Annotated in this window: 94 protein-coding genes and 2 pseudogenes (1 of these 96 running past the window's edge); 54 read left to right on the top strand and 42 right to left on the bottom strand. The window is 72.9% G+C overall.

Going from position 1 to position 112,949, the window contains the following annotated elements; all coding sequences use genetic code 11:
- On the top strand, positions 1–207 hold the 3' portion of the coding sequence (locus ABTZ91_RS17180; RefSeq protein ID WP_352077979.1) for a hypothetical protein. The gene continues 1,200 nt to the left of window position 1, outside the view; 207 of the gene's 1,407 nt are visible here — the last part of the coding sequence; its start codon lies beyond the left edge, outside the window; it ends in the stop codon at positions 205–207.
- A 91-nt stretch (positions 208–298) separates the two neighbouring features.
- Here the strand turns inward: ABTZ91_RS17180 and ABTZ91_RS17175 are convergent, their stop codons facing one another.
- Complete coding sequence (locus ABTZ91_RS17175; protein ID WP_019885637.1) at positions 299–655, bottom strand: iron-sulfur cluster assembly accessory protein; 357 nt, start codon at positions 653–655, stop codon at positions 299–301.
- Positions 656–892: 237 nt separating this feature from the next.
- Here ABTZ91_RS17175 and nadA point away from each other — a divergent pair, with 237 nt between their 5' ends.
- The gene (nadA, locus tag ABTZ91_RS17170; protein WP_352077978.1) at positions 893–2,080 is read left to right on the top strand and encodes a quinolinate synthase NadA; all 1,188 of its coding nucleotides are present in this window, start codon (positions 893–895) and stop codon (positions 2,078–2,080) included.
- 88 nt (positions 2,081–2,168) lie between these two features.
- Here the strand turns inward: nadA and ABTZ91_RS17165 are convergent, their stop codons facing one another.
- The 5 genes from ABTZ91_RS17165 to ABTZ91_RS17145 all read right to left on the bottom strand — a co-directional run bounded on the left by ABTZ91_RS17165 (position 2,169) and on the right by ABTZ91_RS17145 (position 8,759).
- A complete protein-coding gene (locus ABTZ91_RS17165; protein ID WP_352077977.1) occupies positions 2,169–5,345 on the bottom strand; it encodes an efflux RND transporter permease subunit in 3,177 nt (1,058 codons plus the stop codon).
- A 169-nt stretch (positions 5,346–5,514) separates the two neighbouring features.
- Positions 5,515–6,225, bottom strand: a complete 711-nt coding sequence (locus ABTZ91_RS17160; RefSeq protein ID WP_352077976.1) for a response regulator transcription factor — start codon at positions 6,223–6,225, stop codon at positions 5,515–5,517.
- Positions 6,222–7,451 (bottom strand): histidine kinase, encoded by a 1,230-nt coding sequence (locus tag ABTZ91_RS17155; protein ID WP_352077975.1) that lies wholly within the window; start codon positions 7,449–7,451, stop codon positions 6,222–6,224. Before ABTZ91_RS17155 ends, ABTZ91_RS17160 begins: the two co-directional genes overlap by 4 nt.
- Before the next feature lie 189 nt (positions 7,452–7,640).
- Complete coding sequence (pspAA, locus tag ABTZ91_RS17150; protein WP_352077974.1) at positions 7,641–7,919, bottom strand: PspA-associated protein PspAA; 279 nt, start codon at positions 7,917–7,919, stop codon at positions 7,641–7,643.
- 42 nt (positions 7,920–7,961) lie between these two features.
- Entirely contained in the window at positions 7,962–8,759 is a 798-nt protein-coding gene (locus tag ABTZ91_RS17145) for a PspA/IM30 family protein (RefSeq protein WP_352077973.1), read from the bottom strand.
- Positions 8,760–9,009: 250 nt separating this feature from the next.
- Here ABTZ91_RS17145 and ABTZ91_RS17140 point away from each other — a divergent pair, with 250 nt between their 5' ends.
- From ABTZ91_RS17140 to ABTZ91_RS17130, 3 genes are all read left to right on the top strand, one after another.
- Positions 9,010–9,612: a DUF3043 domain-containing protein gene (locus tag ABTZ91_RS17140; RefSeq protein WP_352077972.1), complete on the top strand. Its 603-nt coding sequence runs from the start codon at positions 9,010–9,012 to the stop codon at positions 9,610–9,612.
- Between the two features lie 32 nt (positions 9,613–9,644).
- On the top strand, positions 9,645–10,412 hold the full coding sequence (locus tag ABTZ91_RS17135; protein WP_352077971.1) for a methyltransferase domain-containing protein: 768 nt from the start codon (positions 9,645–9,647) through the stop codon (positions 10,410–10,412).
- A 106-nt stretch (positions 10,413–10,518) separates the two neighbouring features.
- Positions 10,519–11,562, top strand: coding sequence for a trypsin-like peptidase domain-containing protein (locus tag ABTZ91_RS17130; RefSeq protein WP_352077970.1), 1,044 nt, complete (start codon positions 10,519–10,521; stop codon positions 11,560–11,562).
- A gap of 200 nt (positions 11,563–11,762) precedes the next feature.
- On the opposite strand, the gene ABTZ91_RS17125 is transcribed toward ABTZ91_RS17130, so the two are convergent.
- Positions 11,763–11,969: a hypothetical protein gene (locus ABTZ91_RS17125; protein WP_345489061.1), complete on the bottom strand. Its 207-nt coding sequence runs from the start codon at positions 11,967–11,969 to the stop codon at positions 11,763–11,765.
- 80 nt (positions 11,970–12,049) lie between these two features.
- Between ABTZ91_RS17125 and ABTZ91_RS17120 the strand changes: the two genes are divergently transcribed.
- From ABTZ91_RS17120 to ABTZ91_RS17105, 4 genes are all read left to right on the top strand, one after another.
- The gene (locus ABTZ91_RS17120) at positions 12,050–13,252 is read left to right on the top strand and encodes a bifunctional adenosylcobinamide kinase/adenosylcobinamide-phosphate guanylyltransferase (RefSeq protein WP_352077969.1); all 1,203 of its coding nucleotides are present in this window, start codon (positions 12,050–12,052) and stop codon (positions 13,250–13,252) included.
- 58 nt (positions 13,253–13,310) lie between these two features.
- Positions 13,311–14,378 carry a nicotinate-nucleotide--dimethylbenzimidazole phosphoribosyltransferase gene (gene cobT / locus ABTZ91_RS17115; protein WP_352078148.1) on the top strand — a complete coding sequence of 356 codons (1,068 nt, stop codon included), beginning with the start codon at positions 13,311–13,313 and terminating at the stop codon, positions 14,376–14,378.
- Between the two features lie 89 nt (positions 14,379–14,467).
- Entirely contained in the window at positions 14,468–16,228 is a 1,761-nt protein-coding gene (locus ABTZ91_RS17110; protein WP_352077968.1) for a phosphatidylglycerol lysyltransferase domain-containing protein, read from the top strand.
- Positions 16,225–16,938, top strand: coding sequence for a hypothetical protein (locus tag ABTZ91_RS17105; RefSeq protein ID WP_352077967.1), 714 nt, complete (start codon positions 16,225–16,227; stop codon positions 16,936–16,938). Before ABTZ91_RS17110 ends, ABTZ91_RS17105 begins: the two co-directional genes overlap by 4 nt.
- Here the strand turns inward: ABTZ91_RS17105 and ABTZ91_RS17100 are convergent.
- Positions 16,875–17,642 carry a hypothetical protein gene (locus tag ABTZ91_RS17100; RefSeq protein ID WP_352077966.1) on the bottom strand — a complete coding sequence of 256 codons (768 nt, stop codon included), beginning with the start codon at positions 17,640–17,642 and terminating at the stop codon, positions 16,875–16,877. The two genes, ABTZ91_RS17105 and ABTZ91_RS17100, sit on opposite strands and share 64 nt — an antisense overlap.
- A gap of 77 nt (positions 17,643–17,719) precedes the next feature.
- On the opposite strand from ABTZ91_RS17100, the gene ABTZ91_RS17095 reads away from it, so the two are divergent.
- The gene (locus ABTZ91_RS17095) at positions 17,720–18,484 is read left to right on the top strand and encodes an adenosylcobinamide-GDP ribazoletransferase (protein ID WP_352077965.1); all 765 of its coding nucleotides are present in this window, start codon (positions 17,720–17,722) and stop codon (positions 18,482–18,484) included.
- 96 nt (positions 18,485–18,580) lie between these two features.
- On the opposite strand, the gene ABTZ91_RS17090 is transcribed toward ABTZ91_RS17095, so the two are convergent.
- From ABTZ91_RS17090 to ABTZ91_RS17070, 5 genes are read right to left on the bottom strand one after another with little or no spacing between them, the layout of a single operon-like run.
- Positions 18,581–19,405: an endo alpha-1,4 polygalactosaminidase gene (locus ABTZ91_RS17090; RefSeq protein ID WP_352077964.1), complete on the bottom strand. Its 825-nt coding sequence runs from the start codon at positions 19,403–19,405 to the stop codon at positions 18,581–18,583.
- Positions 19,402–20,061, bottom strand: a complete 660-nt coding sequence (locus ABTZ91_RS17085) for a spherulation-specific family 4 protein (protein ID WP_352077963.1) — start codon at positions 20,059–20,061, stop codon at positions 19,402–19,404. Before ABTZ91_RS17085 ends, ABTZ91_RS17090 begins: the two co-directional genes overlap by 4 nt.
- Positions 20,062–20,071: 10 nt before the next feature.
- Entirely contained in the window at positions 20,072–21,760 is a 1,689-nt protein-coding gene (locus tag ABTZ91_RS17080; protein WP_352077962.1) for a hypothetical protein, read from the bottom strand.
- On the bottom strand, positions 21,757–23,265 hold the full coding sequence (gene pelF / locus ABTZ91_RS17075) for a GT4 family glycosyltransferase PelF (RefSeq protein WP_352077961.1): 1,509 nt from the start codon (positions 23,263–23,265) through the stop codon (positions 21,757–21,759). Before pelF ends, ABTZ91_RS17080 begins: the two co-directional genes overlap by 4 nt.
- A 42-nt stretch (positions 23,266–23,307) precedes the next feature.
- A complete protein-coding gene (locus ABTZ91_RS17070; protein WP_352077960.1) occupies positions 23,308–25,437 on the bottom strand; it encodes a hypothetical protein in 2,130 nt (709 codons plus the stop codon).
- 303 nt (positions 25,438–25,740) lie between these two features.
- Between ABTZ91_RS17070 and ABTZ91_RS17065 the strand changes: the two genes are divergently transcribed.
- From ABTZ91_RS17065 to ABTZ91_RS17040, 6 genes are all read left to right on the top strand, one after another.
- The gene (locus ABTZ91_RS17065; protein WP_352077959.1) at positions 25,741–27,249 is read left to right on the top strand and encodes a leucyl aminopeptidase; all 1,509 of its coding nucleotides are present in this window, start codon (positions 25,741–25,743) and stop codon (positions 27,247–27,249) included.
- Positions 27,250–27,647: 398 nt separating this feature from the next.
- Positions 27,648–29,036: a dihydrolipoyl dehydrogenase gene (lpdA, locus tag ABTZ91_RS17060; protein ID WP_352077958.1), complete on the top strand. Its 1,389-nt coding sequence runs from the start codon at positions 27,648–27,650 to the stop codon at positions 29,034–29,036.
- A 62-nt stretch (positions 29,037–29,098) separates the two neighbouring features.
- Entirely contained in the window at positions 29,099–30,991 is a 1,893-nt protein-coding gene (sucB, locus tag ABTZ91_RS17055; protein ID WP_352077957.1) for a 2-oxoglutarate dehydrogenase, E2 component, dihydrolipoamide succinyltransferase, read from the top strand.
- A gap of 123 nt (positions 30,992–31,114) precedes the next feature.
- Positions 31,115–31,738 (top strand): GntR family transcriptional regulator, encoded by a 624-nt coding sequence (locus tag ABTZ91_RS17050; RefSeq protein ID WP_352077956.1) that lies wholly within the window; start codon positions 31,115–31,117, stop codon positions 31,736–31,738.
- Between the two features lie 308 nt (positions 31,739–32,046).
- Positions 32,047–34,758, top strand: coding sequence for a pyruvate dehydrogenase (acetyl-transferring), homodimeric type (gene aceE / locus ABTZ91_RS17045; RefSeq protein WP_352077955.1), 2,712 nt, complete (start codon positions 32,047–32,049; stop codon positions 34,756–34,758).
- A gap of 46 nt (positions 34,759–34,804) precedes the next feature.
- Entirely contained in the window at positions 34,805–35,767 is a 963-nt protein-coding gene (locus tag ABTZ91_RS17040) for a YafY family protein (protein WP_352077954.1), read from the top strand.
- Positions 35,768–35,830: 63 nt separating this feature from the next.
- Here ABTZ91_RS17040 and ABTZ91_RS17035 read toward each other — a convergent pair whose 3' ends face one another.
- Positions 35,831–36,760 (bottom strand): SDR family oxidoreductase, encoded by a 930-nt coding sequence (locus tag ABTZ91_RS17035; RefSeq protein WP_352077953.1) that lies wholly within the window; start codon positions 36,758–36,760, stop codon positions 35,831–35,833.
- A 100-nt stretch (positions 36,761–36,860) separates the two neighbouring features.
- Between ABTZ91_RS17035 and ABTZ91_RS17030 the strand changes: the two genes are divergently transcribed.
- Positions 36,861–37,382, top strand: coding sequence for a DUF4240 domain-containing protein (locus ABTZ91_RS17030; RefSeq protein WP_352078147.1), 522 nt, complete (start codon positions 36,861–36,863; stop codon positions 37,380–37,382).
- Between the two features lie 48 nt (positions 37,383–37,430).
- Here the strand turns inward: ABTZ91_RS17030 and ABTZ91_RS17025 are convergent, their stop codons facing one another.
- Positions 37,431–38,225 carry an SDR family oxidoreductase gene (locus tag ABTZ91_RS17025; protein ID WP_352077952.1) on the bottom strand — a complete coding sequence of 265 codons (795 nt, stop codon included), beginning with the start codon at positions 38,223–38,225 and terminating at the stop codon, positions 37,431–37,433.
- Positions 38,226–38,309: 84 nt separating this feature from the next.
- Between ABTZ91_RS17025 and ABTZ91_RS17020 the strand changes: the two genes are divergently transcribed.
- Positions 38,310–38,951, top strand: a complete 642-nt coding sequence (locus ABTZ91_RS17020) for a TetR family transcriptional regulator (RefSeq protein ID WP_352077951.1) — start codon at positions 38,310–38,312, stop codon at positions 38,949–38,951.
- Positions 38,952–39,111: 160 nt separating this feature from the next.
- On the opposite strand, the gene ABTZ91_RS17015 is transcribed toward ABTZ91_RS17020, so the two are convergent.
- Entirely contained in the window at positions 39,112–39,609 is a 498-nt protein-coding gene (locus tag ABTZ91_RS17015; protein ID WP_352077950.1) for a GNAT family N-acetyltransferase, read from the bottom strand.
- A gap of 47 nt (positions 39,610–39,656) precedes the next feature.
- On the opposite strand from ABTZ91_RS17015, the gene ABTZ91_RS17010 reads away from it, so the two are divergent.
- Positions 39,657–40,625, top strand: a complete 969-nt coding sequence (locus ABTZ91_RS17010; protein ID WP_352078146.1) for a TIGR01777 family oxidoreductase — start codon at positions 39,657–39,659, stop codon at positions 40,623–40,625.
- Positions 40,626–40,943: 318 nt separating this feature from the next.
- Entirely contained in the window at positions 40,944–42,299 is a 1,356-nt protein-coding gene (locus ABTZ91_RS17005) for an NAD(P)/FAD-dependent oxidoreductase (RefSeq protein ID WP_352077949.1), read from the top strand.
- A 75-nt stretch (positions 42,300–42,374) separates the two neighbouring features.
- On the opposite strand, the gene ABTZ91_RS17000 is transcribed toward ABTZ91_RS17005, so the two are convergent.
- A complete protein-coding gene (locus tag ABTZ91_RS17000) occupies positions 42,375–43,865 on the bottom strand; it encodes a regulator (protein ID WP_352077948.1) in 1,491 nt (496 codons plus the stop codon).
- A 482-nt stretch (positions 43,866–44,347) separates the two neighbouring features.
- On the opposite strand from ABTZ91_RS17000, the gene lipB reads away from it, so the two are divergent.
- From lipB to ABTZ91_RS16980, 4 genes are all read left to right on the top strand, one after another.
- Positions 44,348–45,145: a lipoyl(octanoyl) transferase LipB gene (lipB, locus tag ABTZ91_RS16995; RefSeq protein ID WP_352077947.1), complete on the top strand. Its 798-nt coding sequence runs from the start codon at positions 44,348–44,350 to the stop codon at positions 45,143–45,145.
- A gap of 102 nt (positions 45,146–45,247) precedes the next feature.
- Positions 45,248–46,201 carry a lipoyl synthase gene (lipA, locus tag ABTZ91_RS16990; RefSeq protein ID WP_352077946.1) on the top strand — a complete coding sequence of 318 codons (954 nt, stop codon included), beginning with the start codon at positions 45,248–45,250 and terminating at the stop codon, positions 46,199–46,201.
- Positions 46,202–46,494: 293 nt separating this feature from the next.
- Entirely contained in the window at positions 46,495–46,704 is a 210-nt protein-coding gene (locus ABTZ91_RS16985) for a hypothetical protein (RefSeq protein ID WP_352077945.1), read from the top strand.
- Between the two features lie 10 nt (positions 46,705–46,714).
- Positions 46,715–47,425, top strand: coding sequence for a DUF4191 domain-containing protein (locus ABTZ91_RS16980; protein WP_345489009.1), 711 nt, complete (start codon positions 46,715–46,717; stop codon positions 47,423–47,425).
- Positions 47,426–47,506: 81 nt separating this feature from the next.
- Here ABTZ91_RS16980 and ABTZ91_RS16975 read toward each other — a convergent pair whose 3' ends face one another.
- Entirely contained in the window at positions 47,507–47,974 is a 468-nt protein-coding gene (locus tag ABTZ91_RS16975) for an RDD family protein (RefSeq protein WP_352077944.1), read from the bottom strand.
- A 232-nt stretch (positions 47,975–48,206) separates the two neighbouring features.
- Here ABTZ91_RS16975 and glnA point away from each other — a divergent pair, with 232 nt between their 5' ends.
- From glnA to ABTZ91_RS16960, 3 genes are all read left to right on the top strand, one after another.
- Positions 48,207–49,616 (top strand): type I glutamate--ammonia ligase, encoded by a 1,410-nt coding sequence (glnA, locus tag ABTZ91_RS16970; RefSeq protein WP_345489005.1) that lies wholly within the window; start codon positions 48,207–48,209, stop codon positions 49,614–49,616.
- A gap of 243 nt (positions 49,617–49,859) precedes the next feature.
- Positions 49,860–50,582, top strand: a complete 723-nt coding sequence (locus ABTZ91_RS16965) for a tRNA-dependent cyclodipeptide synthase (RefSeq protein WP_352077943.1) — start codon at positions 49,860–49,862, stop codon at positions 50,580–50,582.
- Positions 50,579–51,766, top strand: coding sequence for a cytochrome P450 (locus tag ABTZ91_RS16960; protein WP_352077942.1), 1,188 nt, complete (start codon positions 50,579–50,581; stop codon positions 51,764–51,766). Before ABTZ91_RS16965 ends, ABTZ91_RS16960 begins: the two co-directional genes overlap by 4 nt.
- Positions 51,767–51,841: 75 nt before the next feature.
- On the opposite strand, the gene ABTZ91_RS16955 is transcribed toward ABTZ91_RS16960, so the two are convergent.
- Positions 51,842–52,117 carry a hypothetical protein gene (locus ABTZ91_RS16955; protein WP_352077941.1) on the bottom strand — a complete coding sequence of 92 codons (276 nt, stop codon included), beginning with the start codon at positions 52,115–52,117 and terminating at the stop codon, positions 51,842–51,844.
- Positions 52,118–52,255: 138 nt separating this feature from the next.
- Between ABTZ91_RS16955 and ABTZ91_RS16950 the strand changes: the two genes are divergently transcribed.
- On the top strand, positions 52,256–52,615 hold the full coding sequence (locus tag ABTZ91_RS16950; protein WP_352077940.1) for an arsenate reductase family protein: 360 nt from the start codon (positions 52,256–52,258) through the stop codon (positions 52,613–52,615).
- A gap of 177 nt (positions 52,616–52,792) precedes the next feature.
- Here ABTZ91_RS16950 and ABTZ91_RS16945 read toward each other — a convergent pair whose 3' ends face one another.
- Positions 52,793–53,704 carry a Gfo/Idh/MocA family oxidoreductase gene (locus tag ABTZ91_RS16945; RefSeq protein ID WP_352077939.1) on the bottom strand — a complete coding sequence of 304 codons (912 nt, stop codon included), beginning with the start codon at positions 53,702–53,704 and terminating at the stop codon, positions 52,793–52,795.
- Between the two features lie 374 nt (positions 53,705–54,078).
- Here ABTZ91_RS16945 and ABTZ91_RS16940 point away from each other — a divergent pair, with 374 nt between their 5' ends.
- From ABTZ91_RS16940 to ABTZ91_RS16920, 5 genes are all read left to right on the top strand, one after another.
- Entirely contained in the window at positions 54,079–55,551 is a 1,473-nt protein-coding gene (locus ABTZ91_RS16940) for a hypothetical protein (RefSeq protein ID WP_352077938.1), read from the top strand.
- The gene (locus ABTZ91_RS16935) at positions 55,548–56,744 is read left to right on the top strand and encodes an ARPP-2 domain-containing protein (RefSeq protein WP_352077937.1); all 1,197 of its coding nucleotides are present in this window, start codon (positions 55,548–55,550) and stop codon (positions 56,742–56,744) included. The genes ABTZ91_RS16940 and ABTZ91_RS16935 overlap by 4 nt, the downstream gene beginning before the upstream one ends.
- Positions 56,745–56,889: 145 nt before the next feature.
- Complete coding sequence (glnII, locus tag ABTZ91_RS16930) at positions 56,890–57,921, top strand: glutamine synthetase (RefSeq protein WP_352077936.1); 1,032 nt, start codon at positions 56,890–56,892, stop codon at positions 57,919–57,921.
- A 127-nt stretch (positions 57,922–58,048) separates the two neighbouring features.
- On the top strand, positions 58,049–58,978 hold the full coding sequence (locus ABTZ91_RS16925; protein ID WP_352077935.1) for a DUF6891 domain-containing protein: 930 nt from the start codon (positions 58,049–58,051) through the stop codon (positions 58,976–58,978).
- Between the two features lie 323 nt (positions 58,979–59,301).
- Positions 59,302–59,835, top strand: a complete 534-nt coding sequence (locus ABTZ91_RS16920) for a winged helix-turn-helix domain-containing protein (RefSeq protein WP_352077934.1) — start codon at positions 59,302–59,304, stop codon at positions 59,833–59,835.
- Positions 59,836–59,865: 30 nt separating this feature from the next.
- Here ABTZ91_RS16920 and ABTZ91_RS16915 read toward each other — a convergent pair whose 3' ends face one another.
- Together ABTZ91_RS16915 and ABTZ91_RS16910 are read right to left on the bottom strand one after the other, a co-directional pair.
- Complete coding sequence (locus ABTZ91_RS16915; protein WP_352077933.1) at positions 59,866–61,416, bottom strand: PepSY domain-containing protein; 1,551 nt, start codon at positions 61,414–61,416, stop codon at positions 59,866–59,868.
- A 55-nt stretch (positions 61,417–61,471) separates the two neighbouring features.
- Positions 61,472–62,116, bottom strand: coding sequence for a hypothetical protein (locus tag ABTZ91_RS16910; RefSeq protein ID WP_352077932.1), 645 nt, complete (start codon positions 62,114–62,116; stop codon positions 61,472–61,474).
- Between the two features lie 200 nt (positions 62,117–62,316).
- Here ABTZ91_RS16910 and ABTZ91_RS16905 point away from each other — a divergent pair, with 200 nt between their 5' ends.
- The 4 genes from ABTZ91_RS16905 to ABTZ91_RS16890 all read left to right on the top strand — a co-directional run bounded on the left by ABTZ91_RS16905 (position 62,317) and on the right by ABTZ91_RS16890 (position 67,533).
- On the top strand, positions 62,317–63,117 hold the full coding sequence (locus ABTZ91_RS16905; RefSeq protein ID WP_352077931.1) for a tyrosine-protein phosphatase: 801 nt from the start codon (positions 62,317–62,319) through the stop codon (positions 63,115–63,117).
- Positions 63,118–63,207: 90 nt separating this feature from the next.
- Positions 63,208–65,148: a hypothetical protein gene (locus ABTZ91_RS16900; protein WP_352077930.1), complete on the top strand. Its 1,941-nt coding sequence runs from the start codon at positions 63,208–63,210 to the stop codon at positions 65,146–65,148.
- 430 nt (positions 65,149–65,578) lie between these two features.
- Positions 65,579–66,466, top strand: a complete 888-nt coding sequence (locus ABTZ91_RS16895) for a metal-dependent hydrolase (RefSeq protein WP_352077929.1) — start codon at positions 65,579–65,581, stop codon at positions 66,464–66,466.
- A complete protein-coding gene (locus ABTZ91_RS16890) occupies positions 66,466–67,533 on the top strand; it encodes a PDR/VanB family oxidoreductase (protein ID WP_352077928.1) in 1,068 nt (355 codons plus the stop codon). Before ABTZ91_RS16895 ends, ABTZ91_RS16890 begins: the two co-directional genes overlap by 1 nt.
- A gap of 12 nt (positions 67,534–67,545) precedes the next feature.
- Here ABTZ91_RS16890 and ABTZ91_RS16885 read toward each other — a convergent pair whose 3' ends face one another.
- Positions 67,546–68,070 carry a hypothetical protein gene (locus tag ABTZ91_RS16885; protein ID WP_352077927.1) on the bottom strand — a complete coding sequence of 175 codons (525 nt, stop codon included), beginning with the start codon at positions 68,068–68,070 and terminating at the stop codon, positions 67,546–67,548.
- Between the two features lie 37 nt (positions 68,071–68,107).
- Here ABTZ91_RS16885 and ABTZ91_RS16880 point away from each other — a divergent pair, with 37 nt between their 5' ends.
- Positions 68,108–68,821 (top strand): TetR/AcrR family transcriptional regulator, encoded by a 714-nt coding sequence (locus ABTZ91_RS16880; protein WP_352077926.1) that lies wholly within the window; start codon positions 68,108–68,110, stop codon positions 68,819–68,821.
- On the opposite strand, the gene ABTZ91_RS16875 is transcribed toward ABTZ91_RS16880, so the two are convergent.
- The 8 genes from ABTZ91_RS16875 to ABTZ91_RS16840 form a co-directional block, all read right to left on the bottom strand.
- Positions 68,806–69,138 (bottom strand): isomerase, encoded by a 333-nt coding sequence (locus ABTZ91_RS16875; RefSeq protein WP_352077925.1) that lies wholly within the window; start codon positions 69,136–69,138, stop codon positions 68,806–68,808. The genes ABTZ91_RS16880 and ABTZ91_RS16875 overlap by 16 nt on opposite strands.
- Positions 69,139–69,360: 222 nt before the next feature.
- Entirely contained in the window at positions 69,361–74,661 is a 5,301-nt protein-coding gene (gene pulA, locus ABTZ91_RS16870; RefSeq protein ID WP_352077924.1) for a pullulanase-type alpha-1,6-glucosidase, read from the bottom strand.
- Between the two features lie 71 nt (positions 74,662–74,732).
- Entirely contained in the window at positions 74,733–76,418 is a 1,686-nt protein-coding gene (locus ABTZ91_RS16865; protein ID WP_352077923.1) for a carbohydrate-binding module family 20 domain-containing protein, read from the bottom strand.
- A 247-nt stretch (positions 76,419–76,665) separates the two neighbouring features.
- Positions 76,666–77,733 (bottom strand): LacI family DNA-binding transcriptional regulator, encoded by a 1,068-nt coding sequence (locus ABTZ91_RS16860; protein ID WP_352077922.1) that lies wholly within the window; start codon positions 77,731–77,733, stop codon positions 76,666–76,668.
- Positions 77,721–79,394 carry an alpha-amylase family glycosyl hydrolase gene (locus ABTZ91_RS16855; RefSeq protein ID WP_352077921.1) on the bottom strand — a complete coding sequence of 558 codons (1,674 nt, stop codon included), beginning with the start codon at positions 79,392–79,394 and terminating at the stop codon, positions 77,721–77,723. Before ABTZ91_RS16855 ends, ABTZ91_RS16860 begins: the two co-directional genes overlap by 13 nt.
- A 61-nt stretch (positions 79,395–79,455) precedes the next feature.
- The gene (locus ABTZ91_RS16850; RefSeq protein WP_352077920.1) at positions 79,456–80,346 is read right to left on the bottom strand and encodes a carbohydrate ABC transporter permease; all 891 of its coding nucleotides are present in this window, start codon (positions 80,344–80,346) and stop codon (positions 79,456–79,458) included.
- The gene (locus ABTZ91_RS16845; RefSeq protein WP_352077919.1) at positions 80,343–81,356 is read right to left on the bottom strand and encodes a sugar ABC transporter permease; all 1,014 of its coding nucleotides are present in this window, start codon (positions 81,354–81,356) and stop codon (positions 80,343–80,345) included. The genes ABTZ91_RS16850 and ABTZ91_RS16845 overlap by 4 nt, the downstream gene beginning before the upstream one ends.
- Positions 81,357–81,387: 31 nt before the next feature.
- Positions 81,388–82,665 carry an extracellular solute-binding protein gene (locus tag ABTZ91_RS16840; RefSeq protein WP_352077918.1) on the bottom strand — a complete coding sequence of 426 codons (1,278 nt, stop codon included), beginning with the start codon at positions 82,663–82,665 and terminating at the stop codon, positions 81,388–81,390.
- 305 nt (positions 82,666–82,970) lie between these two features.
- Here ABTZ91_RS16840 and ABTZ91_RS16835 point away from each other — a divergent pair, with 305 nt between their 5' ends.
- Together ABTZ91_RS16835 and ABTZ91_RS16830 are read left to right on the top strand one after the other, a co-directional pair.
- A complete protein-coding gene (locus ABTZ91_RS16835) occupies positions 82,971–84,011 on the top strand; it encodes a LacI family DNA-binding transcriptional regulator (protein ID WP_352077917.1) in 1,041 nt (346 codons plus the stop codon).
- A gap of 75 nt (positions 84,012–84,086) precedes the next feature.
- Complete coding sequence (locus tag ABTZ91_RS16830; RefSeq protein WP_352077916.1) at positions 84,087–85,049, top strand: phosphatase PAP2 family protein; 963 nt, start codon at positions 84,087–84,089, stop codon at positions 85,047–85,049.
- On the opposite strand, the gene ABTZ91_RS16825 is transcribed toward ABTZ91_RS16830, so the two are convergent.
- Both ABTZ91_RS16825 and ABTZ91_RS16820 read right to left on the bottom strand, forming a co-directional pair.
- Complete coding sequence (locus ABTZ91_RS16825) at positions 85,033–86,604, bottom strand: amidohydrolase (RefSeq protein ID WP_352077915.1); 1,572 nt, start codon at positions 86,602–86,604, stop codon at positions 85,033–85,035. The two genes, ABTZ91_RS16830 and ABTZ91_RS16825, sit on opposite strands and share 17 nt — an antisense overlap.
- On the bottom strand, positions 86,511–88,061 hold the full coding sequence (locus ABTZ91_RS16820) for an APC family permease (RefSeq protein WP_352077914.1): 1,551 nt from the start codon (positions 88,059–88,061) through the stop codon (positions 86,511–86,513). Before ABTZ91_RS16820 ends, ABTZ91_RS16825 begins: the two co-directional genes overlap by 94 nt.
- A 124-nt stretch (positions 88,062–88,185) precedes the next feature.
- Between ABTZ91_RS16820 and ABTZ91_RS16815 the strand changes: the two genes are divergently transcribed.
- Together ABTZ91_RS16815 and ABTZ91_RS16810 are read left to right on the top strand one after the other, a co-directional pair.
- Entirely contained in the window at positions 88,186–88,797 is a 612-nt protein-coding gene (locus ABTZ91_RS16815; protein WP_352077913.1) for a TetR/AcrR family transcriptional regulator C-terminal domain-containing protein, read from the top strand.
- 186 nt (positions 88,798–88,983) lie between these two features.
- Positions 88,984–89,196: a hypothetical protein gene (locus tag ABTZ91_RS16810; protein WP_352077912.1), complete on the top strand. Its 213-nt coding sequence runs from the start codon at positions 88,984–88,986 to the stop codon at positions 89,194–89,196.
- Between the two features lie 534 nt (positions 89,197–89,730).
- Here ABTZ91_RS16810 and ABTZ91_RS16805 read toward each other — a convergent pair.
- Positions 89,731–92,718 carry a bifunctional [glutamine synthetase] adenylyltransferase/[glutamine synthetase]-adenylyl-L-tyrosine phosphorylase gene (locus tag ABTZ91_RS16805; protein WP_352077911.1) on the bottom strand — a complete coding sequence of 996 codons (2,988 nt, stop codon included), beginning with the start codon at positions 92,716–92,718 and terminating at the stop codon, positions 89,731–89,733.
- Positions 92,719–92,858: 140 nt separating this feature from the next.
- Here ABTZ91_RS16805 and ABTZ91_RS16800 point away from each other — a divergent pair, with 140 nt between their 5' ends.
- A complete protein-coding gene (locus ABTZ91_RS16800) occupies positions 92,859–93,383 on the top strand; it encodes a pyridoxamine 5'-phosphate oxidase family protein (RefSeq protein WP_352077910.1) in 525 nt (174 codons plus the stop codon).
- A gap of 3 nt (positions 93,384–93,386) precedes the next feature.
- Positions 93,387–93,818 carry a VOC family protein gene (locus ABTZ91_RS16795; protein WP_352077909.1) on the top strand — a complete coding sequence of 144 codons (432 nt, stop codon included), beginning with the start codon at positions 93,387–93,389 and terminating at the stop codon, positions 93,816–93,818.
- 250 nt (positions 93,819–94,068) lie between these two features.
- On the opposite strand, the gene ABTZ91_RS16790 is transcribed toward ABTZ91_RS16795, so the two are convergent.
- Positions 94,069–94,572: a GNAT family N-acetyltransferase gene (locus tag ABTZ91_RS16790; RefSeq protein WP_352077908.1), complete on the bottom strand. Its 504-nt coding sequence runs from the start codon at positions 94,570–94,572 to the stop codon at positions 94,069–94,071.
- Between the two features lie 75 nt (positions 94,573–94,647).
- Entirely contained in the window at positions 94,648–96,009 is a 1,362-nt protein-coding gene (locus ABTZ91_RS16785; RefSeq protein ID WP_345488934.1) for a glutamine synthetase family protein, read from the bottom strand.
- A 260-nt stretch (positions 96,010–96,269) separates the two neighbouring features.
- On the opposite strand from ABTZ91_RS16785, the gene ABTZ91_RS16780 reads away from it, so the two are divergent.
- From ABTZ91_RS16780 to ABTZ91_RS16765, 4 genes are all read left to right on the top strand, one after another.
- A complete protein-coding gene (locus tag ABTZ91_RS16780) occupies positions 96,270–96,608 on the top strand; it encodes a hypothetical protein (RefSeq protein WP_352077907.1) in 339 nt (112 codons plus the stop codon).
- Between the two features lie 171 nt (positions 96,609–96,779).
- The gene (locus ABTZ91_RS16775; RefSeq protein WP_352077906.1) at positions 96,780–97,457 is read left to right on the top strand and encodes a DUF3105 domain-containing protein; all 678 of its coding nucleotides are present in this window, start codon (positions 96,780–96,782) and stop codon (positions 97,455–97,457) included.
- Positions 97,454–98,086 (top strand): DUF305 domain-containing protein, encoded by a 633-nt coding sequence (locus ABTZ91_RS16770; RefSeq protein ID WP_352077905.1) that lies wholly within the window; start codon positions 97,454–97,456, stop codon positions 98,084–98,086. The genes ABTZ91_RS16775 and ABTZ91_RS16770 overlap by 4 nt, the downstream gene beginning before the upstream one ends.
- A 289-nt stretch (positions 98,087–98,375) precedes the next feature.
- Positions 98,376–98,795: a CBS domain-containing protein gene (locus tag ABTZ91_RS16765; RefSeq protein WP_352077904.1), complete on the top strand. Its 420-nt coding sequence runs from the start codon at positions 98,376–98,378 to the stop codon at positions 98,793–98,795.
- 3 nt (positions 98,796–98,798) lie between these two features.
- Here the strand turns inward: ABTZ91_RS16765 and ABTZ91_RS16760 are convergent, their stop codons facing one another.
- Positions 98,799–99,614, bottom strand: a complete 816-nt coding sequence (locus ABTZ91_RS16760) for an alpha/beta hydrolase (protein ID WP_352077903.1) — start codon at positions 99,612–99,614, stop codon at positions 98,799–98,801.
- A gap of 176 nt (positions 99,615–99,790) precedes the next feature.
- A pseudogene (locus tag ABTZ91_RS34155) lies at positions 99,791–100,645 on the bottom strand (DUF998 domain-containing protein); the annotation flags it as partial.
- Positions 100,646–100,873: 228 nt separating this feature from the next.
- On the opposite strand from ABTZ91_RS34155, the gene ABTZ91_RS16745 reads away from it, so the two are divergent.
- The 3 genes from ABTZ91_RS16745 to ABTZ91_RS16735 all read left to right on the top strand — a co-directional run bounded on the left by ABTZ91_RS16745 (position 100,874) and on the right by ABTZ91_RS16735 (position 104,123).
- A complete protein-coding gene (locus tag ABTZ91_RS16745) occupies positions 100,874–101,728 on the top strand; it encodes a DUF4190 domain-containing protein (protein WP_352077902.1) in 855 nt (284 codons plus the stop codon).
- A 59-nt stretch (positions 101,729–101,787) separates the two neighbouring features.
- On the top strand, positions 101,788–103,560 hold the full coding sequence (locus ABTZ91_RS16740) for an NAD+ synthase (RefSeq protein ID WP_407077968.1): 1,773 nt from the start codon (positions 101,788–101,790) through the stop codon (positions 103,558–103,560).
- A gap of 77 nt (positions 103,561–103,637) precedes the next feature.
- The gene (locus ABTZ91_RS16735; protein ID WP_352077900.1) at positions 103,638–104,123 is read left to right on the top strand and encodes a hypothetical protein; all 486 of its coding nucleotides are present in this window, start codon (positions 103,638–103,640) and stop codon (positions 104,121–104,123) included.
- 69 nt (positions 104,124–104,192) lie between these two features.
- Here ABTZ91_RS16735 and ABTZ91_RS16730 read toward each other — a convergent pair whose 3' ends face one another.
- The 3 genes from ABTZ91_RS16730 to ABTZ91_RS16720 form a co-directional block, all read right to left on the bottom strand.
- On the bottom strand, positions 104,193–105,284 hold the full coding sequence (locus ABTZ91_RS16730; RefSeq protein WP_352077899.1) for an endonuclease/exonuclease/phosphatase family protein: 1,092 nt from the start codon (positions 105,282–105,284) through the stop codon (positions 104,193–104,195).
- Between the two features lie 201 nt (positions 105,285–105,485).
- A complete protein-coding gene (locus tag ABTZ91_RS16725; RefSeq protein WP_407077971.1) occupies positions 105,486–106,184 on the bottom strand; it encodes a TetR/AcrR family transcriptional regulator in 699 nt (232 codons plus the stop codon).
- A 165-nt stretch (positions 106,185–106,349) separates the two neighbouring features.
- Complete coding sequence (locus ABTZ91_RS16720) at positions 106,350–107,954, bottom strand: MFS transporter (protein WP_352077897.1); 1,605 nt, start codon at positions 107,952–107,954, stop codon at positions 106,350–106,352.
- A 238-nt stretch (positions 107,955–108,192) separates the two neighbouring features.
- On the opposite strand from ABTZ91_RS16720, the gene panB reads away from it, so the two are divergent.
- From panB to ABTZ91_RS16705, 3 genes are all read left to right on the top strand, one after another.
- On the top strand, positions 108,193–109,056 hold the full coding sequence (gene panB / locus ABTZ91_RS16715; protein WP_352077896.1) for a 3-methyl-2-oxobutanoate hydroxymethyltransferase: 864 nt from the start codon (positions 108,193–108,195) through the stop codon (positions 109,054–109,056).
- A 167-nt stretch (positions 109,057–109,223) separates the two neighbouring features.
- Entirely contained in the window at positions 109,224–110,216 is a 993-nt protein-coding gene (locus ABTZ91_RS16710) for an ATP-binding cassette domain-containing protein (RefSeq protein WP_352077895.1), read from the top strand.
- A complete protein-coding gene (locus ABTZ91_RS16705; protein WP_352077894.1) occupies positions 110,213–111,061 on the top strand; it encodes an ABC transporter permease in 849 nt (282 codons plus the stop codon). The genes ABTZ91_RS16710 and ABTZ91_RS16705 overlap by 4 nt, the downstream gene beginning before the upstream one ends.
- A gap of 31 nt (positions 111,062–111,092) precedes the next feature.
- Here ABTZ91_RS16705 and ABTZ91_RS16700 read toward each other — a convergent pair.
- Positions 111,093–112,949: pseudogene (locus ABTZ91_RS16700) on the bottom strand (tetratricopeptide repeat protein); the annotation flags it as partial.

The raw sequence follows: 112,949 nt of genomic DNA, 5'->3' as shown, positions 1-112,949 counted from the left end.
TGGGGCGGGGTGTGCAGCACGTACACGGTGACCGCCGAGGAGACGCCGGCGAAGGTGCTCGTCCGGGTCACGGAGAAGCCGACCGAGCCGGGCCGGGCCTGCATCATGGTCGCCGTCGAGGTGACGAAGACCGTGGAGCTGCGGCAGCCGCTGGGCGAGCGGCAGGTCGTGGACGGGGCGAGCGGGCAGGCGATCCCGAGGAAGTAGCCGCGCCCGCACGCGGGCGGCGGAACGCGCGAGGGCGGCACCCGGGGTCCGGGTGCCGCCCTCGCGCGTGCGTCAGGTCGTGCCCTGCGGCTTAGCTGAAGCTGTCGCCGCAGGCGCAGGAGCCCGTGGCGTTCGGGTTGTCGATGGTGAAGCCCTGCTTCTCGATGGTGTCGACGAAGTCGATCGACGCGCCGCCCAGGTAGGGAGCGCTCATGCGGTCGGTGACGACCTTGACGCCGCCGAAGTCCTTGACGACGTCGCCGTCGAGCGAGCGCTCGTCGAAGAACAGCTGGTAACGCAGGCCGGAGCAGCCACCGGGCTGAACGGCGACGCGCAGGGCCAGGTCGTCGCGGCCTTCCTGGTCGAGCAGGGCCTTGACCTTGGCCGCGGCGGCGTCGGACAGGAGGATGCCGTCGCTGACAGTGGTCTTCTCGTCCGATACGGACATCTGCTTCTCTCCCGGGTTGGTACGGAGACTGCTTGCCGACGGTTGCAACCGGCGGGGCCGCGGATTCATTCCGGGCCGAGGCGTGTCTTTCCCTTTCATGCTCGCACACCGTGTCCAGCGACGCGGACGGCGAATTCGTCACATCGACACTATGGACATCGTCAAACTGACGTGAACCGGTTATGATAGATAGCGTCATTTCGACGAAAAGGTTTTTCGAGGCTCACCGCAGAAAGGGTGCGTGACGTGACCACCGCCCAGCCCCTGGACGTCCAGCCGACGCCGCTCGCTCTTCTCCTGCTCGGCCGCGAGGCCGACCCGAAGAGCGAGCGCGGCGTGGAGTGCCCCGGCGACCTTCCGTCGCCGTCCGACCCCGACCTGGTGGAGCGCGCCCGCGCCGCCAAGGAGAAGCTCGGGGACAAGGTCTTCGTCCTCGGGCACCACTACCAGCGCGACGAGGTCATCCAGTTCGCGGACGTCACCGGCGACTCCTTCAAGCTCGCCCGCGACGCCGCCGCCAAGCCGGAGGCCGAGTACATCGTCTTCTGCGGCGTGCACTTCATGGCCGAGTCGGCGGACATCCTGACCGGCGACGACCAGAAGGTCGTCCTGCCGGACCTGGCCGCCGGCTGCTCGATGGCCGACATGGCCACCGCCGAGCAGGTCGCCGAGTGCTGGGACGTGCTGACCGAGGCCGGCGTCGCCGAGCAGGTCGTGCCCGTCTCGTACATGAACTCCTCCGCCGACATCAAGGCCTTCACCGGCAAGCACGGCGGCACCATCTGCACCTCGTCCAACGCCAAGAAGGCCCTGGACTGGGCCTTCGAGCAGGGCGAGAAGGTGCTCTTCCTGCCGGACCAGCACCTGGGCCGCAACACCGCCGTCCGCGACATGGGCATGTCCCTGGACGACTGCGTGGTCTACAACCCGCACAAGCCGAACGGCGGCCTGACCGCCGAGGAGCTGCGGGCCGCGAAGATGATCCTGTGGCGGGGCCACTGCTCGGTGCACGGCCGCTTCTCGCTGGACTCGGTCAACGACGTGCGCGAGCGGATCCCGGGCGTCAACGTGCTCGTGCACCCCGAGTGCAAGCACGAGGTCGTCGCCGCCGCCGACTACGTGGGCTCGACGGAGTACATCATCAAGACCCTGGAGGCGGCCCCGGCCGGCTCGAAGTGGGCCATCGGCACCGAGCTGAACCTGGTCCGCCGGCTGGCGAACCGGTTCGCCGACGAGGGCAAGGAGATCGTCTTCCTCGACAAGACGGTCTGCTTCTGCTCGACCATGAACCGGATCGACCTGCCGCACCTGGTGTGGACGCTCGAGTCGCTGGCCGAGGGCAACCTGGTCAACCAGATCCAGGTGGACCGGGAGACCGAGTCCTTCGCCAAGCTGGCGCTCGAGCGGATGCTGGCGCTGCCGTAACGATTCCTCGGTACGGACACGGAAGGGGCGCCCCGCGGACTCGCGGGGCGCCCCTTCGTCATGCCGTCATGCCGTCATGCCGTACGGATCAGGGATCCAGCACGTCCAGCAGCGTCGCGTCCGCCGGCGTGACGTCGGGCTGCTCCGGGTTCACCGTCCCGTCGCCCTTCTTGCCTGCCTTACCTGCCCTGCCTGCCTTGGCGGCCCGCTTCGCCGCCTTCTTCTTCGCGCGCCGCTCCTTGCGGAGTTCCACCATCGCGTAGAGCGTCGGCACGAGCAGCAGCGTCAGCAGCGTCGAGGTGATCAGACCGCCGATCACCACCACGGCCAGCGGCTGCGCGATGAAGCCGCCCTCCCCGGTGACGCCGAGCACCATCGGCAGCAGCGCGAAGATCGTCGCCAGGGCCGTCATCAGGATCGGGCGCAGCCGGTGCCGGCCGCCCTCGATCACCGCTTCGACCACGCCGAGGCCCTGGGCCCGGTACTGGTTGATCAGGTCGATCAGGACGATCGCGTTGGTGACCACGATGCCGATCAGCATCAGCATGCCGATCATCGCCGGGACGCCCATCGCCGTGTCCGTCGCCACGAGGAGGCCGATCGCGCCGGTCGCCGCGAACGGGATGGAGACCAGCAGGATCAGCGGCTGGACCAGCGACCGGAAGGTCGCGACCAGGAGCATGAAGACGATCGCCACGGCCGCCAGCATCGCCAGGGCCATGCTGCTCGCCGCCTCGGCCTGGTCCTCGGAGACACCGCCGATCGAAGCCGTGGCGCCCTCGGGGAGGTCCAGGCCGTCGAGCTTCTTCTGGAGCGCGGCGCTCACCGCGCCGGTGTTGTCGGTGGTCGGCTTGGCCGTGATCGTCGCCGCGCGGGCGCCGTCGATCCGGGTCATGGAGACCGGGCCGGGCACCAGCTCGACGGCGGCGATGTCGCCCAGCCTCACCGGGCCGAGCGGCAGCGCCTTCAGTTCGGCCGGCGTGGTCACCGGCTTCGCCGAGGTGATCAGGACGTCCCGCTCGGTGTCGTCCAGGACGGCCTTGGCGGCCGGAGTGCCGCGCACGGCCTGCGAGACGATCATGCCGAGGGTGGTGGCGTCGAAGCCGGCGTCGGCGGCCCGGTCGTTGGGCCTCACCGAGATCCGGGGCACCGACCGCGACAGGTCGCTCTGTACGTCGGTGACGTCCTTCAGCTCCGCGACCGCCTTCGTGACCTGCTCGGACGCCTTCTTCAGGACCGCCGGGTCACCGGCCTTCACGATCACGCTCAGGTCCTGGCTGCCGAAGCCGTCGCCGGCCGCGAGGGAGGTGTCGCCGATGCCGTCGAGCTTCCCGAGCCCCGCGTCGATGGCGTCGCGCGTCTTCTCGTACGAGGCGGAGTCCTCCAGCGTCACCTGGAAGGAGGCCTGGTTGGCGCCGGTGCCGCCGCCGAAGGCCGCCATGAAGCCGGAGGAGCCGACCGTGACCTGGTAGTCCTTGACGCCCTCGGCGTCGGCGAGGACCTTCTCGACCTTCTTCGCGGCCTCGTCGGAGGCGGCCAGGCTGGTGCCGGGCGCCAGCTTCTGCTTGACGGTGAGGACCCGCTGCTCGCCCTGGTCGAAGAAGTTGGTCTTCAGCAGCGGCCCCATGGCGAAGGTGCCCGCGAGCACCACCAGGGCGATGGCCACGCTGGTGAGGCGGCGCCGGGTCGCGAACCGCAGCACCGGCACGTACGCGCGCTGCAGCCGGCTCCGGCTCTCCTTCTCCTCGGCCAGCCTGCGGGCCTCCTCCGGGTCCTTCGAGGTGCCCTTGGGGGCGCGCAGGAACCAGTACGACAGGACCGGGACCACCGTCAGGGAGACCAGCAGCGAGGCGAGCAGCGCGGCGGTGACGGTCAGCGAGAAGGAGCCGAAGAGCTCGCCGATCATGCCGCCGACCAGGCCGATCGGCAGGAAGACGGCGACGGTGGTGAGGGTGGAGGAGGTGACCGCGCCGGCGACCTCCCGGACGGCGGTCAGGATCGCGGCCCGCCGCTCCTCGCCGTAGCCCAGGTGCCGCTTGATGTTCTCCAGGACCACGATCGAGTCGTCGACGACCCGGCCGATGGCGATGGTGAGCGCGCCGAGGGTCAGCACGTTCAGCGACAGGTCACGGGTCCACAGCACGATCAGGGCGAGGACGACGGAGAGCGGGATGGAGACCGCGGTGACCAGGGTGGAGCGCAGGGAGGCGAGGAAGACCAGGATGACGAGGACGGCCATGACGAGGCCGAGGGCGCCCTCGGTGGTGAGTCCGGAGATCGACTTGGCGACCGCCGGGCCCTGGTCGGAGACGACGGTCAGCTCGGCGCCCGCGCCGAGGTCCCGGCGCAGCTCCGGCAGCTTGTCCTGGACGGCGTCGGAGATGGCGACGGCGCTGCCGTCCTTGTCCATGGTGGCCATCACCGCGAGGCTGGGCCGGCCGTTGGTGCGGGTCAGGGAGACCCGGCCGGACTCCTCCTGCGTCACGGTGGCCACGTCGCCGAGGCGGACCGCCCTGCCCTTCTCGGGCTTGATGCGCAGGTCCTCGATCTGCTTCAGCGAGGTGTAGCCGCCGCCGACCTGGACGGTGCGGCTCTTGCCGGCCTCGGAGAAGGCGCCGGCGGGCATGGTCGCGCCGCCGTTCCTGAGGGCCTCGGCGAGCTTCATGGAGGTCAGACCGGCGGCGGCCAGCTTGCGGTCGTCGGGGGTGACGGAGACCTGGAGGTCCTGCACGCCGTCGACGGTGACCTGGGCGACGCCGTCGATGTCCTCCAGGGCCGGGACGACGGTCCGCTCCAGCTGGTCCGCCAGGGCCTGCTGGTCCTTGTCGGAGGTGACGGCGAGGACGACGGTCGGGATGTCGTCGGTGGAGCCGGCGACCACCTGGGGGTCGACCGTGTCCGGCAGCGTGGCGCGGGCCCGGTTGACCGCCTGCTGGACGTCGGCGACGAGCTGCTTGGTCCCCTCGTCGCCGTAGTCGAAGCTCGCCATGATGACGGCGCTGCCCTCGGAGGCGGTGGACGTGATGCCCTTGATGCCGTCGACGGCCTTGAGGTTGTTCTCCAGCGGCTGGACGACCTGCTTCTCGACCACGTCGGGCGAGGCGCCCTGGTACGGGGCGATGATCGAGACCATCGGAAGCTCGATCGACGGGAACAGCTGCTGCTTCAGCTGCGGTATCGCTATCGCTCCGAAGAGGAGGGCGACGAGGGACATCAGCCCGATCAGGGCCCGTTGCGCGAGGCTGAATCTCGACAGCCAGGACATGGGGACTCGTTTCTGTGGCGTACTCGGCAGACGGGCGACCGGGGCGGGCGGAAGGAGCCCTGGAGGTGCCCGCCTTTACGATCAGCCACGGAATCGGCCGGATCCTCGGCCCCCGGACCCAATTCCTTATGCCGCGCATACCGCGTCTGGAGTACGCCGGGTCCCCGGCTCACTCCACCCTTGGACGTACGAGCCCCGACTCGTAGGCCGTCACCACCAGTTGGGCCCGGTCGCGGGCGCCCAGCTTGGCCATGGTCCGGTTCACATGGGTCTTCACCGTCAGCGGGCTGACGTCGAGCCGCGCGGCGATCTCGTCGTTGGACAGCCCGCCCGCCACCAGGACCAGGACCTCCCGCTCCCGGGCGGTGAGTGCCGCGAGGCGCTCCGCGTACGACGGGGTGGACTCGTCGTCCGGGTCCGTGCCGCCGCCCTGGGCGAGGAAGGTCGCGATCAGGCCCTTGGTGGCCGCCGGCGAGAGCAGGGCCTCGCCCGCGTGCGCGATGCGGATGGCGCCGAGCAGTTCCTCCGGCTCGGCGCCCTTGCCGAGGAAGCCGGAGGCTCCGGCGCGCAGCGACCGCACCACGTACTCGTCGACCTCGAAGGTGGTCAGCATGACGATCCGTACGGCGGAGAGCTCCGGGTCGGCGGTGATCATGCGGGTGGCGGCGAGGCCGTCCGTGCCGGGCATCCGGATGTCCATGAGGACGACGTCCGGCGCGGTGTCCCGGGCCCGGGCCACCGCCTCGGCGCCGTCGGCGGCCTCGGCGACGACCTCCATGTCGGGCTCGGAGTCCACCAGGATCCGGAAGGCGCTGCGGAGCAGGGCCTGGTCGTCGGCGAGCAGCACCCGGATGGGCGGCGCCGTCTCGGTTCCCGTCATGTGTGGTCCTCCCCCGTGCGGCCGGTCACCGGCAGTATCGCCTGCACCCGGAAGCCGCCCCCGTAGCGGGGTGCGGCGGTCAGCGTGCCGCCGAGCGCCGTCACGCGTTCGCGCATCCCGACCAGGCCGTGACCACCGCCGTCGGCCGGGGCGGGCGGGGCCGCCGGGCCGTCGTCGAGGACCGTGATCTCCACCGTGCGGCCCACCCGCAGCACGCTCACCTCGGCGCGCGCGTCCGGACCGGCGTGCTTGCGCACGTTGGTCAGCGCCTCCTGGATGATCCGGTACGCGGCGAGGTCGACGGCGGCCGGCAGGGCGGTGCCGCCGTCGGTGCGGGTCAGCTCGACCGGGAGGCCCGCGTTGCGGAAGGTGGCCAGCAGGTCGTCCAGGACCGCGAGGCCCGACACCGGCTCGGTCGGGGCCTCCGGATCACCCGACTGGCGCAGCAGCCCGACCGTGGCGCGCAGCTCGTCGAGGGCTGAGCGGGAGGCGGCGCGGACGTGGGCCAGGGCCTCCTTCGCCTGGTCGGGGCGCTTGTCCATGACGTGGGCGGCGACACCTGCCTGCACGTTGACCAGGGCGATGTGGTGGGCGACGACGTCGTGGAGGTCGCGGGCGATCCGCAGCCGCTCCTCGGCGACCCGCCGCCGGGCCTCCTCCTCGCGGGTGCGCTCGGCCCGTTCGGCCCGTTCCCGGATGGCGTCCACGAACGCGCGGCGGCTGCGCACCGCGTCCCCGGCCGCCGCGGCCATCCCGGTCCAGGCGAAGACGCCCAGGTTCTCCTGCGCGTACCAGGGCGTGGGGCCGAAGACCATGGCGGCGCAGGTCACCACGGCCATGGTGGCGAGTCCGAGCCGCCAGGTGGTGGGCCGGTCGGTGCGGGAGGCGACGGTGTAGAGGGCGATGACGGCGCTCATCGCGACCGGTGCGGGGCGCTCCTCGCCGACGAGGCCGACCAGACAGACGGTGACGGTGAGGGCGAGCACCGGGATCGGGTACCGGCGGCGGAACACCAGGGCGAGCGCCCCGAGCAGCATGAGCACGACGCCGGTGGCGGTGGGGGCCCGGTCGCCGAAGGTGGGGCCGTTGGGGCTGCCGTGCGGGTCCGCGAAGGAGCCGGTGATCATGCAGACGAGCACGAGGAACGCGAGCCCCGCGTCGAAGGCGAGGCGGTGGTTCCGAAGCCAGTGGCGGGTTCGGGCGAGGGGGGCGCCGGTGGTCGTCACAGGACGGAACGGTACGGGGTTCTGGGGGCGGGCCGGAGCTGGGCCGGAGCCGGGCCGGGGACAGGACCGGTACGGGGCCCGGCACCGGGTCGGAGCCAGGCCGGGTCCGGGAACGGCGCCGCCCCGCCTCCCGGGCGGGGGGCGGGGCGGCGGGAGCCGTCGGGGGCGGGCCCGGGACCGACGGGGCCGTCAGCCCGGGATCAGGCCGTTGTCGGAGAGCATCTCGCGGACCTCGTCGAGGGTCGCGTCAGGGGCCGGAAGGATCAGTTCGGAGGGCTCCAGGGAGTCGTCCGGGAGCGGTTCGCCCAGCTCGCGGACCTTGTCGAGCAGGGCGTGCAGCGTGCGGCGGAAGCCCGCCTCGTCGCCCGATTCCATCTCCCCCAGGAGTTCCTCGTCGAGCCGGTTGAGCTCGGCGAAGTGACTGTCGGCCAGCGTGCACTGGCCCTCCCCCATGATCCGTACGATCATGACGCGTCCTTGGCTGTCGGTTACCGCTCGTCCACTGCTTGTCTACTGCTTGTCGAAACGCGGGTGGGACTGCTGCTGGTTCTGGTTCTGGTTCTGGCCGGTGCCGCCTTCGAGGGCCTGCTGCTGCGCGCTGGGCCCTCCCGCGAGCTCGGCCTTCATCCGCTGGAGCTCCAGCTCCACGTCCGTACCGCCGGAGAGCCGGTCGAGCTCGGCCTGGATGTCGTCCTTGGCCAGGCCCGACTGGTCGTCGAGGGCGCCGGAGGCGAGCAGCTCGTCGATCGCGCCGGCCCGCGCCTGGAGCTGGGCCGTCTTGTCCTCGGCGCGCTGGATCGCCACGCCGACGTCGCTCATCTCCTCCGAGATGCCGGAGAAGGACTCGGCGATCCGGGTCTGCGCCTGGGCCGCCGTGTACGTGGCCTTGATGGTCTCCTTCTTCGTGCGGAAGGCGTCGACCTTGGCCTGGAGCCGCTGGGCCGCCAGGGTGAGTTTCTCCTCCTCGCCCTGCAGGGTCTGGTGCTGCACCTCCAGGTCGCTCACCTGCTGCTGCAGCGCCGCCCGGCGGGACAGCGCCTCGCGGGCCAGGTCCTCGCGGCCGAGCGCCAGCGCCTTGCGGCCCTGGTCCTCCAGCTTGGCGGACTGGCCCTGGAGCTGGTTCAGCTGCAGTTCGAGGCGCTTGCGGGACGTCGCCACGTCGGCGACACCACGGCGCACCTTCTGCAGCAGCTCCAGCTGCTTCTGGTAGGAGTAATCGAGGGTCTCGCGCGGATCCTCGGCCCGGTCGAGGGCCTTGTTTGCCTTCGCGCGGAAGATCATCCCCATACGCTTCATGACACCGCTCATGGGCTTCGCGCGCCCCCTTCTGACGGACTCGGCTCCAGCTCTCCAACATGAACCACAGTACGGTTCCCACCTCCATTACCGCACTGTTCGGGGCCCGATGTGCTCCTCCCCAAGGACGAGTGGAGACCCGGCCCCCTCCGGCCCAGGGAGTAGACGAACCCCGGGTTCGTACCCGGTCAGACGCACGCTGTTAGCGGATCGTTCCCGCCGACGCTGGGGTCCATGCCCGGCACCACGTACGCTTGGCGTTGTGTTCCGTAGCCGTTCGAAGGATGAGAAGGCCCCCACCGAAAAGGTGACGGCGGACCTCTCCAAGCAGCCCCGCGACCCCGAGGCCCCCAAGGGCCGCCCGACCCCCAAGAGGAGCGAGGCACAGACCCAGCGCCGCCGCGCACAGACCGCGCCGCTGGACCGCAAGGAGGCCATGAAGCGCCAGCGCGAGGCCCGCCGCGCGGAGCTCGCCCGCCAGCGCGAGGCCCTGGCCGGCGGTGACGAGCGCTATCTGCCGGTCCGCGACAAGGGTCCGGTGCGGCGCTTCGTCCGCGACTTCGTCGACTCCCGGTTCGCCGTCGCCGAGTTCTTCCTGCCGATGGCCGTGGTGATCCTCGTGCTGTCGCTGTTCGGCAACACCAACCCCTCCCTGCAGAACATCTCGCTGCTGCTGTGGGCCGGTGTGATCGTCATGATCGTCATCGACTCGATCGGTCTCTCGATCCGGCTGCGCAAGCAGCTGAACGAGCGGTTCCCGAACGAGTCGAAGCGCGGCGCGGTCGCGTACGGCCTGATGCGCACGCTCCAGATGCGCCGGCTGCGGCTGCCCAAGCCGCAGGTCAAGCGCGGAGAGCGGCCCTGAGCGCCGACTCCGGTCAGGGTGAGGTGCTGCCCATGGTCGGCCATTGGCCGGTCGTGCCCGGCGGGCTGCGCGACACCGTCCGTCAGGAACTGATCGCGCGCCAGCTGGACGAGCAGATAGCCGGCCGTTATCCCGTGGGGCAGCGGCTGCGCATCCTCGACGCCGGCATGGGCCAGGGCACCCAGGCCCTGCGCCTGGCCCGCGCCGGGCACACCGTGACCGGTCTGGAGGCCGACCCCGAGCTGCTGAAGGCGGCCCGCGACTCGCTGGCGACCGAACCCGCCGGCATCCGCGAACGGGTCCGCCTGATCGAGGGCGACGGGCGCGAGACCGGCGTGCACTTCCTGCCCGGCAGCTTCGACATCGTCCTGTGCCACGGCGTGCTGATGTACGCCGACGAGCCCGACGCGCTGCTCGCCGGCCTCGCCCGCATGCTCGCCCCCGGCGGGCTGCTGTCCCTGGTGGTACGGAACGCCGAGGCGCTGGCCATGCGGCCGGGCCTCGCCGGGGACTGGTCCGGGGCGCTCTCCGCCTTCGACTCGGACGTGTACGAGGACGGCGCCGGTGCGAAGGTGCGGGCCGACCGGCTCGACGCGCTCACCTCCACGCTCGCCGGGATCGCGGCGCCGCTGCACGCCTGGTACGGGGTGCGGGTCTTCACCGACACGATCCCCGGCGACGTGGGCCTGCCGGCCGCCGACGAGCTCGAACGCCTGCTGGCCGCCGAGGACCGGGCGGGGCGGACCGACCCGTACCGGCGGATCGCGGGTCTGCTGCATCTGTGCGGGGTACGGGGCTGAAGCGGCCGGCCCTGAGGGCCGCGCCGCCCTGAGGGGCCGGTCAGGTCCCCCCTGTTCGGGTGCCTTCACCGAGGCGCGGCGGGCGGGCGGCACGGAGACTGCGGACATGAGACGCCTCCTGCTCCCCCTCGCCGCCGGAGCCGCGGCCCTCGCCCTGGCCGGCGGCTGTGCCCCGGGCTCCGCGCCCCGGGCCGAGCGGTCCACCCAGGCCGCGGCCCCGCTCGTGTCCAACGAGCTCCAGGACGACTACCAGACCGTGATCAGGGACGTACTGCCGTCGGTGGTCCAGATCGACGCCTCGGAGAGCCTGGGCTCCGGTGTCGTCTACGACGACAAGGGGCACATCGTCACCAACGCGCACGTCGTCGGCCAGGAGCGGTCCTTCCGGGTCACCGCGGCGACCGGCGGCCAGCCCCTGACGGCGCGGCTGGTCGCGGCCTATCCCCAGCAGGACCTCGCCGTGATCCGGCTGGACAGGGCGCCACAGGGGCTCAAGCCGGCGCGGTTCGGGGACTCGTCCAAGGTCGACATGGGGCAGATCGTCCTGGCCATGGGCTCGCCGCTCGGTCTGTCCGGCAGCGTCACCCAGGGCATCGTCTCGGCGACCGGCCGCACGGTCAGCGAGGGCCGCAGGGGCGGCGGGACGGGCGCGACCATCGCCAACATGGTGCAGACCTCCGCCGCGATCAACCCGGGGAACAGCGGGGGCGCGCTCGTCAACCTGGACGGCGAGGTCATCGGCATCCCCACGCTGGCGGCGACGGACCCGGAGCTCGGCGGCGGCTCGGCGCCGGGGATCGGCTTCGCGATCCCGGCGTCGATGGTGCGGACCGTGGCCGACCAGATCATCAGGACCGGCAAGGTGACGGACTCGGGGCGGGCCGCGCTCAACATCACGGGCCGCACGGTCCTGGACGACGACTACCGGCCGGCCGGCGTCGCGATCGTGGAGGCGGCGCCGAACGGGGCGGCGGCGAAGGCGGGCCTGCGGGCGGGCGATGTCATCACCCGGGTCGCGGACGATCCGATCACCACGATCACCTCGCTGGCCGAGGCACTGGCCGACCGCAAGCCCGGTGACAAGGTGACGGTGGTCTTCACGCGCGGGACGCGGGAGGACAAGGCCGAGGTGACGCTGGGCGAGATCTAGGGCCGCCTTTCTCGCGGACCTGCGCGGGGACCGGCCTCGGGCGGCGGCCGGGAGGTGCGGCGCGGGGGCCGGCCTCGGGCGCGGGCGCGGGGGCCGGCCTCGGGCGGCGGCCGGGAGGTGCGGCGCGGGGACCGGCCTCGGGCGGCCCCCGCGTCCGTGGGCCGGCGGCCCCCGCGCCCGTCGTTCTTACCTCTGGCCCTCTAGCCCTCCGCGTCCAGCGGCATCGGGCCGTAGATCTTCGTACCGTCCTCGGACAGGGTCACCTGGTCCGCGCCGCCGTCCAGGAGGTCGCGCCAGTGCTCACCGAGCCAGGATTCCGCGTCGCCCTGGGTGGTGAACTCCTCGGGGGTCACCGACGGGGTGACCTCGGTGCCGTCGGACTTCTCGAACCGCCACGTCCATGCCATGTCCGCCTCCGGATGATCGGTTTCCTGCCCGCAGCGTAGCCGGGCGCGCACCCCTCGCGGTGACGCGGGAGGATCTGAGCGTGGAACTGACACTGCTCGGCACCGGCGCGCCTCTCGGACTCCCCCGCCCCGGCTGCCCCTGCGCCGTGTGCGCGCTGTCCCGTGGGGAGCGGGCGCGGGCCGCGACCTCGCTGCTCGTGGACGGAGCCCTGCTGCTGGATCTGACGCCCGGGGCCGCGCTCGCGGCGGCCCGTTCGGGGCACTCGCTGGTCGGGGTGCGGCAGGTCCTGCTGACGCATCCGCACGACGGGCCCGCCGTGGAGGTGCCGGCGGGGCTGCCGACGGCCGGCCGGGTGCCGGACGGGCGGGAGCTGACGCTGATCAGCGGGCACACGGTCCGGGCGGTGCCGATGGACGCGCCGGGCACGGGGTACGAGGTGACCTCGGCGGACGGGGAGCGGTTGCTGTACCTGCCGCCGGGCGGCGCTCCCGCGGGCCTCGCCGACGAGCGGCGCGAGCCGTACGACATGGTGGTGGCGGACGTCGTGGGGCGGCCGGACGGGCTCGCGCGGCTGCGGGCGAGCGGGGCGGTCGGGGCGGGTACGGACGTGGTCGCCGTCCATCTGGACCATGACGCTCCGACGGGTGCCGAGCTGGACCGCCGGCTCGCGGCGGCGGGGGCGCGGGCGGTGCCGGACGGGACGACGCTGTACGTCGGCGAGTACCACGCCGTACCGGACGTGCCGCGGCGGACGCTGGTGACGGGCGGGGCGAGGTCGGGCAAGTCGGTGGAGGCCGAGCGGCGTCTCGAGACCTTTCCCGAGGTGCTGTACGTGGCGACGAGCGGCAGCCGGGAGGGCGATCCGGAGTGGGCGCACCGGGTGGGCCTGCACCGGGAGCGGCGGCCGGGCTCGTGGCGGACGGCGGAGACCTGTGATCTCGTGCCGCTCCTTCGGGAAGAGGGGCCCGCGCTGCTGATCGACTGTCTGTCGCTGTGGCTGACGGACGCCATGGACCGGGTCGGGGCGTGGGACGACGAGCGGTGGGAGGGCGGTGGCCGGGAGGCGCTGGCCGCGCGGGTCGCGGAGCTGGTGGCGGCGGTGCGGGCGACGAGCCGCACGGTGGTGGCGGTGACGAACGAGACGGGGTCGGGGGTGGTTCCGGCGACGGCGGCGGGGCGGCGGTTCCGGGACGAGCTGGGGCGGCTGAACGCGGCCTTCGGGGACGAGTGCGAGCAGGTGGTCCTGGTGGTGGCCGGGCAGGCGCTGGTGCTGCGCGGGTAGGGTGCGAGCCCCATGACCGTTGGCCCCAAGACTGTGTGATGCGTAGGTGGAACCCATCGTGAACCTCGACGACTTCTCCGATCTGATCGAGCGCCCCGACGGGGGGACACGGCGTGACGCCGAGGAGCGCCGGGCGCGGCTCGCGGTGCGGCCGGGTGCGCTCGGGCGGCTCGACGAGCTGGGCGAGTGGCTGGCGGCGGCCCAGGGCGCGGTGCCGGTGCGGCCGGTGGAGCAGCCGAAGGTGGTGCTGTTCGCGGGCGACCACGGGGTGGCCTCGCTCGGGGTGTCCGGGCGGGCGGCGGGCGGCGCGTACGAGCTGGTGCGGGCGGTGCTGGAGGGGGCGAGCCCCGTGGCGGTGCTCGCGCGGGCGCAGCAGGTGCCGGTGCGGGTGGTGGACGCGGGTCTGGACTGCGATCCGGAGCTGCTTCCGGCGGAGGTGACGCGGCGGCGGGTGCGGCGCGGTTCGGGGCGCATCGACGTGGAGAACGCGCTCACGGTGGAGGAGGCGCGGGCGGCTCTGGAGCTGGGCGTCGCCGTCGCCGACGAGGAGGCCGACTCGGGGACCGACCTCGTGGTGCTCGGGGACGTCAGCGTGGGCGGTACGACGCCGGCGTCGACGCTGATCGCGGCGCTGTGCGGCACGGACGCCTCGGTGGTGACCGGGCGGGGCGGCGCCGGGATCGACGACCTGGCGTGGATGCGCAAGTGCGCGGCGATCCGGGACGCGCTGCGCCGGGCGCGGCCGGTCCTCGGGGACCAGCTGGAGCTGCTCGCGGCGGTGGGCGGCGCGGACCTGGCGGCGATGACCGGGTTCCTGCTGCAGTGCTCGGTGCGGCGGCTGCCGGTGGTCCTGGACGGTGTGGTGGGCGCGGCCTGTGCGCTGGTGGCGCAGCGGGCGGCGTTCCGGGCGCCGGACTGGTGGCTGGCGGGTCAGGTGAGCGGGGAGCCGGCGCAGGCGAAGGCGCTGGACCGGATGGCGCTCAACCCTCTGCTCGACCACGGCGTCACTGTGGGCGAGGGAACCGGGGCGTTGCTCGCGCTTCCGCTCGTCCGAGCCGCCGCCGCGCTGGCGGCGGAGCTGCCGGAAGTGACCGTTCCGGACGCTGTGGCGGCCGAGGAGAGCTGAGCGAAGAGGATCACGGCACCGGGTGCGACGCGCGAGCGCCGCATCCGGCGCCGGTCCATGCGAAGCGATGCCCCATATGATCGCTTTTCATGGGAGAGGTCCGTTTGTCCACCGAAGGAGCGCCCCAGGGCACGGTCCGGTCGCGGCGCGGCGCCGCGTTCGCCGTCTGGTATCTGCGGGCCGTCACGTTCGTCAACTTCCTGAGCGCCGTGTGGGTCTCCTTCGGCCAGGACCTGCGCCGGCACAACGAGGACGACTACTTCACCCCGTACATGCTGACCGCCGGCTTCGCCTCCGGTGTCTTCACGCTCTTCCTGGCGATCACCATGCGCCGGCGCAAGCGGGCCGCGTGGATCCTCAACATGGTGCTCAGCGGCCTCTTCCTGCTGCTGTTCGCACTGGTGATGTTCTTCCCCGAGATCCGGCGGCACCCGCAGAACTGGATCTCCCTGGCCCTGACGGCCGCCTTCTTCGTCTCCCTGCTGCTCGGCCGCACGGAGTTCTACGCCAAGGGCGACCGCTCCAACCCGCTGCTCGCGACGGTGGTCGCGGTCGGCGGACTGCTCGTCACCTCGCTGCTCGCCGCCGGCCTGGTCACCCTGACGAACACCTCGGCCGGGCACTCCACCTTCCTGGAGCGCTGGCGGTACGGGGTGATGCGGCTGGTCACGCTCGCCGCCGACGACGCCCGCTTCCCCGGGATCGTCACGCCCGGCTGGGTCGACGTCGCCATCAACGTGATGTCCACCGTGCTGCTCTTCGCGGTGCTCTTCGCCGCCTTCCGCTCCCGGCGGGCGGTCGACCCGCTCACCGAGGAGGACGAGGACCGGCTGCGGGCACTGCTCGACAAGCACGGCGAACGGGACTCGCTGGGCTACTTCGCGCTGCGCCGCGAGAAGAGCGTGGTGTGGTCGCCGAGCGAGAAGGCGGCGATCACCTACCGGGTGGTGGGCGGGGTGTCGCTGGCCTCGGGCGATCCGATCGGCGACCCGGAGGCGTGGCCCGGCGCCATCGAGCCCTGGCTGGCCGAGGCCCGCGAGCACGGCTGGATCCCGGCGGTGATGGGGGCGAGCGAGGAGGCCGGCACCATCTACGCCCGGCACGGGCTCGACGCCCTGGAGCTGGGCGACGAGGCGATCGTGGAGACGGACGAGTTCGCCCTCGACGGGCGGGCCATGCGCACGGTCCGGCAGGCCTTCAACCGGGTCAAGCGGGCCGGGTACGAGGTCCGGATCCGGCGCCACGAGGACATCCCGGCCGACGAGATGGACGAGCTGCTGCGCAAGGCCGACGACTGGCGCGACGGGGCCACCGAGCGGGGCTTCTCCATGGCGCTCGGGCGGCTCGGCGACCCGAGGGACGGCCGGTGCGTGATGCTGGAGTGCACCGACGCCCAGGGTGAGCTGCGGGCGTTGCTGTCCTTCGTGCCGTGGGGGCCGAAGGGGCTCTCGCTCGACCTGATGCGCCGTGACCGTGACGCCGAGAACGGTCTGATGGAGTTCATGGTCATCGAACTCCTCCAGCGGGCCGAGGAGATCGGGATCACTCAGGTCTCGCTGAACTTCGCCATGTTCCGGTCCGTCTTCGAACGCGGCTCGAAGCTCGGGGCGGGACCCGTGCTGCGCCTGTGGCGCTCGCTGCTCAGCTTCTTCTCCCGCTGGTGGCAGATCGAGTCGCTGTACCGCGCCAACGCCAAGTACCGACCGATCTGGGAGCCCCGATTCATGCTCTTCGAGAAGAGCGCCGACCTGCTGCGCATCGGTGTCGCCGCCGGCCGCGCCGAGGGCTTCCTGGAGGCTCCGGGGCTCCCCAAGTGGCTGCACCGCAGACATCTGGAGGGCCGGCGTTGAGTCTCGGGGCCAAGGGCTTCGCCCGGCGGGAGTGGGGCCCGCTGTTCGGGACCGTACGGGCCGGGCTGGTGACGCGCGGATGGCGGGCGATCCCGATGACGCTGACGGCGGTCTGTCTGACCTCGCTGTTCCAGATCGTGCAGAACCAGGACTGGGGCTACCAGCCGGTGCAGGACATCGGCTCGGTCAGGGCCGAGGACCCGCTGTGGCTCGCCCTGCTGCGTACCCCGCTGTCGCTGTTCGTGCCGGCGCTCGACCTGCCGGTGTGGGGGGCGCTCGCGCAGATCCTGGTGGTCTTCGGGATCGCCGAGATCTGCCTCGGCCGGTGGCGGACCCTGGCCCTCGCGTACCTGGCGACGCTCGCGGGCACGCTGTACGCCCGGATCGGCATCGCCCTCGGGCCGGACGGCCCGCTCGGACTGCCCGCCTCCGACGCGCGGGTCGTGGACACCGGGCCCTCGGCGGCGGTGGTCGGCCTCGCCGTGTACGTGTGCTGGCGCCACCGCGCCTGGTGGACCGGGGGCCTCGTGATCGTGGCGATGGTGGTCGAGGTGATGGTCAAGAACAACCTGGCCGGCAAGGAGCACCTCGCCGCGATCGCGGCCGTGCTGCTGCTCGTCGGCTTCCGTGAGTGGCGGGAGCGGAGTCAGCGCGGCGGCGTGGAGCCGCGGCCCGGGACCCGCTCCTGGAAGCCGCCGATCAGGTCCTGAACCTTCCGTCGCACCCGGCTCCAGCGCTTGTCGTGCCGGTACGCGCGGACCTCGGCGCGGGCGCGCGTCCGGTGGCGCCGGGCGTAGAGGCGGCGGGCCCACCAGGAGCCGGGGCGGGCCAGCCGCAGGGCGCCGACGATCGCGACGAAGGGGATCAGGGTGCCGATCACGGCCATCCGGAACTTTCCCTTCATCAGGGTCACCAGGACGAGAAGGAAGTTCAGGGCGAGGGTCAGGACGAAGGAGACCCGGTCCTGCCGCTCCTGGGTGGTCATGTCGTCCACGCCGAGCGGCGAGAAACCGGCCAGGGTGAACAGCACCAGGGCGGCGGTGAGGACCACCACCTCCACGCTCTTGCGGCCGTCCTCCGACCAGTAGACGTCGTCGAGGTGGAGGATCAGCGCGAACTCGTCCAGGACCAGCCCGGCCCCGATCCCGAAGACCACGGCGAACACCGCCGAGCCGACGCCGTGGCGGCCGCTGGCGACCGCGCCGAAGCCGCCGAGCACCGTGAGGACGACCCCCGGCACCACGTGGTGGATGTGCAGCCCGCCCGAGGAGACGTTGCCGAAGGGCCCCTTGCCGGCCCGGATGAGCCGGGTGACGGTCCGGGTGGCCAGGAAGGTCAGGACGAAGGAGGCCAGGGCCAGGAACAGCGGGAGCTTCCCGGGTTCGACGATGTTGCGCGAGAACCAGTGACCCATGCCACCCTCTGCCGGTTGGTCAGTTTTCTGACAGTATGGCCGATTTGATCGTCGGGCCGGGGCACTACCCTGCGCGGATGGACGGCCTGCGTTTCGCCTTCGGCACCCTCACCGTGCTCCCCGCCCGCATCACCCGCTGGGACCGCGACACGGCACGCGCCGGGATGCTCTGCGCCCCGCTCGCGGGCCTGGCCGTCGGCCTGGTCGCGGCGGCCGTCGGCGGCGGCTTCCTGCTGCTCGGCTCCGGCCCGCTGCTCGCCGCCGTCCTCACCGTCGCCGTGCCCGCCCTGCTGACCCGCGGCCTCCACCTCGACGGCCTCGCCGACACCGCCGACGGCCTCGGCAGCGCGAAGCCGGCCGAGGACGCCCTGCGCATCATGAAGCAGTCCGACATCGGCCCCTTCGGCGTCATCACGGTGCTCTTCGCCCTGCTCGCCCAGGTGGCCGCGCTGTACGAGCTGTACGGGCGGGGCTGGGCGCACGGCGCGGCCGCCGCCGCCCTCGCCGCGACCCTCGCCCGCCTCGCCCTCACCCACGCCTCCCGCCACGGCGTCCCGGCCGCCCGCCCCGACGGCCTCGGCGCCGTCGTCGCCGCCACGGTCCCGCTCCGCGCCGCCGCCCTCACGACCGGGGCGGTCCTCCTGCTCTGCGCGGCGACCGGCGCGCTCTTCTCCTGGTACGACGCCCTGCACACCCTGCTCGCCGCCCTCGCCGCGCTCGGCGTGTCGGAACTGTTGCTGCGGCGGTGCGTGCGGCGCTTCGGCGGGGTGACGGGGGACGTCTTCGGGGCGGTGGAGGAGACGGCGCTGACGGTGGGGGTGGTGGCGCTGACGCTGGGGTGATCGTTTCCTGACCGCCGCGACAACTGACCGAGGACCAGCTCCGGCAAGGAATCAACGACGCGAGATCTTCGTGGCTCTCCTTCAGGTTCCCCACGGCTACCGCTGCTGAAGAGGTGGCTCCCGTGGCGGCTGCGAGCAGGCCCGCCGCCACGCCCCCAGCTCGTACTCCTTGCGCATCGAGCTCAGGCCGAGCCGGTGCGACTCGGGGCAGAACTCCTCCGGGTCCAGCTCGTACTCGACGTGGAAGACCGCCTTGCCGGCCCGGACGAAGGGGACGAGGAGCTCGCACTCGTCGTACTGGGCGCACTGTTCGTTGACCGCGAAGTCGAAGTCGTCGAGGAGTTCGGGGATCTGGTCGAGGTCGTTCTTCAGGGCGACGGCGAGGCCGCGGTCGTGGGCGAGGCGGGCGATCAGGCGGTTGTAGCGGAGCTGGTCGGCGGCGGTGAGGGGGAAGCCGGTGGGGTGGGTGTAGCCGTCCATGTTGTCGGGTTCCACCGCGTCGAAGCCCTTGGCGCGGCACATGTCGAGGCGGGCCGCCATCAGCGGGGCGAGGAGGTCGGTGCGGCGGATGTCGAGCCAGCGTTCGCCCGGCCAGCCGTTGCCCTTGCCGAGGAGGGCCTTCGGGAAGCGGCCGGCGTCGGGACGGAAGTCCTCCCAGGCACCGGTGGACAGGTAGCAGACCACCTTGCGGCCCCGGCGGTGCAGGTCGGCGACGGTGGCCGCCGGGTGGTCGAAGCCGTCGATGTCGTAGACGGGGACGTCCACCGACGGGTCGAGCCGTCCGCTGAGCTGCCACTGCCAGGCGAGGCCGGGCCGGGGCTGCCAGCGGGGCACGGGGCCTCGGTCGTCCGGGGCGGGTGGCGCGGTCGTGCAGGCCGCCGCGAGCACCAGCAGCACGAGGAGGGGCAGAAGGCGTCTCACCGGGCGGGCTCCAGGGTGTGCGGCAGCGTGCCCCAGGGGTGGGCTCCGGTGCCGGGGACCGCGCAGCCGACCGGGGTCGCGGGCCGGGCGTCGGCCGGGGCCGCGTACACCAGGTGGCAGTAGTGGTCGGCGACCGGCAGGTCCAGATCCCGGTAGGAGTCCCAGGGGCCCTCGAAGGTGACGAGCAGGTCGGCGACGTCCTCGTAACCCGGGGCCGGGTGGGCGCCGTGGTTCAGCACGAGGGTGCGCGCCCCGGCGGCCCGGGCGGCGACCGCGAGCCGCCGGTAGTGCGGCAGCGCGGACGGCTCGGTCGGCACCTGGTCGAGGAACGCGCCGTCGGCCCCGTACCAGTCGCGGTGCCGGAGCAGGTCGGCGACGACCTCGCGGTGCGGGCGCCGGCCGTAGTCGGTGTCCGCGTAGCCGAGGACCCGCACCCCGGCGTCCCTCAGCCGGGCCGCGACCTCCGCGAACGCGGGGTCGGGCGCCGGGCCCGCGCCGCTCGCCGGGTTGAGGACCACTCCGTACAGGGCGCGGGCCGCCGCGACGACGGCGGCCCACTCCTCGGGGCGGTCGGCGGGGTGCTCGTAGAACGGCACCAGGAGGGAAGGGGACGAGGAGGGCACGGGAGTCGTGGAGGGAGTCGTCGGGGAAGTCACAGTCCGGCCCCTAGAAACGGTGGGCGGTCGGTCGTACGAGCAGGGCACAGGTCAGCACGCCGAGCACGGTCGCCGCCGCGCCCGCGGCGACCGGGCCCGCGGCCGGGGCGACGGCCTGCGTCACGGCGGCCAGCAGACACACCACCGCGGCGCCCGCGACCGCGCCGAACGCCTGGAGCAGCAGCCCCAGCCACAGCACGGCACCGACGAGGAGCAGCGAGCCGATCCGCGGCACGGAGAGGGCGGCGGCGCCGGGCCACAGCAGCGCGGCGGCGACCGCGAGGACGAGCAGCACCGCCAGATAGCCGCCGAGGCAGCGGGCCAGCGTCGTCGTGACCGCGCGCCGGAACTCGCGCGCCGTCGTCAGCAGCCGCAGCCGGGCCAGGGTGGCGCCCCGGAAACGGTGCAGGAGCCATTCGGCCGGGCCCATGGAGAGCGTCAGCGCGATGACGGCATCGGCGCCCGCGTACAGCACGAGCAGCCCGCTGCCGAGGCCGAACAGGCCGTACGGAAGGGACGCCACGAGCGGCGGTCCGCCCCGGCCGGGTGCGGGGCGGGCGGTCCTGGGCCGCCGCGCTGCCGGGCGCAGCACCAGCGCCGCGAAGACGACCGTCGCGGTGAGCGAGACCAGCAGGAGGCACACCCGCAACGGCTCCGCCAGCTCGTACCGGAAGGCGGGCACCGCGCCGGCGAGCGGGAGCAGCGCGCACAGCAGGGCCCTCTCCCGGCCGAGGACGAGGAGGACGGTGGCGGCCGCCAGGTAGAGCGCCTGCCCGGCACCGAACAGCGCCGCCGCCCCCTCCCCCGGCCGGGCGGCGAGGGCCGCAACGGTCGCCCCGGCGAGCGCGCCCGCCGGGGCACCGATGAGCAGGGCACGGACGGCGACCCCACGGTCGCCGAGGCCGAGCCAGGTGTACGCGCGGTGGGCGAGGACCTGGTTCCACACCCAGCCCGTGACCGCCCCGGCGACGAGCGGCACGGCGCCGGGCGGCAGCCCGTGCCGGCCGGGTCCGGCGGAGAGCAGGGGGGCACCGAGGACGTAGGCCAGTCCGGGCAGCGCGAAGACCAGGCCCCGCAGCAGACACCCGGCGAGTCCGGCGTGCCAGGGCCCCGCGGGCGGGGCCTCGGGGGCGGGGTGGCGGCGCTCGGTCCTGGCGTAGAGGTCCTCGGCGAGCGCGAAGGAGTCGGCGCGGCCGTAGGTGAGGCGGATGTGGTCGTCGGTCATGCCGTCGGACTCGAGGATCGCCGCTATCTCGTCGGGATGGACGGCGACGGCGGTGAGCGCGTCGAGCCGTTCGGCGAGTGCGTCGAGGGGGTCGGCGGCGAGAACGGTGCCGCCTGCGGGGGTGGGGCCGGGGGCCGGGCCCACGCCGGGGCCGGAGGCCGGGCCCACGCCGAAGGCGGGACCAGCCGCCCCCACGCCGGGGCCGATGCGGGGGGCGATGCCCGGGGCCGGGCCCGCGCCGGGGCCGGAGGCCGTGACGGTGCCGCAGGCGGAGGCGGAGCCAGAGCCGATGCCGGAGGCCGGGCCGGCGCCGGTGCCAGGACCTGCCGGGCCCGCGCCCCTTCCAGGGGCGACGGCGTGAGCGGCGCCCGCGCCGCCGCCCGAGCCCAGCCCCGAGCCGGAGGCCCGTTGGCGCGGGATCGCCGGCAGAGCGTCCCGCGTCGTGCCGTTCGTCAGCCAGAGCGAGCCGCTCATGCCCACGCGCCTTCCATCAGGCCCGTACGCCACGGGTCGGTGAGGCGGACCGTCCAGTCCTCAGGTTCGGGTCGTTCGGGGGCGGGGCGGCCGGCGAGTTCGAGGTAGATGCGGCGGAAGCCGTCGACCGAGCGGTGGAGGGTGAAGCGGTCGACGACCCGCTGGCGGGCCCGGCGGGCGAGGTCGGCCCTGCGCTCGGCGTCGCGCAGCAGGTCGCTGAGGGCGGCGGCCATGACGGCCGGTTCGCGGGGCGGCACGACCAGGCCGGTGTCGGCGACGGCCTCGCGCACGCCGCCGACGTCCGTCGAGACGGTGGCCCGGCCGCAGGACATGGCCTCGATCAGGGAGAAGGGGAAGCCCTCGCTGATCGAGGAGAGCACGACGACGTTCCCGGCCGCGTAGGCCCCGGCGACGTCCAAGGCGCGTCCCTCGAAGGTGACGCCGTCGGTGACGCCGAGTTCGGCGGCCAGCTTCTCCAGGCGGGTGCGGTAGTCCTCGTTGCCGGCCGGGACCGGGCCGAACAACCGCAGCCGGAGCTCGGGCAGTTCGGCCCGGCAGATCGCGTACGCCCGGATCAGGGTCTCCAGGTCCTTGATGGGGTCGACGCGGCCCACCCAGCTGAGGGTGGGGATCTCCGGCTCGGGTCCGGCCCAGGGGAAGGCGGCGGGGTCGACACCGTTGTAGACGGTGCGGATGCGGTCGGCGGGGGCGCCGCCGCGTTCCTCCCAGCGCCGGTTGTACTGGTTGCAGGGGGTGATGAGGTCGGCCTTGCGGTAGCCGAGGGAGTTGAGCTCCCGGTAGAAGCCGAGCAGGAACGATTTGACGGGCCAGCGCTGCGGCTCGGTGCGATAGCCGAGGTAGCGCTCGCGCAGGTAGATGCCGTGTTCGGTGAGCAGGAAGGGCACCCCTTCGAAGTGCTGGGCGGCGAGCGCCGGGAGCGTGGCGAGTCCGCTGGAGACGGCGTGGGCGACGCGGCCTTCGGGGATCTTGGCGGCGAGCGGGCGCAGGGCGTGTTCCAGCAGGTCGGTGGCGGTGAGGGCGTCGTGGACGGTGGGCCGGGCCGCGGCCGTCGGCAGGTGCGGCATGGTCCAGATCCACATGAGCGAGCGCAGGGTCCGCTCGGAGCGCAGGGCGGCGGTGAGCCGTCCTTCGCGGGCGAGGGCGGCGAGCGCGTAGAGCCCTTCGCCGAAGTCGCAGCCCGCGGCGGGGTCGAGGAGGGAGAGCAGGAAGTGCTCGTAGGTGTCGAGGAAGCGGCGCCGCTCGCGGCCGCGCGGGGCCCGGCCCCGGGGCCGGGTGCCCCAGAGCGGGAAGGAGGTGTGGTCGGAGAGGTTGGGCGGCAGTTCCCAGGTGACGGGTTCGCGGCCGCTGCCGGTGAGGGCGAGGACCTGGAAGTCGACCTCGGGCATGCCCCGGATCAGCTGGTCGCACCAGGTGCTGACGCCGCCGTGGACGTGTGGATAGGTGCCTTCGGTGAGCATGGTGACGTGACGGCCACTGCTCGGCATGTGTGGTGTCCCCCCGGAACGTGAGCGTGCTGGTGGCGGCGGTCAGGTGGTGGGCAGGCGCAGGGTGATCGCGCTCTGGAGCGCCTCCGGCGTGGTCCAGGCGGACCGCGTGCCGGCGTACGGGCTGCCGAACGGCGCGGTTCCGAGGAGGAGTTGCTTGCGGGTGCCCTCGGGGGCGGTGAGCGGGACGGCGACGCCGGCGGGCGCCTTGACGGTGACCGTGGTGCCGACGCGGTAGGCGGTGACCTGGCCGGCGGCGAGCGCCGTCTCCCAGGCCGTACGGCGGCTCAGCTCGGCGCCGACGTCCCGCTGGCGGAGGTTGACGAGCGGGGTGTGGTCGGCGAACAGCTCACGGTAGTCGGCGAGGACCTTGTCGAGGACCGGGTAGAGGAGGCGTTCCTCGGCCAGGTTGGACTGGTGCGCGTAATGCGGCCGCGGGTCGTTGCCGAGGACGTGACCGAGGGCGGTGCGGGCCTCCTGCGGCACGATGTGGGCGGCGTAGCCGGTGGCGGTGTCGAGCGGCGCGGGCAGGCAGGTGGAGGCCGGGTCGTGCTCGCAGGCGCCGCTGCCGCCGTCGGCGCGGGAGGTGTGGATCCAGTTGTACTCGTCGGTCATCTCGGCGGCGGTGCCCACGTTGTAGTACACGTTCATGGGGTGGCGGGGCACGGTCCTCGCGGCGCCGGGCCCGGTGCCGACGGAACGCTGCCGCGGCTCGCGGGAGTTGTCGCTCGCGGTCCATTTCACGCCGTTGTCGGCGAGCGCCGGGGCGAGGTTCGGGTTGTCCACGGGCTGCTGCGGCAGGGTTCTGAGGCCGGAGTGCTCGCCGGTGACCAGTTCGCCGCGGTCGACGGGGATGCCCTTGGCGTACGCCCAGTCGAGGTTGTCGCGGATCTGGGCGGAGATCTCGGCGCGGCTCGTCCACTTCGTGGCGCCGGTGGCGTCCTTGGCGCAGGTCCAGGGGACGGTCCTGGTGTCCTGGACGCAGCCGAGGAAGGGGTGGGTGTAGGTGTGGTTGATCCACCGGTACCGGTCGCGGTCGGCGATCAGGCGGGCGGCGAGCGGGTCGGTGCCGCCGTGCTCGGCCTTCCACTGCTCGCCCTGGCCGCCGTTGTAGACCATGTCGAGGAGGAAGCCGGAGGACTGCTGCCAGGCGGCGGCGTACGCGGCGTCGTCGGCGGTCATCCGGATGGGGTCCCCGCCGGTCTCGCCGTCGCCGCCGGGGCAGTCCAGGTCGCCCGGGGTGCAGTCGCGCACCGGGTCCCAGCGGGCGTCGGGGGCGAGGACGTCGTCGACGTGGACGGAGAGGTAGTTGCGGCTCTGGCCGAGGTGGACGCCCTGGGTGAGCCATTCGACGATGCCGCGGGCGAGGACCCGGAACTGACGCTGGTGCGGGTTGGAGGCGAAGGTGACGACGAGTTCGCGCCGCCCGTCGTGGGCGTACTCGCCGATGAGGCTGATCCGGCCGCCGTCCGCGGCGGGCATGTCGAGGTAGCTGGTGTAGCCGGCGCGGGGGCGGCCCGCGTAGCCGTAGCTCTCGGAGACGTGCGGGTCGTTGTCCTCGAAGGTCAGCGTCCCGCGCAGGTCGCGGAAGGGGCCGGCCTTCCCGGCGGGTGTGACGTGGGCCCGGGCGCCGTCGAGGACGCCGGCCCAGCCGCCGTCCGAGGTGTAGTCGAGGCCGACGCCGGGATGGGCCCAGGTGGAGGCGTCGACCTGCGGGATGCGGTACGTCTTCTCGTACGCGACGAGCGCGGCCTGTTCGGCGGAGTCGGGGCCGAAGGCGGACTCGTGCGGCAGGACGACGCCCTGGTAGCGGGCGCGGGGCCGGCCGGTGGCGGCGTCGGAGGGCTCGCTGAGGAAGGCGGGGGTCAGCAGGGGCCGGCCGGGGTCGGTGAGGTCGAGGGTGCGGTACGGGACGCCGGAGCCCTTCAGTTCGGCGGTGATCGCGTCGATCGCGCTGCTGCCGTCGTCGACGACGAGCACCGTCAGGTCGATCCGCGGGACCGGCTCGGCGGCGCCCGCCCGCGCCGAGGGCACGACGGTGGCGAGCAGTCCGGCGGCGGCGAGGACGGCGAGCCGGGAGGCCCTGCGGGCGGGCCGGGGCGCCCGGCCCGTGGGAGAGGTGCGGGGCGGGCGGGCGGTGGTTCTGGGCGTACGGAATCGGCCGGAGTCCATCGGTGGGTGTCCCCCCTCGGCAGGCGCCGCCGACGGGCGGGCCCTGTGGAGTCGTCGCAGATGGCGCGAAGGGCGGTGGTCTCCCTTGCGCGGTTGAGGCGAGTCTGGGACGGGGCCGGCGGGCCCGCGTCGTAAACCCGAAAGAGACACCACGGATGAGTGAATCAACGCCGCTGTGAGCGAGGCCGCCGGGCGAGCGTAGGCTCATTACCGGCGCTCATCGGGCCGAAATACGATGCGGCGGGCACGGTCGGCCCATCCCTCGACCGCCACAGAACTCAACGGAAGCGAGAATTCACCACCGTGACTGCTCTCACTCTCAGCACCGCCGGAGCGGCGACGCTGCGCGCCGACGCCGTCGTGGTCGGCGTCGCGAAGTCCGGCAAGACGCTCGTCGTGGCCCCGGGCGCCGAGGCCGTCGACAAGGCCTTTGACGGCGGCCTCGCCGCCGTCCTCGCGACTCTGGGCGCCTCCGGTGCCGAGGGTGAGGCGACCAAGCTGCCTTCCCCCGCCGGCCTGAAGGCTCCCGTCGTCCTGGCCGTGGGCCTCGGCTCCGCCCCCGAGGACGGCGAGGCCTACCGGACGGAGGCCCTGCGGCGTGCCGCCGGCACCGCCGCCCGCGCCCTGACCGGCTCGAAGAAGGCCGCCTTCGCGCTGCCGATCGCCTCCCCCGCGGACGCCGGCGCCGTCGCCGAGGGCGCGCTGCTCGGCGCGTACGCCTACACCGCGTACCAGGAGAACGGCGAGGGCGCGAAGAAGCCGCTGGCCGAGGTCGCCCTGCTCGGCGCCAAGCCCCGGGACAAGGCCCACAAGGCCGCGGTGGAGCGCGCGGTCGCCGTCGCCGAGGAGATGAACCGGGCCCGCGACCTGATCAACCAGCCGCCGAACGACCTGACCCCGGCCGCGTTCGCCGCCGCCGCGCAGGCCGCCGGCAAGGAGCACGGCCTGAAGGTCCAGGTCCTCGACGAGAAGGCGCTCACCAAGGGCGGCTACGGCGGCATCCTGGGCGTCGGCTCCGGCTCGGCGAACCCGCCGCGCCTGGTCCGCATCGCCTACACGCACCCGAAGGCGGAGAAGACCCTCGCCCTGGTCGGCAAGGGCATCACCTACGACTCGGGCGGCATCTCCCTGAAGCCGGCCGGCCACAACGAGACGATGAAGTGCGACATGAGCGGTGCCGCCGCCGTGTTCGCCACCGTCGTGGCCGCCGCCCGCCTGGGCCTCGCCGTCAACGTCACCGGCTGGCTGGCGCTGGCCGAGAACATGCCGTCCGGCACCGCCGTCCGCCCGGGCGACGTGCTGCGCATGTACAGCGGCAAGACCGTCGAGGTCCTCAACACGGACGCCGAGGGCCGGCTCGTCCTCGCGGACGCGCTGACCAAGGCCTGCGAGGAGAACCCGGACGCGATCGTCGACGTGGCCACCCTGACCGGTGCCATGGTCCTGGCGCTCGGCAACCGCACCTTCGGCATCATGGCCAACGACGACGACTACCGCACCGCGATCCACGAGATCGCCGAGGAGGTCGGCGAGCAGTCCTGGCCGATGCCGCTGCCGGCGGACCTGCGCAAGGGCATGGACTCCCCGACCGCGGACATCGCCAACATGGGCGAGCGGATGGGCGGCGGCCTGGTGGCCGGTCTGTTCCTGAAGGAGTTCGTGGGCGAGGGCATCACCTGGGCCCACCTGGACATCGCGGGCCCGGCCTTCCACGAGGGCGCCCCCTACGGCTACACCCCGAAGGGCGGTACGGGCTCCTCGGTCCGCACGCTGGTGCGGCTCGCGGAGCTCACCGCCGAGGGCGAGCTGTAGCCAGGGTGTGATCCGTACGGCCCCGGGGACGCGAGCCCCGGGGCCGTACGCGTACCCGGGCCGTACGTACCGGGTCCCCGCGGGCGCATTGTTTCCATGGGCCCCGTTTCCGTGGGCCCCGTTTCCGTGGGCCCCGTTTCCGTGGCCCCGTTTCCCTTCGCCCCGTTTCCGTTCGCCGGCGACGAAATCCGTAGGTTCGTACGCCTCCGCCACCCGCCCGTACGGACGATCGGCCGTCTCAGTGCCCGGCCCCGCGTCCCGCCATCCGGCAACAAGTGCGAAGATGGGTTCTCGGCAGGACAGGGCCCCCACCACAGGGCCGAAGAAAAGCGGCCGGAACCAGCCGCCGCCCCGTCACCGAAGACGGGCGACGAGCGCACATGCATGGAGGACGTGACGTGGCGAACGACGCCAGCACCGTTTTCGACCTAGTGATTCTCGGCGGCGGTAGCGGCGGTTACGCCGCGGCGCTGCGCGGAGCGCAGCTGGGCCTGGACGTCGCACTGATCGAGAAGAACAAGCTCGGCGGCACCTGCCTGCACAACGGCTGCATCCCGACGAAGGCCCTGCTCCACGCCGGCGAGGTCGCCGACCAGGCGCGCGAGGCGGAGCAGTTCGGTGTCAAGGCCTCCTTCGAGGGCATCGACATCAAGGCCGTGCACAAGTACAAGGACGACGTGATCTCGGGCCTCTACAAGGGTCTGCAGGGTCTGGTCGCCTCCCGCAAGGTGACGTACATCGAGGGCACCGGTCACCTGTCCTCCCCGACCTCCGTCGACGTGGACGGCCGCCGCGTCGAGGGTCGTCACGTCCTCCTCGCCACCGGTTCCGTGCCGAAGTCGCTGCCCGGTCTGGAGATCGACGGCAACCGGATCATCACCTCGGACCACGCGCTGACCCTGGACCGGGTCCCGGAGTCCGCGATCATCCTCGGCGGCGGTGTCATCGGCGTCGAGTTCGCCTCGGCGTGGAAGTCCTTCGGCACCGACGTCACGGTCATCGAGGGCATGAAGCACCTCGTGCCGGTCGAGGACGAGAACAGCTCCAAGCTGCTGGAGCGCGCCTTCCGCAAGCGGGGCATCAAGTTCAACCTGGGCACCTTCTTCCAGTCGGCCGAGTACACCGAGAACGGTGTCAAGGTCACCCTGGCCGACGGCAAGACCTTCGAGGCCGAGGTGCTGCTCGTCGCCATCGGCCGCGGCCCGGTCTCGGCCGGTCTCGGCTACGAGGAGCAGGGCATCGCGATGGACCGCGGCTACGTCCTGGTGGACGAGTACATGCGGACCAACGTGCCCACGATCTCCGCGGTCGGCGACCTGGTCCCGACGCTCCAGCTGGCGCACGTCGGCTTCGCCGAGGGCATCCTCGTGGCGGAGCGGCTCGCCGGTCTGAAGACCGTCCCGATCGACTACGACGGCGTGCCGCGGGTGACGTACTGCCACCCGGAGGTCGCCTCCGTCGGCATCACCGAGGCCAAGGCCAAGGAGATCTACGGCGCGGACAAGGTCGTCGCCCTCAAGTACAACCTCGCGGGCAACGGCAAGAGCAAGATCCTGAAGACCGCGGGCGAGATCAAGCTCGTCCAGGTCAAGGACGGTGCCGTGGTCGGCGTCCACATGGTCGGTGACCGCATGGGCGAGCAGGTCGGCGAGGCGCAGCTGATCTACAACTGGGAGGCGCTGCCGGCCGAGGTCGCGCAGCTGATCCACGCCCACCCGACGCAGAACGAGGCGCTCGGCGAGGCCCACCTGGCCCTGGCCGGCAAGCCCCTGCACTCGCACGACTGACGCTCACGTCATCTACGGGCGCGACGACCACTTTCCGCAATTCGTGAGGAGCAACTGAAACCATGTCGGTTTCCGTAACCCTGCCGGCGCTCGGCGAGAGCGTCACCGAGGGCACCGTCACCCGCTGGCTCAAGGCCGAGGGCGAGCGTGTCGAGGCCGACGAGCCGCTGCTCGAGGTCTCGACCGACAAGGTCGACACCGAGATCCCCGCCCCCGCCTCGGGCATCCTGGCCTCCATCAAGGTCGCCGAGGACGAGACGGTCGAGGTCGGCGCCGAGCTGGCCATCATCGACGACGGCTCGGGTCCCGGTGCAAGCACCGGCTCCACTGGAGCGGCTGGCGCCGCGCAGCCTGCTGGCGCGCCGGCTCCGGCCGCCGAGGCCGCCCCGGCTCCGGCGCAGGAGGCCCCGGCCCCGGCCGCCCCGGCGCCGCAGGCCACCCCGTCCACCGAGGTCCAGGAGCCGGCCCCGGCGCCGACCGCCGAGGCCGCCGCCGGTGCGGGCTCCGCCCAGGGCACCGACGTCGTCCTTCCGGCGCTCGGCGAGTCCGTCACCGAGGGCACCGTCACCCGCTGGCTGAAGTCGGTCGGCGAGACCGTCGAGGCCGACGAGCCGCTGCTCGAGGTGTCGACGGACAAGGTCGACACCGAGATCCCCGCCCCGGCCTCCGGTGTCCTCCTGGAGATCGTCGTCGGCGAGGACGAGACCGCCGAGGTCGGCGCCAAGCTGGCCGTCATCGGCGCCGCGGGTGCCGCCCCGGCCGCCGCTCCGGCTCCGGCCGCTCCGGCTCCGGCGCAGGAGGCCCCCGCCGCGGCTCCGGCCGCCCCCGCCGCTCCGGCTCCGGCTCCCGCCCCGGCGGCTCCCGCCGCTCCGGCGCCCGCGCCGGCCCCGGCCCCCGCCGCGGCTCCCGCCACCCAGGCTCCGGCCCCGGTCACCCCGGCCCCGGCCGCTGCCGCCCCCGCCCCCGGTGCAAGCACCGGCTCCGCTGGAGCGGCTGGCGCCGCGCAGGTCTCTGCGCCGGCGGAGGACGGCGCCTACGTGACCCCGCTGGTCCGCAAGCTCGCCACCGAGAACGGTGTCGACCTGGCGGCCGTCAAGGGCACCGGCGTCGGCGGTCGTATCCGCAAGCAGGACGTCCTCGCGGCCGCCGAGGCCAAGAAGGCCGCCCCGGCCCCCGCCGCCGCTGCCGCCCCCGCAGCCGCGCCGAAGGCCCCGGCCCTGGAGGTCTCCCCGCTGCGCGGCCAGACCGTCAAGATGACCCGCATGCGCAAGGTCATCGGCGACAACATGATGAAGGCGCTGCACGGCCAGGCCCAGCTGACCTCGGTCGTCGAGGTCGACATCACCAAGCTGATGCGGCTGCGTGCCCGGGCGAAGGACGCCTTCGCCGCCCGTGAGGGCGTCAAGCTCTCCCCGATGCCGTTCTTCGTGAAGGCGGCGGCCCAGGCGCTGAAGGCCCACCCGGTCATCAACGCCCGGATCAACGAGGCCGACGGCACGATCACCTACTTCGACACCGAGAACATCGGTATCGCGGTGGACTCCGAGAAGGGTCTGATGACCCCGGTCATCAAGGGTGCGGGCGACCTCAACATCGCCGGCATCTCCAAGAAGACCGCGGAGCTCGCCGCCGCCGTGCGCGCGAGCAAGATCACGCCGGACGACCTGGCCGGTGCGACCTTCACCATCTCCAACACCGGTTCGCGCGGCGCGCTGTTCGACACGATCATCGTTCCGCCGAACCAGGTCGCCATCCTGGGCATCGGCGCCACCGTGCGCCGTCCGGTCGTCGTGAACCACCCGGACCTGGGTGAGACGATCGCGATCCGCGACATGACGTACGTCGCCCTGTCCTACGACCACCGCCTGGTGGACGGCGCAGACGCCGCCCGCTACCTGACGGCCGTCAAGGCGATCCTCGAGGCCGGCGAGTTCGAGGTCGACCTCGGTCTGTAAGGCGCGGGGCCGAAAGGCAACGTAACAAGCCTCACCTGCGGCGCCCCCGTCCGGATGTGTTTCCGGGCGGGGGCGCCGCCGTATTGTCTAAGTGTCCAGTGACTCCCTAAGGAGCGGCCTCCCATGACCATGCCCGTCGTCCATTCGCTGCGCGAGCAGATCCGCGAGCACATCGTGGAGGGCATCGTCAGCGGCCGCTGGAAGCCGGGCGAGCGCATCGTGGAGCGACGGATCGCGACGGAGCTGGAGGTCTCGCAGACCCCGGTCCGGGAGGCGCTGCGGGAGCTGGAGTCGCTGCGGCTGATCGAGTCGGCGCCCAACAAGGGCGTGCGGGTGCGGAATCTGACGGCGGCCGACCTGGAGGAGAGCTATCCCGTACGGGCCGGTCTGGAGCAGATCGCGGCGGAGCTGGCGGCGCCCCGGCTGTCGGCGGACTGCTCGGCCCTGGAGCCGCACGTGGCGGCCCTGTACGAGGCGGACGCGGTCTCCGACGGCACGGCGCAGGTGCGGCACACGGTGGCCTTCCACCGGGAGCTGGTGAAGGCGGCCGGCAACAGCGTGCTGCTGCACACCTGGGAGGGGCTCGGCATCGAGGTGTTCACGGCCCTGTCGATCCGCTGGCTGGGCACGGTGCAGAAGTCGTACGCGGAGGAGCACCAGGAGTTGGTGGAGGCGTTCCGCAGGGCGGATCCGCACATCGGGGCGCTGGTGAAGGCGCACGTCCTGGGCTGCGCCCCGCGCGCCTGACGCTCCTCGCCGGCGATGGATTCCGGCCATCGTACGAGCGGGTCCACCTCCTCCGGCGGGCCCGCTCGTTTGTGCGAGGGGGCTCTCAGACGCCGAGGCTCACCTGCGAAAACAAGGCACCGGGTGCCCGTTTTCGCGGCACCCTGTGCCGACTTTGGTGCTCCGGGCATCTTTTTCTCTGCGAAGCTTTGATCGATCATCGATCGGCGGCTTACAGTCTTCGGCGGGCCGTACCCCGGCCCACCGCCCTGTCCTGCCAGACAAGGCCCCCTTTATCTCCACCCCCACCTGTCCGGAAGGCGGCGATCATGACCGATCCCGTAGGCAAGATTCCGAGCGAGCTCGACCAGCTCCCGGACCGTGACACCGAGGAGACCGCCGAGTGGGCGGCCTCCCTCGACGCCGTCACCAAGGCCGCCGGCCCGCACCGGGCCGCCTACCTGATGCGCCGCACGCTCCAGCACGCCGAGGGTGCGGGCCTGGACCTGCCCAAGCTCCTGGAGACGGACTACGTCAACTCCATCCCGACCTCCGCCGAGCCGGTCATCGACGGCGACGAGGAGATGGAGCGGAAGATCACCGCCTGGAACCGCTGGAACGCGGCCGCCATGGTCACCCGCGGCTCCAAGCACGGCGTCGGCGGCCACATCGCCACCTTCGCCTCCGCGGCCTGGCTCTACGAGACCGGCTTCAACCACTTCTTCAAGGGCAAGGAGTCCGGCGACGCCGCCGGCTCCGGCGACCAGCTCTACATCCAGGGCCACGCCTCCCCCGGCATCTACGCCCGCGCCTTCCTCGACGGCCGCCTGACCGAGACCCACCTCGACAACTTCCGGCAGGAGGCCGGCGGCAACGGCCTGCCCTCCTACCCGCACCCGCGCCGCCTGCCCTGGCTGTGGGAGTTCCCCACCGTCTCCATGGGCCTCGGCCCGCTCTCCGCGATCTACCAGGCGCGCTTCAACCGCTACCTGACCAACCGCGGCATCAAGGACGTCTCCTCCTCGCACGTCTGGGCCTTCCTCGGCGACGGCGAGATGGACGAGCCCGAGTCGACGGCGGCCCTCGCACTGGCCGCCCGCGAGGGTCTGGACAACCTGACCTTCGTCATCAACTGCAACCTGCAGCGCCTCGACGGCCCGGTCCGCGCCAACTTCAAGATCGTGCAGGAGCTGGAGGCCCAGTTCCGCGGCGCCGGCTGGAACGTCGTCAAGTCCCTGTGGGGCAACGCCTGGGACGAGCTGTTCGCGCTCGACACCACCGGCGCCCTCGTCCGCCGCCTCCGCGAGGTGCCGGACGCGCAGGTCCAGACGTACCAGACCCGCGACGCCGCCTACATCCGCGAGGACTTCTTCGGCAAGGACCCGGCGCTCGTCGAGATGGCGAAGCTGCTGAGCGACGACAAGATCCTCGAGTGCTTCCACCTCTCCCGCGGCGGCCACGAGCCGCGCAAGGTCTACGCCGCGTACAAGGCCGCGCTGGAGTTCAAGGGCGCGCCGACCGTCATCCTGGCGCAGACCGTCAAGGGCTTCACCCTCGGTGAGGGCTTCGCGTCGAAGAACGCGAACCACCAGATGAAGAAGCTGTCGACGGACGAGTTCAAGAACATGCGTGACCTTCTTGAGCTGCCGATCTCCGACGCGCAGTTCGTCGACGGCGTGGTGCCCTACGGCCACCCGGGCGCCGACTCCCCCGAGGTCCGCTACCTCCAGGAGCGCCGCGCCGCCCTCGGCGGCCCCGCCCCGGCCCGCCGCGTGCACCCGCTGGCGCCGCTGCCGGCGCCGGCCGAGAAGACCTTCGCCGCCTTCGACAAGGGCTCCGGCTCGCAGTCCGTCGCCACCACGATGGCCTTCGTGCGCCTGATCAAGGACCTGGTCCGCGACAAGGAGACCGGCAAGCGCTGGGTGCCGATCGTCCCCGACGAGGCCCGCACCTTCGGCATGGAGTCGCTGTTCCCCTCGCTCGGCATCTACTCGCCGAAGGGCCAGACGTACGAGCCGGTCGACCGCGACCAGCTGATGTACTACAAGGAGGCCGTCAACGGCCAGATCCTGAACGAGGGCATCACCGAGGCCGGCTCCATGGCCGACTTCATCGCCGCTTCGACGTCGTACGCGACGCACGGCGAGGCGATGATCCCGTTCTACATCTTCTACTCGATGTTCGGCTGGCAGCGGACCGCCGACCAGATGTGGCAGCTCGGCGACCAGCTCGGCCGCGGCTTCCTCGTCGGCGCCACCGCCGGCCGCACCACCCTGACCGGTGAGGGCCTGCAGCACGCCGACGGCCACTCCCCGATGATCGCGGCCACCAACCCGGCGGCGCTGACCTACGACCCGGCGTTCGCCTACGAGGTCGCGGCCATCGTCAAGGAGGGCCTGCGCCGCATGTACGGCGAGGCGGCCGAGGGCGAGGACCGAGACGTCTTCTACTACCTCACCGTCTACAACGAGCCGATGCCGCAGCCGGCCAAGCCGGCCGGTGCCGGGATCGACGAGGGCATCATCAAGGGCCTGTACCGCTTCAACACGGCCGAGTCGGCCGGCCTGGAGCTGCCCGCGAACGCCACCCGCATCCAGCTGCTGTCCTCCGGCACGGCCATCCACTGGGCCCTGGAGGCGCAGAAGCTGCTCGCCGCCGAGTGGGGCGTGGCCGCCGACGTGTGGTCCGCGACCTCCTGGACCGAGCTGCGCCGCGACGCGCTGGAGGCCGACGCGGCCCTGCTGCGCGGCGAGGAGCGCGTGCCGTACGTCCGCCAGGCCCTGGCGGGCGTGGAGTCCCCGGTCCTGGCCGTGTCCGACTACATGCGCCAGGTCCCGGACCAGATCGCGCAGTGGGTCGAGCAGGACTACAGCTCGCTGGGCGCCGACGGCTTCGGCCTGTCGGACACCCGCGAGGCCGCCCGCCGCCACTTCGGCGTCGACGCCCAGTCGATCGTGGTCGCCGCCCTGGCCCAGCTCGCCCGCCGCGGCGAGGTCCAGGCGACGGCCGTGAAGGAGGCGCGGGAGCGCTACGGCCTGTAAAGGGTCACAGAAAACAAGTCGGTCGAGCGGCACGCATGATGGAGTCATGCGTGCCGCTCGCCTCATCAAGATGGTCCTGCTGCTGCAGAACCGCCCGTCCATGACCGCCGCCGAACTCGCCGCCGAGCTGGAGGTGTCGGAGCGGACCGTCACCCGCGACGCCCTCGCCCTCTCGGAGGCGGGGGTACCGGTGTACGCGGACCGGGGCCGGGCGGGCGGCTACCGCCTGGTGGGCGGCTACCGGACCCGGCTGACGGGGCTCGCGCGCGGCGAGGCGGAGGCGCTGTTCCTGTCCGGACTGCCGGGGGCGCTGCGGGACATGGGCCTGGAGGACGCCGCCTCGGCGGCGCGCCTGAAGGTGTCGGCGGCGCTGCTGCCGTCGCTGCGGGACGCTCCCCGCTCGGCGGCGCAGCGCTTCCACCTGGACGCGCCCGGCTGGTACCAGGAGCCGGAGACGCCGGAGCTGCTCGCCCCGCTCGCGGAGGCGGTCTGGGACGACCGGCCGGTGTCGGCCCGCTACCGGCGGGGCGACGGCGAGGTGGCGCGGGAGCTGGAGCCGTACGGGCTCGTGCTGAAGGCCGGTGTCTGGTACGTGTGCGCGCGGGCGGGCGCGTCGTGGCGGACGTACCGGGTGGACCGGTTCGGCGCGGTCGAGGTGCGCGAGGAACGTTTCGTACGGGATCCGGACTTCGATCTGGCGGCGTTCTGGTCCGAGCGGTCCGCCGAGTTCGCGCGCTCGCTGCTGCGGGCCGAGGTGGTGCTGCGGCTCTCGGAGGCGGGGGCGCGGCGGCTGCCGTACGTGACGGACCGGGCGGCCGCCGAGGAGGCGGTGGCGGCGGGGGTCCGGGAGGAGGACGGCCGGGTGCGGGTGACCCTGCGGGTGGAGAACGAGGAGGTCGCCTTCGGCCAGTTGCTGGGACTCGGGGCGGAGGCGGAGGTGCTGGCCCCGGCGGCCCTGCGCGAGCGGTTCACGGAGACCGCCCGCGCCATGGCCGACCGCTACCGGTAGGTCATTCCTCGTACCGGTGGTCCGTTCTCGTACCGCTGATTCGCCCTCCTGCCTGTGGTCCTCCTACCGGTAGTCCTCCACGCGGGTGTCGGGGTCGGCTTCCTTGGCCAGCATGTAGCCCCAGGAGTCGGGCCGGGAGCCGTCGGCGTCGGTGAAGCCGTACTCCCGCGCGAGCTGTCCGCTGTCGAGCGACTGTCCGTTCCAGCGCGCCCGGTCGGGGTCGGCGGCGAGGGCGGCGACGGCCCGGCCGACGTAGACGGGGGATTCGGAGACGGCGAAGTCGGGCAGCTGTTTCGTGGCCTCGCGCCAGTTGTCCTCGGTGACGCCGAAGTGGGCGAGCATCTGCTCGGACCTGAGCCAGCCGGGGCTGATCGAGACGGCCGTGCCGGCGGCGTCCGCCAGCTCCTTCGCGAGGCCGAAGGCCATCCGGATCGGGGCGTTCTTGGCGAGGTCGTAGAAGAGGTTCTCGCGGTAGTGGGTGCCGTTGTACGCGGTGGTGCCGTCGGTGACCTCCACGACGAGGCCGCCGGGGTGGCGGGTGAGCAGCGGCAGGAGGGTGTGGGAGGTGACGAGGTGGGTCTTCACGCCGAGTTCGAGCATCCGCAGGCCGTCGGTGAGGTCGATGTCCCAGGTCTTCTTGCCGAAGGTCGTGCCGATGAGGTGCTCGCCGCCCCAGACGTCGTTGACGAGGACGTCGAGCCGGCCCTGTTCGCGGTCGATGCGGTCGGCCAGGGCGCGGACCTGCTCGGGCTCCAGGTGGTCGGTGGGGACGGCGATGCCCCGGCCGCCGGCCTCGGTGACGAGTTCGGCGGTCTGTTCGATGGTCTCGGTGGCGCGGCCGACCTCGCTGATCCGGTCGCGGGTGGTGCGGCCGGTGACGTAGACGGTGGCTCCGGCGGTGCCGAGCTGGACGGCGATGGCGCGGCCGGCTCCTCGGGTGGCTCCGGCGACGAGGCAGACGTGGCCGGTGAGCGGCTTCGTTTCAGCGGTCATGCGAGGAGCCTGGCAGGAAAGTACGACATCCTCTGTCCGGATTGTTTTCGGCCGCTTCCGGGTGCGTCGCCGGGCGTGACCCACGATGCTTGGTCCCGTGATGGACGAGACGGAGTTCTGGGAGATCATCGACTCCACCCGGGAGCGCGCCGAGGGCGATCCGGAGGAGCACGCCGACCTGCTCGTCGAGCGCCTGACGCAGCTCGATCCGGACTCCGTGGTCGACTTCGCCCGCCATTTCGAGGCCCGCTACAACCGCGCGTACACCTGGGATCTGTGGGGCGCGGCGGCGGTGCTGCTCGGCGGGGCGAGCGACGACGCCTTCGACTGGTTCCGGTGCTGGCTGATCGCCCAGGGCCGGGAGGTCTTCGAGGGCGGGGTGCACGATCCGGACGCGCTGGCGGAGCTGCTGGACGACTTCGACGAGGAGATCGACGGGGACGGCGAGGAGCTGGGCTTCGCGGCGGACGAGGCGTACGAGCAGCTGACCGGCGCGGAGACGCCGGACCTGGGGATCCCGCCGCCGGGGGCGGAGCCGGAGGGCACGCCGTTCGACCTGGACGACGAGGCCGTGCTCGCGGCCCGCTTCCCACGGCTGTGGGCCCGGTTCGGCCCCGGGTAGGGGGTACGGAGGGGCCGAACCGGGCGGTCTGTGTCCTCGTCGGGGAGCTCAGAAGTGGGTGCCGCCGTCGATGCGGACCTCGGTGCCGGTGATGAACTTCCCGTCCTCGCTGGCGAGCATGGCGACGACACCGGCGACGGTCTCGGGGCCGGCGAAGCCCTGGCCGAGGGCGGGGGCGAGCTTGGCGAAGAGGGACCAGTCGGTGTCCTCGGGCAGGCCGGGGCCCATGGACTGCCCGCTGGCTCCGGAGCCGTCGGTCATGCCGGAGGAGATGGAGCCGGGCTGCACGGCGGTGAAGCGGATGCCCTGCTTGGCGTACTCGGCGGCGAGGGCGTGCGTCATGGACTGGACGCCGCCCTTGCTGGCCGCGTAGGCCGCCATGTAGGGGTGGGCGAACATCGCCGAGGTGGAGGAGAAGTTGACGACGGCCGGGTCGTCGCCCTCCAGGAGCGCCGGTATGGCCTCGCGGATGACGAGGAAGGTGCCGGTGAGGTTGATCCGGATCACCTGCTCGAAGGCGTCGAGTGCGGTCTCGTGGGTGTGCGAGGAGCGCAGGATGCCGGCCGCGTTGACGAGCACGTCCAGACCGCCGAGGGCGGTGACGGCGGCGGCGACGCCCTCGCGTACGGAGCTCTCGTCGGCGATGTCCACGACGAGGGTGGTGAGGCGGCCGGCGGAGTCCCCCGCCTTGGCGACGGTGTCCTTGAGGCCGGCCTCGCTGATGTCGGCGGCGACGACGGTGCCGCCCTCCGCGAGCATGCGCAGCACGGTGGCCTGGCCGATGCCGGAGCCGCCGCCGGTGACGAGTGCGCGACGTCCTTCGTAACGGGTCAGCTGGTTCATGCGGCAACCGTACGCCTAAGTGACACGTTTTGCCATAGCTGCACGGAGTGCACGCATGGCAGCCGCGAGCGTACGCTGGGTGGGGTGAGCACCAAGCCCCCCTCCCTGACGGAGCGCCGCAAGGCCGCCACCCAGCTCGACATCGCCCGCGCCGCCGCCGAGCTGTTCACCGAGCGCGGCCCCGACGACACCACCGCCGAGGACATCGCCCAGCGGGCCGGGGTCGCGCTGCGCACCTTCTACCGCTACTTCCGCTCCAAGCAGGACGCGGTCGCCCCGCTGCTCGCGGGCGGCGCCGACCGCTGGCGCGCCGAGCTCGCCGCCACCCCGCCGGGCACGGACCTGGCCACCGCCCTGGAGCGGTCCGTCGCCGACTCCCTGACCGCGGCCGACGACGAGGCGGCGGAGGGCCTGCGCTGGACCCGCGGCCTGCTGCGCGCGGCGGAGCACGACCCGGCCCTGCGGGCCGTCTGGTACCGCGTCAACCAGGAGTCCGAGGAACGCCTCCGCGAGGTCCTCACCGCCCTCGCCCCTCCCCACGCCGACCCCCTCGCCCTCCGCCTCACCGCCGCGGCCGCCACCGCCGCGATCCGCCTCGCCCTGGAGACCTGGGCCCCGACGGACGCCCCGGCGGCGGGCGAGGGCGGCCCGGCGGCGTTGGCGGTGCGGTGCCTGCGGGAACTGACGGCGGGGGTGGGCGGGTTGACGGGGGGCGGGGAGGGCTGACGCGGGGCCGGTTGCGCGCCCACGACGGGGGGCGTGCGAAGGCCCCGCGACCGGGCCGGGGGGTGGCCCGCCCACCGGCACCCGGAGGCATCGTCGGCACCGGGCGCGAACCGAGGGGCACGCGGGACAGAGGCGCGGCGCGACGGCGGAGGGCGCCGGGTCAGTCCGTCAGGGACCGGCCCATCAGGATGTCGTCCACGTACGCCCCGTCCAGGAAGAACTCCCCCGGCAGGACGCCCTCCACCCGGAAGCCCTCGCTCTCGTAGAGGGAACGCGCGGGGTCGTTGGGGCCGAGGACGCGGAGGGTGAGGCGGGTGGCGCCCTGGGTGCGGGCGCGGGTCGCCGCGGCGCGCAGCAGGGCGCGGGCCACGCCCCGGCCGCGCGCGGCGCGCGAGACGGCGAGGCCCTGGATCTGGCGCACGTGGGCGTTGCACGCCAGCGGGGTGGGCGGGACGACCCGGACGTAGCCGACGACCGCGCCCCCGAGCTCCGCGACCAGGTGGTGCTCCGGCCGGTGCCGCTCGTCGTAGAAGGGCTGCCCCGGCTCCGGCGCGGGGATCACGGCGTGAAGGGGCGACCAGGTGGTGCGGTCCAGCTCGGCGAGGGCGGGCTCGTCGGCGGCGCGCGCCTCGCGTATCCGAATCTCCGGCACGATCATGCGGACCACTGTGTCACGGCCGGGCGGCGAAGGGCAGGATGAGCACCATGCAGCACACCTCGCAGCGGCACTCCGAGCAGCCGGACCCGTCACACCGCCGCCCCTCGCCCCCGCGCGCCCCCCGCCGGCGCGTGGCCGTCACCGGGGCGTCCGGGCTCATCGGCTCCGCGCTCGTGCGCTCCCTGCGCGCCGACGGCCACGAGGTCGTGCGGCTGGTCCGGCGGCCCGCCAGGACCGCCGACGAGGTGGAGTGGGACCCGGCCCGGCTGTACGTGGACACCGCGGGACTCGTCGGGGTCGACGCCGTCGTCCACCTCGCGGGCGCCGGCGTCGGCGAGCGGCGCTGGAACGACACGTACAAGCGGGAGATCCGCGACAGCCGCGTGCTCGGCACGCGCGCGGTCGCCGAGGCCCTCGCCTCGCTCGCCGACCCGCCCGAGGTGCTGGTCTGCGGGACCGCCCTCGGCTGGTACGGCGACACCGGCGACCGGGCCGTCGACGAGAGCGCGCCCGCGGGCGAGGGCTTCCTGCCGTCGGTGTGCGTGGAGTGGGAGGCCGCCGCGGCGCCCGCCGAAGCGGCCGGCATCCGCGTGGCGTACGCCCGTACGGGCCTGGTGGTGGCCCGCGAGGGCGGGGCCTGGGGCCGGTTGTTCCCGCTGTTCCGGGCCGGACTCGGCGGGCGGATGGGCGACGGCCGCCAGTACTGGAGCTTCATCTCGCTGCACGACGAGGTGGCCGCGCTGCGGCACATGGTCGACACCCCGTCCCTGTCCGGCCCCGTGAACCTCACCGCGCCCGAGCCGGTCACCAACCGGGAGGTCACGGCGGCGATGGGGCGCGTGCTGCGGCGCCCGGCGTTCCTCCACGTGCCCGCGCCCGCGCTGCGGGTGGTACTCGGGGAGTTCGCGCGGGACGTGCTCGGCAGCCAGCGCGTGCTGCCGGGGCGGCTGTTGGAGACCGGCTTCGACTTCGCCTTCCCGACGATCGACGACTCGGTACGGGCCGCCGCCCGCTGACCGCCCGTCGCCCGGCGAGGCCCCTCACCTCTCTTTACCGCGCGACTTCCTGACGGCCCGTCGCGCCCAGGCCCTCGACGCCCCGCCGTACCGCGGCTCCCGGACACCCCGCCGTACCGCGTCTGCCCGACACACCGCCGTTTCTCGCCCGCCGCCCCACCCGTTCGCCCCCGTGTGCTCCCCCGTGCTGCCCGCACGCCCGTCGCGCGCGGCTTCCCGGCGCCGGGGCAGTGCCTAGTCTCTTGCGAACTCGGGCATTCCGGGGGCTGCTTGGGGGCATAGGCCTCCACACAGCGCGACCGACCTGGGGAGGGGCACGTGCTCGACAACGCGGACGTCGTCGTCGTGGGAGCCGGGATCGCCGGCCTCGCGACGGCTCATCAGCTGACCGCTGCCGGTCTGTCGGTCAGGGTCCTGGAGGCCGCGCCGCGAGTCGGCGGCCGGATGGCGACGGACGTCGTCGACGGCTTCCGGCTCGACCGCGTGGGCCCGCTGTTCACCACACCGGAGCTGGACGGCGTGGCCATGCGCCCGTTCGCCCCCGGGGTGCTCGTGCACAGCGACGGACGGTACGGGCGGTGGGGCGCGCCGCACACCCCGTGGAGCGTCCCGAGGGGCGCGGGGGCCTCACGGAGTACGGGACGGGGTGCCCCGCACGCCCCCAGAGGCGCAGGGGGCGCGGGGGGCGCACGCGGAGTGGCGCGCGCCCTGGCCGGCGCCCCCCGCAATCCGGCCGTCTCGCTCGACCAGGCGCGTCTGGGGGCGTCCCTGGTGCGGCTCGCCACGACCCCGGCCCCGCGCCTGCTGGCCCGTACGGAGCGGGCCGCGCGCGAGGCGCTGACGGCCCGACTGCCGGCCCGTACCGTGCAGGGGGTGTTGCGTCCGCTGCTCGCCGCGCTGCTCGGTGACCCGGACCTGACGACCTCCAGCCGCCGGGCGGATCTGGCGCTGCGGTCCTTCGCCCGGGGCCGGCTCGGGGTGCCCGAGGGAGGTTCCGGGACGCTGCCGGAGCGGCTGGCGGCCGGGCTGCCACCGGGCACCGTACGGACCGGGGTCCGGGTCACGGAGGCGTCGATCTCGCGGGTGACGACGGCGGAGCACGGGGTGTTCGGCTGCCGGTCGGTGGTGCTCGCGACGGGCGGGCGGACGGCGGCCGAGCTGCTGCCGGGCCTGCGGGTCCCCGACTACCACGCGGCGACCGTGCTGCACCACACGGCGCCCGCCCCGCCGTCCGCCGATCCGATGCTGCTGGTGGAGTCCGACGCGGGCGGCCCGGTGGCGCACACGGCGGTGATGAGCGCGGTCGACCCGAGCCGGGCGCCGGCGGGCCGGACCCTGATCACCTCGACCATCCTGGGCGACCCGCCGGACGACACGGAACGGCGGGTCCGCAAGCACCTGGCCACGCTGTACGGGGTCTCCACGGACGAGTGGGAGCTGCTCGACCTGCACCACACCCCGCACGCCTTCCCGGCGATGCGGCCGCCGTTCGACCCCGAGCGCCCGGTGCGCCTGCTGTCCGGCCTGTACGTGTGCGGGGACCACCGCGCCACCGGCACCCCCGTCGGCGCGCTCGCCTCGGCGCGCCGCACCGCCGCCGCCCTCCTGGCGGACCTGGGCCTGCGGGCCCCGGAGACGACGGCCGCCGCCACCCCGGCGGAGAAGGCCGCCTGACAGCCGCTCGGCGGGGGGCCGGCCAGCCGGCAGGGGTCGCCCCCCGGCGGCGGCAGGGCCCTTCCGCGACCGGGCTCAGCCGAGGGCGGCCACCCGGTCGCGGTAGGTGCGGACGGCGGGCGCGTCGCGGTAGGGCTCCAGGCGGCGTTCGAAGTCGCGGACGTACTCGACGGCGCGCGCCGAGCGCATCTCGGCGGCCTGCTGGGCGGCCTCGGCGCCCAGGGCGCAGGCCTGGTCGAGCTCGCCGAGGGCGAGCCGCGCGGTGGCGAGGACGACCCGGCAGAACAGACGGCTGCGGGCGTAGCCGGGGGCGCGGAGCTGGAGGGCGCGCTCGGCGTGCTGGGCGGCGGCCCGGTACTGCTGGAGGTCGCGGTGGCAGTGCCCGAACTCGTCGGCGAGCTGGGCCTCGTCGAAGGACCTGGCCCAGTACGGCACCTCGTCGCCGGGCCGGGCCGCCTCCAGGGCTCGTTCGGCCCGGGCGAGGGCGGCGCCGCAGGGCCGGGACTCGCCGAGCACGGCGTGCCCGCGGGCCTCGACCGAGTGGAGCAGGGCCTGGACGACGGGCGGCGCGGCGGAGCCGATGCCCTGCTGGGCGACCCGGGCGAGCTGGACGGCCTCGCGGCCGTGGCCGAGGTAGACGGCCTGGTGGCTCATGGTGACGAGGACGTACGAGCCGTAGGCCCGGTCGCCGGCCGCCTGGGCGAGCCGCAGCGCCTGGACGAAGTACCGCTGGGCGAGGCCGTGCGCGGCGATGTCGTACGAGGTCCAGCCGGCCAGCCGGGTGAGGTCGGCGGCGGCGGCGAAGAGCCGGCGTCCGATGTTCTCCCCGTACGTGCCGCGCAGCATCGGTTCGGCCTCGTGCTCCAGGTACCGGACGAGGGCCTGGCGGGCGTGGCCGCCGCCGTAGGCGTGGTCGAGGGTGCGGAAGAGCTCGCCGACCGAGCGCAGCGCGGCGATGTCCCCGCTGGAGACCCGCTGCCCCGGGCCCCGGTCGGTGCCGCGCTGGCGGGGGACGGAGAAGCGGCCCTGGGCGGGGACGCGCGGGTCGCCGCCGTCGGAACCGGCACCGCTACCGGCCTTGGCACCCGCGACCGGTCCGCCGACGGGTTCCCCGCGCGCGACGCGCTCGTCGGCCCGGCCGATCAGCCAGTCGCGGCTGGGGACGACGAGGCCGGCCGGGGTGAAGGCGATCTTCCGCAGCTCGGCGTGGCTCCCGGAGTCCTTGCGCCACAGCCCGCTGACGATGTCGACGGCCTCCTCGGGCGTGGCGGCGAACTCGAGGCCCGCGTAGACGGGCGCGCAGGCGTCGAGCCCGAGGTCCTGCGCGGAGAGCCGGCGGCCGAGGCGGCGGGTGAAGACCTCGGCGATCAGGGCGGGGGTGGTGCCGCGCGGCTGCTGGCCGCGCAGCCAGCGGGTCACGGAGGTCTTGTCGTACCGCAGGTCGAGGCCGTGCTCCAGGCCGAGCTGGTCGACCCGTCGGGCGAGACCCGCGTTGGAGAAACCTGCTTCGGCGATGAGCGCGGCGAGCTGGCGGTTCGGGATGCGCTGCGGGGGTCGTTCCGTCATCAGCTGTGCGGTCTCCTGCCTTCCGGGCCGGGGTGGCAGCCCGTATCGACCCTCATGACCCTCATGGAACGGCGTGAATTTAACGGTAGGAACCGCCCCGACCGCCGCCTTCGCCCCACATTCATCCGATCGTGTGAGGAACGGATGGAAGGGTTGCCGACGGCCGGTGACCAGCGGCAACCCGGGGTGCGGACGGCCGCGAGGCGGGGACGGCAGAGGTGACGGTAGGGACGGCGCGGCAGGGAGAACCGATTCTCCCGACGGGGACACGCCGTGACGTTCCGTATCCGTACCACCGGCCGCCACGACCGTACGTCACGCACCCCGTCACGCCCGCCCGCGCCCGCGTACACCTGCCGGACGGCTGTTCGCGCCACCGCCGTACAGTGGCATGGGCGCGAATGACGCATGGTGCCGAGCCGGCTCCCGCCCCGGGACGATCCCCGGAACCCGGCCCCCGGCACCCAGGAGGAGGCATTGCCGTGAGTGAGCTGCGATTCGTCCGTCTGGGCTTCGGCGAGAACGCCGTCGACTACCAGGTGGCGTGGGACAAGCAGCGCGAGGTGCACGCCGCCCGGTTCGCCGACGAGGTCGAGGACACCTGTCTGCTCCTGGAGCACCCGCCCGTGTACACCGCGGGCCGGCGCACCGAGGACAGTGAGCGCCCGCTGGACGGGACGCCGGTCGTGGACGTGGACCGCGGCGGCAAGATCACCTGGCACGGCCCCGGCCAGCTGGTCGGCTATCCGATCCTGAAGCTGCCCCGGCCGGTCGACGTGGTCGCCCACGTCCGCCGCCTGGAGGAGGCGCTGATCCGCACCGCCGCCGACTTCGGTCTGGAGACCACCCGGGTGGAGGGCCGCAGCGGGGTCTGGGTGCTGGGCGACCCGATCGAGCAGCGGCCCGCGCTCGGCGGGCTCTCCCTGGACTTCGACCCTCGGCTGAACGACGAGGAGTTCGACCCGCGGCTGAACGGCCCGGAGTACGCGCCCTCCAACGCCGGGCAGCGGCGCGAGGACCGCAAGCTCGCGGCCATCGGCATCCGGGTCGCCAAGGGCGTCACCATGCACGGCTTCGCCCTCAACGTGAACCCGGACAACACCTGGTTCGACAAGATCATCCCGTGCGGCATCCGGGACGCCGGCGTGGCCTCCCTCGCGGGCGAGCTGGGCCGGGACATCACGATCGAGGAGGTGCTGCCGGTGCTGGAGAGGCATCTGCGGGACGTCCTGGAGAACGCGGAGCTCAAGCCGCGGGAGATCGAGCGGGCCTCGGCCTGAGGAATGCCGAGCTCTGGCCACGGGTTGGCCTGAGCGTCAGGGCATGAGAAGCCATGGGCGTACCCTGGTGTGCGCCGAAGAATCGAAGCTACAGGAGCCGATGTGTCCGCAGTCGCACCCGACGGACGCAAGATGCTGCGCCTGGAGGTCCGGAACAGCCAGACCCCCATCGAGCGCAAGCCCGAGTGGATCAAGACCCGGGCGAAGATGGGGCCCGAGTACAACAAGCTGCAGGGCCTCGTGAAGAGCGAGGGGCTCCACACGGTCTGCCAGGAGGCGGGCTGCCCCAACATCTTCGAGTGCTGGGAGGACCGCGAGGCGACCTTCCTCATCGGCGGCGACCAGTGCACCCGCCGCTGCGACTTCTGCCAGATCGACACCGGCAAGCCGCAGGCCCTGGACCGTGACGAGCCGCGCCGCGTGGGCGAGTCCGTCGTCACCATGGACCTGAACTACGCCACCATCACCGGCGTCGCGCGCGACGACCTGGAGGACGGCGGCGCCTGGCTGTACGCGGAGACCGTGCGCCAGATCCACCAGCAGACCGAGGGGCGCGCCGCCGGCCGCACCAAGGTCGAGCTGCTCGCCCCCGACTTCAACGCGGTGCCGGAGCTCCTGGAGGAGGTCTTCGCCTCCCGCCCCGAGGTCTTCGCGCACAACATCGAGACGGTGCCGCGGATCTTCAAGCGGATCCGTCCGGGCTTCCGTTACGAGCGGTCCCTCGACGTCATCACCAAGGCCCGGGACTACGGTCTGGTCACGAAGTCCAACCTCATCCTCGGCATGGGCGAGACCCGCGAGGAGGTCAGCGAGGCGCTTCGGCACCTGCACGACGCGGGCTGCGAGCTGATCACCATCACCCAGTACCTGCGTCCGTCCGTGCGGCACCACCCCGTGGAGCGCTGGGTGAAGCCGCAGGAGTTCGTGGAGCTGAAGGAGGAGGCCGACGAGATCGGCTTCTCCGGCGTGATGTCGGGCCCGCTGGTCCGTTCGTCGTACCGGGCGGGAAGGCTCTACCAGCAGGCGATCGAGCAGCGCAGCCGAGCCGGAGCGTAGGTCGGGGGTCCGCCCGAGGAACGAGGGTGGGCACCCGGCCGCAGCGGTGGCGAGGCGGAGCGCGACCAGAAGCACGAGCAGCGCAGCCGAGCCGGAGCGTAGGTCGGGGGTCCTCCCGAGGAACGAGGGCGCGTACACGAGCTTCGTCGCGGCCGTCCGTACGTCGTACGGACGGCCGCATCCGCTTGTCATGAGCTTCATGCGTGTTTGACCACCGGGTCACGCCCTGGTAACACCAATCTGTGAGGCTGTTCTCACTCACCGCCATCAAGCGCTCACGGAGGCCCTCGCCCATGCAGGCCGCGCACATCCGAGCCCATGCGATTCCGTCCGTCACCGACGCCCTGAAGGCCGTCGAGTCCGTGCTGCTCGCCCGCGGGCACCGCACCGCCCGGCGTAACGCCTGGACCTCGGTCCTGGAGGACCGCCGCCGTGCCAAGGACCGGGTGGAGGCCCAGCACGTCATGGAGGCCGTGGCGGGCCGGGCTTCCCGGGCCACGTAAACTTCAGGACATGGCGAGGAAGGCAAACACGGGCGGCGCTGACGCCGCGAACCCCGGGCGACTGAAGCAGATCGCCCTCACGTACAAGATGACCCGGAAGGCCGACCCGAAGGTCGGTCTCGTCGTCGCGGGCGTGGGCATCGTCGTACTCGGTGTCCTCCTCGCGATCGGCTTCCTGATCGGTCACCCGGTCTACCTGGGCATTCTCGGTTTCGTTCTGGCCTTCCTGGCGATGGCGATCGTCTTCGGCCGGCGTGCCGAGAAGGCGGCCTTCGGTCAGATGGAGGGCCAGCCGGGCGCGGCCGCGGCGGTGCTGCAGAACATCGGGCGCGGCTGGACGACGACTCCGGCGGTGGCGATGAACCGCAACCAGGACGTCGTGCACCGCGCGGTCGGCCGCCAGGGCATCGTGCTGGTGGCCGAGGGCAACCCGAACCGGCTGAAGACGCTGCTCGCGGCCGAGAAGCGGAAGATGGCCCGGATCGTCCCGGACGTGCCGGTGACGGACATCATCGTCGGCAACGACGAGGACTCCGGCCAGGTGCCGCTCAAGAAGGTCCGTACGAAGATGCTGAAGCTGCCCCGGGTGCTCGCCGGGCCCCAGGTGACGGCGACGAACGACCGGCTGCGGGCGATGGGCGACCTGATGAGCAACATGCCGCTGCCGAAGGGTCCGATGCCGAAGGGCATGCGGATGCCGCGCGGCGGAAAGATGCGCTGAGGCCGCGCCTACGAACGAGGGTGCCCCGGACCGATCGGTCCGGGGCACCCCCTTTTTTTCGCTTTTTCGCTCGTCTACGGGTCAGATCCGGACCTGGACGGCGCCGGAGAACCGGTCGTGCAGTCCGCGGCCGTCGCGGTCCCAGATGAGGGCCGGGAGGGCGAGGCAGACGAGGAGGCTGCGCACGGCGACCCGGACCAGGCCGAGACGGCCGCCGTTCACGGAGACGACCCGGAGTCCGAAGAGCCGCTTGCCGGGGGTGGAGCCGATGGTGCCGATGGTCAGCACGCTCAGGACCAGCAGGATGAGCAGGGCCCAGTTGCCGGTGGCCTGGCGGTAGCCGTCGGTGATCAGGCCGTATGCGATCAGCATGCAGAGGGCCCAGTCGACGGCGAGGGCGCCGAGGCGGCGGCCGGGGCGGGCGATCGAGCCGGGGCCGTCCTCGGGAAGGCCGAGCTGCTGCCCCCGGTAACCGAAGTCCACGCCGGCTTCCTCGGCCGCGGCGCGCGGTCCGGAGAGCCATGATCCGAGTGCTTGCCTGTTGTCCACCCGACCACGGTACTGCGCCCGTTTTTGATCACTTCGGCCTGGGTCGGGCTCGGGCGGGCGGGAGGGCGGGGGCCGGGGCGGGGCACCCGCGCCGGTTAACTTCGACGAAACAAATGGGTCATGCTTGAGAAATCCCGTCTGCCTATGGTCGGGTCCTGCGTGGGCCACCGCACTGGCCGCACGACCGAACTGCAACCCCGCCCCTCCCCGGGCCGGGAGTAGGAGGAGTTGGATGTTCCAGAACGCCGACGAGGCCAAGAAGTTCATTCAGGACAATGACGTCAAGATGGTCGATGTCCGGTTCTGCGACCTTCCGGGCGTGATGCAGCACTTCACGATCCCGGCGACGGCGTTCGACCCGTCCGAGGAGCTGGCCTTCGACGGTTCGTCGATCCGCGGCTTCCAGGCCATCCACGAGTCGGACATGGCCCTGCGCGCCGACCTGTCGACGGCCCGCCTGGACCCGTTCCGCCGCGACAAGACGCTGAACATCAACTTCTTCATCCACGACCCGATCACGGGCGAGCAGTACAGCCGTGACCCGCGCAACATCGCGAAGAAGGCGGAGGCGTACCTGGCCTCCACCGGCATCGCCGACACCGCGTACTTCGGCCCCGAGGCCGAGTTCTACGTGTTCGACTCGGTCCGCTTCGAGACCTCGGCGAACCAGGGCTTCTACCACATCGACTCCGAGGCCGGCGCCTGGAACACCGGCAAGGAGGAGGACAACCGGGGTTACAAGGTCCGCTACAAGGGCGGCTACTTCCCGGCCCCGCCGGTCGACCACTTCGCCGACCTGCGCGCGGAGATCTCCCTGGAGCTGGAGAACGTCGGCCTCAAGGTCGAGCGCCAGCACCACGAGGTCGGCACCGCCGGCCAGGCGGAGATCAACTACAAGTTCAACACGCTGCTGGCCGCGGCCGACGACCTGATGCTCTTCAAGTACATCGTGAAGAACGTCGCCTGGCGCAACGGCAAGACCGCGACCTTCATGCCGAAGCCGATCTTCGGCGACAACGGCTCGGGCATGCACGTCCACCAGTCGCTGTGGACCGGCGGCGAGCCGCTCTTCTACGACGAGCAGGGCTACGCGGGCCTCTCGGACACCGCCCGCTACTACATCGGCGGCATCCTGAAGCACGCCCCGTCGCTGCTGGCCTTCACCAACCCGACGGTGAACTCCTACCACCGTCTGGTCCCGGGCTTCGAGGCGCCGGTCAACCTGGTCTACTCGCAGCGCAACCGCTCCGCCGCGATGCGCATCCCGATCACGGGCTCGAACCCGAAGGCCAAGCGCGTCGAGTTCCGCGCGCCGGACCCGTCCTCGAACCCGTACCTCGCCTTCTCGGCCCTGCTCCTCGCGGGCCTCGACGGCATCAAGAACAAGATCGAGCCGGCCGAGCCGATCGACAAGGACCTCTACGAGCTCGCCCCCGAGGAGCACGCGGGCGTCGCCCAGGTCCCGACCAACCTCGAGGCCGTCCTCAAGGCCCTCGAGGAGGACAACGAGTACCTGCAGGCCGGCGGTGTCTTCACCGCCGACCTGATCGAGACCTGGATCGACTACAAGCGCACCCACGAGATCGCCCCGATCCAGCTGCGCCCGCACCCGCACGAGTTCGAGCTGTACTTCGACCTCTAAGCCGGAGCTTTCGAGCCGGACCTTCCGAGGCCCGTCGCCCCTCCCGGGGCGGCGGGCCTCGCCGTTTCCGCGGTTCGGATACACAAGGTGACGAGCAGGTGAACGACTGACGAACAATCAGTTGTACCGTCGGGTAGGAGTCTCACGCTCCGCGACTGATCGATAGCTTGTCGTCGTCGCGGCCGCCACACCCGGAGCACAGGGCTCCGCTGGGACTAGTTGGCGCGATGAGGACTTCCGAACGTGACTCAGGCGGCATATGCCCCTGCCGAGACGCTCCGACTCCAGCCGTACACCGACCACTGCCGTGTCATCGCCGAAGAGGGTGCGCACGTGGTCATCGGCGTCTCACCGGGAAACAGTTATTTCACCGCCCAGCGCCTGCGCGATCTGGCGCGCTGGGGGCTCGACCACTTCGACCGGGTCGATCTCGTCTACACCGATCTGCACGTGGCCGACATGTACGAGGCCCTCGGGTACGGGGCCGACGAAGCGCGGCGCAAGGCCGTGAAGAACCTGCGAGGGGTACGGGCGAAGGTCGGCGCCGCCGTCGCCGAGACCGATCCGACGGGGGTGCGGGTGCGGGCCCGGGGGATGTCGGAGTTCGGGGCGATACCCGCGTATCAGGAGCTGCACCGGCGGGTCGTGGCGGCGGTGGCCGGCGACCCGGTGGTGCGGGAGACGTGTGACGCCCTCGCCGGAATCTTCCTGGCCGGGAAGCTGACGCCGGGGCAGGAGATCAGCGAGCGGCAGCGGCAGGTGTGCCGGGCGTACATCTGCGCCGAGGTGCCGCTGTTCCTGGACACGCCCGCGATCCTCGGGGTGCCGTCCTCGCTCAACTGCTACCACCAGGCACTGCCGTTGGCCGACCTGCTGTACGCCCGGGGGTCCGGGCTGCGGGCCTCGCGCAATCAGGGGCACGGCATCCTCACCCCCGTCCCGTCCGCCGAAGGAGACGCACGATGACCCGTCCCACCGTCGACCTGCCGGCGTTCCCCTTCGACTGGAACGGTACCCGGCTGCCCGCCGAGATCGAGGAGCTGCGGGCCGAGCCCGTGCGGAAGGTGCGGACCATCGCCGGGGCGGAGGCCTGGCTGGTCTCCTCGTACGAGCTGTGCCGCCAGGTGCTCGACGACCCGAGGTTCAGCCTGAAGGACACGTCCGCGCCGGGCGTGCCGCGGCAGTACGCGCTGACGATCCCGCCGCACGTGGTGAACAACATGGGCAACATCACCGGTGCGGGGCTGCGCAAGGCCGTGATGAAGGCCATCAACCCGAAGGCGCCCGGTCTGGAGGAGTGGCTGCGCGTACGGGCGGGGGCCCTGGTGGACGCCATGGTCGGCGAGGGGGCGCCCGGGGAGCTGCGGGGCTCGTTCGCCGATCCGTACTCGGCGGGGCTGCACTGCCGGATCCTCGGGATTCCGCAGGAGGACGCGCCGCGGCTGCTGCGCAGCCTGGACGTGGCGTTCATGAACGCGCCGCGCGAGATCGAGGCCGCGCGGCTCAACTGGGACCGGGACATCGCCTACATGGTCGAGCGGCTCGACGATCCGGCGACCACCGGGCTGATGGCGGAGCTCGCGGCGCTGCGGGAGGATCCCGACTACGCGCATGTGACGGACGAGATGCTGGCCACGGTCGGTGTGACGCTCTTCGGGGCGGGGGTGATCTCGACCGCCGGGTTCCTGACCATGGCGCTGGTGTCGGTGCTGACCCGGCAGGACGTGCGGGAGGCGCTCGCCGGGGGCGGCGGGGTCGCCGGGGCGATGGACGAGCTGCTGCGGGTCAACCTGTCGATCGGCGACGGGCTGCCGAGGCTGGCGCTCGAGGACATGTGGCTGGGTGACGTGCTGGTCCGCGCGGGCGAGCTGGTGCTCGTGCTCGTGGAGGCGGCCAATCACGATCCGGAGCGCTTCCCCGATCCGCTGGCCTTCCGGCCGGACCGGGAGAACGCCTCGGACCATCTGTCCTTCGGCGGCGGAGGGCACTACTGCCCGGCGACCGCGCTCGGCAAGCGGCACGCCGAGATCGCTCTGGAGACGCTGCTCGAACGCCTGCCGGGGCTCCGGCTCGCGGTGCCGGTCGAACAGCTGGTGTGGCGCACCAACTTCATGAAGCGGCTGCCCGAGCGGCTGCCCGCCGCCTGGTAGCGGCGCCCGGTGAGCCGTCTCGCTGAGCGTCGGTGAGGGGGCGCTGCCCGGCGTGGGCCGGGCAGCGCCCGGACGTCAGCGGCCGTAGCGGATCAGGGCGCGGACCATGTGGCAGGTGGTGTCGGAGGGCGGGTGGATGCCGAGCTGGGTGGCGGTCGTGCGTATCTTCGCGTTCGTGGCGCGGGAGGGCAGGTAGACGCCCGCGTCGAGCAGGGCGATCGCGAGGCGCATGGCCTTCAGTCGGCGGTTGTGGGTGACGTACCACTCGCGGGGGCGGCCCGCGGGGAGCGGCTTCTTCTGGAGGGGCTTCCAGGGTTCGAGGGACGGTGTCCGGATCATGGCGACTGCCATGGGCGACCTCCTGGCGAACGGTGGGCGGGGGCCCTCCCCGGGACCCTCACCTTCACCCTCGATTTTAGTGGCGACCACTGACAATCGTCCCTGGCCAGAACGGCTTTCGCAGGGGGTGGGGGCGGTACGTTGGGAGGCATGGAGATCTGGATCAACCCCGCCTGTTCCAAGTGCCGTGGCGCGCTGACCCTGCTGGACGCCGAGGGCGCCGACTACACCGTGCGGCGCTATCTGGAGGACGTGCCGTCGCCCGAGGAGATCCGGGAGGTGCTGGACCGGCTGGGCCTCGAGCCGTGGGACATCACGCGGACGCAGGAGGCGGCCGCGAAGGAGCTGGGCCTCAAGGAGTGGCCGAAGGACGCGGAACACCGGGACCGCTGGGTGGAGGCGCTGGCGGCGCACCCGAAGCTGATCCAGCGGCCGATCATCACCGCCGACGACGGCACGGCGGTCGTCGCGCGGACCGAGGAGGCCGTGCGGGACGCGCTGTCCCGCTGATCCTCCGTCAGGCGAAGTGGCGGGCGGTCCAGACGCCGTAGGAGTGCCCGACGAGACCGACCGGGCCCGGCGCCGGGCCGGCCGCCGCGCCGCAACTGACCACCCTCATGGGCGTCTTTGACGTCCCTCATTCCCGGTCCGCGTGGTCGGCAGTGGCCGGCACCCTGCCCCTGCCCGTCAGACCGTCACCATGGGAGCCGCGGCCTCCGCCTCCGCCAGGATCTCGGTGAGCCGTGCCCCGAACCGCACGTCGCAGGAGTGCGGCTCGCCGGTCCGTATCGCCTCCAGGAGGGCGTCCACCGCACCGCCGAAGGCGTCCAGGGCGCCGTCCCAGTCGGGCATCGCCGACCGGCCCCGCTCCCCGTACAGCGAGAGCGCGGCCTCGGCGGCGGCGGGCGGGGCACTGAGGGTGAGCGTGGCCGTGCTGGTGGCGCCGGAGGTGTGCCGCAGCACCAGGTGGCGGGTGTCGGCGGGGCCGGCCGCGCAGGTCACGGCGGTGACGTCGCCGAGGACCGGCAGGAACACGGACAGGACGTGCGGGCCCACGTCCCACAGGCCGCCCTTCTCGCGCCGCCAGGGCGAGGCGGCGTAGGCGCTGGCGGAGCCGGGGGCGAAGAGGGAGCCGAGCCAGTGCGCCTCGCCCAGGAACCAGCCGCCCGCCGCCGCCTGTTCGTCGATCCAGCGGGCGGTGGCCGGCGCGAACCGCAGGGTGCAGAACACCACGGACGCGACCTGGGCCTTGGTCACCGCGTCGGCGAGCTCGCGGGCCGTCGCCACGGAGGTCGCCACCGGCTTGTCGAGGATCACATGGCAGCCGGCCGCGGCGGCCCGCGCGGCCAGCGGGGCCTGGACGTCCGGCGGCAGGGCGAGGGCGACGGCGTCGCTCGCGGCGAGGAGGGCGTCCACGTCGTCGTACGCCCGCGTGCCGCAGGCGGCGGCCAGCGCGGCGGCCGGCTCGGCGCGTCTGCCCCACACTCCGCTGAACTCCACGCCCGGGTGGGCGGCGAGGGCGGGCGCGTGGGTGCGCTCGGCCCAGGGGCCGGTGCCGAGGAGACCGATACGGGGCTTGCCGCCCGGGAGCTTCGTCATGCCCACCAGTCTGCCGGGCCGCCGCGGCTCCCGGCTCCGGGATCCCCCCGAGCAGCCCCTGGTCCGCCCCGGAGCGCACGCCCGGGGCGCTCCCCGCGCCCCGGCCGAGCTGATCACGCGCCCCCACCGCGCCCGGCCCGCCGAGCGCCCTTCGCCCCGGTCCGCCGAGCGACCCCACGATCCCGCGCCCCCGTCCCACCACCGCCCCACCACCGCCCGCCGGATATCCGGTGGACCCGCTCCCCTCCCCCGGTGTTAGCGTTCCCGGGCCGGCCGCGGGACTCCGGTGCGACTTCCGGGACCTGCCTCTGAAGCAACGTATTCGCTGTTCGCGCCCCCATTCCCCGGCCGGCACCCGTGAACGGAGAGAAGGAATGTCGTCCGACCTCGTCGCCGCCGAGGACGTGCTCCTCTTCGTCAACGCGGCCGTCACGGCCACCGGTCAGCGGGAGTTCCGCGCCACGGCCGAGGAGCAGCGGCTCTCCCTCGCGTTCCTGCACGAGTACGTGCGGGTCAACTACCGGCCGCTGTACGCCGCCGCGCTCGCCCTCGACGTCAACGACCACAACGCCGCCCTGATCGTCGAGGCGCTGTTGCGCACGCCGGCGGAGGCGGATCCCCTGGAGGGGCGGCTGATCGCGGCGCGGCTCGCGGCGATGCCGCCGCAGCGCGTCTACCGGGTCTTCCGGGCCCTGCGCGCCGCCGGGGTGAACAACCGGCGCACCCGGGCGATCGTCCGCGACTGGCTGGCGGGCCGCCCCGATCTCGCGCACGACGCCGTGAAGTACCGGTCCGGTCTCAAGGCCGCCGCCCGGCACGCCCATCTGCCGCTGCCGGGCGGCCCCGACGGCGAGCACGACGGCGAGACCGGCGACTTCCTCTTCGCGCCGGGCCGCCGCGCCCGCTACGCGCAGCCCGTCCTGGAGGCGTTCCGCCGGGCGCGCCATGAGCAGGGGGCGCTGTACGAGCTGCCGTTCACGGTGGCCGAGGGGTTCGCCGCCCGGCACGGGATACCGCGCGAGGTGTTCCTGGAGCGGATGGCGCCCCGGATGACGCGCCTGGAGCGGCTGCGCAGCCGCCCGGCCGCGACCGGGACCGACCTGTCCGCGATGCCGCTGACCCGGCTCGCGCTGTACGTCCTGTCCCTCCCCTTCGGGGAGAGGAGGGAGCGCCGCGCGGAGCTGACCGGGGCGCTGCGGGCGGCGGCGCGGCGCGTGGCCGGGCCGCACGCGGGCGGCTGGGGCCGGGTGGCGGCCGTGCTCGACGACAGCTGGTCCTCGTCCGGTTCGGCGGTGAAACGGCGCCGTCCGCTGGCGGTCGCGCTCGGCTGCCACTTCCTCCTGGAGGCGCTGGCCGCGCCCGGCGCGTACACGGCGCACTGGACGTCCGGGGCGCGCGATCCGCTGCTCGTACGGCCCTTCGGGGCGACGCCGCTCGGGATGCGGATCGTCGACGCCCTGGAGGACGCTCCGGAGCGGCTGCTGATCGTCTCGGACGGCTGGGACAACGCGCCGCCGGGACTGGCGGGAGAGGTGCTGCGGGTGTGGCGCTCGCGCCTCGATCCCGAGCGCCGGACGAGCGCGGTCCATGTGAACCCCGTATACGACGCGGAGGTCTTCGACGTGCGCCGGCTCGCTCCCGGAGTGCCGACGGCCGGGATCCGGGACGCGGAGGACCTGCCGGCGCTGGTGGAGATCGCCCGCTTCGCGGAGGGCCGCGAGGGGCTCGCGGAGCTGCGGGCGTATCTGGACCGCCGGGTGGAGCTGTTCCTCGGCGGGTCCGCCGGGGCCCGGGACGGATCCGCGGCCGGGCCTGGGGTCGGTCCCGGGGAAGGAGGCGGGCGGTGACCCGGATCGATCTGGCGGGGCTGCGGGTGCGGCCCGCGCAGGTGTGGGGCGGGGTGCGGCTCGTGCCGCTGGTGCGGGACGAGCCGGTCGAGGGCCTGCGGCTGCACCGCGAGGTGTACGCCCACTGCGGCACCGCCACGGTGGACGTCGGCGACGGCACGACGTACACCTCCTACATCCCGCACGGCCTCGTCGCCGACTGGTCGGAACCCGGCACGGATCCGGGCACGGCCCCGGGTGCGGCCGACGGCACCGGCATCGGCACGCGCGCGCGTGGGGAGGCCGCCGCGTACGGGACGCGGCTCGGTGGCGGGGTCCCCGCGGCCGCCGTGCCCGTACGGCGGCTCGCGCGGCGCCGGCACGGCGAGCCACGGCTGCGGTTCCTTCCGCTGCACCTCGCCCTGGAGGGCTATCTGGCGCTGCACTTCGGCGGGCCGTCCGTCGTCTGGGACGAGTGGTCCCGGCAGGCGGTACGGCGGGGCCTGTCGCCGCGCGCGGAGGCCGCGTACGCGGGGTGGCAGGTGCCGGGGCTCACGGAGGCGCTGCGGGTCTTCGAGATCCACCCCGGGCAGTGCGGCATGCTGCTGTACGTGGCCGACGCCCTCGCCGCGGCCTTCGTCGTCCCGCACCCGGAGGACTACCGGGTGCTGCACCCGACGCTGGTCGAGGACCTGTTCGGGGAGCTGGTGCACCAGTACGGGCTGTACGGCGGTCCGGTGCCGGAGTTCACGGCCGCCCTGGACGGCGAGCGCGTGCACTCGCTCGCGCAGCTCCGGGCGGCGGCGGACGCGCAGGCGCGGGAGTGGGCGGCGGCGCACGACGACCTGATGGCGCGGGACCTCCTGGGGACGTCGTACGCCTTCGAGCGGGTCTACCGGGCCGGGCGTTTCGGTCTGTACCGGTTCCTGCCTCCGTTCCTGCGCTCGGGGCAGGAGCAGCACATCGGCGAGCTGATCACCGACCACCGGGGCCGGACGGCCTACCTGAAGACGTTCCGGCTGTCGGAGGCGCAGGTCAGACGGGGGTACCTGCTGCGCAGGCTGGCGGACTGCGACTGGCACCCGGGCCGTACGGCGGAGGCGCTCGGCACCTCGTACGCGGAGCTGATGGCGCGGATCCGCAGGGCCGGTCTGGGGGAGCTCCTGGAGGCGCACGTGGTCGCACGGCGGCTGCGGGAAGAGCGGGAAGGCTGAGTAACACGGGGTTCACAATCGGGCAATCGACGGGAAATCCCGTGTTGCGAAGCTGCGTGCGCGCAGACACGCCACCGCAGCCCTCGCGACGTCGCGAGCCGCCGCCCCGCCAGCACCCGCAGCACCACGCCAAAGGATGAGGCCCGTGACCTTCAAGGCTGAGTACATCTGGATCGACGGCACCGAGCCGACCGCCAAGCTCCGTTCCAAGACGAAGATCATCCCGGGCGAGGGCCTTCCGCTGGAGGAGCTGCCGATCTGGGGCTTCGACGGTTCCAGCACCAACCAGGCCGAGGGCCACGCCTCGGACCGCGTCCTCAAGCCGGTCTTCTCCTGCCCGGACCCGATCCGCGGCGGCAACGACGTGCTGGTGCTGTGCGAGGTGCTCAACACGGACATGACGCCGCACGCGTCCAACACGCGCGCCGCGCTGGTGGAGACCTACGCCAGGTACGCCGACCAGGAGCCGATCTTCGGCATCGAGCAGGAGTACACCTTCTTCGAGGGCAACCGTCCGCTCGGCTTCCCCGTGAACGGCTTCCCCGCCCCGCAGGGCGGCTACTACTGCGGTGTCGGCGTGGACGAGATCCACGGCCGCCCGATCGTCGAGGCGCACCTGGAGAACTGCCTCAAGGCGGGTCTGGGCATCTCCGGCATCAACGCCGAGGTCATGCCGGGCCAGTGGGAGTTCCAGGTCGGCCCGCTGGCGCCGCTGGAGGTCGCCGACCAGCTGTGGGTGGCCCGCTGGCTGCTCTACCGCACGGCCGAGGACTTCAACGTCGCCGCGACCCTGGACCCGAAGCCGGTGAAGGGCGACTGGAACGGCGCGGGCGCGCACACCAACTTCTCCACCAAGGCGATGCGCGAGGGCTACGACGCGATCATCACCGCCTGCGAGGCGCTGGGCGAGGGCTCGAAGCCGCTCGACCACGTCAAGAACTACGGCGCGGGCATCGACGACCGCCTGACCGGTCTGCACGAGACCGCCCCGTGGGACCAGTACTCCTACGGCGTCTCCGACCGCGGCGCCTCGGTCCGCATCCCGTGGCAGGTCGAGCAGGACCGGAAGGGCTACATCGAGGACCGCCGTCCGAACGCCAACGTGGACCCGTACACGGTGACCCGCCTCCTTGTGGACACCTGTTGCGAGGCCCTGGAGAAGGCCGGCCAGGTCTGAGACCGGGCCGGGGACCGCGACCACGTCCGGGACCGGGTCCGATCCGCACCTTCCGAGGAGGGGGTGCCCGCCGTGACGGCGGGTGCCCCCTCCTCGCGTTGTCAGTGGGGTCTGCCATCGTGAACGCATGCTCGACATCACGGTGAGGACCGAGAACGGGGAGAGGCACGTCCGGCCGTCCGAGGAGGACCTGGCCGGGCTCGTGCGGCGGATCGGCGCGGAAGGGGACCGTTTCCTGATCGTGCAGCGGATACCGGACCTGCCGGCCGTGTTCGCGCAGGTCTGGTACGGCGACGGCGGCCCCTACCAGGTGGAGCACCGGGCCGGGGCGCCCGAGCTCCACTTCGGGACGCGGCTCGACGAGCCGGCCCGGGTCGCGGAGGTCCTCATGGCGTGGGCGCGCGGCGCCGCCGACTTCGCCGCCGCCGGCGAGGACACGGGGATCGTGTGGGAGAACATGGGCTTCCCGCCCGAGCCCGCCGCGCCCGAACTCCCCGAGGAGATACGGGTGCGGCTGGAGGCCCGGGTGCGCGAGCTGCTCGTCTGCGGCTACGACGACCGGGAGCGGCTGGCGGAGACGGCGGAGGACTACCTGACCACGCGGGACGGGCGGCCGGTGTCGCGGCGTCAGGCCGAGGAGCTGGTGGACCGGCTGTGGCGGGAGCGGGTCGCGGAGACGGCCGGCTGGGAGGGCACGACGGACCCGGAGCGGATCACGGCCGCGTTCACCGCGCTCGACGCCGCCGGGATCGTCGCCCGCGAGCACTTCACCTGCTGCCGCTCCTGCGGCCTGTCGGAGATCGGCATGGAGGACGGCGCCGAGGAGGCACGGGGGTTCGTCTTCTTCCACACCCAGGGCACGGAGAGCGCCGCCTCGGGCGGGCCGCTGTACCTGCTGTACGGGGGATTCGACGGGTCCGAGGAGACGACCGCGGCGGTCGGCGGGGAGGTGGCCGAGGCGCTGCGCGGGCAGGGCCTGACGGTGGAGTGGGACGGGGATCCGGGGCAGGCGGTGAAGGTGACGGGGCTGGACTGGCGCAAGCGGCTGACGGGTTGAGCCGTCGTCAGCCGTAGGCCGCCGGCATCCTTGCGGGGCGGTGTGACGTATCAGGGGCTGCCCACCGCACTTCCCTCCTGGTTTAATAGGGATATGGCCAGCATGCAGAACGACACCGCGACGGGTCGCCCCGACCTCGAGCCGTTCTGGCCTTCCCGCCAGCACCACGACTTCGACCGGTGCTGTCGGCGCGTGAGGAACGCGTCGGCCCTCTAAAGCCGCGACCGGTAGGTTCCGGTCCTTCCGGCCTTCGGCCGACGCGCATGACGTACGTACGACGCCCGACCGTCCGTCCGTGACCCGCGCGAAAGAGCTGATTCCTCATGGCCCACACCCAGGCTGCCACCGCCACCCTGACCACCGCCCGTCCCCGCCTGCGCGCCGTCGACCCCGACGAGGCCGCCGGTCTGGCGCGGGTCGCCGACTTCCTGCCGCCCGGCGCCACGCTCCTGCCCGCCCCGCAGCACACGCTGCCGGCGCTGCCCGGCCGGCCGCCGATGGTCGGCTACCTGGTGCTGCTGCCCGCCGACCAGCAGCCGCCGGCGCCCGCCGGGGCGCCGGCGACGGGCGCCGCGCAGGGCCCGGTCGTCATCGACGGGGCGCAGCGGATCGCCCGCGTCGACGGGCGGGCGCTCGACCTGACGTATCTGGAGTTCGAGCTCCTCGCCCATCTCGTCGCCCACCCGCACCGGGTGCACAGCCGCGACCAGCTGGTCACCACGGTGTGGGGATACGGGCACGTGGGCGACGGCCGGACCGTCGACGTCCACGTGGCCCGGCTGCGCCGCAAGCTGGGCGCCGAGCACCGCCACACGATCCAGACCGTGCGGCGGGTCGGCTACAAGTACGCGCCCTGAGCGGGCGGCCGGCGGTCGGCCGGCCGACGGTCAGCCGGCCGGCGCGCCCGCCTTCTCCTCAGCCCTCGCCTTCGCCCGTGCGACGAGCCCGAGGGCGAGGTCGACGGCCAGGAACGCGACCAGGCTGATGCCGAGCAGCGGCACGAACCAGCCGGCCAGCGCGGTCGCGGCGAGCAGCGGCAGCAGCAGGGGCGCCGGGACCTTGCGCCACGCCCCGCGCGCGGCCGGGCGGCCCGGGCGGCGCAGCCACCACATGCGGTAGCCCCAGACGATCAGCAGGATCAGGGCGAGCGCGAGGGCGGCGAGCGCCAGCTGGTTGAACAGGCCGAGGAAGACGCCCATGTGGGCGTCGATGCCGATCCGGGTGAGCTTCGCGAGGAGCGGGTACTCCGCGAAGCGGAGCTCGTCGAGGACGGTGCCGTCGGCCGGGTTCAGGGCGACGGAGTCCAGCTCGACCGGAAACTGCTTGTCGGTCTCCTTCACGACGTAGCCGGCACCCTCGGCGGGCGGCGCGACGGAGATCGACGGGCTGTCGATCCCGGCCGCGCGGGCGGCCTCGACGGCCTTGTCGATGCCGATGTCCGTGCCCGGGGCGGGATTCGGCGGCGCCGGGTGGTGGCCGGCACCGTGCCCCGCGTGCTCACCGCCCGCGCCCCCTCCGGTGCCGGCTCCGGCGTCGAGGGCCGCGGACAGCGCGGGGGTGGCGCCGCCGAGCCGGTCCTGGACGCCGCCGATGTTCTCGCCCGCGTACTTCGACCAGGTCAGACCGGTGGCGGAGAGCGCCACGAGTCCGGTCACGGCCCACAGGCCCACCGCTCCGTGCCAGGACAGCGTGCGGCGGCGGGACTTGGGCCCGCGCTCGGGCAGGAAGAGGTCGCGGCGGTTCTTCCGGCGGCGGCCCAGCCACAGCAGCAGACCGCCGAGCGCGACCACCCACAGCCAGCTCGCGGCCAGTTCGCTGTAGTTGCGGCCGAGCTCGCCGAGGTGCAGGTCGACGTGGAACCGCGAGATCCAGGTGCGCAGCGGCAGCGCGCCGCTGCTGCCGTAGCTGGGCAGCTGTCCGCGTATCTCCGCGGTGTACGGGTCGACGAAGACGGCCATGGAGGCGCCTTCGGGAGCGTCCGGGTCGGCCATCAGGACGCGGGTGGTCGCACCGGGTTCGGCGCCGGGCCAGACGGCGGTGACGGTGCCGTCGGCGTTGGCGGCACGGGCGGCCCCGACCTGGCGCGAGAGCGGCAGGGCGTCGGCGCCGTCCGGCACCGGGACCTCGAGCTCGTGCGCGTACACCAGCTTCTCGGCCGGGTAGGAGAGCGCGTACAGCAGGCCGCTGACGGCGGCCACGAGGAGGAACGGGGCGACGAGGACGCCCGCGTAGAAGTGCAGGCGCAGGACGAGGGGGCGCAGGGCCGCCCAGCCGCGCGGCGATCGGGCGGGAGTGCCGGGGGTGTCGGTGGTCCCGGCGGTTTCGGTGGTTTCGGTGGTGGCGGGGGTGCCGGCGGTTTCGGTGATGCCGGCGGTTTCGGTGGGGCCGGCGACGGGTGTCTCCCCGGTCTCCGGGCGTGGCAGGTCGTCGATGGTCATGACAGTCCTCGGACGTGTGTGTCGACATGGGGAAGCGACCCCCGGTCGATCCACGTCAGACGTGTGCTCCGAGGGCCGTGGCGCGGGGTGCGGGCGGGCGGGGCGGGCCGCGCCGGGAGACGGAGTGGGCGAGGACGACGCCATGGAGCCGGCGGGTGTGCGCGCGGGGGCGCACGCGGCGCGGGGCGGGCGGTACGGGGACCAGGAGCCGCCCGGCGGCGAGGAGCAGCCGCAGCGGGGCGGCGGCCCGGGCGCCGGCGGTCCGCGCGAGGGCGAACAGCGCGGCCTCGCCGCGGGCCAGCCAGAGCCCGCAGACGAGGGCGGCGAGCAGGTGGGCGGCGAGCATGCCGGCGCCGGACCCCGCTCCGGCGGAGCCACCGCCCATGGCCATGCCGTGCGTCATGCCGTGCGTCATGCCGTGCGCCATGTGCTCCGCCTGCGCGGCATGGGCGGCGGCCTGCGCGGCGTGGGCCGCGTGCGTCAGGTAGGGGTCGGCGAGCACCTCGGCCGGGATCCCGGCCTCCGAGCCCCCGCCGTGCTCCCCCGCTCCGAAGATCAGGTGCAGCACGCCCTGGACGGCGGCCAGGCCGGTCGCGATGGCGAGGGGGCCTCGGCGGCGGTCCGCGGCGCTCCAGGCGAGGGCGGCCGTCACCGCGAAGGCGGTGAGGAGGGAACCCGCCGGGATCGCGTGGGCAGACATGGACGAATGCCCCATGGCGGCCAAAGTCACGCACACCGCCGCGAAGAGTGCGGCACGGAGGGCGCGCAGCGGCGACCGGGTGTGCGTCATGGTGGCGCCATCGTTTCATTCCGCCGCCGCACCCGTAAGACCGCCTGCCGGGGTATCAGCTACGGTTCGTGGAAAAGCATGATTTGTACCGTTTTCGGAGGAGTCGCCGCATGCCCGCCATCCCCGCCGCCAGCGTCGCCAACCTCCGCGATCTCGGCACCCTTCCCCTCGGTGACGGCCGCAGTGTCCGCGAGGGGCTGGTCTTCCGCTCCGGGCAGCTCGACCGGCTGGACGCCGCCGAGCCGCTGGTGTCCGCGCTCGGGATCCGTACCGTCGTCGACTTCCGCACCGCCGCCGAGCGGGCGGAGCGGCCCGACCGGGTGCCGCCGGGCGGGCGGCTGCTCGTCGCGGACGTGCTGGCCGACTATCTGGCGACCAGCGGTCTGCCGCCCGCCGCCCGGCTCAAGACGCTGCTCTCCGATCCGGCGCTCGCCGAGAAGCACCTGGGCGGCGGCCGGGCCCAGGAGGCGTTCACCCGGACGTACCGCGCCTTCGTGACCAGCGAGTCGGCGCGCGCCTCCTACCGGGCCTTCCTGACCGAGCTGGGCGATCCGTCGGCGGGTCCGCTGCTCTTCCACTGCACGGCCGGCAAGGACCGGACCGGCTGGGCGGCGACGATCCTGCTCTCGGTGCTCGGCGCGGACGCGGAGACGGTGATGACGGAGTACCTGGCGGTCAATCCCGGAGTGCGCCTGGCCTTCGCGCCGCTCATCGAGGGGTTCACGGCGCAGGGCGGCGACCCGGATCTGGCGCTTGCGCTGATCGGGGTGGTGCCGGAGTACCTGGAGGCGGCGCTGGACGAGGTGGCGGTGCGGCACGGGTCGATGGAGAAGTACGTACGGGAGGGGCTCGGCGTGCCGGAGGAGGTCACCGACGTGATCCGCGAGCGCCTGACGGTGTACGCGGCCTGAGGCGGGGCCCGTCGCCGCACGCGGGCCGGGCCCAGGCGGCGGGCCGGCCCGCCGGGGTGACCATCGCATCATTCGCTCGTTCTGCTGAACGTGAGCACCCAGGAACTCGCCCCCGCCCCCGGCTCGCCCGGTCCGGTCGACGTCGAGCAGGCCGAGGCCGCGCTCGTCGAGCACTATCCGCGGCTCGTCCGGATCGCCTATCTGGTGCTGCCGCCCTCCCTGGGGCGCAACCGCCGGGTGCTGACCGCGCACGCCCTCGTGCAGCGTTCGCTGCCGCGCCGCCGCGTCTCCGGCGCCGCCGGGGCGCTGCCGGGGGCGCGCCGGGCGGCGGAGGACGCCGTGGACCCGGGGTACGCGTACGTGCGGGGCGAGGTGCTGCGGCAGGCGCTGGCCGCCGGGCTGCCGCTGCTGCGCCGGGCGCTGCCGCGGCGGGCGCAGTTCCCGCCGCTGCTGCCGCAGGTGTGGGGCCTCAGGCTGTTCCCGCGGGCCGGCGGCGCCGACGAACTGGCCCTGGACCAGAGCCTGTCCGCGCTCTCCGGAGCGGGCCGGGCGGCGTACGTGCTGCGCGGTCTGGAGCGGCAGGGCGACCCGGAGGTGCTGCGGGTCCTGGCGGCGGCCGGGGCCCCGGACCCGGAGGCGGCGCTCGCGGAGGCGGACGGGGTCGAGGCGCCGGGCGGATTCGGCGGGGCCGTGCTCCTGGAGTCGGCCGAGTTCGACCCGTGCTCGCTCCAGGCGCGGCCGACGGATCTGATGCGGCGGCGCCAGCACGGCAAGGCGGCACTGGCGGCGGCAGCTGCGGTCGTGGTGTGCGGGACGCTGCTCGGGCTGCCGGGCGACGGGTGGGGCAGAAACGGTGCTGCGGCGCCCTCGTACGCCCGTAACCCGGCCGCGGAGGCGGCGCTCGACCCGGAGGGGCTGAAGCGGGTCGGCGCGTCGGCCCGGCAGATCTCGTCGCGGACGGACTTCTCGGTGTGGCCGGTGCGCGGCGACCTCACGGACGACGCGGCGCTGCTGCGCAGGGCGCTCGCGGTGTGGGCGCGGCCGGGGCCGACCGTGCGGGCCTCGGCGACGCCCGGGACGCCGCCGGGGCCGCCGATGGGCTCGCCGCAACTGCTGTACGCCGGGCGAATCGACGCGGCGAACGTGGTGCTGTTCTTCGACGGGCTGCGGGTGGTGCGGTACGCGGAGCCGGCCGGGAGCACCGGCGGGGCGGCGCTGGACTTCGCGCGGACGGACGGGGCGGACGCGGTCGGCTCGGCGGCGCTCGTGGTCTCCCGGGCAGCGGGCAACGTCCGCTATCTGACGGCGCCCTGGGTGCGGGAGGCGGCGGTACGGGACCTGCTGCTGCCGGACAAGGAGCCGCGGGTCCTGGCGCGGGACGCGCACGGGGTGACGGAGCCCCTCCCGAGCCCGGTGACGGCACCGGGCTGTACGCGCTGGAGCGTGCTCCAGGTGCGGGACGAGACCGGGACGCGGCTCCTGACCGACCTGGGCGAGCTGGCCCCGGCCCGGCTGACCTCGGGCCCGCCCGGCCGGCCCGCCGACGTGACGGGCGCGGCGGCGCGGGCCGAGTGGGCGCGGGTGGCCTGCCAGTTGGCGGCCATGCGCTCGCACGGGGTGCGGGCGGTGAACTCCTGGGTGTACGCGACCCAGCGGCTGCCCGAGGGCGCGGGGCGCGCGCAGTGGCTGTGCGCGCGGGCGGAGACCTGGCGGGGCACGGGCAGCCGGACCCTGGCCCTGTTCGGGGCGCCGGGCGCGACCGGCCCGGCGGCGCTCGCGGCCCGCTCGGAGGGCTCGCCCGCCTGCGGGCCCCGGGAGCCGCGGGTGCTGGCCGGAGCGGTGTGGCAGGCGAGGAGCGGACAGTGGTACGTGCTGGCGGCGGGCGCGGAGGACTTCGCCTCGCTGGAGCTGTCGGGCGGGGTACGGGGGGAGGCCGAGGGCCATGTGCTGGCGGTGAAGGGGACGCCGGGGAGCCGGGCGGTCCTGACGGGCACCCTGGAGGACGGGACGCGGGTGGGGGCGCTGCGCTGACCTCGCCGCCCGGCGCGGGGGCCGCCCCTGGGCCGCGCCCCACGACGGACCCGCCAGGGGCCCTTGGCCGACGCCCTGCCACAGGCACCGGACCCGGCCCTGGCCGACGCCCTGCCACAGGCACCATGCCCGGCCCTGGGCCGCGCCCCACGACGGGCCCGCCAGGGGCCCCTGGCCGACGCCCTGCCACAGGCACCGTGCCCGCCCCTGACCCGCGCCTCACCGCTGACCCCTGACCCACGCCCTGCCACAGGCGCGAGGCCCACTCCCGGCCCGCCCCGTCACGGGCGCCGGACCCGCACCCCGCCACAGGCGCGAGGCCCGCCCCTGGCCTACACCCCGCCACGGGCCCCTGCCCCACGCCGTGCCACCGGCAAAAAGCCCGTGCACGCCCCTGGCCCCCTCGTCTACCCCTCAGTACATTGACGCCATGTCTAATACGCAGCCCGCACCGGTGGCGTCGGAGCACATCGAACTCAAGGCCCGCAAGGTCTCCTTCGACTGGGAGGGGACACCGCTCCACTGGGTTCCCGGCGACCCCTTCACCACCCACACCATCAACGTGCTGCACCTGCTCCTGCCCGCCGGCGAACGCTGGTTCGTACACGTCTACCGGCAGGTCCTGCCGTACATCACGGACGAGCGGCTGCGCGCGGACGTCATCGGGTTCATCGGGCAGGAGGCCGTCCACTCCCAGGCCCATGACGACGTGCTGCCCCATCTCAGGAAGCTGGGGCTCGACCCGACCCCGTACACCGCCCAGGTGGACTGGTTCTTCGAGAAGCTGCTCGGCGACCGGACGCTGCCGCCGGGCCGGCCGCGCCGCTGGTGGCTGATGGAGCGGGTCGCGCTGATCGCCGCCATCGAGCACTACACCGCCTTCCTCGGCAACTGGGTACTCAACGCCGAGGCGCTCGACCGGGTCGGTGCCGACCCGGTGATGCTCGACCTGCTGCGCTGGCACGGCGCCGAGGAGGTCGAGCACCGCTCGGTCGCCTTCGAGCTGTTCCTGCACCTGGACGGCACCTACCGGCGGCGCGCCCGCACCTGGGCGACCGCGTTCACCGCACTCGTCTTCCTGTGGCAGCGCGGGGTCCGCTTCTTCATGGAGAACGACCCGACGCTCCTCGACGCCAAGCCGTGGGTCGGCCAGCTGATCCGCAAGGGCCGCGAGGGCGTGCTGCCGTCGACGCCGGACATGCTCCGTTCGATCCCCCGCTATCTGAGCCGGAGTTACCACCCCTCGCAGGAGGGCTCCACCGCGCAGGCCGTCGCCTACCTCGCGAGCTCCCCCGGCGCGGGCGGAGGCCGGCACTGATGGGCCGCACCCGACTCCGTACCGTCCTTCTCGTCACCGGAGCCGCGCTGCTCGCCAAGCGGGCGCTGCGGCGCCGGATCGCGGCCTCGCCGCTGTGGCCGATGCCCGCGCTCGACGAGCCGGTCTCCGGCCGCGGGCGGCAGGCCACCGTCACCCGGCGCGTGCTCGTCGCCGCGCGCACCGAGCCCGCCGAGGGCGTGGTCCAACTGCGCCTGGAGGGTACGGATCTGCCCGCCTGGCAGCCCGGCGCGCACCTCGACCTCGTCCTGCCCTCGGGCCTGGTCCGCCAGTACTCGCTGTGCGGCGACCCGGCCGACCGCGACGCGTACACCGTCGCCACCCGCCTCATCGAGGCGGAGGCGGGCGGCCGGGGCGGCTCGCGCGAGGTGCACGAGCAGCTGCACGTCGGCACGGAGATCGAGATCCGCGGCCCCCGCAACCGCTTCCCGCTCGTCCCCGCACCGGCCTACGTCTTCGTCGCGGGCGGCATCGGCATCACCCCCGTCCTGCCGATGGTCCGCGCGGCCGAGGCGGCCGGTGCCGACTGGCGGCTGCTGTACTGCGGGCGCAGCCGGGCCCGCATGCCGTACGCCGACGAGCTGGAGCGGCTGGGCGGCGGCCGCACCACCGTGGTGGCCGAGGACGAGGACGGCCTGCCCGACCTGTCCTTCCTGGCCGCGACCCCCGCCGAGACGGCCGTCTACTGCTGTGGCCCCGAAGGGCTGATGGACGCGGTGTCCGCGGCCCTGTCGGAGGGCCGGGTGCCGCGTCTGGAGCGCTTCTCGGCCGCCCGCACCGAGGGCGGCACGCCCTTCGAGGTCGAACTGCGGCGCAGCGGGAGGACGTTGACGGTGGCGGCCGACCGGTCGGTGCTGTCGGCGGTCCGCGAGGCGGTGCCGGACGTGCTCTACTCCTGCCGGCAGGGCTTCTGCGGGACCTGCCGGCAGCGGGTCCTGGAGGGCGAGGTCGACCACCGGGACGAGCTGCTCACCGACGCCGAACGGGCAGACTCCATGCTGATCTGCGTCTCGCGCTGTACGGGTGAGCGGCTGGTCCTCGACCTGTAGGCACGCACGCTCCTACGGCAGGACGAGCCAGTCGAGGGCGAGCGCCGTGAGCAGGCCGCCCGCCAGGAGCCAGGTGGCCAGGCGCGTACGGCCGTTGCGGGAGAGCTCGATCACGACCCCGCACAGGATCATGGCGAGCCCGTAGACGCCGACGACGAGGACGGAGGTGTGGGCGGCGAGGCGGACGACCAGGACCACGCCCATCACCACGAGCAGGACCGCGCCGACGACGACGCGGAGCAGCCGGGCCTGCCGGGGCGTGAGACCGGTGCGCTCGGCCAGCTCGTCGGCCTCGGTGCCGGGCTCGGGCGCGGCCTCGGTGCCATCCCCGGCCTCGGCCTCGGTCGCGGCCTCGGTGCCGGCGGCGGACTCGGTGCCCGCCTCCGTCACGGTGCCGGCGGCGGTCTTGGTGCCGGCCTCCGTCGCGGCAGCCGTCTCGCCCGGCTCGACCGCACCGCTGCCGGTCACGGCCCGCGCACCGGCCTCGGTCCCGGTCCCGGCCCCGGTCTCCGGCTTGTCCTGCTCAGAAGCACTCATGTGCCGGGAGCGTAACGGACTCCCGTACGCTGTTCGCATGACGACCGGGGTGCGCCGCAGGATGGGCGTCGAGGAGCGCAAGCGGCAGCTGATCGGGGTGGCCCTCGAGCTGTTCAGCCACCGCTCCCCCGACGAGGTCTCCATCGACGAGATCGCCGCCGCCGCGGGCATCTCCCGGCCGCTGGTCTACCACTACTTCCCGGGCAAGCAGTCCCTGTACGAGGCGGCGCTGCGCCGCGCGGCCGACGAGCTGGCCGGCCGGTTCCTCGAACCGCCCGAGGGTCCGCTCGGCGCACGCCTGCTGCGGGTGATGGGCCGGTTCTTCGACTTCGTCGACGACCACGGCCCGGGTTTCGCGGCGCTGATGCGGGGCGGCCCTGCGGTCGGCTCCTCCACCACCAACGCGATGATCGACGAGGTGCGGCAGGCCGCCTACGAGCAGATCCTGGCCCATCTGGAGGTCGGCAAGCCGTCCGCGCGGCTCGAACTGGTCGTCCGTTCCTGGGTGTCGCTCGCCGAGTCGACGGCGCTGCTGTGGCTGGACGGGCGCCGGGTGCCGCGCGCGGAGCTGGAGCTGCAGCTCGTGCACGACTTCGCGGCGCTGGCCGCGGTCAGTGCCGCGTACGACCCGGAGATGGCGGAGATCCTGGTCCGTATCCTCGCCGACGAGCCGGCCGACGGCCCGTTCGGCGACCTGGTGGGCCGGCTCGTCGCCCTCGTCCCGCGGGTGCCGGGTCAGCGCTTGGCGTAGGAGGGGTCGAGGTCCCGCACCTCGGCGGAGATCCGGACGCCCTCCCGCTCCTTGAGGTGCTCGGGCACCAGGGCGAGCACGCCCTGGACGAGCCGCGCCTTGGCCTCGTCGGTGCGGCCCGCGAGGAGCGCGATCTCCACGTGGACGACGGTGTCGTCGGTGGCGCCGTCGCCGACGACGAGCTCCTCCACCTCGCGGAAGCGGGTCTTGCAGGCCTCGATCCGGGCGTCGACCGTCTCCACGACGAGCCCGTGCAGGGCGAGGGCGAAGCCGCGCCGGTCGAGGGGCGCGGAGTAGTCGACGGTGATCTGGGGCATGGGGTCGCTCCTCGGGGTCGGGACACCCGGGTCGGGGATGTCGGGGCCCACCCTTACGGGAAGGCTCGGGCGGCACAAGTGACCATCCGGCAGGCGGACGGCCGCGATCTCGACACATCGGTGAAGCCGCGCGCGGACGCCGCCGGTACGTGGTGACGCTCATGGAGAAGGCCCTGGTGCGAGGGAGGCGTCCCTCGCACCAGGGCCTGGCGGCCGGGGCCCCTAGCGCGCCGTGAAGACCGCCACCGTGCGGGCCGGGACCGTGAAGGTGCCCGAAGCCGTGTCGTAGGCGGCGGACCGCACCGTCGGGTCGGAGCCGTTCGCCTGGACGGGGTGGAGGCGGTGGCCCTTCCCGGCCAGGGCGCCGACCGTCTGGCGCTGCGTCTGCGGGGTGGCGTTGAAGACGACGACCAGGTCGCCCAGGCGCATGGTGATGACGCCCGGGGTCTCGTCGCGGCCGGAGAGCGGGAAGGACAGGGTGTCCTGGACCCGGTCGGCCGTGTCGAGGGAGAAGACCGGCTCGGTGGTGCGGATCGTCTGCAGGTCCCGGTAGGCGGCGGAGGCGCCGTCGATCTCGGCGCAGCCGACCGTCAGGTCGGGGTCGGTGAGCAGCGGCTTGCCGTAGGCCCACTTGGCCTTGTTGTCGGCGGCGGGGGGAAGCCCGCGGCCGAAGCCGTTGCCGTCGCCGCAGTCCCAGTGGATGGCGTTGAACCAGTCGCCGCTGTCGTACGAGTTGCGGTCGAGGGACTTGGAGCGGAGCAGGTCGCTGCCGGCCTGGGAGAGCGCCGGGCCCTGCGAGAGGGTCGCGGTCGCCATGGCGAGGACCTGCATGCGGGCCCGGTCGGCCGGCGAGGTGTCGGCCGGCAGCTTGAAGGCGAGGGCGTCGTAGAGGGTCTCGTTGTCGTGGGCGTCGGCGTAGGCGAGGGCGTCGCCGGGGGCGGCGGCGTAACCGGCCGGGGCGCCGTTGTAGTCGACCTCGGAGCCCTTGACCGTACGCCCGGAGGTGTCGGTGAAGGTGTAGGAGGCGAGGTTGCCGGACAGGCCGACCTTGATCAGGTCCTGGTAGTGCAGGAGCCGGGCCTTCTGCTGCTCCGGGGTGCCGTTGGCGCGGGAGGTGTTGGGGTCGGTGTAGAGGCCGGAGGCGAAGCCCTGGACGCCGGGGTCCTCGTCGAAGGGGCCGCCGCCGCGGACGGCGTCGCGGGCCCGGTCGGAGAAGGTGGCGATGCCGGTGCCGGCCATGTTCTTCTGGGTGGCCTGGACGAAGCGGGCGTCGTCGGCGATCTCGCCGAAGTTCCAGCCCTCGCCGTAGAGGACGATCGCCTTGCCGTCGACGCCGTCCTTCTCCACGGTGAGGGCGTCGAGGGCCTCGCGGACGGCGAGGATGTTGTCCTTGGGGTGGTGGCCCATGAGGTCGAAGCGGAAGCCGTCGACCTTGTACTCCTTGGCCCAGGTGACGACCGAGTCGACGACGAGCTTGCCCATCATGGCGTTCTCGGGCGCGGTGTTGGCGCAGCAGGTGGAGGTGGCGACGCTGCCGTCGGCCTGGAGGCGCTGGTAGTAGCCGGGCACGATCTTGTCGAGGACGGACTTGTCGGACTGTCCGGCGGCGAAGGTGTGGTTGTAGACCACGTCCATGACGGTGCGCAGGCCCTGGCCGTTGAGGGCCTGGACCATCTGCCGGAACTCGACGGTGCGGCGGGTGCCGTTCGGGTCGGTGGCGTAGGAGCCCTCGGGGACGGTGTAGTGCAGGGGGTCGTAGCCCCAGTTGTAGGCGTCCTTGGCCGCGGCGGCGGCGACGCAGGCCTGCTGCGCCTCGGAGTCGGGGGCGTAGACCTTCAGGTCGCAGGCGGGTTCGGTCCGCTCGGACTTCTTCTCCGGGATGGTGCCGATGTCGAAGGCGGGGAGCAGGTGGACGTAGGAGGTGCCGGAGTCGGCGAGGGCCTTGAGGTGGCGTGAGCCCTTGCTGCCCTTGTCGGTGAAGGCGAGGTAGGTGCCGCGGTGTGCGGGGTTCGCCGTGCGGTCCGCGACCGAGAAGTCGCGGATGTGGAGTTCCTGGATCTGGGCGTCGCGCAGCGGCACGGCGGCGGGCTTCTTCAGGGTCTTCCAGCCCTGGGGCGCGAGCCGGGCGTCGGTGAGGTCGACGGCGAGGCTGCGGGCCGAGTCGGTGGTGAGGGCGGTCGAGTAGGGGTCGGTGACCTTGTTGACGACGACCTTCTGGACGCTGGGGGCCCAGACCTTCACGACGTACCGGTACGGCTTGCCGGTCCAGGCCCTGGTGCCGGTGACGGACCAGACGCCGGAGGTGTCGTCGCGCCGCATGGGAACGGTCTTGCCGTCGAGTTCGAGGGTGACGGACTGCGCGGTGGGCGCCCACAGGGAGAGGGTGGGGCGGCCGGCGCGGAAGACGGGGCCGAGGGCGGCCTTCGTCGCCTTCGCCGCGTACAGGTCGTCGAGGACGCCGGCGGTCTGGACGCCGGTGGCGGCGAGCAGGGCGCCGTTGGCGGCGCGCTGGGTGGCGATGAGCTGGCCGCGCAGGGAGGCGCGGACGCGGTCGGCGTCGCGCGGGTCGACGGTGAAGGCGGGGTGGTCCTTGAGGTGCGGGAAGCGCGCCTTCTGGGCGTCGGTGAGCGCGGCGGGGTTCAGCCGCAGCCAGCGGCCCTCGTCGCTGAGGGCGCCGTCGGTGACGGTGATGCCGCCGTCCTCGGCGTGGACCAGCTGCTGGCTGGTGGCGTCGGTGGCCTTCACCTTCCAGACGACGGTGGTGCGGTCGATCCACTGGGCCTCGGCCTTGGTGAGGTCGAGGTCCGGGGTGCCGCCGGCCATCGGCAGCAGGTACTTCGGCTGTCCGGCGAGCAGCCACACCTCGTGGCCGTGGGTGGCGAGGTCGAGGGACTGGTCGGTGGGCAGGTCCTTCTGGTCGCCCTTGTGGAGGATGTACGACAGGGAGGTCGCGCCCTCGGCGAGCGGCACCTCGTAGACGGCGCCGTAGGAGTCGACCCGGGCGGGCATCAGGGGCCGGGACCAGTCGGTGGGCTGGGCGGCGCCGGTCCACAGGTGCAGGCCCCAGCCGTCGTAGTCGCCGTCGGCGCGCTGGTAGTGGAGGACGACCTTGCCCTTGTCCTGCGGCGCCGGGGCCGGGGCGGTGTCGGACTGTCCGTCCTGGCCCTGCGTGATCCAGACCTCGCCGGTGCGGGCGAGGGTGATGCTTCGCTGCGGGCCGTCGGCGGTGCCGTCCTTCTCGACGGTGTACGGGACGGTGGAGGCGCCCTCGGGGACGCGGACCCAGGCGAAGGCGCCGTGGGCGTCGCGTCCGGTGAAGGCGGCTTCCTGGCCTGCCGCCTTCAGCTTCCAGCCGTCGTAGTCGCCGTCGGGGCGCTGGTAGTGGACGACGGCGTGGGTGCGTTCGACGGCGACGGGCTTCTCGGGTGCCGGGGCCTGCCCGGCGGTGGTCGTGGCGAGGGCGCTCGCGGTGCGGCCGGCGGAGTCGACGACGACGGCCTTGTAGCGCAAGGGGGTGCCCGCGGGGGCCGTCACGTGCTGGGTGACCTTGTAGGGGGCGTGGTCGGCGGTGCCGAGGGTCTGCCAGCGGCCGTTGCCGACCTGGGCGGCGAAGACGACCCGGTTCAGGCCGCCGCCGGTGACGTCGGCGGAGATCTCCACGGTGCCGGTGGCGCCGGCGGCCGGGGCCTTCAGCGTGACGCCGGGCGCGGTGGCCGGGGCCGGGAGCGGGGCGTCGGCCTTCAGGACCAGGGAGGACAGGGCGGGCACGGTGACGGTGACCTCGCCGTCCTTCGCCGTGACGGCGCCCTTGCCCCCGTACAGGGTGTGGAAGGCGGCCGAGTCGACCGGGATCGTGACGGTCTTCGCCTCGGTGGCGCTGTTGGTGGCGACCAGGTACTCGGTCCTCGCCTTCGGGTCCGTACGGGAGAAGGCGTAGACGGAGCCCTCGGCGAGGCGCTCGCGCTGGACGCCGTCGCGCAGCGCCGGGTGCTCCTTCGTCAGCTTCGACAGCCGGGCGATCCCCTGGTAGAGCGGGTGCGTGGGGTCGTACGCGTCGGAGGCGTGGGTGCGGTCGGTGCCGAGCTGGTCGTCGTCGAGGTAGTCGGCGGTCTTCGAGGCGAAGAGGGTCTGGCGGGCGTCCTTGTCGCCGCCGGCGCCGGTGAAGCCCTGCTCGTCGCCGTAGTAGACGACCGGGTTGCCCCGGGAGAGGAACATCAGCTCGTTGGCGAGGCGGGCCCGCTGGAGGAGTTCGGTGTCGGAGGCGCCGGGGCGGTCCTGCTTGAGGAAGGTCCCGATGCGGCCCATGTCGTGGTTGCCGAGGAAGGTGACCTGCTCGTAGGCGTTGGCCTTGTCGGTGGTGTAGCGGTAGTCGTCGGCGAAGACCTTCGCGAGCTTGTCGGCGCCGGCGCCCTGGGAGGCGTAGGCGCGGGCGGCGTCCTGGAAGGGGAAGTCGAGGGTCGCGTCGAGCCGGCCGCGGGTGACGTAGGGGGCGGTGACGGTGGTGTCGGCGGAGTAGACCTCGCCGAACATGAAGAAGTCCTCGCGGCCCTGCTTCTTGGCGTACGCGTCGAGGGCGGTGGCCCACTGGGTCCAGAAGTCGAGGTCGACGTGCTTGACGGTGTCGATGCGGAAGCCGTCGATGTCGAAGTCGCGGACCCACTTCTCGTAGATCCGCTTCATGCCCTCGACGACCTCGGGGCGCTCGGTCCACAGGTCGTCGAGGCCGACGAAGTCGCCGTACTCGGCGGACTCGCCGGCCCAGGTGGAGTCACCCCGGTTGTGGTACATCGTCGGGTCGTTGAGCCAGGCCGGGACCTTGGTCTCGCGGCCCGGTGCGACGGTCGGGGTGTACGGGAAGGAGTCGCTGTCCACCGTCGCCGGGATGCCGGCCCGGTCGTCGAAGGGGCGGCCGGTGGAGTCGAGGTAGGGGTGGGCGCCCTTGGGGCGGTAGCCGTACTTCTTCTCGGCGTAGTCGACGGTGTCGGCGGTGTGGTTGGTGATGACGTCGAAGAAGACCTTCATGCCCTTGGCGTGGGCGGCGGCGATCAGCCTCTTCAGGTCGTCGTTGGTGCCGAAGTGCGGGTCGACCTGGGTGAAGTCGGTGATCCAGTAGCCGTGGTAGCCGGCGGAGGCGTCCTTGCCCTCGCCCTGCACGGGCCGGTTCTTGAAGATCGGCGCCATCCAGATGGCGGTGGTGCCGAGGCCCTTGATGTAGTCGAGCCGCTGGGTGAGGCCCTTGAGGTCGCCGCCCTGGTAGAAGCCCTTGTCGCCCGGGTCGAAGCCGGTGGCGGTGCGGGAGCCGGTGAGGCCGCCGCGGTCGTTGCCGGTGTCGCCGTTGGCGAAGCGGTCGGGCAGCACGAAGTAGAACTGCTCGCGGGTCAGGTCGTGGCGGGCGGGCGTGGCGGCCAGGGCCTTGTCGGAGGGCGGGGCCGGGGGCCTTTGTGCGGCCGTCGCCGGGAGGGCGGGCACGAGGGCGGCGCACAGGGCGGCGGCCAGCGCGACCGCCGTTCTCTTGCGTATCACGGGGGTGCTCCCAGGAGGTACGGGAAGAGAGGGCCGCCCCGGGCGGGGCGGCCCTTGCGGTGGGAGGGGCCTTAGTTTCGGAAGGTGTCGTTCAGGACGATCTGGCCCGAGGCGGGGACGGTCGCGGTGCGGTTGGCGCCGGACTCCCAGGTGACGTTTCCGGCGGCGTCCTTGCGGAGGTACTTGTACTCGAAGGCCGTGCCGGCGGGGAGGCCCACGGCGAGCTTCCAGACGGGGTAGGCGGCCGGGTCGAGCTTGAGGGCGGCGGTGGTGGACCAGTTGCCGAGCTCGGGGCGGTTGCCGGTGACGTAGATGTTCTGGCCGACCGTGGTGGTGGCGGTGACGTTGAAGGAGGCGCCGGCGGTCGCGGGCTGGGAGCCGCAGTCGGTGGCGTTCACGTGCAGGGCGAGGGCGGTGTTCGCGCCGAGGGTGGCCGTGAACTGGCCGGAGGCGTTCACCGTCACGGGCTTGCCGCTCTGCACGTCGCAGTAGGTGCCGGCGGGCAGCTGGGTCTGGAAGGTGCGGGTGAGGGCGGAGGACTCGTGGTTGATGGCCACGTACGCCTTGCCGCCGCGGCCGAACGCGATCGCGTTGTTGCCGTTGTCCCACCAGTCGGTGACGCCCTGGCCGCGGGCGGTGTTGCGGAAGGCGACCATGGAGGCGATCTCGCGCCAGGCGTGCTGGCACTTCCAGCCGTTGCTGTAGCAGGCGGTGACCTGGTGGTTGTTCGGGGCGCCGGCGTCCTTGTCGGTCCACTCGTAGCCGGAGTGGACGTCCGGGGAGCCGTAGGGCCAGGCCAGCATGAAGACGGAGGCGAGGGTGTAGTTCGCGCCGTCCTTGTAGCTGAGGGTGTCGCCGCCGCGCTCGGTGTCGTGGTTGTCGACGAAGACGCCGGACTGGCCGGAGGGCATGTAGCCCCAGGCCTCGCCGAAGTTCTTGAGGTAGGCGAGCTTCTCGTTCTGCAGGACCCGCTTGAGGTCGCGGGCGTAGCGGAACTCCTGGACGTCGCCGTTGCCGAGGTACTCGCTCGGCGAGACGGCCTCGCCGGCGCCGAAGATGGCCTCCTGCTTCCAGTAGACGGAAGGATTCGTCAGCCGGGACTTGATGTCGGCGAGGTCGGCGGCCGGCATGTGCTTGGCGGCGTCGACCCGGAAGCCGTCGACGCCGAGGGACAGCAGGTCGTTCATGTACGCGGCTATCCGCCCGCGCACCCAGTCCTCGCCGGTGTCGAGGTCGGGCAGGCCGACGAGCTCGCAGTTCTGGACGTTGGCGCGGTCCTGGTAGTTCGAGATGACGGCGCGGCAGTCGTCCATGTCGGCGCCGGAGTAGAGGCCCGGGTAGGCGTACTTGGAGAACGAGGTCCCGCCCGTTCCCGTGCCCGAGGAGTTCGCCATGTGGTTGACGACGGTGTCGGCGACCACCTTCACGCCGGCGGCGTGACAGGTGTCGACCATGCTCTTGAAGGCGGTCCGGTCGCCCAGCGGGCCGGCGATCTTGTAGCTGACGGGCTGGTACGCGGTCCACCACTGGGGGCCCTGGATGCGCTCCTGGGGCGGGGAGACCTGCACGTAGCCGTAGCCGGCGGGGCCCAGCTGGTCGGTGCACGCCTTGGCCACGGAGGCGAAGTTCCACTCGAACATCACGGCGGTGACGTCCTTGGGGCCGGGCGCGGCCGCCTGCGCGGCGGGCGGTGCCGTGACGGCCACAGCGGCTCCGGCCACAAGGGCGAGTGCAGCGGCCACGGTCTTTCTTGCCATGCTTCCTCCTGTACGACGTCCCTGTCGCCAGAGCGGCTCGCGAGAGCCTGTTCGCAAGAAGTTGCCGAAAACATCAGCAACTGTTTTCAGCCGCGACCGTAGGCCCGTACAGACGTGCGGTCAAGACTTCAAACACAGCGATGCAAGGAGTTGTGCAAGGAGTTACCAACGGACGGGCCGTCAGATGACCGGACAGCCGGAACCGTCGGACCGCCGGAGCCGTCAGGCGGCCGGACCGCCGGAGCCGTCAGACGGCCGGCTGCGGCGGCTGCGCCGTGGAACCGCGGACGACGAGCTCCGGCTGGAACACGAACTCCGTGCGCTGGACCGGGTTTCCCTCGATCTCCTCCAGGAGCGTGCCGACCGCCGCCGTCGCCATCGCCTGGACCGGCTGGCGCACGGTGGTCAGCGGCGGATCGGTGAACGCGATCAGCGGGGAGTCGTCGAAGCCGACGACCGACACGTCCCGGGGCACGTCCAGGCCCCGGCCGCGGGCCGCCCGGACGACCCCGAGGGCCATCAGGTCCGAGCCGCACACGATGCCGGTGCAGCCCTCGGCGAGCAGCAGGTCGGCGGCGGCGTGCCCGCCCTCGACGCCGAACAGCGTGGGCCGTACGAAGCGTTCGGCCCAGACGCGCTCCACGCCCAGCTGCTCGCGCAGCTCGGCGACGAAGCCCTCGGCCTTGCGCCGCGAGGGCACGTAGCGGGTCGGTCCGATGGCGAGCCCGATGCGTTCGTGGCCGAGTTCGAGCAGGTGCCGTACGGCCATCCGGGCCGCGGCCCGGTCGTCGGGCGAGACGAAGTTGGCGTCGACGTGCTCGTTGAAGCCGTTGATGAGGACGAACGGCACCCCGCGCGCGGCGAGCCGCGTGTAGCGCACCGGGTCGGCGCTCGCGTCGGCGTGCAGCCCGGACAGGAAGAGGATGCCCGAGACCCCGCGCTCCACCAGCTGCTCGACCAGCTCGTCCTCGGTGGCCCCGCCCGGCATCTGCGTGCACAGCACCGGGGTGTAGCCGTGCCCGGCCAGGACCTGCTCGATGACCTGCGCGAAGGCCGGGAAGATGGGGTTGGTCAGCTCGGGCACGACCAGGCCGATCAGACCCGCGCTGCGCCGTTTGAGCCGTACCGGACGCTCGTAGCCCAGCACGTCGAGGGCGGCGAGCACCTTGTGCCGGGTCGCGCCGGCCACCCCCGCCTTGCCGTTGAGGACCCGGCTGACGGTGGCCTCGCTCACCCCGGACTGGGCCGCGATGTCCGCGAGCCGCGGGGCGCCCCCTCCGGCGCCCCGCGGCAGGGGGATCGTCACACCGCCCACCAGGCGGTGGTGTCGGCGGGCACCAGGGCCTCATCGTCGACGATCCGGATCTCCTCGCCGGAGGAGAGGAGCAACCGGCCGGGCAGCGGGACGGTGATGGCCCGGCCGGTGGTGTTGGCGGTGCAGACGAATCCGCCGCGGCGGAAGGAGAGCACACCCTCGGGTGCCTCCAGCCACTCGACGGACTCGCCCGCACCGAGTTCGGGGCGCTCGCGGCGCACGGCGAGCGCGCTGCGGTACAGCTCCAGGGTGGAGGTGGGGTCACCGGTCTGCGCCTCGACGCTCAGGCGCCCCCAGGTGGCGGGCTGCGGCAGCCAGGAGCCGCCGGAGCCGAAGCCGTACGAGCCGCCCTCGACGGTCCACGGGATCGGCACCCGGCAGCCGTCGCGGAAGCCGTCCTGGCCGGTGGCCCGGAAGAACGACGGGTCCTGGCGGACCTCGTCGGGCAGGTCGGTGACGTCGGGCAGGCCGAGCTCCTCGCCCTGGTAGACGTAGGCGGAGCCGGGCAGCGCCAGCATCAGCAGGGTCGCGGCGCGGGCCCGGCGCAGACCGAGCTCGCGGTCGCCGGGGGTGCGCAGCTGGGTGCCGAGGCCCGCCGGGTTGGCGAAGCGGGTGGCGTGCCGGGTGACGTCGTGGTTGGACAGCACCCAGGTGGTGGGTGCGCCGACCGGGCGCATCGCGGCGAGCGAGGCGTCGATGACGGTCCGCAGCTCGGCCGCGTCCCAGTGGGTGCCCAGGTACTGGAAGTTGAAGGCCTGGTGCATCTCGTCGGGGCGCACGTAGTTCGCGGTGCGCTCGACGGTCGGGGTCCACGCCTCGGCGACGAGGATGCGCTCGCCGTCGTATTCGGACAGCACCTTGCGCCAGGAGCGGTAGATCTCGTGGACGCCGTCCTGGTCGAAGAACGGCATGACGTCGTTGCCGAGCAGCTTCAGCTGGTCGTGGGCGCCGATGTCGGGCAGCCCGTCGGCCTTGACCAGGCCGTGGGCGACGTCGACGCGGAAGCCGTCGACGCCCATGTCCAGCCAGAAGCGCAGGATCGAGCGGAACTCGTCGCGGACGGCCGGGTGGTCCCAGTTGAAGTCGGGCTGCTCGGGCGCGAAGAGGTGGAGGTACCACTCGCCGGGGGTGCCGTCCGGGTTCCGGGTGCGGGTCCAGGCGGGGCCGCCGAAGATGGACTCCCAGTCGTTGGGCGGGAGTTCGCCGTTCTTCCCCTTGCCGGGGCGGAAGTGGTAGCGCTCGCGCAGCGGGGAGCCGGGGCCCTCGCGCAGCGCGCGCTGGAACCACTCGTGCTGGTCGGAGGAGTGGTTGGGGACCAGGTCGACGATGATCCGCAGGCCGAGCTCGTGGGCCTCGCGGATGACGGCGTCGGCGTCGTGGAGCGTGCCGAACATGGGGTCGATGGCCCGGTAGTCGGCGACGTCGTAGCCGGCGTCGGCCTGCGGGGAGGCGTAGAAGGGGGAGAGCCAGACGGCGTCGACACCGAGCTCCTTGAGGTACGGAAGCCGGCTGCGGATGCCCTCCAGGTCGCCCATGCCGTCGCCGTTGCCGTCGGCGAAGCTGCGCGGGTAGACCTGGTAGATCACCGCGTCTCTCCACCAGTCCGACTGCGTGCCGGTGGCGGGGGCGGCGTCGGCGGGGGCGGCGAGGTGCTGGGTCATGTCTTCCTTGCGTCGTAAGGACATTCGTACGCGGACTCGGGTGCGGGGCCCGGTGGAGGGCTCAGCCCTTGACGGCGCCGGCGGACATGCCGGTCACCAGGTGGCGCTGGGCGAAGAGGAACACCAGGGCGGCCGGGACGGCGATGAGCACGGAGGCCGCGGTCATCGGGCCCCACTGGGCGCCGTACTGGTTGACGAACTTCTGCAGTCCGCCGGCGAGGGTCATGTTCTCGTCGCCGACCATGAAGGCGGAGGCGTAGGCGACCTCGCCCCAGGCGGTGATGAAGGAGTAGAAGGCGGTCACCGCGATGCCCGGCTTGGCGAGCGGCAGGATCAGCCGCCAGAAGGTGCCGAACGGGGTGAGGCCGTCGACGTATCCCGACTCGTCGATCTCCTTCGGGATGGTGTCGAAGAAGCCCTTCATCATCCACGCGCAGAACGGGACGGCGATGGTCAGGTACGTGATGACCAGGCCGGTCGACGTGTTGAGCAGGCCCATCGACGACATGATGTTGTAGATCGGCACGATGAGGACGGCGACCGGGAACATCTGGGTGATGAGCAGCGTCCACATCAGTCCGCGCTTGCCGGCGAAGCGGAAGCGGCTGACGGCGTAGCCCGTGGTGGAGGCGACGAAGACGCCGAGCACGGTGGTGAGGGCGGCGACGAGCAGGGAGTTGCCGAACCAGGTGAGGAACGGGGTGTCGCTCAGCAGGTTCGTGTAGTTCCGGAGCGTCGGCTCCTTCACGAAGTCCGTGGTGGTGGCGAACTTCGCCGGCTTGAGCGAGGTCAGCAGGACCCACAGGACCGGGAAGACGGCGATCACGGAGGCGACGATCAGGGTGAGGTGCAGCCCGGCGGAGGCGAGCGGCGAGCGGCGGCCGCGGCGCGGGGCGCGGGCCGGGGCCTCGGCCGGCTTCCCGGCCGGGGCGGGGGCGGTTGCGGTGGTCACCAGACTTCTCCCTGCTTGCGGAGGACCCGCCGGTAGACCGCGGCGAAGACCATCAGGAGGATCAGGATCAGCACGCCCCAGGTGGAGGACTGGGCGTAGTCGCGCGGGCTGATCTCGAAGGAGAACTTGTACGCCTGGGTCACCAGGATCTGGGTGGCCTCGCCGGGACCGCCCCGGGTGAGCAGGAAGATCACCGGGAACATGTTGAAGGTCCAGATGGTGCTCAGCAGGATCACCGTCGTGGAGACCGAGCGCAGACCGGGCAGGGTGATGTGCCGGAAGCGCTGCCAGGCGTTGGCGCCGTCCATCTCGGCGGCCTCGTACATCTCGGTGGGGATGGACTGCAGACCGCCGAGCAGGGCGACCATCATGAACGGCACGCCGAGCCAGACGTTGACGGCGATGACCGAGAACTTGGCCCAGGTGGGGTCGTTGAGCCACGGCACGGCGTCGATGCCGCCGCCCGCGAGCAGCTGGTTGAGGATGCCGCGGCGCTCGTCGTAGAGGAAGCGCCAGGCGAAGACGGAGACGAAGCCGGGGACCGCCCAGGGAAGGATGAGCAGCATCCGGTAGACGGAGCGGCCGGCCATCTTCCGGTTGAGCATGTTGGCGAGGGCGAGGCCGAGGGCGAAGGTCACCGAGACGCAGGAGACCGTCCACACCAGGGTCCAGCCGAGCGTGCCGAGGAACTGGCTTCCGGTGAGCGCGTCGGCGTAGTTCTCGAGGCCGACGAACTCGTAGCTCGCGGGAATGTGGTTGACGCCGATGGACCGCTCGACGTTGCGCTCGTCGGCGTCGGTGAGCGACAGCCAGATGCCGCGGACCAGCGGATATCCGATGATCACGCCGATCACGACCACGACCGGGGCGACCATCGCCCAGGCGTACCAGTGGGTGGAGAGGGATCGCTTCACCGGTCCCCGCCGGTGGCCAGTTCCGCGGCTCCGGCCGCGGGCGACGTCGTCGCCCGCGGCCTTCGCCACCGACTGGCTGCTGGTGTCCACAGCCATCAGGCGGTCTGCCTTCCTTCCCGCTTCGGTGTTACTTCCAGTCCTTCAGGAGCTTGCGGTAGGAGTCGCCCGCCGTCTTCGCTCCCTGCTCCGGGGTCGTCTGGTTGGTGAGGACCTTGGTGTACTCGGTGACCAGCGGGGCGAAGAGGCTGCCGGTCTCCGGGATCCAGGGGCGCTCGACGGCCTTCTCGACGACCGGCTTGAAGAAGCTGATCATCGGGTTCAGGGCCACGTCCGACTTGCCGTAGACCGAGGTACGGGTCGGGAGCAGGCTGAGCTCCTTGGCGAACTGGGCCTGGACCTCGGGCGAGCTCATGTACTCGACGAAGGCGTAGGAGGCGTCCAGGTTCTTGGAGCCGGCGTAGACCGCGAGGTTGTGGCCGCCCTGCGGGGCGCCCTGGCCGGCGGAGCCGGCCGGGACCGGGGCGATGCCCAGGTTCGCCTTGTCGGCGAACTCCTTGCCCGTGTAGGTGTCGGCGACGGCCCACGGGCCGTTGATCATCATCGCGACCTTGCCGTCCTTGAAGGCGGCCTGCATGTTGTCCCAGCCGTTGGTCGCGTCGGTGATCGCGGCCTTGGAGTCCACCAGCTCCTTGACGGTCTTCATCGCCTTGACGCCGGCGGCGTTGTCGATGGTGACGGTCTTGGTGTCGGCGTTGACCAGGTCGCCGCCCTCGCCGTACAGGAAGGAGAGGAACCAGTAGGCGTCGTCGCCGCGCAGGTAGAGGCCGGTCTTGCCGGTCTTCTGCTTGATCTTGGCGGAGACGGACTTGAGCTCGTCGACGGTCTTGGGGACCTCGACACCGGCCTCCTTGAAGATCTTCTTGTTGTAGAAGATGCCCATGGAGTCGATGACCTGCGGCACGGCGTAGGTCTTGCCGTTGTACTTGGTGGAGGCGGCGGCCTGCTTGAGGAAGTCGTCCTGGTCCTTCAGGGCGGGGGTGCCGTCCAGCGGGGCGAGGTAGCCGAGGTTCGCGAAGTCCGGGGTCCAGGCGACCTCGGCGCGGATCACGTCGGGGGCGCCGGAGCCGGACTGGGCGGCGTTCTTGAACTTGTTCTGGGCGTCACCGAACGGCACGTTGACGTACTTGACCTTCACCTTGGGGTGCTTCTTGGTGAAGTCCTCGGCGATCTTCTTGAAGACCTTGTCCTCGGAGCCGACCGTGGAGGTGTCCCACCAGGTGACCGTGCCGGAGAGCTCGCCCGAGCCCTTCGTGCCGCCGCCGGTGGATCCGTTGTCGCCCCCGCACGCCGCCAGGGTCACGCCCAGGGCCGCGACCAGCGCGGTGGCCGCTATGCCACGCCGCATGTGAACTCCTTCGAATGGTCCCGGTGAGAACGAGGGGCTGAACACCTTCCTCATGCGACCGCTCCCTCGCGGCGCGCCGGGTTGGCAGGAACGTAACAGGGATGAAAACGAGCCGAAAGACCTTGCGGGAAATTTCTGCAAGACCCGGGGATCGTTACATCCACGTGTCCCGAAGGTTGCCGACGAGCCGCTTGACAGTCACGGAACCATGCCGTCTCTTGCAAGAACTTGCGCAAGCCCGCCGAAGGCGGCCGGAACGCGCGCGAGGTGGGCAAGGGGACGCCCGACCGGTACAGTCCACTCCCATGACCGCGCGGCTCGCCGACATCGCAGCCCAGGCGGGGGTCAGTGAAGCCACAGTCAGCCGCGTGCTCAACGGCAAGCCCGGTGTGGCCGCGGCCACCCGTGAATCCGTGCTGGCCGCGCTCGACGTGCTCGGTTACGAGCGCCCGGTCCGGCTGCGCCAGCGCAGCGCCGGCCTCGTCGGGCTCATAACCCCCGAACTGGACAACCCGATCTTCCCCGCGCTCGCGCAGGTCATCGGGCAGGCCCTCACCCGGCAGGGATACACCCCCGTGCTCGCCACCCAGACCCCCGGCGGGTCCACGGAGGACGAGCTCACCGACATGCTCGTGGAGCGGGGCGTGGCCGGGATCATCTTCGTCTCCGGCCTGCACGCCGACACCACCGCCGACACCACCCGCTACGACCAGCTGCGCGGCAAGGGCGTCCCGTACGTCCTCATCAACGGCTTCTCGCCCAAGGTGCAGGCCCCCTTCGTCTCCCCCGACGACCGGGCCGCGATGGTGCTGGCCGTGACGCACCTGGCGGCGCTCGGGCACACCCGGATCGGCCTCGCCGTGGGTCCCAAGCGGTTCGTGCCGGTGCTGCGCAAGATCGAGGGCTTCCGCAAGGGCATGCAGGAGCGGCTCGGCTTCGCCCCCGAGGAGGCCGAGGAGCTGATCCAGCACTCCCTCTACACCCTGGAGGGCGGCCAGGCCGCCGCCGCCGCGCTCATCGCCAAGGGCTGCACCGCGATCGTGTGCGCCAGCGACATGATGGCGCTCGGCGCGATCCGGGCCGCCCGGCAGCAGGGGCTCCAGGTGCCCAGGGACGTCTCCGTCGTCGGCTTCGACGACTCCCCGCTGATAGCGTTCACCGACCCGCCGCTGACCACCATCCGGCAGCCGGTGCAGGCCATGGGACAGGCGGCCGTACGGGCCCTCCTGGAGGAGGTCGGCGGGACGCCCGCCCCGCACAGCGAGTTCGTGTTCATGCCGGAACTGGTGGTGCGCGGCTCCACCGCGTCGGCGCCTTCGACCCCTACGGCACCCCCTACGCCTTAAGGCGGACCGGGTGCGCCCCGTACCCGACCGAGGGATGATCGGTCGAGGGGACGGGATCTGGCAGACTCTCGACCTATGGGTGAAACGACCGTGAAGACCTCGGAAAGTCGGACGACCCCGTCGTCACCCATCGTGGCCGGCGGCGGCTGGGCGCGGCTGCGCGTCCGTGCGCCCCGGCGTCCGAGGATCTGGTTCGAGATCCTGCTCATCGCGGTCAGCTACTGGATCTATTCGCTCATCCGCAACGCGGTGCCCGAGCAGAAGGCCCAGGCGCTCAGGAACGCCGACTGGATCTGGCAGGCCGAGCACTCGCTCGGCCTCGCTTTCGAGCAGACCGTCAACCACGCCGTGAACTCGGTGACATGGCTGATCGTGTCGATGAACTACTACTACGCCACCCTGCACTTCATCGTGACGATCGGCGTGCTGGTGTGGCTGTACCGGGGGCAGCCGGGCCGTTACGCGGCGTTCCGCACGGTCCTGTTCGCCACCACCGGTGTGGCGCTTGTCGGTTACTACCTGTATCCGCTCGCTCCCCCTCGGCTGATGAGCGGCCAGAACTTCGTCGACACCGTCCTCGTGCACCACACCTGGGGCTCGATGGCCTCGGGCAACCTGAAGAACATGTCGAACCAGTACGCGGCGATGCCGTCGATGCACATCGGCTGGTCGCTGTGGTGCGGCGTGACCATCTTCCTGCTGGCCAAGGCGCCCTGGGCGAGGATCCTCGGCCTGCTCTACCCGGCGGCGACGCTGGTCGTCATCGTGGCCACCGCCAACCACTTCTGGCTGGACGCGGTGGGCGGCGTGATCTGCCTGGCCTTCGGCTTCGCCGTCAGCTACGTCTGGTACGGCTCGCGCCCGCACAAGCTGCCCAAGCTGGTGGGGCAGGCCGCGGCCCCGGCCGCCCCGGACGCCTCGGCCCCGCAGGGGGCCGTCCCCGGTGGTCCGCCGCCGGTTGCGGTGGCGGACCGTGACGGGGCCGGGAAGACCGAGGAGACCGAGGACGCTCCGGAGCCGCTCAGCTCCGCCAGGTGATCCGGCCGCCCGCGACCGTGAGCCGGACCGGGGCCCCGGCGGTCTCGTCGGCCGGGGCGTCGACCGGGTCGACGGCGAAGGCGGTGAGGTCCGCCCGGTAGCCGACGGCGATCCGGCCCGCGAGGTGCTCCTCCCCCGCCGCGCGCGCCGCGTGCGTGGTCATGCCCTCCAGCGCCATCGCCCCGGTCAGACCCGGCCGGGCGGAGGCGGCGCCGCGCGGGGAGCGGGCGGTGGCGAGCACCTGACGGGCGTCGTAGTGGGCGATGGGCCAGTCCGAGCCGAGCGCCAGCCACGCGCCCGCCTCCCTGAGGTCCCGGCAGCGCCAGGCCCGCTCCGCCCGCTCCTCGCCGAGCCGCCTGGACCACTCGTCGGTGTGGTCGGCGCGGGTGTACGCGGTGTGCGGGGGCTGCATGGAGGCGACGACGCCGAGCGCGGCGAAGCGGCCGAGCTGGTCGTCGGGGACGGTCTCGATGTGCTCGATCCGGTGCCGGGGCCCCGGGCCGCCCAGGGTCTCCACGGTGTCGAGGACGTGCCGGACGGCGGCGTCGCCGATGGCGTGGGTGGCGGTGCCGACGCCGGCGCGGTGCAGGTGCCGTACGGCGGCGGTGTACGCGGCCGGGTCGGGCCAGAAGGCGTCGGTGCCCTGGCCGTGGCAGTCGGCGTGCTCCAGCCAGGCGGTGCCGCCCTCGACGGTGCCGTCCATGAAGAACTTGACCCCGCCGATCCGCCACAGCCGCCCGACCCGCTCCTGGAGCCGGACCAGCTCGTCCAGCTCCTCGGTGCTCGCGCCGGGCATGCACCAGGGCGCGAGGCGCAACCGCAGCGGCAGGTCGCCGTCGGCCTCGATCGCGGCGAGCAGGCCGGGGACGTCGTGGCCGCCGAGGTCCATGACGTGGGCGCCGGTGAGTCCGGTGGCGGCCATCGCGGACAGCAGCTCGACGAGCCGGTCGCGGCGCTCGGCGTAGGGCTGGGCGGGCAGCACGGGCGTCATCAGGTCCATGGCGGCGTGCTCGTTCAGGTGCCCGGTGGGGCGGCCAGCGGTGTCGCAGACGACCTCGGAGCGCTGGGCGAAGGCGCGCGGCCCGTCGATGCCGGCGGCCGCGAGGGCGGCGGCGCTGGCGAGCGCGGAGTGTCCGTCGTACAGCCGGAGGAAGGCGGGGGCGCCGTCGAGGACGTCCTCGATCAGCTCGTGGTGGACGGGCCGGCCGGCGAAGACGTTGTGGTCGAGGCCGAAGCCGAGGACCCAGCCGTCGCGGCGCTCGGCGCCCTTGAGGGCGGCGCGCAGTCCGTCGAGGTCGGTGACGGCGGACAGGTCCGTGCCGGTGAACATCTCCAGGCCCCACACGGGGTGGCTGTGGGCGTCGGTGAGTCCCGGGGTGAGGGTGGCGCCGGCGAGGTCGACGACCTCGGTGCGGGGGCCGCGCCAGGCGCGGACGTCGGTGTCGTCGCCGACGGCGGTGATCAGTCCGTCGCGGACGGCGACAGCGGTGTGGCGGGAGAGTTCGGGGTCGCGGACGCGGGCGCCGGCGAGGACGAGGTCGGGTGCTGCGGACACGAGGGATCTCCGGAAGGCGTGGGTTCGGCGGCGAAGCGGGCGTAGACCTCGGGGCGGGTGCGGCGCAGCCGGGCGGCGAGCAGGAGCCCGAGGACGAGGACGGCGGGGACGACGGCGACCAGGACCGTGTTGACGGTGGGCGAGGCGCCGGTGAAGAGGGCGACCTTGCTGGTGACCAGCCAGAGCGCGACGGCGAGCAGGACGGCGGCGGTGACCGGGGCCACGAGGGTGCGCAGGGCGCCCTCCTGGTGCGGGACGCGCCGGAAGTAGCGGACGACGGCGAGGGCGGCGAGCAGCATCAGCGCCATGAGCCCGAGCATGCCGGGGGTGTTCACCCAGAGCAGCAGCTGGGTGTACGGGTCGGCACCGGCGGCCGCGAAGCCGAGGACCACGACCGCGCCGAGTACGGTCTGGGCGAGGCCGGCGATGTACGGGGAGCGGTGGCGGGGGTGGACGCGGCCGAGGGCGGCGGGCAGGACGCCTTCCTCGGCGAGGGCGAGGGCGTAGCGGTTGATCGCGTTGTGGAAGGCGAGCAGCGAGGCGATGATGCTGGTCACGATGAAGACGTGCATCAGGTCGGCGGCCCAGGACCCGACGTAGGTGGTGATCGCGGCGAAGAAGAGTCCGCCGGTGTCGTCGGCGGCGGCCTGGACGACCTTCTCGTCGCCGAAGGCCTGGATGACGGTCCACACGACGAAGGCGTAGAAGAGGCCGAGGAAGCCGACCGCGATGTAGGTGGCGCGGGGGATGGTGCGGGCGGGGTCGCGGGCCTCGCGGCGGTAGATCACGGTCGACTCGAAGCCGGTGAACGCCGAGAAGGCGAAGGCGAGGACGGCCGCGGTGCCGGGCACGAGGACGTTGCCGGGGGCGAAGGAGGCGAGCGAGAGCCCGTCGGCGCCGCCGTCGAGGAGCACGCCGCCGGCGAGGAGCACGAGGATGCCGGTCTCGGCGACGAGCAGGACGCCGAGGACCTTGGCGCCGAAGTCGATGGAGCGGTAGCCGCCGTACCAGATGAGCAGCAGACCGGCGAGGGCGACCGGCAGCCAGGGCACGTCGATGCCGAGCAGGGCGTGGGTGGTGTCGGCGGTGGCGGAGCCGAGGAGTCCGTAGACGCCGATCTCCATGCCGTTGTAGCCGACCATCGCGATCAGGGCGGCGGCGATGCCCAGCGGCTTGCCGAGGCCGCGGGTGATGTACGCGTAGAAGGCGCCGGCGCTGCGGACGTGCCGGCTCATGGCGGTGAAGCCGACGGCGAAGATCGCGAGGGTGACGCCGGCGAGGAGGTAGCCGGCGGGGGCGCCGATGCCGCCGAGGACGAGGGCGATGGGGGCGACTCCGGCCATGACGGTGAGCGGGGCGGCGGCGGAGACCACGAAGAAGGAGATGTCGGCGGTGGTGAGGGTGCCGGTGCGCAGGCCGGGTGGCTCGTCGGGGGCGGGGGAACGGGTGGAGGACATGCGGGGAGAGCCCTTCCGGAGGGACGGGGGAAGCGGAAACCTAAAGCCTTTCGGTTGACTGGTGTGGCGCAATGTAGCCTCGGGTCCGACGATTCGGGAAGACCTGAACTGGGAGAAGACCTGCATGGGCCGGCCGCGCACGCCCCTCCTCGACCGGGAGCGCATCACCACCACGGCACTCCAACTCGTCGACGAGCAGGGCGACTTCAGCGTCCCGCAGATCGCGCGGCGGCTGGGTGCGCAGACGGCCTCGGTGTACCACCATGTGGACGGCCGGGACGGCATCGTGGAGCTGCTCCGGGAGCGGGTCTGCGACGCGATCGACGACGCCGCCCTCGACCTGGACCCCTGGGACGCGGCCATGGCGGCCTGGGCCCGCTCCTACCGGGCCGCCTTCGCCGCCCACCCGCGCGCCATCCCCCTCCTGACCACGTCCCCGGTGCGCGCGCCGAAGGTGCTCCTGCAGTACGAGAAGGCCGTCGCCCGGCTCCTGGCGGCGGGCTTCCCGCTCGCGGACGTCATGCCGGTGATCATCGGCCTGGAGAATCTGGTCCTCGGCTCGGCCCTCGACATGGCGGCTCCCGAGATGATGTGGGAACTCGCCGACGAGACCGCCACCCCCCGCCTGGCCGCCGCCCTCGCGGCGGTCGCCGGCGGCCGCTCGGACGCGTCCTTCGAGCTGGCGCTGGACGGCTATCTGGCCCGGTGCCGGCGGCTGCTGGACACCTCGGCCTGAGAGGAGGCAGCGGGCCATGCGCCCCGGCGCCGAGGGCTGACGGTCGCCTCCGCCTGAGACCAATGGGGCGCGACTACCACCGGGTCTACGCCCCGGTACCGGCGGCTCCTCCGAACCTCCGCCTGGGATCATGGATCCGACCACCGCCGGGCCGCACCCGGCGGGCATCAGCGAAGGGGGACCCCCATGACCCTGCTCATCCTGTCCGGCATCCTCGTCCTCGTCGTGGCGGGCTGCGCGTGCGTCGTCTGGGCCGCCCGCGGCGGCCCGCGCTGGACCCGCGGCGTGGCCCGGGCGACGCTTGCGGCCGGCGACGCGGCCCGCGCGGTCCAGCGGGCGGACCGCAAGGGCCGGAACGGCAACGACACGACGGCGGCGGGCGGCGGGGACGGCGCCTGAGCCCGGCGGCGGTGCGGGCATTCGCCCGGCCCGCGCTCGCGTGCGGGCCGCCGCCCCCGCCCGTGGGGGGCACCCGCCCACCTCCGCGTGGGCAATCGTCCCCACCCACCCCCGCGTGGCCCGTCGCCCCTCCCCGCCGCCCGCCGTGTGGGCAGTCGTCCCGCTTGGGGGTCCCCCCAGGGCGAAGCCCTAGGGGGAGGGACGGGTGGGCACACGGGACGGCGCCCTCTGCGGGCGCCTCCGCTCCTTGTTCCTGCCCGCACCACAAGGGCGCTGCGCCCCGGTGGTGACCGTTACCGCAAGGAGCCTGGGCCCGGCAAGGGGCGCCGTCCGTTGTGCCCACCCGTTCCGCCTGGGGGCACCCCCGGACGAAGTCTGGGGGAGGAACGAATGCCCACAACGGGGTGGACGAACGGCACCGCACCGGCGGGGCGAAGGCCCACAACGGGGGGGCGGCCGGCGGGCGCCGCGTCAGCGGGGCGCAGGGGCACCGTGGGGTGGAGGGCGCGAGCCGGACGGGGCCGTGGCAGCGGGTCAGGCCCCGTAGAACAGCTCCTCCACCACCGCCCGCGCCCGGCGCGTGATGCGGCGGTAGTCGTCGACCATCTCGCCGACGTGGCCAGGCCCGTAGCCCAGGTAGCGCCCGACCGCCGCCAGTTCGCGCGGTTCGGAGGGGAAGGTGTCGCCGGGCCGGCCGCGGACCAGCATCACCGCGTTGCGGACCCGGGTCGCGAGGACCCAGGCCTCGTCCAGGGTCTGCGCCTCGTCCGCGCCGATGAGGCCGGCCGCGAGCGCGGCCGCCAGGGCCGCGCGCGTGCGGGTGGTCCGCAGGCCCGGCTCGGCCCAGCCGTGCCGCATCTGGAGCAGCTGCACCGTCCACTCGACGTCGCTCAGCCCGCCCCGCCCCAGCTTGGCGTGCAGGGTCGGATCGGCGCCGCGCGGCAGCCGTTCGTTCTCCATCCGGGCCTTGAGGCGGCGGATCTCGCGCACCGCGTCCTCGCCGAGCCCGTCCGCCGGATAGCGCAGCGGGTCGACCAGCTCGATGAACCGCTCGCCCAGCTCCCGGTCCCCGGCCATCGGTTCGGCGCGCAGCAGCGCCTGGCTCTCCCAGACCAGCGACCAGCGGCGGTAGTACGCCTCGTAGGACTTCAGGGTGCGCGTCAGGGGACCGTTCCTGCCCTCCGGGCGCAGATCGGCGTCGATGAGCAACGGGGGGTCGGCGGTGGGCAGTTGGAGGAGCCGGCGCATCTCGGTGACGACCTGGTTCGCGGCCCTGGCCGCCTCCTGCTCGTCGACGCCCTCGCGCGGCTCGTGCACGAACAGGACGTCGGCGTCGGAGCCGTAACCGAGCTCGTGTCCGCCGAAGCGGCCCATGCCGATCACCGCGAACCGGGTCGGCAGCTCCTCGCCCCACTCCGCCCGTACGACGGCCCGCAGCGCGCCCGCGAGGGTGGCGGCGTTGAGGTCGGTGACCGCCTGCCCGACCCGGTCGACCAGGTCGCCGGGGTCGGCGGCGCGGGGGCTGTCCTCCGTGCCGTACGAGCCGATGAGGTCGGCCGCGGCGGTACGGAACAGCTCCCGGCGCCGCACCCCGCGGGCCGCCACCACCGCCTGCTCGGGACCCTCCGCCCGGCCGACCGCGGCCAGCACCTCCTGCTCCAGGTGGTCGCGGCCGCGCGGCTTCAGGCCCTCGGGGTCGCCGAGGATCGCGACCGCCTCGGGGGCGCGGAGCAGCAGGTCGGGGGCGAGCCGGCCGGCGGACAGGACCCGGGCCAGGTTCTCGGCGGCGGCGCCCTCGTCGCGGAGCAGGCGCAGGTACCAGGGGGTCTTGCCGAGGGCGTCGGACACCTTGCGGAAGCCGAGCAGCCCGGCGTCGGGGTCGGCGGAGTCGGCGAACCAGCCGAGCAGCACCGGCAGCAGCGTCCGCTGGATGGCGGCCTTGCGGCTGACCCCGGAGGACAGTGCCTCCAGGTGGCGCAGGGCGGCGGCGGGATCGGCGTAACCGAGCGCTTCGAGCCGCTGCCCTGCGGCCTTGGGGCTGAGCCGGATCTCGCCGGGGGCGAGCTGGGCGACGGCGTCGAGGAGGGGCCGGTAGAACAGCTTCTCGTGCAGCCGGCGCACCACGGCCGCGTGCCGCCGCCACTCGCGGCCGAGCTCGGCCACCGGGTCGGTGCGCAGCCCGAGGGAGCGGCCGAGGCGGCGCAGGTCCTCCTCGCCCTCGGGGACGAGGTGGGTGCGGCGCAGCCGGTGGAGCTGGATGCGGTGCTCCATGGCGCGCAGGAAGCGGTAGGCGTCGTCGAGCTGGGCGGCGTCGGCGCGGCCGACGTAGCCGCCGGCGGCGAGGGCGGCGAGCGCGTCGAGGGTGGAGCCGCTGTGCAGGGTGGCGTCGCTGCGGCCGTGCACCAACTGGAGCAGCTGGACGGCGAATTCGACGTCCCTGAGGCCGCCGGGGCCGAGCTTCAGCTCGCGGTCGACGTGGCCGACGGGGATGTTGTCGACGACCCGGCGGCGCATCTTCTGCACGTCGGAGACGAAGTTCTCGCGTTCGGCCGCCTGCCAGACGAGCGGGGAGACGGCGTCGATGTACGCGGCGCCGAGCTCCGGGTCGCCGGCCACCGGCCGCGCCTTCAACAGGGCCTGGAACTCCCAGGTCTTGGCCCAGCGCTGGTAGTAGGCGAGGTGGCTGGACAGGGTCCGCACCAGCGGCCCGTTGCGGCCTTCGGGGCGGAGGTTGGCGTCGACGGGCCAGATGGTGCCCTCGACGGTCGTCTCGGAGCAGATCCGCATGAGGTGGGAGGCGAGCCGGGTCGCGGCCTGGAGGGCCTGGGCCTCCTCGGTGCCGTCCGCCGGCTCCCCCACGAAGATCACGTCGACGTCGGAGACGTAGTTGAGCTCGTTGCCGCCGCACTTGCCCATGGCGATGACGGCGAGCCGGCAGCGGGCGGCGTCCTCGGGCGCGGCGGCGCGGGCGAGGGCGAGGGCGGCGCGCAGGGTGGCGGTGGCGAGGTCGGCCAGTTCGGCGGCGGTCTGGGCGACGTCGATGGTGCCGCAGACGTCGCGGGCGGCGATGGCGAGGAGGCAGCGGCGGTAGGCGACCCGCAGCGAGACGGGGTCGGTCGCCTCGGCGAGCCCGCGTTCGAAGTCGGCGACGCCCGGGTGCAGATCGGCCGCCTCGTACGTGACGAGGGCCTGCCAGTCGCGCGGGTGCCGGGCCAGGTGGTCGGCGAGCGCCTCGGAGGTGCCGAGCACGCCGAGCAGCCGGTCGCGGAACGGCTTGGCGGACAGCAGCGTGGTGGTCAGGCCCCGCCGCTCGGCCTCCGGCTGTGCCTCGACGAGCCGTACCAGGCCGCGCAGGGCGAGGTCGGGGTCGGCGGTGGCGCCGAGGGCGTCCAGGAGCACGGAGTCGCCGCGCAGGGCGGCCAGCTCGGGCAGGTCGAGCAGCCGCTCGGCCGCCGACGGATCGGTGAACCCGTGCCGCAGCAGCCGGCTGAACGTGCTGCTCCTGCGTCCCGGCACCGTCATTCCGCCGCTCCCTCACCGGTCGTCTCCGTCCGGCGTCGAGCCTATCCGGCGCGGGGTGCGGGGGCGCCCCGGGGCGGGGACCGATGAGTTCGTGCCCCGGGCCGGGTCTGTACCCGTGGACGAGGTGAAAGGAGCGGACGATGCCGACGGACATCCCGGTGGAGACCACGTTGGATCCCCGGTTCAGCGAGCCGGAGGCGGAGGCGACGCCGTGGGGCGAGGCGGTGCGGCGGCTGGCCGCGGCCGAGGTCTACTGGCTGACGACGGTCCGCCCCGACGGCCGCCCGCACGTCACCCCGCTGATCGCGGTGTGGTGGGAGGGCGCCCTGCACTTCTGCACCGGGCCGGACGAGCGCAAGGCCCGCAACCTCGCGGTGAACCGCCGGGTCGCGCTCACCACCGGCGCGAACGCCCTGGCGGAGGGCTTCGACCTGGTGGTCGAGGGCGAGGCGGTCCGCGTGACGGACGAGGAGGCGCTGCGGGCGCTCGCGGAGGCGTATGTCGACAAGTACGGGGAGGAATGGCGTTTCGGGGTGCGCGACGGCGGCTTCGTGAGCGACGGTGGTACGGCCCTGGTGTTCGCGGTGTCTCCGAGGACGGCGTTCGGCTTCGCCAAGGGCACCCCGTACGGCCAGACCCGCTGGCGCTTCACCGAGGAGAGCTGACCTGTGAACTGGACGCTGGAAGTGGTCCCCGTCCCTGTGAGCGACATGGACCGGGCCAAGGAGTTCTACGCGGACACCTGCGGCTTCAAGGTCGACCTGGACCAGGAGGTCGCGCCCGGCATGCGGATCATCCAGATCACCCCGCCGGGCTCCCGCTGCTCGATCGCCCTGCTGGAGGGCATGCCCCCGTTCCCGGGCAGCCGCGACATGGCCCCGGGCACGCTGCACGGCCTCCAGCTCTGCGTCACCGACATCGAGGCGGCGCGCGAGGAGCTGGTGGAGGCGGGCGTCGACGTGTCGCCGGTGATGCACGTGGGCGAGCGGGGCTGGGAGGAGGGCAAGGGCGAGACCTGGAACTCCTTCATGACCTTCACCGACCCGGACGGCAACGGGTGGGTGGTGCAGGAGGCACCGTCGGAGCTGTCGGAGCGCTGAGGCCCGGCGGGGGGCGGCGGCCAGGGGGCCGGACCGGGCGGCTGGAGCGCGGGCGGCCGGGTGCGGGGCCGGGACCGGACGGCCCGAGGCGTGCGGCCGGGCACGGACGCCGGGCGGTGGGCTGCGGGCGCCAGACGGCCCGAGCCGTGCGACGGGGCGCGCGGCACCGGGCGGCTGGGGCGCGGGCGCCGGGCCGCCCGACCCGTGCGGCCGGACGGCGCGGGCGCCGAGCCCCGCCGTCGGTGAGCCGCTACGGGGCGAGCACCACCCGGTAGTTCCGTACCCGCTCGTCCTCGCCCTCGTACACCATTCCGGCCGCCTCCATCACGCGCTGGGACGGGATGTTGTCGAGGTCGGCGTCACCCCGGACGGCCGTGGCGCCGGCCTCCCTGGCGCGGGCGATCAGTCCCCGCAGCGCCTCCGACGCGAAACCCTGGCCCCGCACCCCGGGCACGAGCCCGTACCCGATGGTGACGACGCCGTCCGCGCCCGGCGGCCCGTGGAACCCGATCCCGCCGACGGTGACGCCGTCCGCGAGCCGCCGTATCTCGTACGGCCGGTAGGCCCCGGGATCGCCCCGCTCGGCCACCCCGTTCAGAAAGCTGCCCACCCCCCGGACGTCCCCGGGCCCGGGATACCCCTCGGCCCAGCGGTCCCCCGGCCCGGGCGCCGCGTCGACGACCCGCCGGGCCTCGTCGACGGAGAGCGGGTGCAGGAGGAGCCGGGCGGTCTCGATGATCTTCACGTCGTTCATTGCGTGGAGTCTCAAGGCCGCCGCCCGCGGACCGCAACGGGTTTTGCCGGGAGGCGCCCCCAACGGCCGGGCCGGCTACAGCACCGGCAGGTTCTTGCGCAGCTCGAAGGCGGTGACCTCCGAGCGGTACTCCTCCCACTCCTGCTTCTTGTTGCGGAGGAAGAAGTCGAAGACGTGCTCGCCCAGCGTCTCCGCGACCAGTTCGCTGCGCTCCATCAGGGCGATCGCCTCGCCCAGGTTCTGCGGGAGCGGTTCGATGCCCATGGCGCGGCGTTCGGCGTCGCTGAGGGCCCAGACGTCGTCGTCGGCGCCGGCCGGGAGTTCGTAGCCCTCCTCGATGCCCTTGAGGCCGGCGGCGAGGAGGACCGCGTAGGTCAGGTAGGGGTTGGCGCCCGAGTCGATGGAGCGGACCTCGACGCGGGAGGAGCCCATCTTGCCCGGCTTGTACATGGGGACGCGGATCAGCGCCGAGCGGTTGTTGTGGCCCCAGCAGATGTACGCGGGCGCCTCGCCGCCCGAGCCGGCGGTGCGGCCCGAGCCGCCCCAGATGCGCTTGTAGGAGTTGACCCACTGGTTGGTGACGGCCGAGATCTCGCCCGCGTGGCGCAGCAGGCCCGCGATGAAGGAGCGTCCCACCTTGGACAGCTGGTACTCGGCGCCCGACTCGTAGAACGCGTTGCGGTCACCCTCGAAGAGGGAGAGGTGGGTGTGCATGCCGGAGCCGGGGTACTCGGAGAACGGCTTCGGCATGAACGTGGCCTGCACGCCCTGCTCGAGGGCCACCTGCTTCATGACCAGGCGGAAGGTCATGATGTTGTCGGCGGTGGACAGCGCGTCCGCGTACCGCAGGTCGATCTCCTGCTGGCCCGGCGCGCCCTCGTGGTGCGAGAACTCCACCGAGATGCCCATCGACTCCAGCATCGTGATGGCCTGGCGGCGGAAGTCCATGCCCACGTTCTGCGGGGTGTGGTCGAAGTAGCCCGAGTTGTCGGCCGGGGTGGGCCGGGTGCCGTCCAGCGGCTTGTCCTTCAGCAGGAAGAACTCGATCTCGGGGTGGGTGTAGAAGGTGAAGCCGAGGTCCGAGGTCTTGGCGAGGGCCCGCTTGAGGACGTAGCGCGGGTCGGCGAAGGACGGCGAGCCGTCCGGCATCAGGATGTCGCAGAACATCCGGGCCGTTCCCGGGGCCTCCGCGCGCCACGGCAGGATCTGGAAGGTGCCCGGGTCCGGCTTGGCGATCATGTCGGACTCGTAGACCCGGGCGAAGCCCTCGATCGCGGAGCCGTCGAAGCCGATGCCCTCGTCGAAGGCCTGCTCCAGCTCCGCGGGGGCGACGGCGACCGACTTCAGGAAACCGAGCACGTCGGTGAACCACAGACGCACGAAGCGGATGTCGCGCTCCTCGAGCGTACGGAGCACAAATTCCTGCTGCTTGTCCATTTCCACACCCATCCTCGCTGGTCAGGCCGCCTGCTCCCACCGCCTCGGGCACATCGGGGGGCACCTGAGCATCCCACCACATGGTTTCGTGCACGTTGCACACCCATAGTGCCTGCTCCGCTGTGACACAGGTAACGGGGGCGGGGCCGATTCCCGCTCCCCAGGTCCGCCCCGTACGGGCCAAGGAGCCCCTTCTGCCACTACGATCTCCGGCCATGGGGGGCCCACGGCTCGCACGCCTGTCCCAGGACCCGCGTCCCATGGCACTGGTGAGTGCCGTGGCGACGCTGCTCGGCGCGCTCTTCCTCTGTCTGGGGGTCGCCGATCCGGCCGAGCGGGCCGAGCACCAGCGGGTGGCAGCGCACGTGGCCGAGGGCGACCGGCACACGCAGTACGTCTGCCCGTACGGCGGCGGCGACTGCTCGCTCTTCCCCTCGCTGTCCCCCGCGGTGCTCAGCGCGCCGCCGCTCGACCCGCCGCTGCACGCGGTGGGCCGGCTTCCGCGCCCTGACGCGTCACCGGCCGACGGCCGGGTGTTCCCCTCCGGCGCCCGTCCCCGTGCGCCGGACCTGCACGTCCTTCAAGTCCTGCGGACGTGAGCGGCCGGGTTTCGGCGTCACGTTCTCTCCGTCCGCGACCCTTTTCCCGATTCCAGACTTCACGACTGCACGACTGCACGACTTCACGTCTCAGACCTCACGACTTCACGACTTCACGACTTCACGACCTCACGACTGCAGATCGCAGACTTCCAGAAGGACGACACCACCATGGCCGCGAACCGCTCCACCACCGCCGACCGCCGCGCCCGAATAGAGGAGATGCGCCGCGCCGAGCAGGCCCGCGAGCGCCGCAACCGCATCCTCACCGTCGGCATCTCCGCCGTCGTCGTACTCGGCCTCGTCGGCTTCGGCGGCTGGGTCATCAACAAGGAGAACAAGAAGCAGGAGCAGCAGGAGGCCGCCGCCAAGGCCCCCATCCAGGGCGAGAAGTCCTGGGACGCCAAGAAGCTGACCCGCAACCACGTCAACACGCCGGTGAAGTACGAGATGACCCCGCCGGTCGGCGGCGACCACCACCCGGTCTGGCAGAACTGCAACGGCGACGTCTACGACAAGCCGGTCAACGACACCAACGCGGTGCACTCCCTGGAGCACGGGGCCGTGTGGGTGACGTACAACAAGAAGGCCGCCGCCGCCGACCTGGACAAGCTGAAGAGCAAGGTCAAGAAGACCCCGTACTCGCTGATGAGCCCGGTCGACGGCCAGTCCGGCGCGATCATGCTGAGCGCCTGGGGCAAGCAGGTGACCGTGGACAGCGCCACCGACCCGCGCGTCGACGCCTTCTTCACGAAGTACGTCAACGGCCCGCAGACCCCGGAGCCGGGCGCCGCCTGCACCGGTGGCGTCGGCGCCGAGGGCATGGGCGGCAGCGGGATGGGCCAGTGAGGCTGAACCGGACGCAGTGGGCGTCCGTCACGGCCGTGGTCCTCGCGCTGCTCTTCGCCGGGGGCGCCCTCACCGTCGCCTCCGCCGACCGCGACGAGGCCCCGAGGACCCCGACCGCCGAGTCCGCGGACGCGGGCTTCGCCCGGGACATGGCCGTCCACCACCAGCAGGCCGTCGAGATGTCGTTCATCGTCCGCGACCGCACCCGGGACGAGGCGGTGCGCCGGCTGGCGTACGACATCGCCAACACCCAGGCGAACCAGCGCGGCATGATGCTGGGCTGGCTGGACATGTGGGGGCTGCCGAAGGTGCAGTCGGGCGTGCCGCCGATGACCTGGATGGGCATGGGCGCGCACGACGACGAGACGGCCGGCGAGGACGGCGAGCTCATGCCGGGCATGGCGACCCGCGCCGAGATCGAGCAGCTGTCCAAGGCCTCCGGCCGTGCGGCCGAGGTGCTCTACCTGAAGCTGATGACCGACCACCACAAGGGCGGTGTCCACATGGCCCAGGGCTGTGTGGAGCGCTGCGTGCCCGGTGTCGAGCGGGATCTCGCGCAGGGCATGGTCGAGGCGCAGGAGTCCGAGATCAGGCTGATGGCGGACATGCTGAAGCAGCGGGGCGCCTGAGCGGCTGGCCGGTTGACCGACGACCGGGCTGACCGACTCCGGTTGACCGGCTGACCGGCTGACCGACGGACCGGCTGACCGACGGACCGGCTGACCGACGGACCGGCTGACCGACTGTCCGGTTGACCGGCTGACCGACCCGGCGTGGCGGCACCGGTCACGGCCCGGTGACGGCCCGGTGACGGCCCCTGCGACCTTGCGGTCGCGGGGGCCGCGCCGTCACCGCAGAATGAGGGGTGCTCGGGGACGTACGTAGGTACGACGACGTTCTACGAAAGGCGCTCAGCACATGACGACGGCGAAGGACATCATGCACCCGGGGGCCGAGTGGATCCCGGCTCACGAGACGCTCGACCGCGCGGCCCAGCGCATGCGCGAACTCAACGTGGGCGCGCTGCCCATCGCCGACGAGAACGAACGGCTCTGCGGCATCCTCACCGACCGCGACATCGTGGTCGGCTGTGTGGCCATGGGCCACGACCCGGCCAGGGTCACCTGCGGGGACATGGCCAAGGGCACCCCGCGCTGGATCGACGCCGGGGCGGACGTGAACGAGGTCCTGGAGGAGATGCAGGGCCACCAGATCCGCCGGCTGCCGGTCATCGAGAACAAGCGTCTCGTCGGCATGATCAGCGAGGCGGACCTGGCCCGGCAGCTCTCGGACGACCAGTTGAAGGCGTTCTGCGAAAGCGTCTACGCCCCTTCCTGACCTTTACGGCCCTGTGCCCAGGACCGCCTCGGCCACTCGGTCGGGGCGGTCCAGCATGACCAGATGGCCCGACGGTTCGGCCGCCTCGTAGCGGGCGCCGAGCCGCCGGGCCAGGCCGCGTTGGCGGTGCTCCCAGCGGGCGGAGCCGTCCGGGGCGGCGAGCACGGTGACGGGCAGGCCCGGCGGGAGCGGGGCGCGCTCGCGCAGGGCGAGCAGTTCGGCGGCCACGGCGCCGTAGCGGGCGTTCTCGTCGAGGGTGCCGCGCAGCACGCGGGAGGTGCGGTAGACGCGGCGGACGAGCGCGGGCGGGGCCGGGTCCTGGCCCCGGGCCGAAAGCCGCACCGCGAGTCGCCGCCCGGCGGGGCCGAGCGCGGCCGGGATCCCGGCGGCGGACAGGGCGGCGCCCAGCGCGCGGGCGAGCGGCGGAGCGGTGCGGGATGCGCGGGGGCGCTCCTCCACGGAGGAGTCGACGAGGACGAGGGCGGCCGTGCGGTCGGGGTGGCGGCGGGCGAAGGCCTCGGCGTGGAAGCCGGCGATCGAGTGCCCGACGACCGTGGCGGTCCCCGGCAGCCGCAGCGCGTCGAGGAGCGCGGCGATCCGGTCCGCCTCCCCGGCGAGGGTGGGCGGCGCGGCGGCGGGGGCGGACAGGCCGTGGCCGGGGCGGTCGAAGCGGACGACGGTGCGGTAGGGGGCGAGCAGCGGGACGACGGGGTCCCAGTCGAACCAGCTCATGCCGAGCCCGGCGGCGAGCACGCAGACGGGTCCGGCGCCGTCGACGACGACGTGGTGGGCGACTCCTCCGAGCCGTACGAAGGTCATTCGGGACTGCCTTTCCGTTCGTCGGCCCGTACGCGTTCGTCGGCCCGTCTGCGTTCGTCGACCCGTTTCCGTTCGTCGGCCCGTACGCGCTCGTGGGCCCGTACGCGCTCGTCGACCCGTCTGCGTTCACCGGCCCGTACGCGCCCGTCGGCCCGTCTGCGTTCACCGGCCCGTACGCGCCCGTCGGCCCGTACCGACCGGGCGAGGACGGCCAGCCAGACCGCCACCAGCAGGACCTGGAGCCGCTGGCCCGCCCCGAGCGACCAGGTGCCCCGGCCCGCCTCGAACGCGGCCACCGCGGTGAGGGTCCAGGCGGTCGCGGCGAACTCCAGGGCGACGAGGACGGGTCCGGTACGGGCCAGGGGCGCCCAGACGCCGTACCGCCGGGCTGCCATGGTCAGGGCGACCATGGCCGCGAGCGCCCCGACCATGGCGAGGGTGGAACTGATCGCGTGCGCCGTGTGGGTGGCGGGCACGAGCCCGGCGGTCTCGCGGGCAGCGCACTCGGGGTCGACGGTGGGCGCGCAGCTGAGCGGCAGGCGCGAGTCGGCGACGGTGGCGGCACCGAAGAGCGCGAGCGCGAGCCACCCGCCGAGCAGCCAGACCCGCCGGCCCGGGGCCCCCGCCGGCCGGCCCGGGGCCTTCACCGGGCGGCCCAGGGGCCGGTCGGTCCGGCCGGTCCTGCGCGTCAGGCCCACCCTGGGCCGGTCGGTCGGGCCGGTCCTGCACGTCAGGCCCACCCTGCCGGTCCTACCCCTCAGGCCCGCCCCACCCGTCCCGCCCCCTCCGCGGCGGTACGGGCCGGTCGACACCAGGCCGGTCAGGGCGCCCGTCAGGACGAGCAGACCGGCCGTCAGGTCCGTGGCGCGGAAGAGGCCGCCGAGCGGCTGGTCGGCGGCGGCGAGTTCGGAGACGTAGGTCCGGACCGGGTCGAGACCGGCGCGGAAGACGACTTCGAGGACCCAGGCGGTGTACGCGCACGCGCCGAGCGCGAGCAGCGCGGCGGCGGCCCGCCCGGCATTCCTGGACACAGTGGGTCGAACGTCAGGGCGCGGCCGGGGGTTCCCGGGCCGGGGCGGACCGGATCACGATCACCACGGCCGGGGGTTCCCGGGCCGGGGGCGGACCGGATCACGATCACATGCCGATCAAGAAATCCCTGGCCCCTTCACATTCCACTCACATACGGTCGTGAGTGATCTTCAAGGGCCGGTGACCGCACCGGCACCCTGCCGCAGTTGGACGAAGAGGGACACCGCATGACCAGGCCCAGCCACTCCCCCACGCCGCAGCCCTGGGGGGCACCGGGCGCTCCGCAGCCCCCGTACGCGCAGCCCCAGAACGGGCTCGGCGTCGCGGCCCTCGTCCTCGGCATCGTGGGCGTGCTCTTCGGGATCCTTCCGTTCCTCTTCTGGCTGGGCGCGATCCTGGGCGTGCTGGCCGTCGTCTTCGGCATCATCGGCGCCGGCCGGGCTGGCAAGGGCCTGGCGACCAACAAGGGGATGGCGGTCACCGGTGCCGTCCTGGGCGGTGTCGCGCTGGTCGCCTCGCTCGCCTGGCTGATCGTCATCGCCACGGCGGTGACGGACGTCGCCAAGGAGATCGAGAAGGAGACCGGAGCCAAGGGTTCGGCGAGCTCCTCCGCCGCGCCGGGCGGCGAGGGCGCCGGCGAATCGACGGCCGAGCCGACGGAGGAGCCGGTCGACGAGGTTCCCGAGGTACTGAAGTTCGGCGACACCTTCACGTACGAGGACGGGATCAAGGTCACCGTCTCCCAGCCGCGCTCCCACAAGCCCGACGGCTTCGCGGTGGGCCACGCCAAGGGCAACCGGGCCTTCCAGGTGACGATCACCATCGTCAACGGCAGCAAGGAGACCCTCGACGTCACCGCCGCCCTGCCCGACGCGAGCGACGCGCACGGCGCCACCGCCGAGACGGTCTTCGACGGGGACAACGCGACCAAGCCCTTCAACGGCAAGGTCCTGCCGGGCAAGCAGGCCAAGGCCGACTACACCTTCTCGCTGCCCGCCGCCGCGGCCGACGAGCTGCAGATCGAGCTCTCCCCGACGGTCCTGGAGCACGAGCCGCAGCTCTGGACCGGCCCCACGAAGTAACCGGGCGGAGCGGGGCCGGTGCGCGTTCCCCAGGACATAGCGTCGAATTGACGATTAGGATGGGAGGCGTGCCTCAACTACGCCTCGCTCTGAATCAGATCGACTCGACCGTCGGCGATCTCGCCGCGAACGCCGAGGCCGTCGTCCACTGGACGCGGCACTCCGCCGAGCAGGGCGCGCACCTCGTCGCGTTCCCCGAGATGGCGCTGACCGGCTATCCCGTGGAGGACCTGGCGCTGCGCCCCTCCTTCGTGGAGGCCTCCCGTGCGGCCCTGCGCGCGCTCGGCCGGCGGCTCGCCGACGAGGGGCTCGGCGAGCTGCCCGTGGTCGTCGGCTACCTGGACCGCTCCGAGCGGGCCGCGCCCCGGCTCGGCCGGCCCGCCGGGTCGCCGGAGAACGCGGCGGCGGTGCTGTACCGGGGCGAGGTGGTGCTGCGGTTCGCCAAGCACCACCTGCCCAACTACGGCGTCTTCGACGAGTACCGCTACTTCGTCCAGGGCGACACCCTGCCCGTCGTCCGCGTCCACGGCGTCGACGTGGCCCTCGCGATCTGCGAGGACCTGTGGCAGGAGGGCGGCCGGGTCCCGGCGGCCCGCAGCGCCCGGGCGGGGCTGCTGCTGTCGGTCAACGCCTCCCCGTACGAGCGGAACAAGGACGACACCCGCCTCGAACTGGTCCGCACGCGGGCCCAGGAGGCCGGCTGCACCACCGCGTACCTGGCGATGACCGGCGGGCAGGACGAGCTGGTCTTCGACGGCGACTCGATCGTCGTCGACGCGGCCGGCGAGGTCGTCGCGCGCGCCCCGCAGTTCACCGAGGGCTGCGTGGTCCTCGACCTGGAGCTGCCGGCGGCCGCGGCGGACGCGTCGGAGAGCGGGGCGGTCGTGGACGACGGTCTGCGGATCGACCGGGTGGTGCTGTCCGAGGAGCCGCTGCCCCCCTACGCGCCGGAGGTGACCGGCGGTCAGGCGGACCGGCTCGACGACGACGAGGAGGTGTACTCGGCGCTGGTCGTCGGCCTGCGGGCGTACGTGGCCAAGAACGGCTTCCGCTCGGTCCTGGTCGGCCTGTCCGGCGGCATCGATTCGGCCCTCGTCGCGGCGATCGCCTGTGACGCGCTCGGCGCGGACAACGTGTACGGCGTGTCGATGCCCTCCAAGTACTCCTCGGAGCACTCGCGCGCGGACGCCGCCGAACTGGCCCGCCGCACCGGCCTCCACTTCCGTACGGTGCCGATCGAGCCGATGTTCGACGCCTACATGGGGGCGCTCGGCCTCACCGGCCTCGCGGAGGAGAACCTCCAGTCCCGGCTGCGCGGCACCCTGCTGATGGCGCTGTCCAACCAGGAGGGCCACATCGTCCTCGCGCCCGGCAACAAGTCGGAGCTGGCGGTGGGCTATTCGACCCTGTACGGCGACTCCGTCGGCGCGTACGGACCCATCAAGGACGTCTACAAGTCCGACGTCTTCCGTCTCGCCCGCTGGCGCAACCGGGCCGCCGAGGAACGCGGCCAGACCCCGCCGATCCCGGAGAACACCCTCACCAAGCCCCCGAGCGCCGAACTCCGCCCCGGCCAGGTCGACACCGACTCCCTCCCCGACTACGACCTGCTGGACCGGATCCTGGCGCTGTACGTCGACCACGACCGCGGCCGGGACGAGATCGTGGCGGCGGGCTTCGACGAGGAACTGGTGATCAGCACCCTGCGTCTTGTCGATACGGCGGAGTACAAGCGGCGCCAGTACCCGCCGGGCACGAAGATCTCCGCGAAGGGCTTCGGCAAGGACCGCCGGCTGCCCATCACCAACCACTGGCGCGAGACCCGGCCCTGACGACGACCATGACCACCGGCGCTTGCGCCGACACTTGGGGGGACGCCTTGCCGCCGCTGAAGCGGATATCGATCTGCGTGACCGTCGCCGTCTGCGCCCTCCTGGGCGCCACGGCGTGCGCGCAGGACAGCCAGGAGGAGGTGCTGGAGGGGTTCGGGCTGGAGCTGCCGGCGTGTGAGATCGAGGACCAGACGTTCTCGGGGACGACTTCATGGCCGAACAGCTACCTCAGGATGAGCTTCACGGCCCCCAAGGACTGCGTCGAGCGGTACTTGAGGGATCACGACGTCGACATGGCCAGCCCGCAACACTGGCCCGCGGCGGGGACCGACAGGATTGGATCTACGACGTTCTCACCCACCGACCCGCCCTTCCCCGACAAGGCCATGAAGCAGTTCAGCCTTCAGCTCGACCCGCAGAAGCGGTACAACATCTACACCGACTTCCGCAGTTCCAGGGACGCCGAGTTTCAAGTCCTCCTCGTTCCGCGGGGTGAGAGGACCGAGGTGTACATGGACATGACCTCGGCCGGCCGTGCCAAGGGGTCGGGAAACAGCAACTGAGGCGACGTGAGACGGGCGCCCCGGGCCGGGTTCGGTCCGGGGCGCCTGTGTTCAGGGCCGGGCTCGGTGTCAGAGCTTGAGGCGGGCGGCCACCGGGAGGTGGTCGCTGCGGGTCTCCGGGAGGGTCCAGGAGGACAGCGGCTCGACGTTGCGGACCAGGATCTGGTCGATGCGGGCCATCGGGAAGGACGCCGGCCAGCTGAAGCCGAAGCCGTCGCCGGCCGCGCCCTGGGTGGAGCGGAGCTGGGACGTGACGGCGTTGAGGGCGCGGTCGTTCATGGTGCCGTTGAGGTCGCCGAGGAGGACGATCCGGCGGTGCGGGTCGCGGGCGATGGCCTCGCCGAGGGCGTTGGCGCTGTTGTCGCGCTGGTTGGCGGTGAAGCCGGCGTTCAGCTTGACCCGCACCGAGGGCAGATGGGCGACGTAGACGGCGACCTCGCCCGCCGGGGCGGCGACGGTGGCGCGCATGGCGCGGGTCCAGCCCATGCGGATGTCGACCGGCTGGGCGTCGCGCAGCGGGTACTTGCTCCACAGGCCGACCGTGCCCTGGGTGGAGTGGTGGGGGTACGTGTCGGCCAGCGCCTTCTCGTACACCGGGACCATGTCGCCCTTGAGCTCCTCCAGGGCCACCACGTCGGCACCGGACGCGGCGATCTGACGGGCCGTGCCCTCGGGGTCGGGGTTGTCGGCGTTCACGTTGTGGGTCACGACGGTGAGGTCGCCGCCGGCCCGCGACTTGTCGACGACGAGCCCGCCGAAGAGGTTGAGCCAGACCACGGCCGGCAGCACCAGCGCCACCAGCGCGGTCGCCGAGCGCCGCAGCAGGGCGAGGACCAGCAGCAGCGGTACGAAGAGGCCGAGCCAGGGCAGGAAGGTCTCGGTCAGGCTGCCGAGGTTGCCGATGCGGTTGGGGATGTCGGCGTGAAGGACCATCAGGAGGGCGAGCAGCACGGCGCACAGGGCGAGGAGGATGCCCCGGCGCCAGATGCCGCGGTCGGCGCGCAGCCGGGCGAGCCGGGCGCCGAGCCCCGGACGCGGGCCCCGACCGCCGCTGGAGGCGGTCGTGGGAGCGGTGCCGAATCGCGAGCCGGGCCGGGAGGCGGATCCCCCGTCGTCCGGCGTTCCGCCGTTCTCGGTTCCCGTCATGTCCACCCGCGCCATCGCTGTCGTCCTCACTGCCTTGCTCTGCGACCCGGAGTCGACCCTAGGCGATTCCGGTTCGGTCGTACTCCACGAGGGACGACGCCCGCGCGTGGCGGGTTCCTGCACGTGGCGCGAGGCGTACGGCTGTGACAGAACGCGCACATTCGTACGAGGCGTCCGGGCCGTCGTCCGGCCGTCGCCCGCAGGGTCGTCGGCCCGTCAGTCCCGGGGTCGTACGCCCTCCAGGATGGCGTCGACCACCCGCTCGGCCAGGTCGTCGTCCAGGGTGGCGCCGGGGCGGATCGTGGTGCGCAGGATCATGGGGCCGGTGAAGAGGTCGTTCACGAGCTCGGCGTCGAGGTCGGAGCGGATCTCGCCGAGCTCCATGCCGCGCAGGACGAGGTCGAGGCCGAGACGGCGGCGGGGCTCGATGACGGTGTGGTGGTAGGTGTCCCACAGCTTCGGGTACTGCTGCATCTGCGAGAACACGTTGTGCAGCAGGGCCGAGTTCCGTTTGGCGAGTCCTCGCCGCCGGATCGACTCCATGAGGGCGACCAGGTCGTCCCGGACCGAGACGCCGGGCAGCACCGGGTCCGGGGCCTCGACGGAGCGCAGCAGGTCGACGAAGAGCTCCTCCTTGCCGGGCCAGCGGCGGTAGATCGTGGCCTTGCCGACGCCGGCGGTGCGGGCGATCTTCTCGATGGAGACCTCGGCCAGCGGCATCCCGCTCTCCAGGAGTCCTATCGCCGCCTCGAAGATCGCCTGCTCCGCCGCCTCGCTCCGGGGCCGCCCGCGCCGGGCGGCACACCCACCGGCGCCGCCGGCACCGCCGGCATCGCTGGCGACCTCCGTACCACTGACACCACCGGCATCACTGGCACCGCCGGCAACGTCCGCCCTTACCTCACCGCCGGCAATGTCCGCCCCACCCGCACCCACAGCACCACGCGCACCAGTCGCCTCGCCCGCGCCGCCCGGCACGGCCCCGCCCGTCTCCGCCCCGCCGTCGCCCTGCGACACGTCCGTCCCGCCTCTCCCGCCGCTGCCCGCACTGCCCGTACCGTGTTCCGCCGGCCCTGCCGGCTACTTCGTCGGGACCGATTCTCCCGCTTCGGCGCGGCTGCCCGGGACGGTGCCCGCCGGAGCCTGGCCAGGTGCCGGGGCGGCCGGGGCGGCCACCGCGCGGCCCGGCAGGAAGAGGGCCACCACGATCGCGCCCAGGACGGCGACGGCGGCCGAGCCGATGGCCGTGACGTGCATGGCGTCGACGAAGGCGTCGTACGCGGGGGCGATCAGGCCCTGTCCGGCCGGGCCGAGCTTCTCGGCGACGGCGAGGGTCGCCTCGATGGACTCGCCCGCCGTGTCGCGCAGGCCGGCCGGTACGGAGCCGAGGTGGCCCTCGATCTCGCCGCGGTAGGCGGAGGACAGCAGGGAACCGAGCACGGCCACCCCGAGCGCGCCGCCGACCTGGCGGAAGGTGTTGTTGACGGCCGAGCCGGAGCCCGCCTTCTCGCGGGGCAGCGCCTGCATGATGGCGACGGTGACCGGCGGCATGATGTGCGCCATGCCCGCGCCCTGGAGGAAGAAGACGACCTCCAGGTGCCAGACCGGGGTGTCCGCGTCGAAGAAGGCGAAGGCGCCCAGGCCGGCCGCGACGGCCAGCATGCCGGACGTGCAGACGATCCGCGCGCCGAAGCGCTCGACCACGAGCCGGGCCCGCGGCGCGAAGGCCATCTGGGCGACGGCGAGCGGCAGGATCAGCAGGCCGGACTCCAGCGCGCTGTAGCCGCGGACGCTCTGCAGGTAGAAGGCGGAGAAGAAGGTCACGCCCATGAGGGCGAAGAAGACCAGCGCGACGGCGGCGACGGCGGCCGAGAAGGCGGGCTTGCGGAAGTACGCGATGTCGAGCGCCGGATGGGCGGTGCGCTTCTCGTAGAGGACGAAGCCGACGAGGATCGCGAGGCCGGCCAGGGACGGCAGGAGGACGGTGACGTCGGTGAAGGAGGCGAGCTCGCCGCCGCGGATGATGCCGTACACGAGCAGGACGAGGCCGAGGACGGAGAGCAGCACGCCGGGCAGGTCGATGCGGCCGGGCGCGGGGTCCTTGGACTCGGGGACGAGCCAGGCCATGAGGGCGAGGGCGAGCAGCACCACGGGCACGTTGACGAGGAAGATCGAGCCCCACCAGAAGTGCTCCAGGAGGAGGCCGCCGGTGATGGGGCCGATGGCGATGGCGAGGCCGACGCTGCCGGCCCAGATGCCGATGGCCTTGGGCTGCTCGTCGCGCTCGAAGACGTTCATGAGCACGGCGAGGGTGGCGGGCATGACGAAGGCGGCGCCCAGGCCCATCACCGCGCGGTAGGCGATGAGCTCGCCGGGGGTGGTGGACAGCGCGGCGAGGGCGGAGCCGATGCCGAAGACGGTGATGCCGAAGAGCAGCGACCTCTTGCGGCCGAAGCGGTCGCCGAGGAGGCCGGAGGCGAAGAGGAGTCCGGCGAAGACGAGCGTGTAGGAGTTGATGGCCCACTCCAGCTCGCTCTGGGTGGCGCCGATGCCGGTGGGTGCGGGGCTGGCGATCGTCTTGACCGCCACGTTGAGGATCGAGTTGTCGAGGACGACGATCAGCAGGCTGAGCATGAGCACGGCGAGGATCGCCCAGCGGCGGCGGTGTGACTGCGACTGCGACATGCCCTCACCGTAGCGCCATTTCGATACGAGACCGTCTCGTATCGAAAAGCTTGACCGAGCTCTGACCTTCCGCTGACCTCTCTCTGACCTTCTTCAGGCGTTCTTCACGGCGATGTGAACAGCGACACGCCCACCCGCAGCTCCGCCCGACTTCCCCGTCCGCCCGGCGAAGTGCCACCATGGACGTGGTCCGGGGACGCCACAGGGCGCCTCGAGATGACAAGAGGAGCCGTTCACCATGACGCTTCAGGCTGCCCAGAAAACGCCCGCCGACAGCAGCAAGGCGCTGTACGGAGGGAAGGGCACCCGCCGTCTCACCGTCCACGACATCGCCGCCGCCAAGGTCCGCGGCGAGAAGTGGCCCATGCTCACCGCCTACGACGCCATGACCGCCTCCGTCTTCGACGAGGCCGGGATCCCGGTGATCCTCGTCGGCGACTCCATGGGCAACTGTCACCTCGGCTACGACACCACCGTGCCCGTCACGATGGACGAGATGACGATCCTGTCCGCCGCCGTCGTACGGGGCACCAAGCGCGCCCTCGTCGTCGGCGACCTCCCCTTCGGCTCGTACCAGGAAGGGCCCGTCCAGGCCCTGCGCAACGCCACCCGGCTGGTCAAGGACGCGGGCGTCGGCGCGGTCAAGCTGGAAGGCGGCGAGCGTTCGCTGCCGCAGACCGAGCTGCTCGTCCAGGCCGGCATCCCCGTCATGTCCCACCTCGGCCTGACCCCGCAGTCCGTCAACACCATGGGCTACCGGGTGCAGGGCCGCAGCGACGAGGCCGCCCACCAGCTGCTCAGGGACGCCAAGGCGGCCCAGGACGCGGGCGCCTTCGCCGTGGTCCTGGAGCTCGTCCCGGCCGAGCTGGCGGCCGAGGTCACCCGCTCCCTGCACATCCCGACCATCGGCATCGGCGCGGGCGCCGGCACGGACGCCCAGGTCCTCGTCTGGACCGACATGGCGGGCCTGACCGGCGGCAAGGTGCCGCGCTTCACCAAGCAGTACGCCAACCTGCGCGAGACGCTGGGCGACGCCGCCCGCGCCTTCGCGGAGGACGTCGCCGGCGGGGCGTTCCCCGCCGAGGAGCACACCTTCCACTAGGACCCCTGTGGCACCACCGACAGCCCGCCGACCGTCCCCCGTCGGCGGGCTGTCGCCGTGCGTGGGGACGGCTGCCGACAGCCGTCGAAGAGTTGCGGGCGAGCTGTAGGCAGTGCTGTCGGTCGGATGTCGGTGCGTTGTCGGTGGGCCCCTGTTCCATGGGGTCCATGACGCGATCACACACCCACGCCGTCGAGGTCCGGGGCCTCGTGAAGCACTTCGGCGAAACCAAGGCCCTCGACGGGGTCGACCTGGACGTCCGCGAAGGCACGGTGCTCGGGGTCCTCGGCCCCAACGGCGCCGGCAAGACCACCCTCGTCCGCTGCCTGTCCACGCTCCTCGTCCCGGACGCCGGGACCGCCACCGTCGCCGGCTACGACGTGGTGCGCCAGCCCCGCCAGCTGCGCCGCACGATCGGCCTCACCGGCCAGTACGCCTCCGTCGACGAGAAGCTGTCCGGCTGGGAGAACCTGTACATGATCGGGCGGCTGCTCGACCTCTCCCGCAAGGACGCCCGCCGCCGCGCCGACGAGATGCTGGAGCGCTTCTCCCTCACCGAGGCCGCCAAGCGCCCCGCCATGAACTACTCCGGCGGCATGCGGCGCCGCCTCGACCTCGCCGCCTCCATGATCGGGCAGCCCGCCGTGCTCTACCTGGACGAGCCGACCACCGGTCTCGACCCGCGCACCCGCAACGAGGTCTGGGACGAGGTCCAGCGGATGGTGGCCGAGGGCGCGACCGTGCTGCTCACCACCCAGTACATGGAGGAGGCGGAGCAGCTCGCGAACGAGCTGACCGTCATCGACCGCGGCCGGGTCATCGCCAAGGGCGGTGTCGACGAGCTGAAGGCGCGCGTCGGCGGCCGCACCCTCAAGGTCCGCCCGGCCGACCCGGCCGAGCTGTCCGCCATGGCGGCCGCGCTGCGCGAGGCCGGTCTCGACGGGATCGGCGGCGCGACCGTCGTCCCGGACGAGGAGGCGCTGTACGTGCCGATCCTCAGCGACGAGCAGCTGACCGCCGTGGTCGGCCTGTTCGGCGCCCGCGGCTTCGGCATCGCCCACATCGGCACCCACCTGCCCAGTCTGGACGAGGTGTTCCTCGCCATCACGGGCGAGAAGACGCACCCGTCCGACGCGATCCACGAGGAGGTCGCCGCATGAGCACGACCACGGCCACCCGTACGTCCGCCCCCGCGCCGGCCCCCGCGCAGCGGGCCGCCACCGGCGAGGGCCGGATCGGCCTGCGGGCCAACCTCCGCCACATCGGCGCCCTCGCCCGCCGCAACGCGCTCCAGATCAAGCAGGACCCGGAGTCGATGTTCGACGCCGTGATGATGCCGATCATCTTCATCCTGCTGTTCGTGTACGTGTTCGGCGGCGCCATCTCCGGCAAGGGCAACAACGACGTCTACGTCAACTACGTGACCCCCGGCCTGATGGCGATGATGGGCATGAACATCTCCATGGCCGTCGGCGTCGGCATCAACGACGACTTCAAGAAGGGGGTCATGGACCGGTTCCGGACGATGCCGATCGCCCGGTCCTCCGTCCTGATCGCAAAGATCATCGTCGAGACCGGCCGGATGCTGATCGCCACCGCCATCCTGCTGGGCATGGGCTTCCTGCTCGGCCTGGAGATCCACACCTCCGTCCTCCACCTCTTCGCCGCCATCGGTCTGTCGATGGCCTTCGGAGCGTCCCTGATGTGGATCTTCATCCTGCTCGGCCTCAGCCTGAAGACCGCCCAGGCCGTCCAGGGCATGGCGATGCTGGTCCTGATGCCGCTCCAGTTCGGCTCCTCGATCTTCGCCCCCACCTCCTCGATGCCGGGGTGGCTGGAGACCTTCACCGACTACAACCCGCTGTCCAACCTCGCCGACGCCGCCCGCAACCTCATCAACGGCGGCCCCGTCGCCCACTCGGTGTGGATGACGCTCGGCTGGGCGGTGGCCATCACCGTGGTCACGGCGCCGCTCGCGGTCGCCAAGTTCCGCAAGAAGACCTGATCCGGCGACGGGGCCCGGGACTCGCCGCGTCTCAGATCGCGTCGGCGCCGGCGAGCAGGGCGGCGGCCTCCTCCAGGGAGAGGCCGCCGCCCTCCGCGTACGCGGCCTCGAAGGCGCCCTCGTCACCGAGCGCGGCACGGGTGAGCTCGGTCGCCCGCGCCAGGTTCTCCCGCTCCAGGGGCGGCGGCAGGTGCCCCGGCGGCAGCAGCCCCTCGTACGCGCCGAGCAGCATGGCCGCCGTACGGGCGTTCGGGCCGCCGAGCCCGGCCAGCGCCCAGGCGGCGATGATCAGCTGGACCGGCGGCATCTGCGGGGCGACCATCCTCGACAGCGGGGTGAGGGAACGCTCGTACGCCCGCCGGGCCGGCTCCAACGCCGAGGCGTACCGCCCGTCGAGGTTGTCCACCCAGGCCAGGATGCCGAGCGTCATGCCCTCGAAGAGGGAGAAGGTCTCGGCGCGGAACTCCTCGAGCAGCCGTCGCAGATGGACCCGGGCCTCGGCGGTCCGGCCGGTCCGGCCGAGCAGCAGCGCCAGGAAGATCCGGGCCGCGAGCATCGGCTCGTGGCCACGGCCGTGTTCGCCGTCCACCACCTGGCGCAGGATGCGCTCGGCCTCCTCCACGCGGCCGGTCTCGATCAGCATGTCCGCGTACCGGGCGCGCAGCAGGGCCATCTGCGACTGGGCGCCGATGCGCTCCGCGTAGCCGATGGCGGCCTCGAAGTCCTGGGCCGCGCCCTCGAACTCGAGCCGCCGCTCACGGGCCTCGCCCCGCGAGGACAGCGACTCGGCCGCGCCCCAGGCGTCGTCGAGTCGCACGAAGATCTCCAGGCTCTCCTGGGCGTCGGCGGCGGCCCGGCCGGCCAGGTCGGCCCGGTTGGCGAGCATGTTGGCGCGCAACTGGAGGGCGTGGCCGAGTTCCCACTCGTAGCCGTAGCGGCGGCAGGCGTCGACATGGGCGTCGAGGGCGTCACCCACGAGGCCCGGCTCGGCGATGAGCAGGGCCGCGAAGACGGTGAAGGAACCGGGCAGCCGGCAGGTCTGCGGCAGGCCCGGCGGATACGCGGCATGGATCCGCCGCAGCCGCTCGACCCCTTCCGGGCTCGTCCACCGCCCGGTCTCGTGGTCCATGTTCATCAGCTCGATCAGCCGCACCCCGCGCCTGGCCTCCCACAGCCGCTCCTCGGACAGCGGCGGCGGCGCCGCGGTGACCGGCTCGTGCAGGGCTACGACGGGTGGCGCGTCCGGCCCGAACGGATCGGGCCCGAGCGCGGCGGCGGACTCCGCCCAGTGCAGCGCGTCGGCCCGCAGGTCCCACATGGTCCAGTACCAGAGCAGCGCGTGGACGAGCAGCAGCGCCTCCTGTTCGTCCCCCGCCTCGACGGCCCTGCGCAGCGCGGTCCGCAGATTGCCGTACTCGACCGTGAACCGCCCCATGGCGGCGACCTGACGCCCGGTCCGCAGCTCGGGATCGGTCAGCCGGGCGAGCTCGCGGTAGTACGTCAGGTGCCGCCGCTCGACCGCCGCCCGCTCCCCCGCCTCGTCCAGCCGCTCCCCCGCGTACTCGGCCACCGTCTCCAGAAGCCGGTAGCGCATGCCCGACTCGGCCGGGGTGGCGACGACGAGCGACTTGTCGACCAGCGCGCCGAGGAGGTCCAGCACCTCGCCGGCCTCCGGCCCCGCCGCAGGCGCCGCCTGACCGCCCCCCGACGGCTCCCCGCACACCGCCTCCGCCGCCTCCAGATCACAGCCACCCGCGAACACCGACAGACGCCGCAGCACCGCCCGCTCGCCACCCGTCAGCAGATCCCAGGACCAGTCGACCACCGCACGCAGCGTCTGCTGCCGCGGCAGCACCGTACGCACACCCGAGGTGAGCAGCCGGAACCG

The organism is Streptomyces sp. NPDC126499 (assembly GCF_040302485.1).
In the GTDB taxonomy this organism is placed as follows: domain Bacteria; phylum Actinomycetota; class Actinomycetes; order Streptomycetales; family Streptomycetaceae; genus Streptomyces.
This window is presented reverse-complemented; position numbering and strand designations above follow the sequence as displayed.

What these genes read in the sequence shown, in the direction of transcription:
- panB (WP_352077896.1), top strand. Translation starts at nt 108,193, where the DNA reads ATGACGCTTCAGGCTGCCCAGAAAACGCCCGCCGACAGCAGCAAGGCG.
- ABTZ91_RS16775 (WP_352077906.1), top strand. Translation starts at nt 96,780, where the DNA reads ATGGCCGCGAACCGCTCCACCACCGCCGACCGCCGCGCCCGAATAGAG.
- ABTZ91_RS16955 (WP_352077941.1), bottom strand. Translation starts at nt 52,117, where the DNA reads ATGGCAGTCGCCATGATCCGGACACCGTCCCTCGAACCCTGGAAGCCC.
- ABTZ91_RS16890 (WP_352077928.1), top strand. Translation starts at nt 66,466, where the DNA reads ATGGGCCGCACCCGACTCCGTACCGTCCTTCTCGTCACCGGAGCCGCG.
- ABTZ91_RS16980 (WP_345489009.1), top strand. Translation starts at nt 46,715, where the DNA reads ATGGCGAGGAAGGCAAACACGGGCGGCGCTGACGCCGCGAACCCCGGG.
- ABTZ91_RS17125 (WP_345489061.1), bottom strand. Translation starts at nt 11,969, where the DNA reads ATGGCATGGACGTGGCGGTTCGAGAAGTCCGACGGCACCGAGGTCACC.
- ABTZ91_RS17010 (WP_352078146.1), top strand. Translation starts at nt 39,657, where the DNA reads ATGCAGCACACCTCGCAGCGGCACTCCGAGCAGCCGGACCCGTCACAC.
- ABTZ91_RS16915 (WP_352077933.1), bottom strand. Translation starts at nt 61,416, where the DNA reads ATGACCATCGACGACCTGCCACGCCCGGAGACCGGGGAGACACCCGTC.
- ABTZ91_RS16895 (WP_352077929.1), top strand. Translation starts at nt 65,579, where the DNA reads ATGTCTAATACGCAGCCCGCACCGGTGGCGTCGGAGCACATCGAACTC.
- ABTZ91_RS16810 (WP_352077912.1), top strand. Translation starts at nt 88,984, where the DNA reads ATGACCCTGCTCATCCTGTCCGGCATCCTCGTCCTCGTCGTGGCGGGC.
- ABTZ91_RS16880 (WP_352077926.1), top strand. Translation starts at nt 68,108, where the DNA reads ATGACGACCGGGGTGCGCCGCAGGATGGGCGTCGAGGAGCGCAAGCGG.
- ABTZ91_RS16820 (WP_352077914.1), bottom strand. Translation starts at nt 88,061, where the DNA reads ATGTCCTCCACCCGTTCCCCCGCCCCCGACGAGCCACCCGGCCTGCGC.
- ABTZ91_RS17000 (WP_352077948.1), bottom strand. Translation starts at nt 43,865, where the DNA reads ATGACGGAACGACCCCCGCAGCGCATCCCGAACCGCCAGCTCGCCGCG.
- ABTZ91_RS16745 (WP_352077902.1), top strand. Translation starts at nt 100,874, where the DNA reads ATGACCAGGCCCAGCCACTCCCCCACGCCGCAGCCCTGGGGGGCACCG.
- ABTZ91_RS16780 (WP_352077907.1), top strand. Translation starts at nt 96,270, where the DNA reads ATGGCACTGGTGAGTGCCGTGGCGACGCTGCTCGGCGCGCTCTTCCTC.
- sucB (WP_352077957.1), top strand. Translation starts at nt 29,099, where the DNA reads ATGTCGGTTTCCGTAACCCTGCCGGCGCTCGGCGAGAGCGTCACCGAG.
- ABTZ91_RS16855 (WP_352077921.1), bottom strand. Translation starts at nt 79,394, where the DNA reads ATGACCCAGCACCTCGCCGCCCCCGCCGACGCCGCCCCCGCCACCGGC.
- ABTZ91_RS16730 (WP_352077899.1), bottom strand. Translation starts at nt 105,284, where the DNA reads ATGGCGCGGGTGGACATGACGGGAACCGAGAACGGCGGAACGCCGGAC.
- ABTZ91_RS17030 (WP_352078147.1), top strand. Translation starts at nt 36,861, where the DNA reads ATGGACGAGACGGAGTTCTGGGAGATCATCGACTCCACCCGGGAGCGC.
- ABTZ91_RS16710 (WP_352077895.1), top strand. Translation starts at nt 109,224, where the DNA reads ATGACGCGATCACACACCCACGCCGTCGAGGTCCGGGGCCTCGTGAAG.
- ABTZ91_RS17165 (WP_352077977.1), bottom strand. Translation starts at nt 5,345, where the DNA reads ATGTCCTGGCTGTCGAGATTCAGCCTCGCGCAACGGGCCCTGATCGGG.
- ABTZ91_RS16790 (WP_352077908.1), bottom strand. Translation starts at nt 94,572, where the DNA reads ATGAACGACGTGAAGATCATCGAGACCGCCCGGCTCCTCCTGCACCCG.
- ABTZ91_RS16760 (WP_352077903.1), bottom strand. Translation starts at nt 99,614, where the DNA reads ATGACCTTCGTACGGCTCGGAGGAGTCGCCCACCACGTCGTCGTCGAC.
- ABTZ91_RS16925 (WP_352077935.1), top strand. Translation starts at nt 58,049, where the DNA reads ATGCTCGACATCACGGTGAGGACCGAGAACGGGGAGAGGCACGTCCGG.
- ABTZ91_RS16815 (WP_352077913.1), top strand. Translation starts at nt 88,186, where the DNA reads ATGGGCCGGCCGCGCACGCCCCTCCTCGACCGGGAGCGCATCACCACC.
- ABTZ91_RS17110 (WP_352077968.1), top strand. Translation starts at nt 14,468, where the DNA reads ATGGGAGAGGTCCGTTTGTCCACCGAAGGAGCGCCCCAGGGCACGGTC.
- ABTZ91_RS16875 (WP_352077925.1), bottom strand. Translation starts at nt 69,138, where the DNA reads ATGCCCCAGATCACCGTCGACTACTCCGCGCCCCTCGACCGGCGCGGC.
- ABTZ91_RS16740 (WP_407077968.1), top strand. Translation starts at nt 101,788, where the DNA reads ATGGGAGGCGTGCCTCAACTACGCCTCGCTCTGAATCAGATCGACTCG.
- ABTZ91_RS17025 (WP_352077952.1), bottom strand. Translation starts at nt 38,225, where the DNA reads ATGAACCAGCTGACCCGTTACGAAGGACGTCGCGCACTCGTCACCGGC.
- ABTZ91_RS16905 (WP_352077931.1), top strand. Translation starts at nt 62,317, where the DNA reads ATGCCCGCCATCCCCGCCGCCAGCGTCGCCAACCTCCGCGATCTCGGC.
- ABTZ91_RS17070 (WP_352077960.1), bottom strand. Translation starts at nt 25,437, where the DNA reads ATGGACTCCGGCCGATTCCGTACGCCCAGAACCACCGCCCGCCCGCCC.
- ABTZ91_RS17175 (WP_019885637.1), bottom strand. Translation starts at nt 655, where the DNA reads ATGTCCGTATCGGACGAGAAGACCACTGTCAGCGACGGCATCCTCCTG.
- ABTZ91_RS16830 (WP_352077916.1), top strand. Translation starts at nt 84,087, where the DNA reads ATGGGTGAAACGACCGTGAAGACCTCGGAAAGTCGGACGACCCCGTCG.
- pspAA (WP_352077974.1), bottom strand. Translation starts at nt 7,919, where the DNA reads ATGATCGTACGGATCATGGGGGAGGGCCAGTGCACGCTGGCCGACAGT.
- ABTZ91_RS16800 (WP_352077910.1), top strand. Translation starts at nt 92,859, where the DNA reads ATGCCGACGGACATCCCGGTGGAGACCACGTTGGATCCCCGGTTCAGC.
- ABTZ91_RS16885 (WP_352077927.1), bottom strand. Translation starts at nt 68,070, where the DNA reads ATGAGTGCTTCTGAGCAGGACAAGCCGGAGACCGGGGCCGGGACCGGG.
- ABTZ91_RS16805 (WP_352077911.1), bottom strand. Translation starts at nt 92,718, where the DNA reads ATGACGGTGCCGGGACGCAGGAGCAGCACGTTCAGCCGGCTGCTGCGG.
- ABTZ91_RS17100 (WP_352077966.1), bottom strand. Translation starts at nt 17,642, where the DNA reads ATGGGTCACTGGTTCTCGCGCAACATCGTCGAACCCGGGAAGCTCCCG.
- ABTZ91_RS16720 (WP_352077897.1), bottom strand. Translation starts at nt 107,954, where the DNA reads ATGTCGCAGTCGCAGTCACACCGCCGCCGCTGGGCGATCCTCGCCGTG.
- ABTZ91_RS17135 (WP_352077971.1), top strand. Translation starts at nt 9,645, where the DNA reads ATGGTCGGCCATTGGCCGGTCGTGCCCGGCGGGCTGCGCGACACCGTC.
- ABTZ91_RS16920 (WP_352077934.1), top strand. Translation starts at nt 59,302, where the DNA reads ATGGCCCACACCCAGGCTGCCACCGCCACCCTGACCACCGCCCGTCCC.
- ABTZ91_RS16765 (WP_352077904.1), top strand. Translation starts at nt 98,376, where the DNA reads ATGACGACGGCGAAGGACATCATGCACCCGGGGGCCGAGTGGATCCCG.
- ABTZ91_RS16785 (WP_345488934.1), bottom strand. Translation starts at nt 96,009, where the DNA reads ATGGACAAGCAGCAGGAATTTGTGCTCCGTACGCTCGAGGAGCGCGAC.
- ABTZ91_RS17145 (WP_352077973.1), bottom strand. Translation starts at nt 8,759, where the DNA reads ATGAGCGGTGTCATGAAGCGTATGGGGATGATCTTCCGCGCGAAGGCA.
- ABTZ91_RS16705 (WP_352077894.1), top strand. Translation starts at nt 110,213, where the DNA reads ATGAGCACGACCACGGCCACCCGTACGTCCGCCCCCGCGCCGGCCCCC.
- glnA (WP_345489005.1), top strand. Translation starts at nt 48,207, where the DNA reads ATGTTCCAGAACGCCGACGAGGCCAAGAAGTTCATTCAGGACAATGAC.
- ABTZ91_RS17130 (WP_352077970.1), top strand. Translation starts at nt 10,519, where the DNA reads ATGAGACGCCTCCTGCTCCCCCTCGCCGCCGGAGCCGCGGCCCTCGCC.
- ABTZ91_RS17095 (WP_352077965.1), top strand. Translation starts at nt 17,720, where the DNA reads ATGGACGGCCTGCGTTTCGCCTTCGGCACCCTCACCGTGCTCCCCGCC.
- ABTZ91_RS16940 (WP_352077938.1), top strand. Translation starts at nt 54,079, where the DNA reads ATGTCGTCCGACCTCGTCGCCGCCGAGGACGTGCTCCTCTTCGTCAAC.
- ABTZ91_RS16845 (WP_352077919.1), bottom strand. Translation starts at nt 81,356, where the DNA reads ATGGCTGTGGACACCAGCAGCCAGTCGGTGGCGAAGGCCGCGGGCGAC.
- ABTZ91_RS17080 (WP_352077962.1), bottom strand. Translation starts at nt 21,760, where the DNA reads ATGAGCGGCTCGCTCTGGCTGACGAACGGCACGACGCGGGACGCTCTG.
- ABTZ91_RS16960 (WP_352077942.1), top strand. Translation starts at nt 50,579, where the DNA reads ATGACCCGTCCCACCGTCGACCTGCCGGCGTTCCCCTTCGACTGGAAC.
- ABTZ91_RS17015 (WP_352077950.1), bottom strand. Translation starts at nt 39,609, where the DNA reads ATGATCGTGCCGGAGATTCGGATACGCGAGGCGCGCGCCGCCGACGAG.
- aceE (WP_352077955.1), top strand. Translation starts at nt 32,047, where the DNA reads ATGACCGATCCCGTAGGCAAGATTCCGAGCGAGCTCGACCAGCTCCCG.
- ABTZ91_RS17160 (WP_352077976.1), bottom strand. Translation starts at nt 6,225, where the DNA reads ATGACGGGAACCGAGACGGCGCCGCCCATCCGGGTGCTGCTCGCCGAC.
- ABTZ91_RS16835 (WP_352077917.1), top strand. Translation starts at nt 82,971, where the DNA reads ATGACCGCGCGGCTCGCCGACATCGCAGCCCAGGCGGGGGTCAGTGAA.
- ABTZ91_RS16840 (WP_352077918.1), bottom strand. Translation starts at nt 82,665, where the DNA reads ATGCGGCGTGGCATAGCGGCCACCGCGCTGGTCGCGGCCCTGGGCGTG.
- ABTZ91_RS17050 (WP_352077956.1), top strand. Translation starts at nt 31,115, where the DNA reads ATGACCATGCCCGTCGTCCATTCGCTGCGCGAGCAGATCCGCGAGCAC.
- ABTZ91_RS16985 (WP_352077945.1), top strand. Translation starts at nt 46,495, where the DNA reads ATGCAGGCCGCGCACATCCGAGCCCATGCGATTCCGTCCGTCACCGAC.
- pelF (WP_352077961.1), bottom strand. Translation starts at nt 23,265, where the DNA reads ATGCCGAGCAGTGGCCGTCACGTCACCATGCTCACCGAAGGCACCTAT.
- ABTZ91_RS17040 (WP_352077954.1), top strand. Translation starts at nt 34,805, where the DNA reads ATGCGTGCCGCTCGCCTCATCAAGATGGTCCTGCTGCTGCAGAACCGC.
- ABTZ91_RS17035 (WP_352077953.1), bottom strand. Translation starts at nt 36,760, where the DNA reads ATGACCGCTGAAACGAAGCCGCTCACCGGCCACGTCTGCCTCGTCGCC.
- ABTZ91_RS16865 (WP_352077923.1), bottom strand. Translation starts at nt 76,418, where the DNA reads ATGGCAAGAAAGACCGTGGCCGCTGCACTCGCCCTTGTGGCCGGAGCC.
- ABTZ91_RS16945 (WP_352077939.1), bottom strand. Translation starts at nt 53,704, where the DNA reads ATGACGAAGCTCCCGGGCGGCAAGCCCCGTATCGGTCTCCTCGGCACC.
- ABTZ91_RS16910 (WP_352077932.1), bottom strand. Translation starts at nt 62,116, where the DNA reads ATGTCTGCCCACGCGATCCCGGCGGGTTCCCTCCTCACCGCCTTCGCG.
- ABTZ91_RS16950 (WP_352077940.1), top strand. Translation starts at nt 52,256, where the DNA reads ATGGAGATCTGGATCAACCCCGCCTGTTCCAAGTGCCGTGGCGCGCTG.